This window comes from Pseudomonas sp. HP_14 (genome assembly GCF_055283875.1).
Genome location: NZ_JBTOQI010000033.1, coordinates 115,343 through 230,685 on the forward strand (window position 1 = coordinate 115,343; position 115,343 = coordinate 230,685).

Here is a 115,343-nt window from a genome sequence, read left to right on the forward strand (position 1 = left end):
AGATCGCGGGCTGACGGACGGCACATCGGCGATCAGCACTGGCTTGTGTGGAGCCAGCCAGCCACCTACACGCCTGGCCAGCTCGGCAATGCTCAGCGCCTGATCAGAACCTACGTTGTAGGCTTGCCCGGACTGCCCCGCTGCCAGTATCCCCAGCAACCACACGGCAAGATCGGCAGCATAAAGGTAACTGCGCAATGCTTCGCCGCGAGAGTTCAGTGCCAGACGCTCGCGCCACAACGCATCTCGAATGAAGTTCCCGATTGCAAAATGCCCGTCTAGAGGGAGTCCGGGGCCAACGAAAGCGAAACACCGGGTGAAAACCACTTCGATGCCATGGCGTTTTGCAAACATGGCCCCAAGGGTTTCCTGAGCACGTTTCGCTTCGCCGTAAGCGCTGCCCGGCAAGGTACTGTCGCAAGCCAGCGATGAGTCATCGGCGAAGTCATCCATGCCCTCGGGAAGCGCACCATACTGCGCGCCCGAACCGGTAAACATCACTCGCCTCACACCGCAACTGACAGCCAGCTCAAGTACCTGTCGCGCGCCATTGATCATGCTGTCAAACAACGCAAGAGAGTCTTGCTGAGCCGCCGCCGAAGTCTCGGTGGCAGCATGAATCAAGTAATCGAATCGAGTGGGTGAAACCAGCGTCAGACTATCGGTGTCGGACTTGATCCATTGCAACCAACTCACATCACGGTAATACCGTTCGGTATCCATAAATGCGTCTGGGTCTCGCGATACTGCCGTCACACGAATTTGAGCGCCTTGTTCGTTCAGCAAATCGATCAGTGCCAGGATCCATTTGCCAAAAAAACCCGTCGCTCCGGTAATCAGCAAATGCTGGCCAAACAATCTCTCAACGCACGGAATACGCTGAGAAACCCGCTCCAGCCCGGCACGGATCAATGCGACCTCAAGATTCACCGGCATTGCTCATTCTCCATGCGGGCCAGTCGTTCACTTTCGAACATCAGGTGTACGCCCTCTCGCAATCGGACAGGCACAATTATTGGAATACTGAGGACATGGATGAGCCTCAGCGGTAAACCTCGGCAGCTTCTGCGGGCCCATGAGACTCTACAGGTATAGGCTCTGCAGCATGAGAAGGCTGCCTTTACCACGTACTGCGCCCGCCATCGACAACCAGATTGGCACCATTCATATAACTTGATGCGTCAGAACACAAAAACGCCAACGCACCGCGATACTCATCAACCTTGGCCATACGGCCCAACGGAATCAGTTGGGTCAATTTGCCAAGAAAAACATCGTTTTGTCCGGCATAAACGCCACCTGGGGACAGGGCATTGCAACGCACGCCTTGTTCACACCAGTAAGTGGCGAGGTACTTGGTCAGCCCGATCAGCCCGTGCTTGACCACCGAGTAGGTCACTGGCTTGACCGGCTGCTGATCCGCGTCTTTACCCTCTACCCGGTACAAGCGCTGATCTGGTGCGATGACACCGAGGTCCGACGCGATGTTGACGATCACACCACTGCCCTGCGCAGCCATATGAGCGCCGAAGATCTTTGCGCAATTGAATGCACCGCCCAGCCCGACGTCGAGGTCCAGGCGCCACTGCTCCCACGGGAAGTTCTCCAACCGCGAGAACTCTTTACCGTCGTTTCCTTCAACCTTGGGATTACGCGCGGCATTGTTGATCAGGATGTCGACCCTGCCATGCTGCGCCAACACGGCGCTGCACGCGGTGCCAACCGCTTCGACATCAGTAATGTCTACGGCCAGGCACAGCGCCTCGATACCGAGTTCCTCAAGCAATCGCGAACTGTTACTCGCAAGGCTCTGAGCGTTGATGTCGAGCAACACCGGAATGCCGCCAAGATCGGCGATGGTCGCAGCATGCTGATAGCCGAGCATGCCACCGCCGCCGGTGATGACCGCGACCCGGCCATTGAGGTCGAACAGCTTGGACGTTGTGTTGGTCATGATCTGAGTTGTCCTCCATCGACCACATGAGTGGCCCCGGTAATAAACGCTGCCAGCGGCGATGCCAGATAAGCGGCCATCCGCGCAACATCAAGGGGGGTGCCCAGGCACCCAAGCGCCACGTCCCGAGCGAGCATCGACTCGACCGCGCCGCGGTCCTGCCTGAGCTTGCGATCCCAGACCGAGCCGTCGAACAGAATGTTGCCGGGCGCAATACTATTGATGCGTACGCCCTGACGACCAAAGGCTCGGGCAGAATTGCGTACATAACTTTCCAGCGCTGCTTTGGCGGCCGCATAGGGCACCGGGCAGCCGAGCGCCTCGATCCCACAGATGGAAGAAATGCAGATGATGTTGCCTTTACTGGCGACCAGAGCCTCGGTTGCAGCCCATACCGCGTTAGTCGTGGCATGCAGGTTGATGTCGAGCACGCGCTGCCATTCGCCAGGGGTTTCCTGACCGGGCGGCACCGAAGAGCCGCTGCCGACGTTGCACACCAGAATGTCGAGTTGACCGTGAGCTGCGATGACCTCGGCAACCATGGACTGGCAAGCAGCAGGATCGCGAGCGTCACCGAGCACCGATGTCGCTCCCGGCAACTGCTCCTGCGCTGCACGCAAGCGTTCGGGATCGCGGCCATTGAGCACGACCTTGCAACCCTCCTCGGCAAGCTGACGGGCAATTGCCAGGCCGATACCGGCAGACGAGCCGGTTACCAGGGCAACCTTGCCACTCAACTCAAGATTCATGGTTATCCCACCAGGCCTGTGTCATATCACGGTAACGAGCCACCGCCCCGGCATGGTCGCCGTCTTCAGCGCGCGCCGTCTGCAAAATGAAATGACCGGCATAGCCCGCCTTGTGCAGTGCAGCGAACGCTTCTGGAAAGTCGGCATTACCCGTGCCCAGTGGTACGGTAGTGCCGCCAAGAACCCGATCCTTGACATGCACGTTGTCGATCCGCTCGCCATACGCAGCGATCTCTTCTGCTGCGCGATAGCCCAGCGCAGCGCTGTTGCCGATGTCGTAGTTGATACCAAAGGCATCCTCGGGAAAGCGTGCGATGAACTGTGCCAGGCGCTCGGCGGGGAAGTCCGACTCGAAAACAATCTTCAGGCCATCTTGCACAAGGCGGTCGCGCAAAGGCAGCAAACCTTCGAGCAATGCAGCTTCTTCTTCCGGGTTGGTCAGCGAGCCATTGTCGACCAGAGGAATCAGCACGTAACCGATGCCAACAGCCTGGGCCGCGTCGAGAATGGCATTCAGGTCATTCAGCAGGCTTACCCGCTCCGAACCCTGCACTTTAAAGAAAGGCGCCTGCATGAAGCAGTCACCAGTCAACGAAAGAATCCGGACCCCGTGTGCCTGGATCAGCTCACGGATGCGCTGACGTCCGGCCTCGGTCATCAGCGGGTTTTCGTAAAGTCGCTCCTGGTCCAGGGTCCATTCCATCAACCGTACGCCGAGGCGCTGCGCAACCTCGAACTCCAGCTCCCAGTCGCGCCACGGAAATGCCTGAATCTTTCCATCCACCCGCTCGCACAGGCGGCCTTGCATGAATCCGATTTCCATTACAACCCCTTGACCGACCAGCCGCCATCGACATAAAGATCGGTGCCTGTGACATAGCTACTGGCAGACGAGGCGAGAAACACTGCCGCACCTGCCAACTCCTCGACGCGCCCCCAACGACCGAGCATCGTGCGCCCGGCACGAGCGGCATTCAGCTCCGGATTGTTGTAGCTGCCTTGAGTCATTGCTGTCTGCACGTAGCCCGGGACGATGTTGTTCACCCGAATACCCTGGCTACCCAGATCAAGTGCCATGGCACGAGTCATGGCCGCCAAGCCGCCCTTGGAGGCAACGTAACCGGGGTTTCCGGGGAAACCCAACCCGGCACCGATACTGGTGACGTTAATAATCGAACCTTGGCCGTTATGCTGCATGTGCGGCACAGCCGCGAGACTGCAACCGTAGGCGGCGGTCAGGTTCAGCTCCAGGGTACGCTGGAAGCTGACCATCGGATCCGCTTCCACGCTGCCCGGCAAGGTGATCCCGGCAGCATTGACCAGAATGTCGAAACGGCCGTGCAACTCCGCAATCTCGGCGAATAAAGCCACCACCACAGTCGTCTCACGGGCGTCGCACTGACGATACTGGAAGGCTCCCGGCGCCTCGGTTTCAGCCGAGCGACCTACGCCGTAAACAATGGCACCGGCCTCGCCCAGGCCGTTGGCAATAGCCGCACCGATCCCGCGAGAGGCCCCGGTGACCAGAGCAACCTTGCCATCCAGCCGAAAAGTGTCGAGGACACTCATGGTCATGCTCCTTTTGTACCCAATGGCCAGTTCTCGGCAAACTCTTCGCGAGGCAGGAACGGATACAAATCTTCCAGGGCACCGGACTCTGGTTTGCCCTGGGCGTTGATGCGCGTCATGACCCTCGGAATGCGAGGTTCCTCGACCTGTACCATCACCTCGCAGAGCACCGGACCTTCTCTTTCAAGCACTTCGCGCAGGCGGGCATCCAGATCTCCATGCCCCTCGATCAAGGCGTAGCCGACACCGTACGCTTCTGCCAGCTGACGCAAGTTCGGCAGTTGCAGGCCGCTTTCAGCATCAGCACCGACCAGCAGTTTGAAGTGCGCGGTTTGAGAGGTACGAATAGAGGCGTAACCCAGGTTATTCACCACAAAGCACTTCACTGGCAAGCGCTGTGCAGCCAACGTCGCCAGTTCCTGTACGTTCATCTGCAGACCTCCATCGCCTTCCACACAGATGGTTTGCCGACGACCGGAGGCCAGGCAGGCACCGATGGCAGATGGCACGCCAAAGCCCATCGAGCCCGTTCCGCGGTTATGGAAACAACGCTGGTTTTTCTTGATGCGCAGATTCAGCAGGAACAACTCAGCAGCAAAGCCCGAGCTGCACGGGGCAATCACGTCGCCCTCGCCGAGCAGCTCAGACAAGCGATCAGTGAAGTAGTACATGCTCACGCCTTGGCTGTCATCGGCATGCTCGGGTTGCAGCAGCGGATAGCGCTGACGCCAGCTCGCGATCTGGGCCAACCACTCTGCATAAACCGGCAGAGGATCAGCGGCAACGGCCGCCGCCAGTTGCTCGATGAATGGCCCAACATCGGCTACTACCGGGACTTCGATTGGCATCTGCAATTTGGCGATTTCCGCCGGGTCGATATCAACCACTACCTTTTTTGCGAACGGTGCGAAGTGCGCGTGATCATAGGCAGTGATTGCCATGTCCAGGCGCGAACCCAGAACGATCAGCAAATCGCAATTCTGCAGCGCGAAGTTGGCCCAGCGGGCGGCGATGGAACCCGGACGACCGCCATACAGTGGGTGATCATCTTCAATTACGTCCATGGCCAGCCAGGTCGGCATGATCGGCACACCAGCGTTTTCAACCAAAGTGTTGAACGCATCGATCGCGCCCGCCATACGGATCCCGCTACCCGCAATAATGCCGGGACGTTTTGCGGTTTTGAGCAGCTCCAGAGTGCGAGCGACGGCTGCGCTGACATCAGGCGCAGCTACGGGCGCAGGCAGCTTCGCACGACGCAGTGTCTGTGGGTCGATTTGCGCAGCCTGCACATCAAGCGGGACGTCCAGCCATACAGGGCCACGACGCCCGTTGAAAGCCGCATATTCCAGTTCGTCGAACACTTCTGCGACCGCTTCCGGGTCGGTAAGGGTCACTGCGCGCTTGGTGATAGAGGAGACGATAGAAACGATATCGGCTTCCTGAACACCCAGCATACGCAAGCCAGTACCCGCTTTCAGGTCAGCGGTTTTTACCTGACCGGAAATGAAGAACACTGGCGTGGAGTCGAGCCAGGCACCCAGTGTGGCAGTAACCGCGTTGGTCGCACCGGGACCGCAGGTTGTCATGCAGGCACTTGGTCCACCCGACAACTTACCTGCGGATTCGGCAGCCACACCGCAAGCCTGCTCATGGAGGCAGAGAATCGGCTCCAGATCAGGATGACGGCCCAACGCATCGTTCAAATGCATCGCACCGCCACCCGGCAGGAAAAACACCTGCTTGATGCCCAGCTCCGCCAGCCGATTCATGATGTAGTCAGCTACACGCATCTTGTTGCCCATCGTTGAAACTCCATCTCGTTCGCGGAGCACTAGGCTCAATTCAATTTGTTAAGAAATTCGAGTGCCGACCAGAAACCGGCACCATGATCCTTGTGGCCCTGCCAGACCTCAGGGATGAAACTGACAGTCGGGTACTGCTTGAGCTGCGCCCAGGTCGCAGGCCAGTCCACATCGCCGGTACCCATGACCACGCCTTCACCGTTTGCACCTTTGGCATCGGCCACGTGCAGGTGAGCGGAGTACGGCAGGAGCAGTTTCAGTGCGGCCTGGAAGTCCAGTTCGAAGTGGAAGCAGGTCATCTGCAGGTGCGACAGGTCCAGACACAGACGCAGATCAAGACGCTTGGCCTGCTCGGCCAGCTCGTCGGGCATCATGAAAATATTCTGGTGACGCTGACCACCGAAGTGCCACGGGAACGGTGCCATGTTTTGCGGGATCAGTTCGGTACGACCGAAGTTCACCTGAGCGCAGGACTCGCGAAAGCGCTCATACAGTTCGGTGCGCTGGCTGAATGGCAACGGTGCGTCTGCAGAGAAGCCGCCAATGTTGGCAACAATCAGCAGCGAGTCGGCTTTCGGGAAGAACTCGGCCATCTGCAAGGTCGCGTCAACGACACGTTGCAGATTGACGATGGAGCGCTGGCGGTACTCCAGGTCATCGGACACCAGATCCAGCAGCTCGCTGTTTTCAAACAGCTCCGGGGCGTGGACCACCAGACGAGAGCACTCGACAGTGCTGAGGAACGGCTGAGGCGCAACGCTCAAGTCGCGGTATGACAAGTGAAACTCGAACAGGTCGGGTTTGATCCACTCGTTGTATTGCTGGAAGTCGTGGTAACGCACCGGCACGCCCCAGAGGATTGGCATGTCGTATTCGCGGCGTACTTCCTCTTGCTCGGTCAGGTCGCTGTCGAACAGGAAATCGCCCTGCTCGATCTTGCGGCCCGCAGGCTTGCCCAGCAGATCGCTCAGGCGGTAAGGCGCCAGGCCCTGACCAGGGCTGGCGACGCGCAGCATGTTTTGCTCGAACACTTCACCCTTTTCGATCGCCCGGGCGGCAATCACGCTCTTGCCCAGGTTCTCGCGGTTCAGCAGTTCGCCCTGGCTGGCGTGACGGCCGGGACCGGTCCATGGCAATGCCTTCTGGACCTGACGAATGCCTTCGACCAGTTGGCGGAACTCCAGTGGCTCAAGGCTGGCCAGATGGTCCGGCCCTTCCATGCCACGGTCCAGCGTAATGTGACGCTCGACCAGCTTGGCACCCAAGGCCACGGCTGCGAGGGTAATCGCCGTGCCGCGCTCGTGCCCCGAATAACCGATCAGGCCGTGCAGTTCTTTCAGACGGGCAATGTAGCCCAGTTGAATATCGCTCTCGGGTGCCGGATAGGTGCTGTTGCAATGCAGCAGTGCGAACGGCACACCCAGGCCTTTGAGCTGTTCGATGGTCCGAACGATTTCATGCTCATGGGACATGCCCGTCGAAAGAATCAACGGCTTGCCCAGGGAAGCGGCCTTGGCAATCAAGTACGGATTGCACAGGTCAGCCGAGGCAATTTTGAACGCGGGCACATCGAAGCCAGCCAGCACATCCACGCTCGGCTCATCCCATGGCGTGCAAATGTAGCTGATGCCTTTGAGCTTGCAGTACTCGCGAATCTGCCGGTGCTCATCGACAGTCAGTTCGACCTTGTCGAGCAAGTCCTGAATGTACTCGACGCCCAGGTCTTCGGCGCGCGAGCCATCGGCCTTGGTGCGATACAGCGCGTCGCGGTTGCGCAGTTGAAACTTCACGCAATCGGCGCCGGATTCGATAGACGCATCCACCAGCTGCTTGGCCAGTTCCACCGAACCGTTGTGGTTGTTACCCACTTCAGCGATGACGTAGACATGATCGCCGCCGATGACAGTGCCATCGATGGAAAAAACTTGCTCATTCATTGGATTTTGGTCCGCCAAGAGGTGACACCGTTGGATTCGAAACGGAAATCGGTGATACGGCAGCCCAGCTCCCGGACCTTGTCGGTCACGGCACGTCGATGCTGAGGCTGCACGAAAAACAGGAAGAACCCGCCGCCACCGGCACCCAGCAGCTTACCGCCGAGGGCACCTGCGGCCAGGGCCGAATCATAGATCTGGTCCAGCACGCCATCGCTGACGGCATTGGAAAATTGTCTTTTGAGCATCCACCCCTGATGCAGGCAACGTCCGAAATCATGCAGCTCGCCGCGTATCAGGTGGTGATGCATATGCCGACACAGCTCAACACTTTCAGTGATCAGCGGCGCCTTGGAATCCTTGCTGGACATCTCTTCGCGCTGGCGCTCGTGGAGCTTGCCCGAGTCATGGGAAATCTGCGTATCGCAGAGCACCAGGCACTCCTCCAGCTCATTCCAGATCGACTCGGTCAGGCGAATCGGATGGACCAGATTACGACCCTCTTTGAACTCGATCAGGTTGAAGCCGCCAAAGGCCGAGGCGTACTGGTCTTGCCAGCCACCCGCAATACCAAAGCACAGGCGCTCGGCCTGAAACGCCAGTTCGGCTACCTCATAGGTGCTCCAGCGGTCACGGCGCAATTCGTTGAACGCTGCGATAACCGCAGTCGCCACCGCCGAAGAGCCGCCCAGACCGGAGCCCACCGGGAAGTCGGAGCGGATATAAAGGTCCAGGCCGTAGTTAGGCTGGATAACAGAGACGATGGTCGCCAACAGCCCTTTGCCCGCATGGCGCGCGAGATCGTAGATGGACTCGTAACGCTCGTGAGTGCCCAGGTCCTCAGAGAAGATCTGGATCACATCGTCGGTGCGCGGGATCAATGTCGCGTGGGAATACAAACCCAACGTGCAGCTGAGTACGGCAGCAGGGTTATCAACGAAGTAATACGTCAGGTCTGAGCCGCCACCGCTGAAACTCATCCGTACCGGCGCACGGGCGCGGGCCAGAACCGGGACTTCGGAATTGGCAGCCAGCAACGCAGGCGTCACCACATCCACCAGACAACCCGCCGCATCCACAACCGGAATAGCGTTGAAGCTGAGGTCGAAAATCTTCAGCAGTTCTTCGCGAGAAGCACCGACCTGCACCGAACGGTAATGAGTATTCATGCAGGACGTGACCGGTACATCAGTGTCCGCACCTTCCTGCAACAGGTAGCGGCGCAGGTCACCGTTGGTGATCACGCCTACCAGGCATTCCTGATCATCGACCACGAACACGATCTGCAAGTCACCGGACTCGATGCATTCAACCGCGTCAAGAATGGTTTGATCGACATACACCGTTTGTTTCTTTACCAGTCGATTCATTTATCAGCCCCTTGAAGCCCTGACTTGAAGGCATTCAGCGAGTCTGGCGTTCCGATATCGATGAAAGGCCCTGAATACTCGCAAGCGAACAACTGCCGACGCTCAATCAAACGCGGCAAAATCTCTTTTTCCATGGAGCACGGCTGGACGGCAAACTCGCCCAACGAGTTTTCGGCAAAGGCATACACACCCGCATTCACGCGACCCGGGCCTGATGCGCCCTTCTCGTTAAGCGCCAGCAGTTCAAGGTCTTGCGAACATTCGAGGCTGCCGTAGCGCGAGCGATCCTCGACCAGCACGGCAACAATTGCATCGTTGCTCGCCGCGAACGCCAGCCGATACGCCTGCTGATCCAGCCAGGTGTCAGCATTGAGCACCAGAAAACGCCCCCCCGGTGGTACTTCCTGCAAGGCGTGCAAAACAGCACCGCCAGTTCCCATCGGCTCGGTCTCGACCACCAGTTGCAGATTCAGGCCCGACTCAGCCGCCAGGCCCGGCAACAATTCAGCCAATTGGTCAGCCCGGTAATGAGCGCACAGCACCGCATCCTCAACGCCCGCCTGCTTGAGCTGCGCCAGGACCAGTGCGAGAAACGGGCGACCATGCACGTCGACCACCGCCTTTTGCCCACCCTGAAGTACGGCACTCAAACGAGTCCCGAAGCCACCGCAAAGGATGTAGGCGCGCATTACTTACGCAACCCGAAGAAGGTTTCCATGCTACGCACGGCGTGTTCCAGATGCTCTTCGCCCAGGCCCGGCCAGACGCCGATCCAGAAGGTGTCGTTCATGATTTTGTCGGTAACGGTGAGGTCGCCGGACACGCGATAGTTGCGGTTGAGCATGTATGGCTGACGGATCAAATTACCGGCGAATAACAAACGCGTACCCACCGCCTGGCTGTCCAGATAGCGCACCAGATCCAGACGCTTGAAGCCACAGCCGTCGCGCAGGGTCAGCGGGAAGCCGAACCAGGACGGATCACTGTTAGGCGTTGCCTCAGGCAGGATCAAAAAGTCGGCACACGTGGCCAGACGCTCCGTCAGCCAGTTGAAGTTGCGCTTGCGGGCCGCGATAAAATCATCCAGACGATCCAGCTGTGCCAGCGCGCAGGCCGCCTGCATGTCAGTGATTTTCAGGTTATAGCCCAGGTGCGAATAGGTGTACTTGTGGTCGTAACCTTCAGGCAAGGTGCCCAGCGTCTGACAGAAACGCTGTTTGCAGGTGTTGTCCTGACCCGGCTCGCAATAGCAATCACGTCCCCAGTCCCGAAACGATTCCATAATGCGTTTGAGCAACGGGTTATTGGTAAATACCGCACCGCCCTCGCCCATGGTGATGTGGTGCGCCGGGTAAAAACTCAATGTGCCGATATCACCAAAGGTACCGACCATTTTGCCGTCATAGGTCGCGCCCAGAGCGTCGCAGCAGTCTTCGATCAGCCACAGTTTGTATTTGTCACACAGGGCACGAATCACGCCAAGGTCATAAGGGTTGCCCAAGGTGTGAGCGAGCATGATCGCCTTGGTTTTCGGGCCGATAGCGGCTTCAACCTTGGCAGGGTCAATGTTGTAAGTCACCAGATCGACATCGACGAAAACCGGCACTGCGCCAAACTGCAGGATCGGGTTGACGGTCGTCGGGAAGCCCGCGGCCACACCAATAACTTCATCACCGGGCTTGATCGCACGATCACCCAGACGCGGGGAGGTCAAGGCGGAAAACGCGACCAGATTGGCTGATGAGCCAGAGTTGGTGGTCAACACCGCACGACGGCCCAGGTACTTGGCGAGACGACGCTCGAAGGCGTCGTTGAAACGCCCGGTCGTCAACCAGCCATCCAGTACGGCCTCGGTCATGGATTGCAGTTCGCCAGCGCCGATTACCTTGCCCGACGGCGGTACAACGCTCTGGCCTGCCACGAACGGTTTCGGCGCATATTGCAGCTCTGCATAACGACCAACCAGCTCGACAATTTGTTGGCGCAGCTGCTCCGGGGTGTTCTCACTCATGGATATCGCCTTGGTAATCCGCGATCTGCGCGCGGGTAAAGGTGTGCATATCACGCCCCTGCTGCCAGGCCAGATGCCAGCTCAGGGTACGTTCAAGCGTGGTTTCAAATGACCAGCGCGGCGCCCAGCCCAACAGGTGTCGAGCCTTGCTGGAGTCCAGCGCCAACAAGCCAGCCTCATGAGGCTGAACCTGAGCATCCACGGACCAGCGCACCGGCTGCGGCCACATCTGGGCCAGCGTACGAACCAGCTTTTCCACCGTGGCGACATTGCCGCTCTCGGGGCCGAAGTTCCAGGCACCGGCATGTTTCTCGCCATCCTCGACCAATGCCTGCGCCAGCAGCAGATAGCCCATCAGGGGCTCCAGTGCGTGCTGCCAGGGACGGGTTGCCTGAGGGTAGCGAAGGGTCACTTCTTCATTGTTTTGCCAGGCGCGGAAGATGTCCGGCACCAGGCGCTCCGGCGACCAGTCACCGCCACCGATAACGTTGCCCGCACGCGCCGTTGCCAAGGCAACGCCGGATTCCTGCAGGAAGGAATTACGGTACGACGAACACAACAGCTCAACACATGCCTTGCTGTTGCTGTACGGGTCAAAACCGCCCAAGGTGTCCTGCTCTCGGTAAGGCCAGAGCCACTCACGGTTCTCGTAGCACTTGTCGGTGGTGACCACCACCACTGCGCGAACGCTCGAACACTGACGCACCGCTTCCAGCACGTTGACGGTGCCCATCACATTGGTCGCATAGGTTTCAGCCGGGGTGCGATAAGACTCGCGTACCAGTGGCTGCGCTGCCAGATGCAGCACCACTTCGGGTTCGAACGCGCGCAGAGACCGGGCGACCGCCTGGGCATCACGAATATCGCCCAGATCGCTGGCCACCGCGCCTTCCACGCCCGCCACTTGCCACAATGCAGGCGTCGTGGCGGCAGGCAGCGCAAAGCCTTGGACTTCAGCACCCAACTGGCGCAACCACAGCGCCAGCCAGCCACCCTTGAAACCGGTGTGGCCAGTCAGCAGCACTTTTTTGCCTGCCCAGAATCCGTTCAACGCCAGAGTTTCCATTCCGCATTTCCGCTGGCCCAGCGCTCTTCGAGCATGACGCGATCACGCAGGGTGTCCATCGACTGCCAGAAACCAAGGTGCGTGAAGCTCATCAGTTCACCTCGGGCTGCCAGATTGCGCATCGGCTCGAACTCCCAGGTAACGTTGTCGTCAGCGATGCTATCAATCACCGATGGCTCAAGCACAAAGAAGCCGCCGTTGATCCAGCCGCCGTCTCCCTGAGGTTTTTCCTGAAAGCCTTTGACGCAGTCACCTTCAATATCCAGCGCGCCATAACGCCCCGGTGGCTGTACTGAGGTGACGGTGGCCTGTTTGCCGTGCTGGCGGTGAAATTCGATCAATTCAGGAATATTGACGTCCGAAACGCCGTCACCGTAGGTGAAGCAAAAAGTCTCGTCACCCAGGTACTCACGCACCCGGCGCAAGCGTCCGCCCGTGGCACTGGCTTCACCGGTATCGACCAGCGTGACGCGCCAGGGCTCGGCATGCCGCTGATGAATGTGCATGCTGTTTTCAGCCATGTCGAAGGTCACATCAGACATGTGCAGGAAGTAGTTGGCAAAGTACTCCTTGATGACATAGCCCTTGTAACCCAGGCAAATCACGAAGTCGTTGATGCCGTAATGCGAGTAGATTTTCATGATGTGCCAGATGATTGGCTTACCACCAATCTCAATCATCGGCTTGGGCTTGAGGTGTGATTCCTCACTGATCCGAGTCCCCAACCCTCCCGCCAGAATTACTGCCTTCATGCGCTTCTCTCAGAAAGTCCGAACTGCCAATACACCCTCGAACGGCTGCATACAGAACGCCAATAACTCGGCGGTTCAGGAATGTCAGCGCTGTTACAAAGGGTAAAAGCAATATCCATACCATCACGAAAAGCCTTTAGATTCGGTACCTTCCAGCCGCTGTCGGAAAACCGGCAGCGCAAAAAAAACTTATTAAGGTCAGTTGTTTAGCGGTGATCAAAGTACCGTTTGCCCCAAGAGAAAAATCGCGCCCCAAAAAAAAGGAAGAGCGCCTGCTCTTCCTTTTTTTCACCGCATCATGACGCACACTCAAGGCAGAAACAGACTGAACACGCCTCCGCCCAATGGGCCACCATTGGCCAGCTCGATTCGCCCATGCACACCGTTACGCTGATGGCGTTCGGCTATCCGTGCGGCAAAATAAAGGCCCAGCCCCGTGCTGCCACTGACCTGGTTGATGCCCAGCGCATAGTCGGCCTGCTTCTCGATCATGCTGGCCGGGTAGCCTGAGCCATCGTCATTGATGACGATGCACAGTTGCCCTTCTTCCTCGCTGACCGTAATGGCAATGGTTTTACGCGCATAACGAATCGCGTTGACGGTGATATTGCCCACCACCGTGCCGATCAGTTCACGATCAAAGAAACCCAGCGGGATGAGCGCATCCACTTCACAGGTGGCGACGATGCCACGACTGTTCAGCACTTCCTGATGATGAGCCAGCTGGCCTTCGATGAAGTCGTCCATTTCATGATAATCAGGACGCAGCGGCAACTGATTGACGTCCAGCTTATAGAGACCCAGCAGTTGTACGAGCATGCCGTTCAGCCTGGCAAACTCATACTCGATAACACCATGCTCGGGTGTATCGCGCTGCGCATCGGTCAACTGTTCGAGCCACCGGTTGTGAGACTGGCTCAGTGTCGACAGGGAGTTCTTCATGTCATGTACAGTGGAGGCAATGACCATGGAGAAATCCATACTCGCTTCGTTTTCGCTCATGCTCCAAACGCCTTGCTCTGCAGTTTTTGATAGCGCTCGAAACGCGGATCACTCTCGGGCATCTTGCCGACCATTTTCAGGCAACCGCGACACTCCTCCAGCTTCGCCGCGCTGGGAGACGAAGCCATGGAGTGGAGCAATGCCTGCGCCAGGTTCAAGGCGATACTGATGTTCTGGGCCTGCAGCGCCAATGCTCGACGGAACAGATCCTGCGCCTCGTCCAGATTGCCAGCCTTGTAAGTTCGAACGCCCTGAATATTGAGTTCGATGGCAGCCTTGTTGGCACCAAGAATCGCCGGATCATCCGTTTGTTTGGCGATGTTTTTCATCACCAGAGGATCATCACCATAGATCTCGGCGCAACTCTTCAGCACGCTGGCACCCGCCTCGGCCTGACCGAGATTCTGCAACTGTGAGGCGACAGCCAGTGCCGCGTCAGCACTGAGGAACTGCTCCATATCCTGCAACCGGCCGACGGCGTCAGCGGTCAGCTTGGCCGCCATCTCCGGATCGGAATGCTTCACGCTTGCGGCCTTCATCAGCCTCGTGCGGACCTGAAGCCCCTGGTCAGTACCGTTTTCCTTGGCGACCTCACTGAGCGTCTGGTTGATCTCCACACGTGCGCGCGCATCAAGCCCCTGATCGCCGCCACGGGAAATCAATGCCTGAGCAAAACCAAGGTTGGTTTCAGGGTTTTTGAAGCGCGAAAACTGGCCCTGATTGACCGCCTGACGATAGGCCTTGGAAGCGCCCTCGAAGTCATTGTTGTCCAGCGCGAGCTTGCCGAGCAGCGTCTGTCGACGCACCGCCAGCGGCGAAATCTTCACGGCGTCTTCCAGCACCTTTTGCGCACGGACTACATCGCCACGCGCAACCAGCGCTTCCGCCAGGCCGTCGTAAAGGATCGGCATGCCGGGAAAAGCCTTCACAGCAGCATCGAAGACCGCCTGCGCATCAGCGTGCTTGTTGCGCTTGAGCATCAAATTGCCGAGTGCGGCATACGCCCAAGGCGCAGGGCGATCGGCAAGAATGGATTTGAGCAACGCTTCAAGGGGTTCATATTGTTTAAGGTCACGCAGCGCATCGGCCTTGTAACGCAAGCACAACGGTGCGTAACGCGGGTCCTGCTTGGTCAGCGCGACACAGGCGGCCAGCACTTCAGCAGGCTTGCCGCGGTCCAGCGCTTGCAGGATTGGCTTGAGCAAGCCTTTACGCTGTACCAGCTTTTCAAGACGCTGGGCGAGACCTGCGCGGTTGAACGGTTTGGTCAGATAGGCATCCGGTTCCCATTCCAGGGCGCTCATCACCATCGCCTGGCTGTTCTCGGCCGTGACCATGACAAACACGCTTTCGTGGCTCAGCAAGCGGTCGACCATCAGGTCTTCAAGTACGTGCTGGCCGTTTTTCTTGCCGTCACCGAGGTTGAAGTCATGCAGAACAAAATCGTAGCGCTTCTGCGAACACATCTTCAGCGCCTGTTCTCCGGTGTCGGCGGTGTCCACATCCCTCACCCCCAACTCGCGCAACATAGAGCGCACCGAGCTGCGGAAGTCGGAGAAGTCATCGACAATCAGAAAACTCTTTTGGTTGTACGCCAGCATCAGGGGTCCTGTCAGGGAAGAAAGAAGATGAGCCCAAAGGCAAACATATAGACGGGTCCAGCTTCGCTGCCCATTTTTTTTTGGCGCGCAAAAACCAGTTAATAGCACTACGCCATTAAGCAAATTCTACACCAAAGCCCTGCTCCATGGCTCTGATCGGCGGGTTGAGAGCCAACCCGTCCTCTACGTTTCAACATCGCAGGGGACTCAATGGGCTTCACCGACACAACGTTTATCGGCACCCTGTCAATTTTCTGGAGCCAGAATTATGTCTGGTGACTCTGTTTCGCCAAGCATCATGCCGAGATCTTGGTGGGAGCCGAGCTTGCTCGCGATAAACGATAACGCGGCAAGAATATGTGCTGCGTATCGTGCATCGTTGGAATGCAGCCCAGACCAGGCCTCGTACAGAAAAAAACGCTTTTCATCTTCGGGGCCTACCGGAGTGGAGCATCACTTCATTCGGGAATGACTGATTGCCAGCCGCTGAAATATGTATTGTCTAAACCGGCCCCTTCGCGAATGAATTCGCTCCCACAGAAATTGTGTTTGCAGACCAAAATAGAATCCCTCAAGGGAATCTGCGCCCACCGAAAGGTGCAATGGCGTTATTTCTGCAGCCGCGCTGGCCTTCACTATTACCTTCGATAAAAAAATTGCGTAAACCCTGTCCCTTTTTTTCATCTCACTGGTCATCCCGGGTAAGTGAACAAAATACGAGAGCTTACTTCCATGCCCCCAGCGTCGCCTTATCGTTTGCGCCCCTTGCTGCATTTCAGCCTGCTGCTGACATTGAGCTCCAGTCCGCTCTTCGCCTCATCCAGCTGGGCGCAAGACGAAGATCGTCGCACTTACGAGGTACCCGCCAGCAGCCTGGGTGCTGCACTGACCCGCTTTGCAGGTCTGGCTGGCGTTAACCTGTCGGTCGATCCCGCCCTCGTAAGCGGTCGCACCAGCGCCGGTTTATCGGGCGACTATGCGGTAGAGGAAGGTTTCTCACGCTTGCTGCAAGGGTCCGGCCTGCAACTGGTGTCAGTGGCGGATCATGCCTATACCTTGATCCCGGCTCCGGAGGGCAGCAGCCTGCAACTGGCGCCCACCTCGATTCTGGGTGCAGCAGGTTCTACAGATGGTCAGGCTTATGCCGGAGGCCAGGTTGCCCGCAAAGGCTCGCAAGGACTGCTCGGCTCGCGGGACTTCATGGACACGCCATTCAGCATGACCACCTACACCAGCCAGACGGTGAAGGATCAGCAGGCCAGAACCCTGGGCGATCTGATTGCCAGCGACCCATCGGTGCGCGCAACCAACCCGGCGGGCGGTCGGTACGAACAATTCACCATCCGTGGATTGAGCCTGTTCAACAGCGATGTTTCTTACAACGGTCTTTACGGCATCTTGCCGACCTACACCATCGACATGGAAATGGCCGACCGGGTCGACATCCTCAAAGGCCCGAGCCAGTTGATCAATGGCATCTCACCGCGAGGCGCCGTCGGTGGCGGCATCAACGTAGTGCCCAAGCGCGCCACCGACAAACCCATCACCGAAGTCACCGGCAGCTACGCCTCAAATAATCAGCTAGGCACCGCAATCGACGTCGGTCGCAGATTCGGTGACGAAGGCAAATTCGGCGTCCGTTTCAATGGCGTAAAACAGTCAGGCGACACCGAATGGGATCACCAGAGCGTTGACCGTGAAATGGCCGTACTGGGCCTGGATTTTCGTGGCGAACGCCTGCGGCTTTCGACAGATATCGGGCACACCGAACGCGACACCGATGCGCCGCAGGAGCGCGTCCAGATCGGCGCAAATGCCAATGTGCCGAGTGCCAATGATGTGCGTCGCAACTATGCGCAGGCCTGGAGCAAAGCGCGGACCAAAGATACCTTTGGCGCAGTAAATGCCGAGTATGACGTCAACGATTCGGTCATGGTGTATGGCGGCGTAGGCGCTCGTAAAAGTAATCACGACTTCCTTCGCCACGCGGTTTCAATCACCAACAACGCAGGGGATTTCAGCGTTCAGCCTCGCGACTTTACCCGTGACGAAAATGTCCGCACGGCCACTGCTGGCGTGCGTAACTGGTTCCAGACCGGCCCCGTGAGCCATGAGGTCAATCTGGCTGCCAGCTACTTCTACATGGATTTCGAAAATGGCGGCGCTCGCTATGCGGCGTCCCCTAGCAATTTGTTCAATCCAGTAGCGACACCCACTCCCGGCAACCCCACCCGCCTGGATGACAAGGTCTACACAGAAAACCGCTACAGCGGCCTGGCGTTGTCCGACACACTCGGCTTCTTCGATGACCGCTTGCTGTTAACCCTTGGCGCCCGCTGGCAGCGTGTTCAGGTCGATGACTGGACCAATAACGTCAAAGGTGACACGGCCTACGACGAGGAAAAAATCTCACCCTCGGGCGGCATCCTGTACAAAGTGACCGATCAACTGTCGGTGTACGCCAACTACATGGAAGGCCTGAGCCAGGGCAAAATCGCACCGTCCACGTCCCTGAACGAAGACGAGATCTTCCCGCCCTTCATCAGCCGTCAGGTTGAGGTCGGCGCCAAGTACGACCTGGGCACCTTCGCCTTCACCGCCAGCGCGTTCAGAATCAAGCAACCTGCTTATGAGACCAACGCTACTACGCGAGTCTTTGGTCCAAACGGCAAGCGGGAGAACAAGGGCGTTGAGCTGACCATGTTCGGTGAACCCCTCAAAGGCTTTCGCCTGCTGGGTGGCGTGATGTACATCGACAGCGAACTGACCGACACCATCAACGGCGCATTCGACGGTAAACGCGCCCCTGCAACGCCTGAATACAACGTCAACCTGGGCGCCGAATGGGACGTGCCTAATGTTCAGGGCCTGACCCTGACCAGCCGCGGGATCTATTCCAGTTCCCAATACCTGAACCAGGCGAACACCAAGGAGATCGACTCCTGGGAACGGTTTGACGTAGGCGCGCGCTATGCCTTCAAGGTCGACGACAAGGCCGTGACGCTACGCGCCAACATCGAAAACGTCATGGACAAACGCTTCTGGAGCTCAGCAGGTGCATCGGACGACAGCGAACCGGGCTTGACGATGTCTACGCCGAGGACCTACTTGGTTTCGGCGACGATCGGGTTTTAAGCGATTGGTGTTATGGGGTGCCCAGGGATGGGCACCGAGTAGCGGCCGAGCTCGGGCTTTTAGCCAGGAGGGCAGACATCTTGGTGCCTGCGCCAACGCTCACCTTTATTACATCCCGAAGTGCAATAAGCCAACTCTAGGCCCAACGTCGGCAGTGGACGCTTTCCGGAAGCAACAGCGCTGGCGTTATCGCGCCCACCGCTCGTATCTGAGGTCGCCGTTAGCGTCAGTACCCGCGGGGACGAAACCAGCTTGCTCGTACATCAACCTCGCGGGATTGTCGTGCCGGACACTTAACGTCAGATGAGCGACCCCCTGCCTCTCTGCACCCTGAATATATGCATCAATTAACTTGAGACCAATACCGCTTCGTCTATACGACTCACTGACGTGGATCGTGCATAGTTGTGCGCAACCTTGCTCAGGTGACCACAGAGAGTAACCAGCGAACGCTTCCCCCATGATCGCTACCGTGAACAGCTCAAAGTTTTCTACCCAGCGGCTCAAGTGGCGTTCAAACTGAGCGCGCCATGCCGCTTCGTGATCAGGTTCCCAACATCGAATGTAATCCTCCTCGCCCTTATAAATCGACGGAAGATCAGTAACGCGCGCCGGCCTTAATCTTAATGCCATCCTGAGCCTTTATGAGTGACAAGCAAAACGGGGGAAGCATCACATGACTCATAGTCCGACTACCGTCAATATTGCTGTCGGCTATTGAATGCTGCAAACGACGCGATAGGACCTGTGAGCCATGAGCAAAAGAAGCACTGCAGAACGCCGACATTAGCTAACTTGCGGCGATCGATTAACCGATTAGGGAGGCAGAGTTTGGATAAGCTAGCGATAAAGGTTGAACTGGAGACAGTAATTCAGGAGTTCGGGGCTCGCCCCTATGACTTTTTTTCCATCTTGGGCGACTCGGACAATCCAAACCTGAATCTGCGAGAGCAGAACAATGGCTGGGACTTCATTAAGTCTGAGCGCTGGCACAACCTTGATCTATCCAGCTACATACTGTGGAGCATTTCTGACAACGGAGATCTGCTGTGGTGGAATGGCGAGCAGACAATCGCGATGAATCCCAGGGACGCTACTTACCTTTCAGAGCCTGCCAGTCCACGGGGATTCATACGCCGAGCGGGCCTGAATAAAGTCGGAAAGCTATTCCCGGACTTTTGAATTGCCAGTTACCGCTTGAGGTGATCGAGTCATGAGAAGCAATTAAACTGCCGCTCTGGGCGACATCATCACCAGGATCGTAATCCAGTGTCACTTGCGATGCTCACTACAGCTGCTGATAGGGAAAACATGAGCTTCACCGACGAATTAGTAGCCGCCTTCCCTGCCAAGAACCCAGTGCCTCCGGTGTTGCGAAAAACCATGAAGTTCCTGGAAACCCTGGGCTGTGTTCGTCATTACAGGACTGGAGGCCGCTACATGACCTTGCATCCCAAACCTGAATACGACGACTGCGCTATCACCGCCTTTCGCGTTCCAGCCCCCGCCGACACCGCTCGATGGACCGCCTGCGAAGACCCCAGGATAAACGAGAGGTTATCGATATTTCTCAGGACGGGTGGCGATGGATCTTGGGCCGGGTTGTGGCTGGACGACAACGATCAGCAGCGAATCGTCCACCTGGGCTCCGGCTCAGGATCAGACATGCTCTGCATCTTGACCAATGACGCGGAAGACCTGATTCGTTTACTGGCCATCGGTTACAACGAACACTGCTGGCAAGAGGAGTTTACGAAAACCCCGGCCGAGCTACGGGAGCAGCAATACAGAGATGATGACTACCCAGGACCGCCTACAGCGTTGCGAGAATACGTGGAACGCACGCTGAGCCTGAGTATCCCTGCACGCGCATCGGACCTCATCCCAAGCACTACCAGCATGGACGCGCGTGAATCCAGTGACCCTTTCTGGATTTGGCTCAAGCGGGTCAGAAAGGATTGAACGGTTCATACGAGCCCTCGGATGAGCATCTTGCGGTCGTACGTTTTCCACGACTGCCTGTTCACCAGCTAGCGTCTGTAGGCGAAGAAGGAATCAGCTCCCACCCAGAAAGATCCGGTGAGACCGACGTTCACATCCGGTGATGCGCCAGTAAGAAGTCCACGAACAATCGCACCCGCGCTGGCATTGCCGGGCCACCGACGAAAACCGCGTGAATCGGTTCCAGATCGCCGGGATTCCAGGCTTCCAACAGCGGTATCAGATCGCCACGCTGCAGATCATCCCTCACGCTGAACTCACCGATACGCGCGATGCCAGCACCTACTCGCGCGAGTTGCGCCAACGCTTCACCACTGCTGCATTCGATGTTGCCGCTGACTTTCAGGGAAAACTCCCTTCCGTCGCGGAGGAACGGCCAGTTGGGTTCGGCACGCCGAAAGTTGAAGCGCAGGCAGTTGTGCCGTAACAAATCTTCCGGTTCCTGTGGAATGCCATGGCGCTGCAGATATTCGGGCGATGCCACCACTATCTGGCCGGTATCGCCGACTCTTCGCGCAGTCAGCGGGCTGTCAGGCAGATGGCCGAAGCGCACCGCCACGTCGGCCTGCCCGCCGAGAATATCGACCACCTCATCTCCAAGAGTGAGATCGACAACGATATTCGGGTAACGGGCGCTAAATGCTGCCACCAACGGGACGATGGCCTGACGCCCATGGCCAAGAGCGGCGCTGACCCGCAATCGCCCCCTTGGCACGCCCTGATCAGCAATGGCCTCTTCGACCTCGGCCATATCGGCCAGGATACGCCGGGCGCCGCGCAGAAAAGCCTCACCCTCGGCGGTGAAGGTAATCGCCCGAGTGGTGCGCAACAACAGGCGAGTGCCGAGACGTTGTTCGGTACGCGCGATGATCCGGCTGACCGCCGAGGGTGTCAGCCCCAACGCACGTGCGGCGGCCGATAAGCTCCCCTCCTGCGCCACCATGGTGAATACGCCCATCTCACCTGACCTGCCGTGAAAATCCATTTGTGCTTCCTACGCAAAGGTGATTGCCAAAAACACTATCTACCGCGTGAAAACTCAAGATCGTAGCATTGGCGGCATAGATAAGGAGCCTTTCATGCGTATAAACCCACCCCTTGTTGCACTCGCCATTGGCGCCTTCGGCATCGGCGTTACCGAGTTCGCCCCCATGGGCATGTTGCCGGGCATCGCTGCCGATCTCGGCGTATCCATTCCTGCCGCCGGTCTGTTGGTCAGTGCTTACGCCCTGGGCGTGCTGCTCGGTGCGCCGCTGATGACCCTGACCACCGGCAAGATTCCAAGACGCTATCTGCTGATCGGACTCATGGCGATTTTTACTCTGGGTAATCTGATGTCTGCTTTGGCTACCGATTACTACAGCCTCATGGTCGCCAGGGTGGTGACTTCACTGAACCACGGCGCGTTCTTTGGCGTTGGCTCCATCGTCGCCGCCAGCGTCGTCGCCCCGGAAAAACGTGCCGGTGCGGTTGCGGCAATGTTCATGGGCCTGACCCTGGCGACCATCGGCGGCGTGCCACTTGCCGCATGGTTTGGCGAACTGTTCGGCTGGCGCACCGCGTTCTGGGGCATTACCGGCCTCGGCGTAGCGGCCATGGCCGCGTTGTGGTTCGCCCTGCCCAACCTGGCAGCACCGCAAAGCGTCAGTGTGATGGACGAAATCAGGGTACTGGGCCGCGGCCGCGTACTCGGGGCCTTGGCCCTGACCGTAGTCGGCTCGGGTGCAATGTTTACCGTCTTCACCTACATCGCGCCAATCCTCAGCAGCGAGACTCACGCCTCTACCGCGTACATCACCGCCATGCTGGTGCTGTTCGGTGTGGGGTTGACGCTGGGCAACATGTGGGGCGGCAAGGCCGCCGACCGCTCGATAGATCGCACCCTGATCGTTTCGCTTAGCGTGCTGATTCTCGTCTTGCTGGCCTTCACCGTATTGATGCGTTGGCCGCTGCCTGCCGCCGTTGCCATCCTGATATGGGGTATTGCCAGCTTCGCTCTGGTGCCGCCACTACAGATGCGTGTCATGGAAGCGGCGAAGGACGCGCCCAACCTGGCCTCGGCGGTGAACATTGGAGCCTTCAACTTCGGCAACGCCATCGGTGCGGCGCTGGGCGGAGCAGTGATCAATGCCGGGCTGGGTTATCCGGCGATATCCCTGGCTGGAGCGGCGATGGCAGGACTGGGGCTACTGATGGTATTGGGGTTTGCCTGGCGTTCGAGAGCGATCGCAATTGCGGTAGTGTGACGAAGTGTGGGGGCTGTTGGTTGGCCTTGATGAGTAGCGACCAACAGCCGATCAAGGATTCCCAGCGGCGGACACTCTTTGGATGCCTGATCAAAGTTCGTCAACTAAAAACCGCCGCGGGAAATTTCTGCTCTTCCAGCTTCTCCATTACCAACCCGATGAATGCGGATACCGCTAACGGCAAATGCTGCCGACTAGGGTAAAGCACATGCAGGCCGTACCCGGTACGGTGGTATTGGGGAAGCACTGAGACAAGGCGACCTTGCTGGAGATCAACTTTGGTCATGGCGGACGGCAGCAAGGCAAGGCCTAGTCCGGCCAGGGTTGCTTTACGCAAGGCCTGGGCGGTGTTGCCATTGAAGCGGCTAGTGATTCGCACTTCTTCCTCTGCACCGCCAGGCCCATGAAGAAGCCAGGTGGTGACGCCGCTCGGGTGAGCAAAACTCACACAGTCGTGATCAACGAGGTCTTCAAGGGTAGCGGGCACGCCTCTTTTACTGAGGTAGCCGGGGCTGGCAACCAGCCCCTCGTTGCCCGATCCAAGAAGTTGACGACCGACATAGCCTGAGTCCTGCAACGCACCACCGCGAAACGCGATGTCGATCCGGTCAGCAATCAAATCGGCGCGCGCATCGCTCAGTACGAAGTCGAGATGTACCCGTGGATACGCGTCGAGAAAATCGGCCACCCATTCCATGGGGAAGAAGTCAAAGAAATCAGCCATCGCCGCAACGCGAACGGTGCCACTCGGCTCCTGACTTCCCGTCATTAACTGCTGCCCAGCGTTAATCAGACCTTCCACTGCCCCACGGCATTGCTCGTGAAAAGCCTCGCCGGAATGGGTGAGTGTCAGCTTGCGCGTGGAGCGTTGCAGAAGCCTCGTGCCGAGTTGCCCCTCAAGTTGTTGAACTCGCCGACTCAAGGTGTTGGAGGGCATTCCAAGCTGTCGAGCTGCTTCAGCGAAGCTGCCACTGCGTACTACTTGTACAAATAGCGCGACGTCATTCAGGTCAATCACGTGATCGCCCCCCTTCAAAAATGGATCAGTTCAATCCAATTATGCCATCTAACAAAGCAATCAAAGGACACATATCCTTGAGCCATTGCCGAGATTGACCTCCGACTACCGGATCCCTGAGCTAACACCAGCCCGGCGACAACGAGAGCATTTCACTCATTAAACGCATCTGCCCGGGCAAACGAAGTTCTGTTTGACGACGTTACCTTGCGGGCGATGGTGCTCGAAATTCCGAGAGAAAACATATGACCGCCGCCACCGCAGTTCGACCACGCAGCATTGTCCATCGTACCGAAGGCAGCACACACGGCCCCATCACGCGACTTGTCAGCCCAGGTGATCTAGGCGAGCTTTTGAAGCCATTTATTTTCCTGGATATTTTCAGTCTGAACGCCGGGGGTGGTAAGTCGAGCTTCGGTATGCATCCGCACTCAGGGATCGCAACCGTTACCTTCATGACCCAAGGCGATGTGTCTTATGAAGACACCACCGGCGCGACAGGCTTATTGCTCGCTGGGGGTGTTGAGTGGATGCAGGCCGGCAATGGGGTGTGGCACGACGCTACGCTAGCGAGCGATTCCTCAATTCAGGGATTCCAACTCTGGGTCGCATTGCCTCCATCGCTGGAAAACGCGCCTGCAGTGAGCGCCTATCTCGCGCCCTCCCAAGTTCCAGAATCAGGCCCGGCCCGTGTGCTTCTGGGGCGCTATGGGGATGCTCAAAGCCAGATTGAAGCACCGAGTGACATGAACTATCTCGCCGTGAATTTGAAAGACGGTGAGCACTGGCGCTACACACCGCCGCCCGCTCACACCGTTGCATGGCTGGCTGTCAGTTCAGGAAGTCTGGACGCAGGTGCAGTGATAGATACCGGCGAACTCGCCGTGTTTGAAGAGTCGGAGCAACCCATCAACTTCATCGCGAAAGGCGATTGCACTTTCGTGATGGGCTCGGCGGTAAAACATCCGTATGACCTGGTGACGGGCCATTACTCGGTCCACACGAGCAAGGCTGCTCTGGCGCAGGGCGAAACAGAAATACAGCAGATTGGCGCTCGCCTTCGACAGCAGGGACGACTCAAGTAGCACCGCTTAACCCAGCGCAAAAATCGCTTCGACAATCGCTACCCAACATTCCCGACTCCTACCGAGACACGTCATGACCACTAACAATCTCAAGCTTCTTTTATCCCCCGCACAGATCGCCAGCCTCCCCCTTAAAAATCACATGGTCATGGCGCCGCTGACGCGAAGCCGTGCCGGGGAAGGCGATGTTCCGACGCCCACGGTGGTCGAGTACTACCGCCAACGTGCCGGTGCCGGCCTCATCATTACTGAAGGTTCTCAGGTTTCAGCTCAAGGCAAAGGCTATATGAGAACACCGGGCATCTTCACGGCCCAACAAATCGTCGGCTGGAAACACGTGACCGACGCACTCCATGCAGAAGGCGGACGAATTTTTCTCCAACTCTGGCACGTCGGACGTCTGTCCCACTCTCTGGTGCAGCTCAATAATCTACTGCCTGTAGCCCCCTCAGCGATCAAGGCCGACGGCGAGATCTACACGCCTGAAGGACTTAAGCCCTACGAGCTACCGCGGGCCATGACTCAGGATGAAATATCTGCGGTAATCGCTGACTTCCGCCAAGGTGCTGAAAACGCGAAACGTGCGGGATTCGACGGTGTGGAAATCCACGCTGCAAACGGTTACTTGATCGATCAGTTCCTGCGCGATGGCACCAATGCCCGAACCGATTCTTACGGTGGCTCTGTAGAAAACCGCGCCCGGTTTCTTAAAGAGGTTGTGGAGTCGGTCATTGAGGTATTCGGGGCCAGCCGCGTGGGTGTTCGTCTGTCGCCAATCTTCAATTACTTCTCCATGAGCGACAGCAATCCCCAGGCGATTTTCAACTACACGGCGAAAATGCTCAGCCACTATGGCCTGGCGTATCTCCACGTCGTTGAACTCGGTGCAGGGTCATTCGACTTCAGAGAACTGAAGCGTCGTTTTGGAGGCACCTACATCGCCAACGGGGGCTATGACGCGGACCGCGCAGAAACCTCGCTCCGGGAAGGAAATGCTGACCTGGTGTCGTTCGGCACAGCGTTCCTCGCCAACCCGGATCTGGTGGAGCGATTCAAACAAGGTGCAGCACTGAATGAGGCAGACCCTACAACCTTCTACCAGGGTGAAGAGCGCGGTTATACGGATTATCCGACGTTGGTTGAACTCGGATAAAAACCAACGCTGCAGTCGGATAAACCCGTCGGCGATTGCCTCTCGCAACTCGAGAGGCAATCGCTGATTGGTTCGTCAAACCAATCCATTTTTTGGAAAGACCTCACCCAAAGGCAACTGGCCTGCAAGCGCTTAGCATTCGAAGTCGACGCGGATGTGAGCGTTGCAACAAATCTGCCAGATTCCAGTAGTGTTTCGAGCATGGAGCGACGCCGGTCAAACTTAACGAGGGCGCACCTGACAGCCAAACGCGATTTGGACGCCATCGCGCAAAGCTGGTAATTGCTTCCGGAGCCAGCGCACTGACACGGCATGCCCGACAGGAAACTTTCTTGAGCTGGATGGGTGTTGAATTAATGGTGTCCCAGGGCAGGTTCGAACTGCCAACCTTCCCCTTAGGAGGGGGATGCTCTATCCAATTGAGCTACTGAGACACAGTGGGCCAGCACACCGATTGGTGCCAGCGAGGACGGCGTGCATGTTAACGGCACATGGGCACTTTGTCATGTCGTCTTTGGCTTACACGGCTGTGGTCCATATCCGTTTATTTTGCAGGGAATCTGCACGACCATGCATTTTGCAATACACCACATGGCCACCATTGCAAAACGCATGCTCAAAGACCGTCCAATCAAATACAAGCAATTGATTTATAAGGGTTTTTTATAACATCCGAGTTGGCATGCAGACTGCAATACTTCATGCGCTAGAGACCCTTCTTAAAGAAAGTTCCGTCGGAGGTAATTGAAAATGAACATAGCCCTTTCAGTGTTGAATGCTGCAGCTCTGGTTGCACTGGTGGCTTTTCATTTTCAAGACGACGGCAAAGCAGAGCAAACAGCACTACAAGCTCAGCCACACCACCTGCTACGTCAGGCTCCGCAACTGGCGATCATGACTGACCGCAGCAACCATCCCCAGGCGGTCACCCTCGCCAACGACAACGAGGCACCTGCCTCGAACTCAGTCAACGTGAGAGCCGAGCCTCGCTGGGTCTTCTAAAAGCCCACTCTCTCTGCCTCTAGCCCCAAAGAAACCACGAAAAAGAGAATCGCCATGTCCAAGTCAGCTTTATCGTTCATCATCCTGGCCCTGCTGGCTGTAGTGGTCGATTACCAGCTGCCTGTAACCGCTGAAGGTCTGAGCAGCGCAGCAAAAATCGCAGCCGGGATCTTCAGCGTCTTGTTCGTGGTAGCACTGATTCTCGGACGCCGCTTCAAGTTTGATCCTGTCCTGCGCTGACCTGCGCACCCTCCTAGCGGATCGTTCGATCCGCAATTCTGCGATACGCCCAGAACAGCCATGACGTGCCTCCCGTGACGTCCGTCGGCCAGCATTCGTATTTCGCGGATAACCTTCTAAGCTGACAAATAGCCATCATGGCAGTTTGCACCTGTGCAGTATCGGCACGAATTCGAATCTTACAGATGAGCGGGCAGATAAGGACTTTGCAAATTTGTTCGCAATTCTGATAATCGGTGCTGGCTAATCGCCTTTATCTGGGTCAATATTTGTCACAGAATTGACGCCAAGGATCCGGCAGATTGGGGCATGATGCTGGCCTCTTTGAGAATACGGTTGAACATTTCGTTAAAACGGCTGTCACAGATTGACATCCATGCGGCGACTTGCAAGAACCGCTCCCCTGAACTAACCGGTTAAATATATGAGCCCTATGAAACAGGCTACTTATTCCAGCCGCACGGCTGACAAGTTCGTTGTACGTCTACCAGATGGCATGCGTAATCGTGTGCAAGAGGTAGCTAAAAACCACCATCGCAGCATGAACTCAGAAATCATTGCTCGCCTCGAACAAAGCTTGATTCAGGAAGGTGCTCTGGGCGACGAACCTAGCCTGCGCCTTGATAGCCCTGAGCTGTCACTGCATGAGCGCGAATTGCTGCAGCGTTTTCGTCAGCTGTCGCACCGTCAACAGAACGCATTGGTGTCACTGATTGCACACGACACCGAGCTGGCTGCTGACAACGAAGACTGATCACTAGATCGAAGTTTTCAAGCCAGCATAATTGCTGGCTTTTTTTATTCGCGGCTTTTTATTTGCTTTTTTATTTGTAGTGCTTTGCTGTAAGACATTTCCGCGAATCATAAAAAAACCGCCTCAAGGGGCGGTTTTTTTATGCAGCAAAAGCAACTAAAGCAGGAAGATTGTCGCGAGCCCGAGGAAGATGAAGAAGCCACCACTGTCGGTCACCGCAGTAATCATGACGCTTGCACCCATCGCCGGATCGCGCCCGAATTTGGAAAGCGCCATCGGTATGGTCACCCCCATCAACGCAGCAAGCAGCAGGTTGAGTGTCATTGCAGCGGTCATGACCACGCCTAACGACCAACTGCCGTAGAGCAAATAGGCCACCACACCAATTACCCCACCCCACACCAGGCCGTTCACAAGCCCCACACCCAACTCCTTGCGCAGCAGTCGCTTGGTGTTACCGGTATTGACCTGATCGAGTGCCATGGCGCGCACAATCATCGTAATCGTCTGATTGCCCGAGTTACCGCCAATACCGGCAACGATCGGCATCAGCGCAGCCAGCGCCACGAGCTTCTCGATAGAGCCTTCAAACAGACCAATGACACGCGACGCCAGAAAGGCGGTGATCAGATTGATTGCCAGCCACGCCCAACGGTTGCGAAGCGAACGCCAGACGGAGGCAAAAATATCTTCCTCTTCGCGCAAACCCGCCATGTTGAGGACTTCGGTTTCGCTCTCCTCACGAATGAGGTCAACCATTTCGTCGATGGTCAGACGGCCGATCAGCTTGCCGTTCTTGTCCACCACCGGCGAGGAAATAAGGTCATAACGCTCGAACGCCTGCGCAGCTTCATAGGCATCGCCATCCGGGTGAAAACTCACCGGATCATTGGCCATGATTTCCGAAACCTGTTTATCAGGATCATTAACCAGCAAGCGCTTGATGGGCAGCACGCCCTTCAACACGCCATCGTAGTCAACCACGAACAACTTGTCGGTATGCCCCGGCAGCTCTTTCAGACGGCGCAGGTAACGCAGTACGACTTCCAGGCTGACGTCTTCGCGGATGGTGACCATCTCGAAGTCCATCAGGGCGCCGACTTGCTCTTCTTCATACGACAGGGCAGAACGGACACGCTCGCGCTGCTGGGTATCCAGAGCCTCCATCAGTTCATGGACGACATCGCGCGGCAGCTCGGGTGCAAGGTCGGCCAGTTCGTCGGCGTCCATTTCCTTGGCAGCAGCCAGCAGCTCGTGATCGTCCATGTCGGCGATCAGCGTTTCCCGAACGGAGTCGGATACTTCCAGAAGGATGTCACCGTCGCGCTCAGCCTTGACCAACTGCCAGACCGTCAGACGATCTTCGAGTGGCAATGCTTCAAGGATGTAGGCGACGTCGGCGGAGTGAAGGTCGTCGAGCTTGCGTTGCAACTCGACAAGGTTCTGCCGGTGAACCAGATTTTCTACGCGGTCTTGATTCTGACCTTCCTGACGGTGGGTCAGATCTTCAACAACACGCTGGCGCTGCAGGAGCTCGATAACCTGAGCCAGACGATCCTGCAAACTATCCTGCGTTTTTTTTACTTCGATTTCGGACATAGGCGAACTCCACTCCCAGCAGCGGAGCACGCCGGGAGATCAATCAGTTAATGCATGATTGCTTAAAGAAACTGTTGAGTAACTACTGGGTAAGTCCATGGAGGTATTCCATAAGCCCCGGCGGGGCTGACGGGCGCAATCATACACCGCTTGGCCACATTGCACGCTACAAAATTCTGGCTAGAACAAGCGGTTGCAACACAAAGTTAATCATTGATGCGGCAATAGAGCTGGGACGACACATCCCGCCAAGAAAACACGTCATCCAGTGAAATGACTCGGCTAGGCTTGTTCAACCCCCGTCAAGGAAGACACCAGAATGCGATACAAGTCCGCCGTTCTTTTGGGGTTCGCCCTGCTCTGCTCATCCGCGCTTATCCAGGCATCCAGTGTCCAGCGCTGCGAAGACGCGGATGGCAACATTACCTTCACGTCCCTGGGCTGCCCAGGTGATCACAACGTGCAATGGCAAAAGGCATACAACGCCCCGCCCGGCACTGTGCCCCCCCTGCTTCCGGGCGCCGGACAACCCGAAAACACCAATCGCAAGCCAGCACAGGCTGCACGAGAGAAAGAACTGGTGGTCGTGGGCCAGCGCGACGACGGGTGCGGCAACCGCCTGAATGCCGAGCAGCGCCGAAGAGCGATCATCAATCAGCAGACGCCACCCGGCATGACGCGCAAGGATGTTGAAAGCTTACTGGGCAGACCTGACAAAGTGGTGAGCAGAAATGGCGAGACGCGATATGTCTATCACGAGAAGAAAGGCCGTAGCAGCCAGGTGACCTTTGACGAACATAATTGCGTGAAGGGCAAACGCTAGAAAGCAAAAAGCCCGTATCAAACGATACGGGCTTTTTGGTGTTTGGTGCACTCGACAGGATTCGAACCTGTGACCGCTCGGTTCGTAGCCGAGTACTCTATCCAGCTGAGCTACGAGTGCATTAGCGCTTGATAAACCAGATCACCGCTGGTTACAACAAAGTCACTTGCATTACTGCAAACAACTCTTAAATGGTGCACTCGACAGGATTCGAACCTGTGACCGCTCGGTTCGTAGCCGAGTACTCTATCCAGCTGAGCTACGAGTGCATTGTTGCCGCGCATTATAGGCCGTCTAATCTTTTGGTCAAGAACTTTTTTCTAGTAAATTCAACAACTTACCGATTAAAGCCAGATAAAACGTACTACGCAAATAATGGCGGAGAACGGGGGATTCGAACCCCCGACACCCTTGTGAGGTGTACTCCCTTAGCAGGGGAGCGCCTTCGGCCACTCGGCCAGCTCTCCGCAACACGGGGCGTATAATAACCACCCTTTTCCCCGTTTGCAAACCAAAAATTCAATAAAAATTAATGGCTTGGTTCTTCGTCCTTCTCTTTCTTGATGCGCAGGTAAATCTCTTCACGATGGACAGCGACTTCCTTGGGTGCGTTGACACCGATACGCACCTGATTACCTTTGACGCCAAGCACGGTCACGGTGATTTCTCCATCACCAATGATCAGGCTCTCTGCGCACCGACGAGTCAGAATCAGCATACCTTTCTCCTCAAGCAATACATTCAGGGACAACAGTCTGCAAACCGAAGGCGACGCCCGCGAGTTCATCGCGGTTGTAACCAGAGTATCGACCGGCGAAAGCAAAAGAACAGTTTGCGCCCGGTAAAAACGCAAGGGGCGCAGTCAGACTGCGCCCCCGGCCGATACATCACTCACCCTGTCGAGGGGCATCCAGCTCAAAGGCCGTATGCAGTGCACGCACTGCCAGCTCCAGGTACTTCTCCTCGATTACCACGGAAACCTTGATTTCCGACGTCGAGATCATCTGGATATTGATGCTTTCCTTGGCCAGCGATTCGAACATGCGGCTGGCTACACCTGCGTGAGAACGCATGCCAACACCGACGATCGATACCTTGGCGATCTTGGTATCGCCAATCACCTCACGAGCACTGATTTCACGCGCAGTCGTTTCCAGCACCTGCAAGGCAGCCTGGTAGTCATTGCGGTGTACGGTGAAGGTGAAGTCGGTAGTGTTATCGTGCGCAACGTTCTGCACGATCATGTCGACTTCGATGTTCGCGGCACTGATTGGGCCGAGAATTTTGAACGCCACACCCGGGGTGTCTGGCACGCCACGGATGGTCAGCTTGGCTTCATCGCGGTTGAAAGCGATGCCGGAAATGATCGGCTGTTCCATGGATTCCTCTTCATCAATGGTAATGAGGGTCCCTGGACCCTCCTTGAAGCTGTGCAATACGCGCAGCGGGACGTTGTACTTGCCGGCAAATTCCACCGCACGGATCTGCAATACCTTGGAACCGAGGCTGGCCATTTCCAGCATCTCTTCGAAGGTAATCTTGTCCAGGCGCTGCGCCTGGGAAACCACGCGCGGGTCGGTGGTGTAAACACCGTCAACATCCGTATAGATCTGGCACTCATCGGCCTTCAGCGCAGCGGCCAACGCCACGCCGGTGGTGTCCGAACCGCCACGACCCAGGGTCGTGATATTGCCGTTCTCGTCCACACCCTGGAAACCGGCGACCACAACCACACGGCCAGCCTTCAGGTCTGCACGAATTTTCTGATCATCGATCTGCAGAATACGCGCCTTGTTATGCGCGCTGTCCGTCAGAATACGAACCTGATTACCGGTGTATGACACTGCTGGCACGCCACGCTTCATCAGCGCCATGGCCAACAGGGCAATCGTCACCTGTTCACCCGTGGAGACGATCACGTCCAGCTCGCGAGGAACCGGCTGATCGCTGATCTGCCTGGCAAGGTCGATCAGACGATTGGTTTCACCACTCATGGCAGAAAGCACAACCACCAGGTCGTCGCCCTGCTCACGGAATTTCTTAACCTTGTCGGCAACCTGCTCGATACGCTCTACAGAGCCCACCGAAGTGCCTCCAAATTTCTGTACGATCAAAGCCATCTCAAAGCCGCCTCTGCCCGATTAAGGGCGCCCATTAAACGTTAAATCCAAGCGCCGGACTGCCGCATCGGTACGCGGCAGCTCCGGAAGGTCGACTTAAATACCCTGCTCGACGAAAGGCACGGTCAACGCCAGCGCTGCATCCAGCGCACCTGCATCCACACCGCCACCTTGCGCCATGTCAGGACGACCGCCGCCTTTACCACCTACGGCCGCAGCAGCCTGTTTCATCAAATCACCGGCTTTGAGTTGGCCAGTCAGGTCCTTGGTTACGCCCGCAACCAGTACGACCTTGTCTTCATGCACACTGCCGAGCAGGATCACTGCGCGACCGAGTTTGTTCTTCAACTGATCGACAAGCGCCAGCAGCGCTTTGCCATCCTGACCGTCCAGGCGCACGGCCAGCACTTTCACGCCTTTGACATCCAGTGCCGAGGAAGACAGATCGTCGCCCGCTGCGCTGGCCGCCTTGGCCTGCAATTGTTCCAGTTGTTTTTCCAGCAGACGGTTGCGCTCAAGCACAGCCGTCAGCTTGTCCAACAGGTTCTCGCGGTTGCCTTTGACCAGTGTCGCGGCTTCCTTGAGCTGATCTTCCGCTGCATTGAGATAACCCAGCGCCGCTGCGCCGGTGACTGCCTCGATGCGTCGAACGCCAGCGGCCACGCCGCCTTCGCTGACAATCTTGAATACGGCGATGTCGCCAGTGCGATTGGCATGGATGCCACCGCACAGCTCGACGGAGAAATCACCGCCCATGCTCAGCACGCGCACGCTGTCGCCGTACTTCTCGCCAAACAGTGCCATGGCACCACGCGCCTTTGCAGTTTCGATATCGGTTTCGACCGTCTCGACTGCGGTGTTCTTGCGGATTTCGGCGTTGACGATGTCTTCCAGCGCTTTCAGTTGCTCAGGCTTGATGGATTCAAAATGGCTGAAGTCAAAGCGCAGTCGCTGACTGTCGACCAAAGAACCTTTCTGCTGGACGTGCTCGCCCAACACCTGACGCAAGGCTGCGTGCAACAAGTGAGTCGCGGAGTGGTTCAACGCCGTCGCGTTGCGTACCTCGGCGTCCACTTCGGTATCGACCGACGCGCCAACCGTCAATGTGCCGGCAGCCACAACGCCGTGATGCAGGAATGCACCACCGGTTTTGGTGGTGTCACGAACGTCGAAACGCGTCGCGCCAGCGAGGAGGGAGCCGCCATCGCCAATCTGGCCACCGGACTCGGCGTAGAACGGGGTCTTATCAAGGACTACGACGCCCTCTTCGCCTTCGTTCAGTTGCTCAACTTTCTGGCCTTCTTTGTAGAGCGCGACGATTTTGGCTTCGCCACGAGTTGCGGTGTAGCCGGTGAACTCTGTTGCCACGTCGACTTTGACAAGGCTGTTGTAGTCCATACCGAACGAACTGGCAGAGCGGGCACGAACACGCTGGGCGTCCATCTCGCGCTCGAAACCTTCCTCATCAAGGGTCAGGTTACGCTCACGAGCGATGTCACCGGTCAGGTCCATCGGGAACCCGTAGGTGTCATAGAGTTTGAAGACCACATCGCCTGGCACCACGTTGCCTTTGAGATCAGCCAGATCCTGCTCGAGGATTTTCAGGCCCTGCTCCAGCGTCTTGGCGAACTGCTCTTCTTCGGCCTTGAGTACGCGCTCGATGTGCGCCTGTTGCTGAACCAGCTCAGGGAAAGCAGTACCCATCTCGGCAACCAGCGCAGCGACGATCTGGTAGAAGAAGCTGCCTTTGGCGCCCAGCTTGTTGCCGTGACGGCAGGCGCGACGAATGATGCGACGCAGCACATAACCGCGGCCTTCATTGGACGGCAGCACGCCATCAGCTATCAGGAAGCCGCAAGAACGAATGTGGTCGGCCACAACTTTCAGCGATGCCTGATTGTCATTGCTGCAACCAATGGCTTTTGCAGCCGCAGCCAGCAAGCTCTGGAACAGGTCGATTTCGTAGTTGGAGTTCACATGCTGCAGAACAGCACTGACACGCTCAAGGCCCATACCGGTGTCTACTGAGGGCGCAGGCAGCGGGTGCAGCACGCCGTCAGCGGTGCGGTTGAACTGCATGAAAACGTTGTTCCAGATTTCGATGTAACGGTCGCCGTCTTCTTCCGGCGAGCCCGGTGGGCCACCCCAGATTTCAGGACCGTGATCGAAGAAAATCTCGGTGCAAGGACCACACGGCCCTGTGTCGCCCATGGTCCAGAAGTTGTCGGACGCGTATGGCGCGCCTTTGTTGTCACCGATACGAACCATACGCTCGGCCGGTACGCCGATGTCCTTGGTCCAGATATCGTAGGCCTCGTCGTCGCTGGCGTAGACCGTTACCCAGAGTTTGTCCTTGGGCAGGTTCAGCCATTTTTCCGAAGTCAGGAAGGTCCAGGCGTAAGTGATCGCATCACGCTTGAAGTAATCACCGAAGCTGAAGTTGCCCAGCATTTCGAAGAATGTGTGGTGCCGCGCGGTGTAACCGACGTTTTCCAGATCGTTGTGCTTACCACCGGCACGCACACACTTCTGGCTGGTCACTGCACGGGTATAGGCTCGCTTTTCCTGGCCCAGGAAGCAGTCCTTGAACTGGTTCATACCTGCGTTGGTGAACAGCAGGGTCGGGTCGTTGCCCGGAATCAAGGAGCTTGAGGCTACACGGGTGTGGCCTTGCTCTTCGAAGAAGCCAAGGAAGGCTTCACGGATTTCTGCGCTTTTCATAGGTTCTTCCACGGAGACTGCGGCCAGAGGCAAGTGCAAAACGTCATGTGACGTAGCGACGGCAAAGGGCCGCATTATATAGGCGTTGCGTCAACGGTACAGTGTGTTTGTACGATAGAACAAAGCTACTGGACTATCGGCACCTCAAGTGCGGGAAAAGTCAGCAAATGCTGTGATTACCGTCTCGAGTTGTTCGCGGGAAACATCCAGGTGAGTAATCATGCGTAAACGGGGGGCAGCGCTGAGCGTGATCCCTCGCTTGGCACAGAACGTCTTCAGTGACTGAGCACGTTCACCGACCTGCACGTAGACCATATTGGAGTGCACCGGCTCAACCGGGTAGCCCAGCTCTGCCAGGGCAGCGCCGAGAAACGCCGCATTGGCGTGGTCATCAGCCAGGCGTTCAACATGATGTTCCAGGGCATAGAGCCCCGCCGCCGCCAGCATGCCAGCCTGACGCATACCGCCACCGACCATTTTGCGCAAGCGACGAGCCTTGTCGATGAACACCTGAGAACCGCACAAAACCGACCCCACTGGCGCGCCCAGCCCTTTGGACAGGCACACCGACACGGAATCGAAGTGTTGAGTAATTTCCCGCGCCTCTACACCCAGCTTGACTGCGGCGTTGTACAAACGCGCCCCGTCCAGATGCAGCGCCAGACCATGCTTGCGAGTAAATTTGCGGGCGGCCGCCAGATAGTTCAACGGCAGCACTTTACCTTGCATGGTGTTTTCCAGCGCCAGCAGACGGGTGCGGGCAAAATGGAAATCGTCCGGTTTGATGGTCGCCAGCACCTGATCCAGATCCAGCGAGCCATCTGCCTGGTTTTCCAGCGGCTGCGGCTGAATGGAGCCAAGCACCGCGGCACCGCCACCTTCATATTTATAGGTATGGGCCTGCTGGCCGACGATGTATTCGTCGCCGCGCTCACAGTGAGCCATCAAGCCCAACAGGTTGCTCATCGTGCCGGTCGGGACAAACAGCGCAGCCGCAAACCCAAGCTGCTCAGCCATCCAGGCCTCAAGACGATTGACCGTCGGGTCCTCGCCGTAGACATCGTCGCCGAGCGGCGCCAAGGCCATGGCGGCACGCATGCCGGGCGTTGGCTGAGTCACTGTGTCACTGCGCAAGTCGATAGCCGTCACGATAAAGCTCCCTGATAAGGACAAACCTCAGTTGTGAGGTGTGGAATGAGAATAATCAAGGCGTTGATGTGCAATTCCAAGGCTTACTTATAAGAAAAAGTCAGGGCAACTGTAGGAATACGTCCAAGCACATTCAGAGAAACTGTGTTAAAAAATGCCCGCCGCCGAAATGTTTCGGTGGCAACGTTCTCAGGGCGGGGTGCGATTCCCCACCGGCGGTAATGACGCGCAATGCGTTTAGCCCGCGAGCGCTCGCGAAAGCGAGGTCAGCAGACCTGGTGTGATCCCAGGGCCGACGGTCATAGTCCGGATGAAGAGAGAACGGGATTGGCACCACCGCAACGCATCGCGCATCGTCACGAGCGGATTTCGTTCGTATCACTGCCGGGCTTAGCCTGACCTTCCCATTCGATCCAAAGCGCCCTGTTTTTTTATAGACAGGAGACAGAACAGATGCAACCCACCGCAATCGATAGCAAAACCAAGAATCACGCGAACGAGCGTATCGCTTTTATCCAGGCCTGCTGGCACAAGGATATTGTCGATCAAAGCAAAATCGGTTTCATCGCTGAAATGGCCAACCACGGTTACACCGAAGCTGACATCGACTTCTTCGAAGTCGGCGGCGCGTTTGAAATCCCTCTGCACGCCAAACTGCTGGCCAATGGCGGCCGTTACGCTGGCATCGTCGGCGCAGCGCTGGTGGTCGACGGCGGGATCTATCGCCACGAGTTCGTCGCCCAGTCGGTGGTCAGCGCGTTGATGCAAGTCCAGCTGGAAACTGAAGTGCCGGTGTTCTCGGTCGTCCTGACCCCACACCATTTCCACGCAGGCGAAGAACACCTGAAGTTCTTCTTCGAACACTTCCTGCACAAAGGCCAGGAAGCCGCGAAAACCTGCGCTGACACCGTCGCCAAAGTACGTGCGATTCGTCGCGTTGAAGGGCAGAAGAAGGTCGGCTGATTGACTGGTATCGCTCTCACTGGTTGGCGATGAACCTGTGAGAGCTGCCGCGCAGTCTCGCGCCAAACGCTAGACCTGTAGGAGCTGCCGAAGGCTGCGATCGCGGTGTGTCAGGATAAATGCTTCGCAGCCTTCGGCAGCTCCTACAGAAAATGCATTTCAATCCAGTAGATGAAGCGCCGCAGTTACTGAGTCCAGGTCAGAATCAAACCAGCCCATCCTCTGTAGCAGGCACAATCAATATCCCCGCTCGCAAGCCATTCTTGACCTTGGGATTCGGGAAAATGATCCTCGCGCCCTCTTCTTCAACAACCCAGCGCGAATGGGTCAGGTCGTCAGCCAGAACATAGCCTTTATCCAGCGGTGAAAAATTCTCCACGTCCAGGGGCAGGTGCAGCCTGAAGCCATCGCTGTGCTTGATGATTTCCCGGGCAACGCTGAACAGCTGCAAACTCTCCAGACTCTCTTGCACCGCAGGCTCGGTGCCTTCGATCATTTGCTCCAGCCGCAAGCGCAGACGAGTGAGGTCAACCTCCTGGTTGTGCCCGAATGGCCGCGCTTTACCCAGCTCCAGGGTAAAGGACTCAGCCCCCAGCTTGTCGTAGGTATACGCGCTGAACACGATGGAGGGTTTGTTCTGTAACAGCACCGCAGTCATTCCTGCCGCTTGCAGACGTGCCAGTTCCCGACGCGAATGCTGACGGCCCTCTTTCCAGGGATACAACGCAAACTGCTCGATTTTCGAGCCACGTATCGCGGTGTGCAGGTCGTAGTGCAAGCGGTAGCGGTCAGGAATGCTGAAGAACGTCGCTGCCAGCCGTTCCAGTTCGCAAGCACGCAACGCCTCGGTACCGCCGCTGTGTTCGTGTTGGCCGTTGAATAGCCGGTTGACGTCCTGCTCGACGTAACGCTCGCCGCGACGCATGGCTTCGGGGTTGCCGAACAGGAAAAGAATACGTGCCCGCGGCTGCAATTCGCTGCGGGCAATGCTGCGAATCAATTCATCCAGCAGCTCGATAGGTGCGGTCTCATTGCCGTGGATACCGGCGGATAACAGCAAGTCCGTGCCATTATCCCGATCCTGGGCAGGACGCACTTCCAGCGCGCCTTCGCTCAGCCATCGCAGTCGCACTCCGGCGACTGTCACTTGAGTCTTTTCTGCCGGCTCACGTCCAGCCAAAGTCAGGTCAAGCAGTTTACCGAGGGCAAGCATAGGCGCTGTTCCCTTATGGGTGGGAGTGAGACTTAGTGATTGCAGTCAGGGCCGTGCACGTGCTCTTCGTCTTCGCCGACGTCAGCAGGCTCCATTTCCAGTTGCAGGCTGACCAGGTTGGTTGCCAGAGGACGCAACAACAGGTTGGCGTATTCGGCATCGCCCTCTTCAACATCAACACCGATCAGCAACTGACCACGGCCATCGTGCTGAATCCAGATTTCCTTGCCCTGCCAGACGACAGCAACGCGGGTGCAAGAGGTTTCCAGCTGGGTGCCATCGGTGTCTTCAAGGATCAACTGCAGGGTGTCGCTCATAATCGGTGTTCTCTATAGAGAGGTAAGTACAGCGGATCGTGCCTGGCACGACCCGCCAGAATTCAGGCCAACTGAAAAGGATAGACCGCGCCCAGTTTAAGGACTTGCGTCAATTCATCCAATGCCACGCGGCATTCAATCAGCAATTGCGGGTCCGCCAGATCATCTTCGCTCATGCGGTCACGATAATGTCTGTCCACCCATTGCGTGAGCGTATCGTACAGCGGCGCGGTCATGATAACCCCAGGGTTGACCGCCGCCAGCTCGGATTCATTGAGCGCGACCCGCAGACGCAAGCAAGCCGGACCGCCGCCATTCTGCATGCTCTGCTTGAGGTCGAAGACTTTGACTTCCTTGACCGGCCCCGCTCCCGCGATCAGCCCTTGCAGGTAACGCCAGACGCGCTCGTTACCGCGACACTCTTCCGGCACAACCAGCAACATGGTGCCGTCAGGGCGGGACAACAACTGGCTATTGAACAGGTACGAACGCACCGCGTCTTCGACCGAAACTTCTGCACGGGGCACGCAGATCGCCTTGAGCTGCGCGCCGCAACGGGCAAGTTTGTCCTGCAGCTCTGCCAGCATGCGCTCGGTGTGGAGAAATGCGTCCTCGTGATAGAACAACACTTCGCCGTTACCCACTGCGATTACATCGTTGTGAAACACGCCCTGATCGATCACCGACGGGTTCTGCTGACCGTAAACGACGGCGCTGTCACTCAAGCCATGCAGACGGGCAACCGCCTGGGATGCTTCCAGGGTCTGACGTGCCGGATACTTCTGCGGCTCGGGGAATCGCGCATCAAAGGCGCTACGACCAAACACGAAAAATTCCACTCCCGTCTCGCCATAGTCACGGCACAGACGGGTATGGTTGGCTGCGCCCTCATCACCAAACTGGGCAACAGAGGGCAATGCGGCGTGATGAGCGAAGTGCTGCGAGTTTGCGAACATAGCCGCCAGCACGCGGCTGGTGGTCGGATGCTCAATGCTGCGATGGTACTTGCAGGCCAGGTTGGCGGCGGTGAAATGCACGCGACCATCGGCAGTGTCGGCGCTCGGGCTGACCGTTGCGGCGTTGGCGACCCACATGCTCGACGCCGAGCAGCTGGCAGCCAACAGGGGCATGGCCTGTTTCGCGGCCTGCTGGATGACTTGCGCGTCACTGCCAGCGAAACCCAGGCGACGCAAACCGGCGACATCGGGACGCTCCTGAGGGGCAAGTACGCCCTGGGTGAAGCCCATGTCCATCAGCGCTTTCATTTTTGCCAACCCCTGCAACGCTGCTTCGCGAGGATTGGAGGATTGCTGGCAATTACTTTGCGAGGCGACGTTACCGTAGGACAGCCCGCCGTAGTTATGCGTCGGCCCGACCAGGCCGTCAAAATTGACTTCGTATGATTTCATCGGCTCGGCTCCGTGGATCTTTTCTTATAAGCGTAAGGTTCAATCATCGCTTCGCAGCCTTGGGCAGCTCTATCAAACAAAATATAACTTACTGAACTGAACTGGATTTTCTGTAGGAGTGAGCTTGCTCGCGATAGCGTCAGGCGAAACGGTAATTTCTTAACAGGTCTACCGTTATCGCGAGCAAGCTCACTCCTACAAATGCATGCCTGTCGCACGCCAGCGTTGTGTCACGACAATCGCACACCCGGCGTCAGGGTCGCAGGCAAAGTCAGGCTGCTGCTTTCCAGCGAGGCCACCGGATACGCGCAATAATCCGCTGCGTAATACGCACTCGCCCGATGGTTGCCGGACGCACCCACGCCACCAAACGGTGCGCTACTCGCTGCACCCGTCAGTTGTTTGTTCCAGTTGACGATCCCTGCCCGGCTCTCCAGCCAGAACTGTTTGTAACGCGCTTCAGAGTCAGACAACAGCCCCGCAGCCAGGCCGTACTGAGTGTCATTGGCCAACGCTATGGCAGTGTCAAAGTCCGCGTAGCGAAGCACCTGCAGCAATGGCCCGAACAGCTCCTCGTCGAGGGGATCGCTGACCTCGGAAACGTCAATGATGCCTGGAGTCAGCAGCGCAGCCGATGCCTGTGGCTGAGTCATTTCCAATAACACAGAAGCGCCGTTGGCAAGCAGTTGCTCCTGCGCCGCCAGCAAGGCGCTGGCCGCATGCAGAGAAATCACAGAACCCATGAACGGCGCAGGCTGCTGATCGTAAGCGCCGACCTCGATGTTGCGTGTGACGTCGACCAGACGCTCAAGAAAAGCATCGCCCCACGGACCTTGCGGCACCAGCAAACGTCGCGCACACGTACAACGCTGCCCGGCAGAAATGAACGCAGACTGAATAACTGTATAAACCGCCGCTTCTACATCGACAACCTGATCGACCACCAGCGGATTATTGCCGCCCATCTCCAGAGCAAGAATCTTGTCCGGGCGACCGGCAAACTGCTGATGCAGAGCATTGCCAGTGCGGCTGGATCCGGTGAAAAACAGCCCGTCGATACCAGGGTTCGCAGCCAGAGCGATGCCGGTCTCGCGACCACCTTGCAGCAGGTTCAACACGCCCGCAGGCAAACCGGCTTCGATCCAGCACTTGACCGTCAGCTCGGCGACTTTCGGCGTCAACTCACTGGGTTTGAACACTACTGTGTTACCCGCCAGCAGCGCTGGGACGATATGCCCATTGGGCAGATGCCCAGGAAAGTTGTACGGTCCGAACACCGCTACCACGCCATGCGGCTTGTGACGCAGCACCGCATTCGCGTCGCCCAGCGGACCGCTCTTCTCGCCGGTGCGCTCCCGGTAGCTCTGCACGGAGATAGCGATTTTATTGACCATGCTGGTCACTTCGGTCGCGGACTCCCAAAGCGGCTTGCCGGTTTCTTCACCAATGCATTGCGCCAAGGCATCGGCCTGGCTTTTCAGGGTGGCAGCGAAAGCTTCCAGTACCGTGATGCGATCTTCCAGAGTGCGACTAGCCCACGCGGGAAATGCCTGCCGCGCAGCCCGCACGGCCGCGTCGACCTGAGCGACCGTTGCACCTTGCCCGGTCCATAAGACTTGCTGCGTCACCGGGTTGAGCGACTCGAAAGCCTCACCCTGCCCGGCCTGCCAATTGCCTGCGATATACAACGTGGTCATCAGACTGCCTCCCGCGCTGGCGACAACGGCACCGCCCGGACGTTATCGCCGGCGCTCAGACGCAGGCGTTTGGCAGTCGCCGGAGCAACCACCAGCGTCCCCGCCGCAAAACGCGCCGCACCCACGGTGATTCGGCAGTCTTCGCGCTTACGGTTATGAATCAGAAACTGCGTGGCGTCGTCGCCCGGAGTACCAATGGCCAGCACCAAGGTCGCACTGTCGCGCACGGCGCGGATCTTCGCGGTCTCGCACTCAACGGCCGGACCGGCGTCGAAAATATCCACGTAACCCTGATAACTGAAGCCTTCAGCCTTGAGCATCGTCAGCGCTGGCTCAGTGTCGGCGTGCACCCGACCGATCACGCTACGGGCGTCTTCAGAAAGGAAGCAGCTGTACAACGGGAACTTGGGCATCAGCTCAGCAATAAACGCTTTGTTGCCCACACCGGTCAGGTAATCCGCCTGACTGAATTCCATTTTGAAGAAGTGCCTTCCCAGACTTTCCCAGAACGGTGAGCGGCCCTTCTCATCGGACATGCCGCGCATCTCGGCAATGATCTTGTTGCCAAACAACTGCGGGAATTCGGCGATGAACAGCATCCGCGCCTTGGCCAGCAGGCGTCCGTTCAAACCGTTACGGAAATCGCTGTGCAGGAATAACGAGCAAAGCTCGGAATTACCCGTCAGGTCATTGGCGAGGAACAACGTCGGGATTTCCCGATAGATGTTCAACTCTTGAGAAGCGCTGACCGTCAAACCCACCCGGTAGTTGTACCAAGGCTCACGCAGGCCGACAGCCCCGGCGATGGCAGAGATACCCACCACACGGCCGTCATCGTCTTCGAGCACAAAAAGGTAATCCGCATCACCGCGCCCGGCCTCGCCACGAAAGGTCTTTTCCGCCCAACCGACCCGGTGCGCCAGACGCTCTTCATTGGCGGGCAAGGTCGTCAGGCCAGCGCCTGTACTGCGCGCCAACTCGATCAGCGCTGGCAGGTCACTGCTGCTTACGGGACGAACGATCATGCTATCTCCTCAATGCCGTTCCCCTCGGGAAACGGCGAAACTCGCTAAACCAGCAATCCACATGCAAATGGCGTATCAGACCGCCACGACCCGCACGCTCGCACCTTCCCCGACACCCAGCGCTTCGGCGGTTGCCAGGCTCAGTGCAACCGGCTTACCCGGCGCCCAGTCCAGTTCCAGCAACACCGCACGGTAATCCTGCAGCAGACCATTGGCGACCAGATACAAGCGACCGCCGGAGCCTGTGTCAGTGGACCTTTCAGCATCGATTTTGACCGGCACCAGACGGCTCTGAGCGATGGAGCGAATCCCGGAAACCCGGGCATGCAAGGTCGGACCACCGTCGAAAATGTCGATGTAATGATCCGTCTCGAAACCCTCGCGCATCAGAATGTCGAAGGTGATCTGCGCACGCGGATGCACCTGCCCCATGGCTTCCTGCGCGGCGTCCGGCAGCAGCGGCACGTAGATCGGATAATGCGGCATCAGCTCGGCGAGGAAAGTCCGGCTTTTCAGCCCGCATAGACGTTCGGCGGCGGCATAGTTCAGATCGAAGAAATTGCGTCCGATGGCATCCCAGAACGGCGAGTCGCCATTTTCATCGCTATAACCGACGATCTCGGTCACCACCGAATCGGCGAAACGCTCCGGGTGGCTGGCAACAAACAGCAGACGCCCCCGGGAATTAAGCTCCGACCACGCGCTGCCCACCAGCTCTGGCACCACATAGAAGCTGGTCAGCAGGCTGTTACCGGTCAAGTCGTGGCACTGGGACAGGACGTGAATCTTATTGTGAATCTTCAGCTCGCGGGAGGCGTGAACGAAAGTCTCGTTACGAAAGCTATAGAAGGGTTCGGAATAGCCCGCAGACGCGACAATTCCGGAGCAGCCCACCAGACGTCCGCTCTCGCTGTCTTCCAGTACGAAGAAATAGGTTTCTTCGCCGTTAAAGCTCACCTCGGCCGCGAACGAGGCTTCCGAAGCGGCGATCTTGTCGCCAAGCCGCCCCGCATCGTCAGGCAGGGACGTGACACCGATCGGGCTGTCGGCAGCGAGGCGTTGAACCTCGGCCAGATCAGCCATTTGCGCGGGGCGCATCACGAGCATGGTGCCACTCCTTACCAGAACACAGACCGGGCAAACCCGGCACAGAAAAAAAGCGCCACGTGGATCAACGCCACATGGCACAGGAAAATGTCCGACGTTTGCCGTGCAGGCAAGCGTCGGGGTGTCGCGTTGAATCAGCTCGCCATCAAGCCTGAGTCAACTTGGCCACGGCGCGCTCGAAGCGATCCAGACCTTCGTCGATGTCAGCGTCTTCGATCACCAGGCTCGGAGCAAAACGCACCACGTCAGGACCGGCTTGCAGAATCATCACGCCTTCATGCTCGGCGGCATTGAAGAAATCTTTGGCCTTGCCTTTCCAGGCATCTGTCAGCACACAGCCGATCAACAGGCCCATGCCACGGATCTGCGAGAACACGCCATATTGCTGGCCGATCTGCTCAAGGCGCGCCTTGAACTTCGCATGTTTGGCTGTCACACCGTCGCGCACTTCCTGGGTGTGGACCACATCCATCACTGCGTTACCCACCGCGCACGCCAAGGCGTTGCCGCCGTAGGTTGTACCGTGAACGCCGACTGCAAAGTGCTTGGCCAGTTTTTCGGTGGTCAGCATCGCCGCCATCGGGAAGCCGCCACCAATGCTCTTGGCGCTGGACAGGATGTCCGGTGTGACGCCGTAATTCATGTAGGCAAACAGGCGACCGCTACGGCCCATGCCGCTTTGCACCTCGTCGAAAATCAGCAGTGCTTTGTGCTCGTCGCACAATGCGCGAGCACCCTGCAGGTATTCGAGTTCAGCGGGCAATACACCGCCTTCACCCTGAATAGGCTCCAGCACTACCGCGCAGGTCTTGTCGGAGATTGCGGCCTTTAGGGCGTCCAGATCATTGAACGGGACGTGAGTGATGCCGGTAATCTTCGGACCGAAGCCATCGGAATACTTGGACTGACCGCCCACGGTCACGGTAAACAGCGTACGACCGTGGAAGCTGTTCAGAGCAGCAATGATCTCGTACTTGTCCGGACCATATAGATCGTGGGAAACCCGACGCGCCAGCTTGAAAGCGGCTTCGTTGGCTTCGGCGCCCGAATTACAGAAGAAAACGCGCTCGGCAAATGTGGCGTCCACCAGCTTCTTAGCCAGACGCAGGGCCGGCTCATTGGTGAAAACGTTGGAAACGTGCCAGAGATTGTTGGCCTGCTCAGTCAAGGCACTCACCAACGCCGGATGGCAGTGGCCCAGTACGTTGACGGCAATCCCGCCGGAGAGATCCACCAGCTCACGGCCCGACTGGTCCCAGACTCGGGAACCTGCACCACGCACAGGGATGAACCCGGCTGGAGCGTAGTTAGGGACCATTACCTGGTCGAAATCGGCGCGTTGCACCGCAGCTTGCTCAACGGACATCGGAGTCTCCTGAAGAGGAACGCCTGCCTGAAACTGGCGAGCGATGGGAAGATTGTAAGGACTGGTTTCACTCCGGCCTTGCCGCCAGGCGACAACTTGTTACAGCGCAAAACCGGTATTTCTGCTGACTTTCGGCAATGCGACATTAACCATCGCAAAGGCGCAGTTTAAACGTTGCGGGCGGATTGTTGCAGATACAGATACGTGGAATTGTTGGAGCGAGTGGCGGCGATCCGAATTGCCCGCCGATAACTATGAATTGATTTGCCTTGATACATCCCTCTGTAGGAGTGAGCTTGCTCGCGATAGCGTTCTGTCAGTCACCCACAGTTATTCTGACAAGCCGCCATCGCGAGCAAGCTCACTCCTACAAATCCTCAACCACCAAAACCGGCAAGAGTCACCCCCGCTCTGCGGGCACCGATGACAATTCAAACGGGCTGCTGCTGCGGCGCTGGTTACGGTCTTCACGCGGGGTGGCGCCGAAAAAGTTGCGGTAGGCGCTGGAAAAGTGCGGACCGGATGAAAAGCCACAGGACAGGCCGATCTGGATGATGGATTTGCTGGTCTGCATCAGCATCTGCCGTGCCTTGTTGAGGCGCAACTCGAGGTAATACTGGCTTGGCACGCGATTAAGGTACTGCTTGAAAATCCGCTCCAGTTGACGACGTGAAACGCACACATGCTGGGCAATTTCATCAGTGGTCAGCGGCTCTTCGATGTTCGCTTCCATCAACAACACAGCCTGAGTCAGCTTGGGATGACTGGAACCCAGGCGATTCTGCAGTGGAATACGCTGACGCTCGCCACCTTCACGGATACGCTCAACCACCAGCTCTTCGGACACTGCACCCGCCAGCTCGGCGCCGTGGTCCCGGGCCAGGACTGCCAGCAACAGATCCAGTACCGACATGCCACCGCAAGCGGTCAGGCGATCACGGTCCCAGTCGAACAGATGACTGGTGGCGATGACTTTCGGGAAACGCTCGGTGAAATCATCCTGCCAGCGCCAGTGCACCGCAGCACGATAGCCATCGAGCAGCCCCAATTGAGCCAGCGGGTAAACACCCGCCGATAACCCACCTATCACACAACCGGAACGCACCAACTGTTTGAGCGCCGAGGCCAGCGTTGAGTTGACCGCCGCAGGTGGCTCATCAGCCAGCAAAAACAGCTTCTGGCAACCTTCCAGCCGCCCCGCCCAAGGCTCGCCGGGCAATTGCCATGCACCCTCGGCGGGCACTTCCGCCTGGAGAAACGACAACTCGTAAAGCACCTCCGGGTGGACGCGCTGAGCAACACGCAAGGCTTCCTCAGCCAGCGCCAGAGTCAGGGCTTTGGTGCTGGGCCAGATAAGAAAACCAATTCGTTGAGCGGTCATGGCGTGCAATCCGAAACGTGTCGCTGTTGTTAAAACTGTGTACACAGCTTATGGGGCGGGCATCGCAACGCCCAGGATGAATCTACGGCTATCGGTTCATGCTGCTTGCGGCGCAGCATGAACTGTTCCTTTCCTAACAGCATCGTCAAAACGAAGCATTTCGTTACTTGAGACTACCTGACAGAAACTGCTGCAAGCGCTCGGATTGCGGATTGACCAGCACTTCACGAGGATCACCGCGCTCTTCGACCACGCCTTTGTGGAGAAAGATCAACTGATTGGAGACCTCACGGGCAAAGCCCATTTCGTGGGTCACCACGACCATGGTCCGGCCTTCCTGAGCAAGGGCCTGCATGACTTTGAGCACGTCACCCACTAGCTCAGGGTCCAGAGCGGAAGTCGGCTCGTCGAACAGCATCACCTCCGGCTCCATCGCCAGTGCGCGGGCAATCGCCACACGCTGCTGCTCACCACCGGACATATGACCTGGATAAGCATCCTTGCGATGCGCGACGCCCACCTTGGCCAGATAATGCTCGGCCTTTTCCAGCGCTTCCTTTTTTGACACGCCCAATACGTGCACGGGCGCCTCAATGATGTTTTCCAGTGCGGTCATGTGCGACCACAGATTGAAGTGCTGGAACACCATCGACAGTCGCGAACGCATGCGTTGCAGTTGCTTTGGGTCCTCGGCTCTCATGCTGCCGTCTTTGTTGGCGACCAGTTTGAGCTCTTCATTGTTGAGCAGAATCTTGCCTGCGTGAGGCTGCTCCAACAGATTGATGCAACGCAAAAAGGTACTTTTCCCCGAGCCACTGGAGCCAATGATGCTGATCACATCACCTGCCTTGGCGGTCAGGGAAACACCCTTGAGCACTTCATGGCTGCCATAGCGTTTATGCAGGTCCTGGACTTCCAGTTTGTTCATGCTTTCAGTTCTCACAAATGAGTCAGTCATTGAGCAGGCGACCCTGACGCCGGGCAGTCCGTCCAGCTACTTTGGCCAGCCAGAAACCCGGCTGGGCATAACGCAACCGCTCGATGGCAAACAACACCCCGGCAGTATTCGAGCAGACGATGCTGACCCGGTCAGAGAGCGGATCAATGACTTCAAACAGAGGGTCGCCGACTTCAACCCAGGCACCCGCTTCACGCAGGAAACTCACCACACCTGGATGCGGGGCAAACAGCAACTCAGTACCTTCAAATGGCATGCCTTCACAGGCTTCATGAGCAGCCTGCGGCCATTCACCACTAATGAAACCCTGCTCGGCAAGGAACGCCAGAATACCTTCAGCATGCGCTTCGGCCTGAGGTTTACCGGTATCCGCCTGACCACCCAGCTCAATGGTCGTCGCCAGACAGGCCAGAGGGATCTGCGCATCCGGAAAAATTCGCGACAGACGCAACCACGGCAACGAACACGCCTCATCGAACGAGCTGCCGCCGGAGTCTTCCGCGAGCAAGGCCACTTGCACATTCAGATGCGCAGTCAGCGAGCGCCATTGCGGCCAGTGTTGCGGCAAGGCGTACATGTGCAATGCAGCGTCGGCGTCGCAATGCAGGTCGAGCACCACATCGGCAACACACGCGTGACTCAGCAGAATCCGCTGCATGCCGCGCAGCTCACTCTCCGCGGGAGGCAGGTTTCCCAGCACTGTAGTCATGGCCTGGCGAATCAACTGCACGTTGCTGTGCGGATCATCGCCGAGCTGACCTTCAAGCAACTCGGCCACCGGCTCACTCAGCTCGGAGAAATCGCGATTGAAGTTCTTGCCGCTGCCAAACTCGAAGCGCCCTTGATGCGCGCCTTGCAGCAATTGCCCCAGCCCAATAGGGTTGGCAACCGGGACCAGTTCGATAACACCCTTGAGCGCGCCCTGCTCTTCGAGTTCGGCCAGACGCTTTTTAAGCTCCCAGGCCGTACGCATACCCGGCAACTCATCGGCGTGCAAGCTGGCCTGGATATAAGCTTTGCGCTCGCCACTGCCGAAACGAAACACACTCAAGTGGCGCTCGGTGCCGAGGGTGCCCCACGGCAATACATGATCGGTTCTTTGCATGTCAGGCCTTCCGGGGTGCGAGGTAGCCCAGCCAGCGGCGCTCAGCCAGCTTGAACAGTCGCACCAGAATGAATGTCAGGCACAGGTAGAACACGCCTGCGGTGATAAACGCCTCGAAGGGCAAAAAGCTTTCAGAGTTGACCGCCCGCGCGGCACCGGTTATGTCGACCAGCGTGACGCTGGACGCAAGGCTGGTGGTCTGCAGCATCATGATCACCTCGTTGCTGTATTGCGGCAGCGCCCGGCGCAAGGCCGAGGGCAGCAGGATACGGCGGTACATCTTGCTTTTCGACATGCCCATGGCACGCGCCGCTTCAATTTCGCCCGCAGGCGTAGCCTTCAGACTGCCAGCAATGATTTCCGCCGTGTAGGCACTGGTATTGATCGCGAATGCCAGGCACGCACAGAAGGTCGCGCTGGACAGCCATGGCCACAAGAAGCTTTCGCGGACGACCGCGAATTGCGCCAGACCGTAATAGATCAGATACAGCTGCACTAGCATCGGCGTGCCACGAATTACATAGGTATAGAGCCAGGCAGGCATATTCACCCAGGGCTTTTTCGACACTCGCATCAGGCCCAGTGGCAACGCCGCCAGCAGACCAAACGCAAGGGCGATGCCGAGCAATTCAAGGGTGGTCACCAGCCCGGCGAAGTACAGGGGCAGGCTATCCCAGATGACGTTGTAGTCGAAAATCACAGGTCAGCCGCCCTTACTCCAACGGAGTAACGTTTTTCGACAAGGCGCAGGGCCAACAGCGAAATACTGGTTATGAGCAGATAAATCGCGGCCACTGCCAGGAAAAAGGTAAAGGGCTGACTGGTGGCGTCGCCTGCCTGCTTGGCGAGAAACATCATGTCCTGCAGACCGACCAGCGAAATCAGCGCTGTCGCCTTGGTCAGTACCAGCCAGTTGTTGGTGAAGCCGGGGATCGCCAGGCGAACCATCTGCGGCACCAGTATTCTGAAAAACACTTTGGAATGGCTCATCCCGTAAGCAAGGCCCGCTTCGGCCTGCCCTTTTGGAATGGCCATGAAGGCACCGCGGAAGGTTTCCGACAGATAAGCACCGAAAATAAACCCCAAGGTACCGATACCGGCAGCCAACGGGCTCAGGTCGATGTAATCGTCGTGACCGAGCATGGGAGCAATGGTGTTGAGCGCGCCCTGACCACCGTAGAAGATCAGCAGGATCAGGACCAGATCGGGAATCCCGCGAATAACGGTTGAATACAGGTCACCCAGCCAGGCCAGCCAGCGCACCGGCGACAAACGCAACGACACGCCAATCAGACCCAGGACGATTGCCAGCGCCATCGACGACAGGGCCAGTTGCAGCGTCAGCCCTGCGCCCTCGAGGATGACAGCCCCGTAGCCATTCAACATGTTGTGCAGTCCTCATGGGTGTAAAAAATGGCGCTAGCCACAACACCGAAAACGGCTTCTGGCTGCGCCATCCGTGACGACAGGTTTACTTGCCGTAAACGTCGAAGTCGAAGTACTTGTCCTGAATCTTCTTGTACTCGCCGTTGGCGCGAATCGCCGCGATGGCAGCGTTGATGCGCTCAACGTTGGCTTTGTCGCCCTTGCGAACAGCGATACCAATGCCGTCACCGAAGTAAGCCGGGTCGGTGAATGCCGGGCCGACAAAAGCATAGCCTTTGCCCGAATCGGTTTTCAGGAAACCATCCTGCAGCAGGGTCGCGTCCGCTACCGTGCCGTCCAGACGACCGGCCTTGAGGTCCAGGTAGATTTCGTTCTGCGAGCTGTAGGACTTGATCACGGCGCCCTTGGGCTCAAGCACCTTTTTGGCGAAAGTGTCGTGGATCGTTCCACGTTGCGCGCCGATCTTCTTGCCTTTGAGTTCATCCAGGCTGTCGCTGACAGTGGTGCCTTCCTTCATGACCAGACGCGCCTGAGTGCTGTAATAGCGATCAGTGAAGTCAACGGACTTCTTGCGGTCTTCGGTGATGGACATCGAGGACAGGATCGCGTCGATCTTGCGCACTTTTAGCGCAGGGATCAGACCGTCGAACTCTTGCTCGACCCATGTGCACTTGACCTTCATCTCAGCGCACAGCGCGTTGCCGATATCGTAGTCGAAACCGACGATGCTGCCGTCCGGCGCTTTGGAGGCGAACGGAGGGTACGCTGCTTCGATACCGATTTTCAGAGGCTTTTCATCTGCAAATACTGGCTGCGCCAGAACGGTCAGCGCCATTGCGCCAAGCAGCATGAGCTTTTTCATTGTCAGGACTCCGTCGGTAAAACACGACAAATGGCAACATGAGCGCAAGCCCAGGGTGCGAAGAGGACTATTGGAGGTAGACGCCTGGCGGCTGGGACCGTTTTTCGGACCTGCAAGCCTGTAGCGAGTGAGCGGCATTTTAACGGCACGCCCGAAGTCGATATTTCTTCAATGCGACAACTAGTTACAGATGCGCTAAAAATCACGACGTACGCATTGACAACCAAAATCGGTTATGCAAATGCAAAAGGCGAGATAACCGGTGATTGCAGCAAAATACGCGCCCATTATTGGCAAAGCCTTGTAATACGGCAAGGGTGGTATTGCCGCATGTTTATCTGCCATGCATTTTAGGCGCGATTTCCTACGGAAATGAGGTGCTTCGCCCCACAGGCGGTAGTGGCGTTACCTGAGCGTTGGGATGGGTAACAGGTCGATATATATCCTGGTTGGATAGGCAGTGACTGCAACCGCACCGACGCCATCGCGAGCAAGCTCACTCCTACAGTTGGAAAGCGATCGTCCTGTAGGAGTGAGCTTGCTCGCGATGGCGATGTGAAAGGCGAAGACAAGGTACTTGGCACAAACGGGACACCGACGAACAACAAAGCCCCACCCGGCTCACACCGGATGGGGCTCTTTCAAGCGCTGACTATCAGGCCACGCTCATGGTCTTGTGCGTGTCGATCAAATGCTGCACCACGCTCGGATCAGCCAGGGTCGAGATATCACCCAGCGAATCGTATTCACCCGTGGCGATCTTGCGCAGGATGCGCCGCATGATTTTCCCGGAACGGGTTTTCGGCAGGCCTGGCGCCCACTGAATCACATCAGGCGAAGCAATCGGGCCGATCTCTTTACGGACCCAGTTGCGCAATTCGATGCGCAGCGCCTCATCCGGCACCTCTCCGCCGTTGAGCGTCACGTAGACATAGATGCCCTGCCCCTTCAAATCGTGAGGCACACCCACCACCGCAGCTTCGGCAACCTTAGGATGCGCAACCATGGCGCTTTCGATTTCAGCAGTGCCCATCCGGTGCCCGGACACGTTCAGCACGTCATCCACACGACCGGTGATCCAGTAATAGCCATCTTCATCACGGCGCGCGCCGTCACCGGTGAAATACATGCCCCGGAATGTCTTGAAGTAGGTGTCGACGAACCGGTCATGGTCGCCGTACAGCGAGCGCGACTGACCCGGCCACGAATCAAGGATCACCAGGTTACCCTCCGCCGCACCTTCAATCAGATTGCCAAGGTTATCCACCAACGCCGGAATCACGCCGAAGAACGGACGCGTTGCCGAGCCAGGCTTGAGGGCCGTGGCGCCCGGCAGCGGGCTGATAAGGATGCCGCCGGTCTCGGTCTGCCACCAGGTGTCGACAATCGGGCAGTTTTTGTTGCCGATGGTGTTGTAGTACCAGTTCCAGGCTTCCGGATTGATCGGTTCACCCACCGAACCCAACAGACGCAGGCTCGAACCGTCGGCGCCTTCAACGGACTTGGTGCCTTCAGCCATCATCGCGCGAATGGCAGTCGGTGCGGTGTAGAGGATGTTGACCTTGTGCTTGTCGACGATCTTCGACAGGCGAGTGATGTCCGGATAGTTAGGCACGCCTTCGAACAACAGCGTAGTCGCGCCATTGGCCAGCGGCCCGTAAACAATGTAGCTGTGCCCGGTAACCCAACCCACGTCAGCGGTGCACCAGTAAATCTCGCCCGGCTTGTAATCGAACACGCGCTCGTGAGTCAACGCGGCGTACAGCAGATAACCGCCAGTGGTATGCAGCACGCCTTTCGGTTTGCCGGTGGAGCCCGAGGTATAAAGGATGAACAGCGATTCTTCGGCACCCATTTCTTTAGGTGCACAGGTCTCGGAAGCCACTTCCAGCAACGAGTGGTACCAGATGTCACGGTGGCGGTTCCATTCGATGTCGCCGCCGGTGCGCTTGCAGACGATCACTTTCTGCACGCTGGCGGTTTCCGGGTTGGTCAACGCACGGTCAACGTTGGCTTTCATGGCGGTTTTCTTACCGCCACGCAGGCCTTCGTCCGCGGTGATGACCACTTTGGATTTGCAGTCGATGATGCGACCCGCCAGTGCTTCCGGCGAGAAACCACCAAACACTACCGAGTGGATCGCACCGATACGGGCGCACGCCAGCATGGCGACCACAGCTTCGGGGATCATCGGCATATAAATAGTCACGACGTCGCCGCGATGCACGTCCTGACCGCGCAGGGCGTTGGCGAACTTGCACACTTCAGCGTGCAACTCGCGATAGGTAATGTTGCGGCTTTCGGAAGGATCATCGCCTTCCCAGATGATTGCAAGGGTATCGCCACGCTCTTCCAGATGGCGATCCAGACAGTTATAGGCAACGTTCAGGGTGCCATCGGCGAACCATTTGATGTCGACACGGTGATCATCGAAAGAGGTCTGTTTGACCGAGGTAAAAGGTTTGATCCAGTCAAGACGCTGAGCTTGTTCACGCCAGAAACCGTCGGGGTTGACCACCGACTGCTGGTACATGGCCTTGTAAGTCGCCTCATCGGTCAGCGTGGTCGCTGCGACTTCTGGGCGGACGGGGTACAGGGAAGCTGCACTCATCTTGGTTACCTCGGTGGATAGTTGTTGTTTTATGCCCCTGTTGTATCCGCCTGTCGGCCTCGGGACCATTCGACGATGGTCTTACCGAACGCATCTGAGCCCGCAATCATCACATTGGCGACCCTGAACCCGAACACTTGCAGGGCCCTGGCCCGGCCCTCGCAGGGATTGTTGCCCATTCGCTCAACAGTCTTTATCAAAAGTGTTCCTATATGAAGTTCGGTGACAAGCATAGAATCAACTTCGCCACACACGGCACCTGATTAATAACTGACAGTCCCCCACGACTCATTAATCACCCGCTGATAAACGCTTCACACATCGCCCCATAAAGGCGGTGTGCCCCCTTTCGAACTCAAGAAGGTAAAAGAAAATGAAAGTCTCACTGTTGGTTCTCGCACTCTGTGGTTTTAGTGCATTTGCAATGGCTGAAGAATCCGGAGCAAAAGTTGCTGCCCAACAAGCCCGCGTCGAACAATACACTTATGGCAGCCACCCTGACATTGCCAAAGTCATCTCGATCAGCACCATCCCGGATGTCTGCAAAGTCGTCCCGATGCGCATGACCTATGAAGACTCCAAAGGTCAGCAGCACGTGATGGGCTATCAGGTGATGGGTAACGGCTGCAGCAATAGTTGAGTGATATCCCGGCAGGCAATTATGGGTAGGAAGCAACTTGTTGGCGAGACGGTGTGCCAGGTAAATATTTGCTGACAGGCCAACATCTCGCGAACAAGTTCGCTCCTACCGATAATTGTCATCTAGGTTGCTGGAACTATTTAACCCATAATCCCGCAACTTGTTAGCCACGGTTGTATGGGAAACACCCAACCGCTTCCCAAGTTGCCGACTGCTGGGATATTCAACATACAAGCGCTGCAATAACGCCTTTTCAAAACGACCGACTATATCCTCCAGCCCACCCTCCATCGAGAACGCCGCCAACGGATCGCGCACGCCGTACTCCGGTAAGCGAATGTGTTCGGCTTTTACCGTCCCGCCTTCACACAACGAAACCGCCTGAAACAGCACATTCTCCAATTGCCGGACGTTGCCGGGCCACTGGTAATGGCTCAAACGCTCCATGGCGGCAGGCGCCAGCTTTGGCAGCGGGCAACCTATCTGGCGACTGGCCTGATCCAGAAAATGCTCAACCAGCGGCCCGAGCCCGTCCAGGCAGTCGCGTAATGGCGGGATGTGCAGGGTCAAGACGTTGAGTCGATGGTAGAGATCCTGGCGAAACTCACCCTTGGCGCAAAGCTCAGACAAATCCATCTGGGTCGAACACATGATGCGCACATCCAGAAAAACATCCTCATCACTGCCGACGCGCCGGAAGCAACCGTCCTGCAGAAAACGCAGCAGCCTGGCCTGCATGCGCAAACTGAGCTCCCCGACGCTGTCGAGAAACAACGTGCCGCCAGCCGTCAGTTCCAGCAAGCCCAGCTTGCCCTCCGCTCGCGCCCCGTCGAACGCGCCAGGGCCATAACCGAACAGTTCGGTCTCAGCCATGGCATCGGACAGACCTGAACAGTTCATGGCCATTAACGGGGACTGGCCACGGGGGCTGGCGAGATGACAGGCACGGGCCAGCAACTCCTTGCCGGTGCCTGTCTCACCTTCAATCAGCAGCGGCGCATCCAGCGGCGCCATGCGCCTGGCTTCACGCACAACTGCAGCCATGACTCTGGAGCTCTGAAAGATACTGTCAAACCCGCGCAGCTCCTCCTTGCGTACCTGATAAATCTGCTCGCCAACCCGATCTGCGCGGTGCAGGGTCAAGACTGCTCCCGCCATGGCCTCGCTTTCGTCATGGCGAGACTGCAAAGGCGCGATGTCGGCCAGAAATACATCGCCGCGAATTGTCACCCGCAGGCCGTTGATCCGCGATTTGTTGCTACGGATGAGTGCCGGTATATCGAGGTCTTCGGCATAACGCGACAACGCAATACCCGGCACTTCATCCACCCGCACGCCCAACAGTTGAGCCGCTGCCCGGTTGGCCGCAACAATCGAACCGCCCATGTCGATGGACAACACCGGAAACTCCAGCGCGCCAAGCAACGCGTCCAGCTCCATATGCCGCCGTTCGCTGGGCATCAACCCCACGCGTTTGACGCCGAAGACTCCAGCGATGGCCTCGAAGCGAGGGCGCAGCGACTGGAATTGCAGATTGATCAGGTTCGGACAATGCAGATAGATGGCGTCGCCGTGCTCACCCCCCACCTCGCCCCGGGCGACGTTGACGCCATAGGAAGCCAGTAGCTCAAGAATATCGCGGGTCATACCAATGCGGTTCTGACAGTGCACTTTGATACGCATGACAAATGAATCCTGTGGCTGTTGTTATTTTTGTGATGAGCCGAAGTTTACCGTCAAGAATTAGTTACAGCGCCGACACCGGAAACCTCGCTCGCCACAAGATAATCAGGGATTGGCCTGAGCCGTAAAGTTTTCTTTACGAAAACACACCTGCGCCAGCACCTGTGGTACCCCGGTGCTGACATCCCGAGCGCCTGAAACGCGCTATTGATGAAGCTGGGCGTTCGTAACAAACCCAATAAAAAGAACCCCAGGGAGAGCAGCATGAGCCATACGAAATACGTGGCACGTGAACCCGATGCTCACGGGTTCATTGATTACACAAGCGACGAGCACGCGGTCTGGAACACATTGATCACCCGCCAGATGAAGGTGATTGAGACGCGCGCCTGTCAGGAATATCTGGACGGCATCGAGCAGCTTGCCCTGCCCCGTGAACGCATCCCGCAATTGGCGGAAATCAACAGCGTTTTAGGCGCGACCACCGGATGGCAGGTGGCGCGAGTCCCGGCGTTGATTCCCTTCCAGACTTTTTTCGAGCTGCTGGCCAACAAGCAGTTTCCCGTGGCGACCTTCATTCGCACCCAGGAAGAACTGGATTACCTGCAAGAGCCGGACATTTTTCACGAAATCTTTGGCCATTGCCCACTGCTGACCAACCCCTGGTTCGCCGAATTCACTCACACCTACGGCAAGCTCGGCCTTGGCGCCAGCAAAGAACAACGCGTGTATCTGGCGCGCCTGTACTGGATGACCATCGAATTCGGGCTTGTTGATACGGCCCAAGGCCGGAAAATCTACGGCGGCGGGATTCTTTCTTCGCCCAAAGAGGCTGTCTACAGCCTTTCGAATGCACCGGAACATCAGTCGTTCGATCCGCTGGAAGCGATGCGTACGCCTTACCGTATCGATATTCTGCAACCCTTGTACTTTGTCTTGCCCGACTTGAAGCGATTATTCGATCTGGCTCACGAAGACATCATGGGGATGGTCGAACACGCCATGCAGCTGGGACTGCATGCACCGAAATTCCCGCCCCGCCCTTCATCCAGCCCCTCAACCAAATCCCAAGTGGCCTGAACAGGAAACCTATTTATGACCAACCTTTCACAAGCCAGCTGCGAAGCCTGCAGCGCCAACGCCCCGCAAGTCAGCGAAGCCGAACTGCCCGAGCTGCTTAAACAGATCCCTGACTGGAGTATCGAGGTTCGCGACGGCGTCATGCAGCTGGAAAAAATCTATCTGTTCAAGAACTTCAAATTTGCCTTGGCGTTTACCAACGCTGTGGGTGAGATAGCCGAAGCAGAAGGGCATCATCCGGGTTTGCTGACCGAGTGGGGCAAAGTCACCGTGACCTGGTGGAGCCACTCCATCAAAGGCCTGCACCGCAATGACTTCATCATGGCAGCGCGCACGGATGAGGTGGCCAAAGGCGCTGAGGGGCGTAAGTAAAATTTCTCAGGCTGACATCAATACCTGTGGGAGCTGGGCTTGGTCTGGGCGGCATTCCGACGATAAACGATAACGCGGTATGTCGTCTGCCTGCATCTCATGCATCGCGGGCAAGCCCTGCTCCCACAAGATTGCATTGCAAATCAAGTCGGCGAGTAGCTGACCTGTCGGCCTGAAATACTCGCCATGACGCGGGACAATAAAACCCGGTTTTTGTTTCCGCACATGACCAACGGTCGAGATAAAAGTCTGTTTGTCATTTTTCCTGCTGTATCCTGCTCAAGCTTTTTAGAAGCACTGGTTCTGCCCAGCAACTAAAAAACTTGTGCAAGGAGCATTGAAAATGCATGAAATCCCTAACTTCCCCCCTGGCCAGAAAGAGCCTGAGCAATCGACACTGGCTCAACTGGAACTCGGTCAACCGGCTGAAATGAAAGCCGGTGTACAGGCCGAACAAAGCCAGCAAGCCTCCAGCGAAGACTGAGGGTGATTTTTTCAGACGTATCGGAAACCAGCCTCGCTGTGTTTTCATACGTCTGAAATGCCGATGACCACAGGCTGCAGATGAAAGATTTCAACGAAGCACAAGCCAATACCCTGATCGGCACTGCCGAACTCATGATCAAAATCTGGGCGCAGTTGAGCCCGGAAAAGAAGCAAGCCCTGCTCGACCGCTTCGGCAATCAGGAAAACGCCCTTGCCGCGCTGGTGACGACACAACTGGTCGCGCCCGAACAGCCTCAGTAAGTCGTTGTACCTCCCTGATCGAATACCTTCGCCCGAAATTTTTTTAAGTAGACCTCAAGCCCAGCGCTCGTTCGCCGCTATCATTGAGCACTTGGTTAGCTTGCTAAGGTTCGATTCGATCCGCAGCACCCGTTTGATTTCCCGCCGTTATCGTGGACCGCTTACTCATGCCTGATACACCAAGCAGTGATTCGCAACGCCCTATGGCCGTCACTCTGCAAGTCGTCTCCATCGTCATGTTCACGTTCATCGGTTACCTGAATGTCGGTATACCGTTGGCGGTACTCCCGGGCTATGTCCACACCGACCTGGGGTTTGGCGCGGTCACAGCGGGGCTGGTGATCAGCGTGCAGTATCTGGCTACCCTGCTCAGCCGCCCGTACGCCGGACGGATAATCGATAACCTCGGGCCCAAGAAAGCCGTGCTGTTCGGTCTGGCCGGTTGCGGATTGAGCGGCGTGTTCATGCTGCTGTCTAGCTGGCTGCAGGCATGGCCCGTGGTCAGCCTGGTCAGCCTGTTCTTCGGCCGACTGGTATTGGGCAGTGCCGAGAGTCTGGTGGGTTCCGGGTCGATTGGCTGGGGCATCGGACGCGTCGGCGCGCAGAACACCGCCAAAGTCATTTCCTGGAATGGCATTGCCAGCTACGGCGCACTGGCCATAGGCGCGCCGCTGGGGGTAATGCTGGTCAGCACGTTGGGGCTGTGGAGCATGGGTGTGAGCATCATCCTGCTAGCCCTGCTCGGATTGAAACTGGCCTGGAATAAAGAAGCCGTACCGGTCGTACATGGCGAGCGCATGCCGTTTATCCACGTACTGGGTAAAGTCTTTCCCCATGGCATGGGCCTGGCGCTGGGGTCTATCGGCTTTGGCACCATCGCTACTTTCATCACGCTGTACTACAACAGCCATAACTGGCCGAACGCCGTGTTGTGTTTGAGCCTGTTCGGCGCGTCGTTTATCGGTGCGCGGTTGTTGTTCGGCAACATGATCAATCGAATCGGCGGTTTCAAGGTGGCGATCGGCTGCCTAAGCGTTGAAAGCCTCGGCCTGCTGCTTTTGTGGATGGCGCCGTCGCCGGAGCTGGCGCTGGCAGGCGCGGCATTGACCGGCTTTGGCTTTTCGCTGGTGTTCCCGGCCTTGGGAGTCGAAGCCGTGAATCTGGTGCCCGCCTCCAGCAGGGGCGCAGCAGTAGGCGCTTATTCGCTGTTCATCGACTTGTCACTGGGGATCACCGGGCCGGTAGCCGGGGCGGTGGCGGCAGGCTTTGGCTTTGCCTCGATCTTCCTGTTCGCCGCGCTTGCCTCTCTCAGTGGTTTGGCACTGAGCGTCTGGCTTTACAAGCAGGCCAAAGCAGCGCGCCTACATAGCGCCTGATCAGAAATCCACTTTGCCGCGGCCGGCCTTGATCGAGCCGCGCTTGGTCTTGGACTCCAGACGGCGGGTCTTGGAACCCAGCGTTGGCTTGGTCGGCCTGCGCTTCTTCTCGACCTTGGTTGCACTGATGATCAGCTCGGTCAAACGCACCAGCGCATCAGCGCGGTTCTGCTCTTGAGTACGGTACTGCTGGGCTTTGAGCACAAGCACGCCTTCGCTGGTAATCCGGCTATCACGCAGCGCCAGCAACCGCTCTTTGTAGAACGGCGGCAGCGATGAAGCGTTGATGTCGAAACGCAGGTGCACCGCACTGGAAACCTTATTGACGTTCTGTCCACCCGCGCCCTGGGCACGGATGGCAGTCAATTCGATTTCGGCATCGGGAAGGTGCACGTTGTTGGAGATTACCAGCATGGTGTTTTCACATTACCTTGGAACAGTGCATACCCTGTGGGAGCAGAGCTTGGTCTGGGCGGCATCCCGACGATAAGGCTGGACGCGGTTCACTTTAGATCGCATCCAGCCTTATCGCGAGCAAGCTCTGCTCCCACAAAAAAATGCTTCAATCCCGAGTCTATTAAGAGCGCATCCCGCGCCCGCTCACCAGCAGCCGCGCACATCCGAGATACAGCACGATAGTCGCGATGACCATGAACGCCATGGCGATGCTGATGCGGATATCGGACACACCCAGAATCCCGTAACGGAACGCGTTGACCATGTGCAGTACCGGGTTGGCCAGCGACACGGTCTGCCAGAACGGCGGCAGCAGGCTGATGGAGTAGAACACGCCGCCCAGATACGTCAGTGGGGTCAGCACGAAGGTCGGGATAATCGAGATATCGTCGAAGTTGCGCGCAAATACTGCGTTGATGAAACCCAGCAGCGAAAAGATCGTCGCGGTCAGCAGCACTACGACAATCGTCACGCCCAGATGGTGGACCTGCAGATCAGTGAAGAACATCGACAGGATCGTCACGATAACGCCCACCGCCAGACCACGCAGCACACCGCCCAGCACGTAGCCGATCAGGATGGTGTGGGGCGAAACCGGAGACACCATCAACTCTTCCACCGAGCGCTGGAACTTGGCACCGAAGAAACTGGAAACCACGTTGCCGTATGAGTTGGTGATCACCGACATCATGATCAGCCCCGGCACGATGTACTGCATGTAGGTGAAGCCACCCATGTCGCCGATCTGACGACCGATCAGGTTGCCGAAGATCACGAAATACAAAACCATGGTGATCGCTGGCGGCAGCAAGGTCTGCGGCCAGATACGCATGAAGCGACGTATTTCGCGATAGACGATCGTGTTCAGGGCAATCAGGTTGGGGCGTAGCTCGGAAGTCGTTTCGTTGCTCATACCGCCACCTTCGCCAGATTTTTTTCCACCAGTGACACGAACAACTCCTCAAGGCGATTGGTTTTGTTGCGCAGGCTCAGCACTTCGATGTTCTGCGCGGCCAACTGGCCAAACAGAGCGGTGATGCCGATGGTCTTGTCGACCTGGACCTCCAGCGTATGGCTGTCGATCAGTTCGCAGGGATAGCCGATCAACTGTGGCGCGACCTGATACTCGTGCTTCAGATCAAGCAGGAAGGTTTCCACCGTCATCTTGTTGAGCAACTGCTTCATGCCGGTATTTTCAACGATCACCCCGTGATCGATGATGCCGATATTGCGGCACAGCTGCTCAGCCTCTTCCAGGTAGTGAGTGGTGAGAATAATGGTCGTGCCCTGCTCGTTCAGCTCGGTGAGGAACGACCACATCGAGCGCCGCAGTTCGATATCAACACCTGCAGTCGGCTCATCGAGGATCAGCAGGCGCGGCTGATGAATCAGCGCCCGAGCGATCATCAAGCGACGCTTCATACCGCCGGACAGCGAGCGCGACGGCACGTCACGTTTGTCCCACAGCCCCAACTGGGTCAGGTATTGCTCGGCGCGCTCCTTGGCGACCTTCAGCGGGATGCCGTAGTAACCGGCCTGGGTCACGACAATGTCGAAGGCTTTCTCGAACTGATTGAAATTGAATTCCTGAGGCACCACGCCGATGCAGCGCTTGAGCGCCGCGGGCTCGCGGTCCAGGTCATGACCGAAGATATTCACCGTACCGCCGGACTTGTTGACCAGGGTCGAGATGATGCCGATGGTGGTGGATTTGCCCGCACCATTAGGGCCGAGCAAGGCAAAAAAGTCACCTTCAGCGACGTCCAGATCGATACCACTCAGGGCCTGGAAACCGTTGCCGTAGGTTTTGGTTAGCTGCCGGATGGATAGAGCAGAACTCATATCGGAAAAATTACCAGTGAAGAAATAGGGGATATAGATGAGGGCTGACACACCTGATTACAACTCCAGCCAGCACCGCAATGGTGCTTGGCCGGACCGTTCAAGTACAGCGCGATCTATTGATAGTACCTATCGACGCGGCTCATCTAACTCGGTCAGGTGAGCGCAGTCATGACCGCTGATTGATAGGCAGGGCGGGCTTTAAGCCGCTCATACCAGCTTTCGAGGTGCGGCATGGCAGGTCGTTCAATCGGCATTTCGAACCAGGCGTAAATAAAGCTGCCCAGCGGGATGTCACCCATGCCGAATTCGGCGCCGGACAGGTAAGGCTGTTTCGTCAGGGCCTCATCGACAACCACCAACAGGCTCTGCAAGGTTTTGATCGCACCATTGATCTGTACCCAGTCCTGCTGCTCGGGTGGCGTTCGCAGTACGCCCCAGAACACATCGCGAAACGGGCCTGCAAAGGTCGACGTGGTCCAGTCCATCCACTTATCGGCAGTCGCACGCTGCTGCACGTCAGCAGGATACAGAGCCGAATCAGGCGCATGGCGGGCCGCCAGATAACGCACGATGGCGTTGGACTCCCAGAGCACAAAGTCACCGTCTTCGATCATCGGGATGCGACCGTTGGGGTTCTTTGCGCGATAGTCAGCACCGTCGACCAGGCCAAATGCCCCGCCTGCATCGAGGGCCTCGTATTGCAAGCCCAGCTCTTCAGCAATCCAGAGTGCCTTGCGCACGTTGGAAGAGTTTTTCCGACCCCAGATTTTCAGCATTGTTTTCTCCTTGAAGATGGGCGACAGGATAGGCCATTTGCAGTAAAACGCGATGGTCGTGCGCGATCCTGTGGGAGCAGAGCTTGCTTGCGATAAGGCTGGACGCAATCCAGAGTAAACCGAGTAGTCTTCATCGCGAGCAAGCTCTGCTCCCACAGGTCCCAAGGCAAATGGTGGCCAGATCAAACATTGAAACTCCCTCCCCCCGCCAGGGTCACTATCCATGCACTCGCTCGGGTACCGTCCTTGACGGAACACGCCCCGGCTCTTGATAGTGGCTGCTCGCTGCTGTCATCACGGAGGATTACTTATGCTGTTGTTGTGGATTGTGGTTCTGGTCGTCGGCATCGCCTGGCTGGCGCACCGTCGCGTCGCGCCCATGCCTGCGCTGGGCGTGGTCGCTGTTTACTTGCTGGCGATGGGCATCATCAGCCATGCACCGGTCTGGCTGATGGCGATCTTCTGGATCCTGCTACTGGCCGTGGCATTGCCGCTGGCGCTGCCGGACCTGCGGCGCAAACATTTCACCGCGCCGATGTTCACCTGGTTCAAAAAAGTGTTGCCTCCCATGTCTGAAACCGAGCGCGATGCGATCGATGCAGGCACTGTCTGGTGGGATGGCGAACTGTTCAGCGGTCGTCCCGATTGGGACTTGCTGCTCAGCTATCCGAAAGTCCAGCTCACCGAAGAAGAACAAGCCTTCATCGACGGCCCAACCGAAGAGCTGTGCGCAATGGTCACCGACTGGGAAATCGGTCAGGCCATGGACCTGCCGCCCCGCGCCTGGGAACACATCAAACAACACGGCTTCTTTGCCCTGATCATCCCTAAAGAGTTCGGCGGCAAAGGCTTCTCGGCCTACGCCCACTCACAAGTGGCCATGAAGCTGGCTACCCGCAGCGGCGACCTGGCCTCGACGGTCATGGTCCCCAACTCCCTCGGCCCTGCCGAACTGTTGCTGCACTACGGCACCGACGAGCAACGCAATCATTACCTGCCGCGCCTGGCTCGCGGCGATGATATTCCGTGTTTCGCCCTGACCGGTCCACTGGCAGGTTCCGACGCTGGCGCTATGCCGGATACCGGTATCATCTGCAAAGGCCAATGGCAGGGCGAAGAAGTGATCGGCCTGCGTCTGAACTGGGAAAAGCGTTACATCACCCTAGGCCCCGTCGCCACCCTCCTCGGCCTGGCGTTCAAAGCCTACGACCCGGAGCATTTGCTGGGCGAAGAAGTCGATCTGGGCATTAGTCTCGCGCTGATCCCGACCGAAACACCGGGCGTTGAAATCGGCCGTCGGCACTTGCCTTTGGGCGCAGCGTTCATGAACGGCCCTAACTCGGGCAAAGATGTATTTATCCCGCTGGAGTACCTGATTGGTGGTCAGGAAATGCTCGGCAAAGGCTGGATGATGCTGATGAATTGCCTGTCGGTGGGTCGATCGATCTCCCTGCCAGCAGTCGGTACCGGCGCTGCCAAGTTCACCAGTCTGGTGACCGGGCAGTACGCGCAGGTGCGTGAGCAGTTCAATGTGCCGCTGTCAGCCTTTGAAGGCATTCAGGAGTCGCTGGCACGGATTGGCGGCAACGCGTGGCTGATGGACAGCGCGCGCATGCTCACCGCCAACGCGGTAGACCTTGGCGAGAAGCCGTCAGTGCTGTCGGCGATCCTCAAGTACCACCTGACCGAACGGGGCCGCGAGTGCATTACCCACGCCATGGACGTGCATGGCGGCAAGGGCATCATCATGGGCCCGAACAACTATCTGGGCCGCAACTGGCAAGGAGCGCCGATCTTCATCACGGTTGAAGGCGCGAACATTCTGTCGCGTAACCTGATGATCTTTGGTCAGGGGGCCATTCGCTGCCACCCGTTCGTGCTCAAGGAAATGGCCCTGGCTGGTCGCGAAGACCACGATCAGGCATTGCTTGAGTTCGACAGTTTGCTGCTCAAACACATCGGCTTTGCGGTGAGTAATGCCGCCAGCACGTTCATTCTCAATCTGGGCTTTGGCCACTTCGAGAAGGCACCAGGCGATCACCTGAGCCAGGGTTACTATCGGGCGTTGAATCGTCAGGCTGCAGCCTTCGCCATGCTCGCCGACCTGAGCATGATGCTGCTGGGGGGTGAACTCAAACGTCGCGAGCGTCTGTCAGCGCGACTGGGCGATGTATTGAGCCATCTGTATCTGGCGTCGGCGGCCCTCAAGCGCTATCACGACCTGGGCTACCCCGAGCATCTGCAACCCGTCTTTGAGTGGGCAATGGAAGAAGCACTGGGTGAGTCCGAACGCGCCCTGGATGAACTGTTGAGCAACTTCCCGAACCGTATACTGGGCGTTCTGTTGCGCGTTGTGGTGTTCCCGTTCGGACGTCGTCACAAAGGCCCATCCGACAAGCTGGATGCTCAGGTTGCCACTGTGCTGGGCCGCGCCAAAGGCGATCCGACCCTGAAAGAATTGCTGGCTGGCTGCTACCGCCCGCAATCGCCCGACGATGCGGTCGGCGCACTGCAACACGCCAGCGACCTGTTGAACGCTGCGCAACCGTTGCACAAAAAGCTGCACGTGGCCTTCAAGGGCGGGCAGTTCAAACCGGTAGCAGGCGAGCACGTCATCGACGCAGCGCTCAATGCCAGCGTGCTGCAACCGGCCGAGGCCGAAACGTTGCGGGCAGCCGAGGCGGCGCGACGCAAAGTCATTGACGTCGATGATTTTGCCAAGGAAGAACTGACCCTCAGCGAAGGCAAAATTCGCTAAGAGCTTATGGATTGAAGGAACTGGTCAGTCCGTCACCACAGCAGGCGCGCAGAGCTTTATACTCTCGCGCCTGTTTTTTTGTCTTTGAGGATTGCCCCATGGCCGACGCCAATCTCGACCACCAACTGAACCTGCTGGCACACCTGCGCAGCATCCTGGTCGCACTGGGCGAGGCCGAGCAGGTGCCTGAAGAAAGCCATGCCTTGTTCATGGAGCGCTTCGACGAACTGCTGACCCTGCTGCCGCAAGACCCTATCGAAAGCCAGTATCTGGGCCAGGATATTCTGTGTCAGGTGATCCAGCGCTACCCACAAATCGCCCATCTGGTGCCTCGCGACCTGCTGTGGTTCTTCGCCGGGGACTGCCTGCACTTCATGCCCGACGAAGAAATCGAGCTGTATCAGTCGCTGGAAGAGCGTCGCTACGAAGCCGAGCAGAACGACGAACCGTTTGACTGGAACATGGAAAAGCAACTGCTGGCCATGCCGTCTCAGGGCAGCAAGCACTGATCCGGGACTCACACTCGCCTGACACTGAAAGTCCTGACGCAACGCACTCAGCCGTGCTGACGCCTGAACCGATCTGACTGGTACTGGGCGTATTGCTGACTGCCGCTGCGCCGCGTCGGCGCAGGCGTGGCTCGCTGTTGCTGGCGGTCTAGCAACTGGAAGTAAAGCGCCTCATGATCGGGTTTGCAGATGCTGGAACTGCGCAGCCTTTCCAGCGTGCTGTGGCCAGGACTCGCAGGCCCCTTGATCAGATCAATAGCGTCCATAGGCGCAAGTCCGTCGAGTATTTTATTGAACCCGGCGGTGACCTGCGGATCGCCAGCAAGGACGACCCTGGAGGCAGCAAGCGCATCTTCCTGCTCCGGTGCAAGCACCTTGCGTAACGAAGACGGGCTCAGGTTCAGAGCTGCAATACCTTCGAAGTAGCCTGCCAGCATGGTCTTGCTGGCGGCAAAGGACGTCGCCGTCCAGCCAGCGCTAGGAGGCGCACAAATGTCCGGGATGATATTGGGCTGATCCTGCTCGGGGTTGCCCAGCAACTTGACCACTTCACGCGAGCGCAGGCCACTGCCTGCTAACGCATCGAGGTAGGCCTTGATGCAGGCAGGGTCTTCGAAGGCAGCCGCACGCTGCATGCAAGTGTCACCATCGGAGTCCTTGCCTTGCAGCAGCCGATACTTCTCCTGGGTATCGAGTAAATCGCATTGACTGACGCGCTCGATGAAGGCCGAGATCATATGGGGATGGCTGAATGATGCGGCATCCGCCATCGCGGTCTGGCCATTTGCGGTGGTGGCGCCAAGCAGTCTCGTCAGCCTCCCCTTATGCAACTGAAGGGTTTCCAGTCGATCAAACAGAAGATGGAAGTCGCCAGCCTTCTGGTTCTCCATGGCCACGGCGAGATTATTATCGTTAGGGTCGCCCCGGATAACATCGAACAAATCGGCGTCGTTCAGACGAGCCGTGTCCAACAACGCAAGGTAGTCAGCGACGAAACCAGGATTTGGGGAGCGCAAATGCAGGCAATGTCCCAGAGGCTTGCGATTTTTTTCGACGCGGGGCGCCAGCAGTTTTTTGGCCTCTGAACTGGGCACTTTCAACTTCGCCACGCCGGTTACAAAAACCCGCAAACGCAGGTGCTGGTTTTCATGGTTCAAGCCTTTCGGATCGACACCTTGCGCAAACTCTTTGAGCCGACCTCCAGGCGCGCTTAGATAAGGAGCGGCCTTGCTACCGACCATCCCCTTGCGTTTCATGTAGTCGCACAGACCCAGAAACGCTTGCAGAGAACTGACTCCCCAGACAGTCCTGAGCAGTGACCGGTCAACCTCCATCGGCAATCTGGAACCACTGCGGAAGTACTTCATGTCGTCCGCGGGATGCCCCACATCCCTGCTGACGGCTTGTATGAAGGGATAATGACCTTTTTCAAAGTAACCACTGTTGTCGGGAAAGGCTTTATCAAAGGTGATATCCGAGACGCTTTGATCCGGATAACGCTCCAGCCGACGGTGGACGTTGGAATCGTTGGGGTCGTAAAAAGCCAGGGTAATGCGATCCCCTTTATTTTGAATGTGTATGGGCAAATCATGGTTATAGGTGCGCAGCATGATTCGCGCTTCAGGCATTCGCTGGTCGACCACCTGACGAAACATGTCGTCCAGCCAGCGCCCGAATTTGTCGGGGATAAGGAGTGGGTTGTTACGCCCGACGATCAGTTCAAGATCGTCTGTTCCTGCGTCAGCGCGGGCGTGGGGATTGCTGGGGTGCGCATAAAAGGCCTGCAGGTGGGCTTTGGACCTGGCCGCCCGGTCAAGGAAATCCTTGCCACCTCGCATGTCGGCAGCCTCGTCACCAAACAGGTAATTGAAAGCGAGATGACGGCACACCGCCAATGGCTGAGTGACTTCCATATTCAAATCAACAATGGGGCCACGTTTACTGGAGAGATAGATCTCATCCTTGCCGGGTTTGATCGGGTCAGGCCTGTTGCGCGGCTGAGGCCTTGATTCACTGGCCTTCGGACGACGCGTTCTTGAGGATGAGGCCTCAGGCTGGCGTGCATGACTGGTACTGTCAGGGCGCGGCCTCACAGCAGGTCGAAGGGGCAGTCCAAGAAAATGACTTGGGGGCATGGGGATGAAATCCTCTGAATGGCATTCCCCTCTGTGGTGATTCGAGCCTGCCCGGTTCCTTGCCGATCTGGACGCCCTGCTTCATGGTCGTATGCGGGAACTGGATAAGCATGCAAGCCACTCAGGTAGATACCGTTCACCTGAGCACACCTCATGATCAATATTTCTCATCCCTCCCTGACATCGGTCGCCTTGAAAGTCGGTAAACCCGACAAGCCTTCGGTGTCAGCCAATCTTCACGTAGCCGATAACATTTCCATGGGCGCGAAGATGCACTTTCCCGGCCCATGGCTGGACAAGAAACGGGCATCACTCAGCCCTTTGCAGCAAAAAATGTTCGACGTGGCCCTGAAGGTGTTGAACGGCGAAGAACGTCCAAAGTCCGTCCGCGCCACTGAAAACGGTCGCGAGATCGAGCTGGATCGGCCAGCGCACGGGGCAACCACACTCAGTATCGGACTGGAAAAGCCGATGTCCGAGGTGCTGGACTTTCTCGGCATGAGTGACGGCAAGGGCAGAGCCCTGCTGACGTTGGGCACGAAGATGGCAAATGCTGTTTCCCCTGCCCCTGCGCAGCCTGAAGGCCCTGCGAAGTCCTCACACATGGACTTTCTGTCGAGCGGAAACCTGAGCGCTACGATTCTGGGAAACCGGCTCGGCAAGACGCCTGTTAATGGTCGGCAACACGCAGGGGCAAATGACATCACAGACCTGCCACCACATGCTTCTGGCAAAGCGCGGCCGCTGCCATCTTGAAGGCTCAAACAGGCCAGCCCGATAGACACCGACATGAATCATTTTTACGTGCCCACCCTGCCTTGAGCTAACCCGGAGTTATCGCCGGGTCTCGCGGCAAAGGAACCGTATTCCGGCCTGACACCACTCAGGGGTTCCAGAGCCAACCCGGGTCCCTGACCGTGACATTCAACACTTCTGCCATTCTTTCCCGCCCAGGCCTGGTCACGGCTAGCGTGAGTACCTCGACCACTGGCGACGCTAGCCCGGACCAGTTTCTAGCGGGGAAACATCGGGATATGGTCGCGCAATTCAAAAACCCCAGCTCGTTGCGCAAAGCCCATGACAACCAGGCCATTGATGAGCGCGCGCACTTGCCCATGAGTCAACTGCGCGATTATCTACTCAAGCATGGCGCTCTGGACACCAAGGGAAAATCTGCTGAGCACAGAGCTGCGCTGGTAGCGCTTAACGAGACGATCACGACGGCCTACCAGAAGAGCGCGACATTTCGCAGGCTTTTCAACCAAGGCTGGGCTACACGCCTGCGCAACCCGTCGGAGCGCTGTTCCGTAGAGATCGAGGGCGATCTACACACCTCTGCAGAGCATGTCTTGCGGTTGCCCGACGTACTCACGCGCGGCGCAAAACCAAAATATCCAGCAATGCACGGCCTGGAACGAGCTTCCCGGGAGCGCACCCTACTCAATCAGGTAGTCAGCCAACTCACTCAACTACCCGAGCAAGAACCGGGGCACCCACGCGGGCCCAACCCGGAATACGTGAATATCATTCTCAAAGAAATGGGCAGGCGCGACCCCGCACAAATTGCCCTGTCCACCCCGCCGACTGCCGTAAAAGATTCAGCTCAGGACGTTGGCGCCAAGACCTTGCTCAAACGCTTGATGCTGGACCTGGACTCAGGGGCTGGGTCCTTGACGGCTGAAAAAAAACTCAAGGACCACGCCAGAGCAGCATTAACTGCGTTCGCAGAGAAGCATCTGGAACTCATCGCCCAACGCCCCAATCGGCATCAGCTCACAGCGCAGGTGCGCGAGGAAACCCAGGCGAGCAAACAACTGCCGGGAATACTGATGCGCCTGTTTGGCCAGGTCCGTGGGGATGAAAAGCCTATGGCACTGCTTCAAAAGTTCGCTGCGCAAAATCACAGGCAACAGCTATTCGCCTATCGGATCGATAAGCACCGTAGCCCTCTTGAAATGATCAACAAACGCGACGGAGACTGCACGTCATTTGCCAGATTGTTTTCGCTGCTAGGCGAAGCAGCAGGAATCAAAGGGCTGGAGCTACTCAGCATGGAGGGCGAGATGCACGTGCAGCTTTCTCCGCAAAACCCGGAGATCGTCGGGGCGAAGCCCGGCGCAGCGCTGATAATGGCTCGCCATACCATCTTGCAACGTGGCGAAGGCGAGCAGCGCGAGTACTTCGACCCGGTTTTCGGGCAACAAGTGAACCCGGTTTATTACGGCATAGACCAGAACCGCTACCTGATGCGTACCTGACCGACAGCAGGCTAAACAGTCCCCAGCGGAGTATCGGTCTGGATTTCACTTGAAATCGTATCGCTTGCGCCGCAAGACCTTGAGCAACACTGATTAAAAAATTGCGCTCTTTGGAACCGTTTCAACTGCTCCGCCACACAGTGGTATCAACGGTTGTCACAAAGAAGGCAATGAACATGAACATGCGCGTCTCCCCTGATATACCCAGCCAGATCCCTCTCAACGGTCAGGAGGGGATGCACACAAACGAAGCTCCGGGCCAGGGAGTCAAAGGTGCCGTAGTGCCGATGAAAAACTTCGTGGCCGGTAATGGCGGTGGCGGCATCTCCTTCGGCCAGGGCAACACCACACAAGTGCCCCGCCAGCCAACCGGTCAGTTAACAGCCGGCAAGACGCAGGACGCGCCCTCCGCCCTCGTCTCGTTATTCAAAGAGGTACTGGAACGCCTCAGCTCGACCGGCGACGATCAAACCCGGGAAACAGCACTCGATGAGTCCCGTCAGCCGCAAAACACCGGTGCGCAGCGCAACGGTAGACCAGACGGCATCGGCAGCACCTTGGGCGTGACAGCACCGAAAGCCACTCATGCCCCGGCGGACGCGACTCCGGCGGCCGGAAAAGGCCGGGAAGCCGAGTTTCTGGATAACTCCAAATATTCCACACCAAAAGATCTGGAGAAATTCGCGCCGATGGTGGCCAACTTGCCGCCCGCACAGCGTGAGCAGGCTGCGAAAGAACTCAACCGCCCCATCGCAGCAGCGAAAATGGCAGCCGCTGGTGGGGAAGACGCAAAAATAGCCAAGGCGTTCATCGAGTCCAATCCGGTGCTCAAGACCGCCGCAGACGTTGGCAAGCATGGCGGCAAGGCTGACGGAAAAACCACCGATGGCGATTACAAGTCGCTGGCCAAAAATCTCGAGAAAGCCAGGGATGCCGGGGCAAAATCCGTCAATGAGTACATGAAAACCAATCCCAAGGCTGATCCGCAATCACTGCAGATGGTGACCAACGCTGCGTTGCTGCGAGCCAACGAACCCATCACCAAATGCGCCGATCCGGACAAAGCCGCAGGAGGTGACGAGAAAGTTGGCAAGTACACCACGGTCGACGACCTCAAGGCGTTGTCCTCTGGCAACCCTGGCTTGTCCAGCCTGCTGACAACCTCAGCGAAAACGTTTGCCCAGCCAGGTTTCTCTGACTTGCTCGACCAGGGCGGCCTGGAAGGCAAGGCTCTGGCGAAGAAAAGCGCCGACGGCGATATCAGCACCCGGAATATAGAAGACTGGATCAAGAAGCAGGCCCCTACAAACGGTGGCGAATTTGCCGCCATGATGAGCAGCGCCGCGACGCTCAACGCCACGGCAGGCGTTGACATCAGCGCGCTGAACGAAGATGTGTTTGCCAATCCTGACAAATACAGCGGCGACCAGAAAGCAGCGGTCATGGTCAAGCTGCAGAAAACCCTGGAGAGCGTGGAAGCCGGACAAAGCCTGCGCAAGACCGAGAAGACCGAAACGGCTCTGAAGGAAAAAATCGCACAGCTGCAAGGCGATAAAGATGTGCAAGCCTTCCTCGACAAATCGATTCCCGAACAACAGAGAAAGTTGATCAGTAACGATCCTGCTCTGAAACAAGCGGTCAATCAGCGTTACCAGAGCCTGACCTCGGGTGACTCACTGGAAAACGATATGCAGGGCGATTTTGATGCGGTGACCAAAGACAAAGACGGCAAGCCGGTCAAGGATCCATCCTCTCCTGATTACAGTGCGTCGGTCGGCAACCTGAGCGCCGAATTGCAAATGCAGAAAGATTTGCGCGGCCCTGACGCAGGTGTTCCCACAGCCAGCGATGTAGTAGCCAACCGTGCGGATTTGAGCGCCGAACTGCAACTCTCTTACCAGCAGAATTTTGCCCAGGGCGGCAAAATGAACGAGCAAATGAAGTCGAAGGACGCCAAGCCGGAAAAAGTATTGGCCGACGTCGATGGACAAAAAGCAGCCTACGACGCTGTGTTGCCGCCAGAAATTACCGCCGCCAGCCAGGACGCCTACACCGAGGCCACACTGGCCGCTTTGAAGACCACCAAGGCTGGCGTCGACATGATTACCAACTTCAAGGACGCCACCGCCGGGCTGGGCAATAAAGACCCACAAAGCATCACCGCTCAGGACTTGAAAGCCGAAGCCGAAAAGCGCGCGAAAACTGCCCTTGACGGCAAGGGCCTGGCCGGAGGCGCCATGGGGGCGGCAGGTGGTGTTTACGCCATGACGTCCGTTTCCGGATTGCTGGCTCAAGGTAAGGATGCTGAAGCCGGTAAAGCGATCTATGACAGTATCCGTGGCGGTGGTACCGCTGCACGGGTTGGCTATGACCTGGCAACCAAATCCAGCACTGCTGGTGGCGAGATCGCCGGTAAAATCGCGGGCCGTGCCGTCGGCGCGATTGCCGGTCGTGTTGCGGGCATGGCGGCAGCCAGCGCTGTCGCGAGCGCCGTGCCAGTCGTTGGCTGGATCGCCGATGCGGCCATGGCGATAGGTTTCGGCATCAAAGCGATTATCGATGCGGTGCACAAAAAACAGGACCAGAAAGCCTTCGATCACAATGTTGATCCAACGCTGGACCAGTTTGGTATTCCCAAGGCGCATTGATCTTCTGAGGCGGTGACGGCATAGGTATTTGCACAACTTTTCCTTCTCCATGGGGAGGGATGTTTGTGTACATATCCGTTACCACGTTGATGGCTGCTATTGGTTGCGCTTTTACAGCGCCTCACTTTTGAAAGGAGCCGGAAGCCGGCCCAGCCAAAAGTAAGCAAAAGGCTCTTGCCCCACCACTCGGTCCCTCGCCTAGGCTCGGGATGCCCGCCCGCAGATCTGAAACCGTGGGCCGCCGCAATGGGCCATCCATGGCCCGGTGCGGCTAACCCGGCGTCCTGCCGGGTTACCCACGGTTTCAGATCTACGTTCGGCCAGCGTGGTTTAACGGGGCGCCTCAGATCAAGATCAAAAACGCGGCGGCCTGAAAGCCGACCTGGTTGTGTGAACTTACCGATCTTCTGTAGCGCCCGCGTCGTTCAGACGCCGCGCTGTCGCGCAGCAAACACGGGCCCTGTAGGAGTGAGCTTGCTCGCGATTCGATTTCATGGTTGACGAATTTATCGCATGAACTGACGTCATCGCGAGCAAGCTCAGTCCTACAGAAAAAGCATTTAAATTCAGTGGGTTATTTTATGTTTAATGAGAATCGCCCCGGTGTCCCAGGCACCACGCTGTCGCGAAACAAACATTGAACTGTTGGAGCGAGGCTTGCCCGCGAAGAACGATAGCGCGGTGCGTCTGACCTACCGAGTCAATTGGTTCGCGGGCAAGTCGGATTGCCGCCCACTCGCTCCAACAGCCCCCGTTTATTCAGTGATTTATATTTTGTTTGATAGGAGCTGCCGAAGGCTGCGATGCGGTGTGTCAGATGATGTATTCGTTAGCTGTACTAACGTCTCGCGAACAAGTTCGCTCCTACCGGCCCGGGGTGAAATCGCTGCTTTTGATTTTGATCTTAGGCGCCCCGTTAAACCACGACGGCCGGAATTCGACATTGCTGCGTGGGGCAAACCGGCAAGGATGCCGGTTTAGCCGCCTCAGGCCATGGATGGCCGGTGGCGGCGGCCCCACGCAGCAATGTCGGATTACGGGCATGCCGAGCGACAGCGAGGCACCTAGTGGTGGGGCAAGAGCCTTTTGCTTACTTTTGGGCTTCAAAAGTGAGGCGCTGTAAAAGCGCAACCGATAGTCGGCGTGACCGCAGTAACGGATATGTACACAAAAAAATCACACATGGAAAGATGTGCAGATACCCATGCTCTGCTCAGCGATCAGCAACCATGCGCTTAAGTCGTTCCTGAATCTTGCTTTTATAAAGCCGCGCCGGTTCGCCACCCGCCGGACGATGGTACATACCGGCAGCGCTAACCCAGTCTCCGGTTTGCTGATAGTACTGACGCAGCAGCAACGCAGCGCTTTGCAAATTATTGATCGGGTGAAGCGCATCGCAAGGTTCGCGAAACCGGGCGCGACCTATGTAACCCCAGTTCTGCTGAGTCAGACCGATATCCACCGCATACACACCCTGCTCGGAGATTGCCTTGAGCACCGCCCGGCAGGCTTCCTCGCGAGTTTCGAAACGCAGCGGCTTGCCCTTGACGTTCAGGGTCCAGGGCCATGGGTAATAGCCTATGCGCAATTGCGTGTTGCTTTCAGTCTGCGCCACCGCGTAAAGCAACTGCGCCGGGACACCAGCGGCCTCAGCCACCTGTCGGTATGCAGTGGGCGGGCCTGCCCAGACGGGATCAGCCGCTAACACACCACAAACCGTCAACAGCGCACCTAACTGCCCCGCCCTCACCCGGCGCTCCCGCGTCATGCCAGCACCTGCCGGTTGCCCTGCGAACCGGCAGCACCTTCGTCGTCATTAAATGCGGCACCTGAGAGTCGAACACTGATGCTGATATTCATAAAGCTTCCTTGACGGTAGACAGACAAACATCGGCCATCAGTAACGGATGTCCGGCATGTTGCGCTGGTTGAGATGCTGTTGTTGAATCCGCTGGCGCAGGCGCTGTTGCTCGACAATGCGACGTTGGGCATTTCGCTGCTGGTTGAGTTGTTCTTGCTGTCGGCGCTGCTGAAGGTAGCGCCGCTGGTTGAGTTCTTCTTGCTGCTGGCGCTCCTGGAGGTAGCGCTGCTGAGTCCGGCGGTTATCCTCTGCTTGCTGTGCAGCACGGCATTGCGCACCGATGGTTGCCAGCTGCCCACGCCATTTAGCTGCACCGACGTTGTCCTGATCTGCAATTGCCTGAGCCAGGCGCTGGCTTGCAGCCCTGTGGGCCTGATAACAAGCGCCAGGGGAAGGCCATGCCGCTTGCGCCAGACAAGGCATCAACACCATGACCAGGCACAGCATGATTTTCATCATCACCTCTCCGCTTCTGTCACCACACATCAACCTGTGTGGTCACAGCACGCGAAAACGTTGCATGTAATCGATCAGTCGATCAGGTCACGCCAGCCAGGATCGATATCGAGCGCCAGGCCGGCATTGTGCAGGGTGTCCAGCAATCGATAGAGCTCGCTACGATCAGCGATCAGGCACTGGGAGGGGTAGTCGCCGACGGGATGTGGCAGGAAAAGAACGGCGGGGAAATCATCCACCGCCAGGCCGCCCGGACGAGGCCTGATGTCTTGCTCAAGCGGGGCGATCCCGGCGGCGTCATCATCCAGTGCGGCGAGGATCATTTCGATACGACCGGCCAGCTCGGCGCACGCAGGGTCATCGGGCTCGGGGCTGTCGCCCAGGCTGCGCCGATAGGCAGCGTTCCAGAGCTGGGTTTCAGCGTAACTGGGGCCACCGCAGTCGAGCAGCGGTGCCAGCAATAAAAGTTCGTAATCACCGGCGTTTCCGAGCGGTTCATCCCGTATGGGGCCTAGCGTCAAGGGCGTACTTCCTTGCCAAAGGCTCCACTGATCCGGGCTCTCGCGCCTGGCCAGGAGCGAAAGAATCTGATTGCCGATGCCCAGGGTCTGTAAACTCTGAACCCCGTTGCGCTCCCTGCCCATGGCCAACAACTCACCTTCGTTAAGCATCTGACGCAAGCGGCTGTCGCTGAGCAGAACGGCGTTCAATACAAGGCTTGTGCTCTGGGGCAAGGCATTGGGCGAAGGTAAAAAGTCGGGCTGGCTGAAGCCCGCCGGATTGTCGAGTTCCCACAGCGGCCGCCCGTCGACCCACAATTGGACCAGCCCCGAAGCTCTGGCCCGCACACCGAAGACAATGCGCCGACGCTCGGAAAACCGCTGAAATGCATGCGCGTGGGCGCCCGGCATACCGGACCACGCAGCATTGCCGGCTCTTTGCAGGCTCTGGTCAAGGGGATCTTGAGCGGCCCGTAATGGCGCAGGCGCGAAGCCGGGCTGTATTTGACGCGGCCCTCCAATCTTGAAGTTCGACATGCTCACCTCTCACGCGCGAAAACCTTCTGGCAGATTATCACGCAACTGCGTCCGGGCTCTGGACAGCCGGGAGCGAATTGTACCGATCGGCACGCCCAACACATCGGCAGCATCCTGGTAGCTGCCTTCGGTCTCGACAGTGACTTCCAGCGTGTGACGCATGACGGCGGGCAGCACGGCGATGGCTTGGACGGTACGCTCCAGGTCTCGATAACTCTCGATGTGACCGCAAACATCCAGACCTGGCTCGGCATGCGCAAGTTGCTCTTCGAACTCGATGTGCATAGGCCGACGGTAGAGCTTGCGAAAATGATTACGGATCAGGTTCAGGGCGATACCGCATAGCCAGGTCTCAGGTTTGCACTGCTGCAAAAAGCGGCTTTCGGCATTCAGGGCTTCAACGAAAGTTTGCTGAAGAATGTCTTCGGCATCTTCCTGATTGATGACGCGCTTATGTATGAAGTTCTGCAGTTTCTGGAGTTGTTGCTGGGTCAACTGAGCGAAGCAGGAGGTGCCGGTCCGCGTGGGCAGTAAGCTCTGGTTCATCGCGTTCATACTGGATTATTCCCTTAGTTCCTCGCCGTGAGCGCTTCACGACGATACTAAGAGCCCTATAGCGAAACCTGTGCCAGCCCCTAAAAACGTCTCAGCCCATTGATTTTTATGAAATTTACAAGCAGCGCGAAATACTTTGTGCGCAAGCTGTTGCAAGCGGCGCTGAAAAGCTTCGCAACATCTTGCAAATCTTCCTGATCACACGCAGGCCTGCATGCTGGCCTTTTTGCTGCGTGGAACCGGATAGCGCCTGCGACCACACAGAGAGGTGTTCTCCAGACGCGTAGACGGCTTATGTCCCTCAACCACATCACCCCCTTGCCGCACACAACTGTGCATACGGCGACACCGCAGCCCGCTGCTTCTCCTGTCGCAAAAGCAGGGGCGACCAGCGTGCATCAGCACAGCGAATCTGCGCACATGATGCAGCAGATGAGCGCTGCACTCGCTTCTATGAGCAAGCCTCTGAGCCAGCGCGAAGTGGTGTGTGGACAGCACGCCAGCAGTCAGCCAATGAGTCTGCAGCAGTTGCTCCAGGGAATGGGCAACCACACGCCGACGCAGCAAAACGCCCAGTTGAACAAAATGCGTCAGCAGCTACGCCAGCAGAAATCAGTCAAGGAGATGGTCAAGGACCAAGGCGGCAACCCGCTTAAGACTCACCTGCTGCTCAGCGAAGTCGCTCACCGGGCCAGAGAACAGGGCAACGATGCCGAGGCTGAACAGGCCCAGGCGCAACTTGAAGCACTGGATGACGAGCACGGTGAGGAAATCAAGACCGGTTTGAGTATCGCCCCGGCGCTGACCAACGCAGTGAAGGATCCGGATCTGCGCGACAACTTGCGCAAAATCTATTACCAGCACCTGATCAAGAACCCGTCCCTTGGCAACTTCATGGAAGCGGTGCTGCATCTGTGCGGCGAGAAGCACTTCATCAAAGGACTGCGGGCTCTGCAGCAAGCCCTTGCCGACGACATCGCCAACCTTGCGCAATTACCCCAGGAGGGCAAATTGCGCTCGTTGATGGAAAGCCTCGGGCGCACCACTCAACTCAACAATCTGGTGCATGGCTGTTCGGACCTGGCCAGCCGCATGGCGGCCAAAAATCCGGCCATGACCTTGAGCGGCCTACTGCTGATGCGTCAATTGATGCAACTGGCCAACCAGTCGATGAACGTACGCGACACCCAGCAACTCTCGGAAAAAGTCAGCGGCCCGTCGCCGACGCTGCAACTGACATTCCTCAATGGCCTGCGTCATTTGCTGGCCGACTTGCCCAACGGTCTATGGCGCGACGACAAGAGTCGCCAGACCTCGTTGCGCAACGTTTTGCTGATCATGGACGAACTCGGGCAAAGCGAGCGCAAGGCCCTGCCAGACCGGAGTAGCCGTTTATGAATGCCGTGCTCAATGGCTTGACCCGGGTGGCGATCGCCGCCTCCAAACGTTCGGAAGTTGCAGGCGCAATCATCGTCATCGGTATCGTCTTCATGTTCATCACACCCCTGCCTACGGGGCTGGTGGATGTCCTGATTGCCGTAAACATCTGTGTGTCCTGCCTGCTCATCATGCTGGCGATGCAATTGCCCAAGCCCTTGGCGTTTTCGACGTTTCCGGCGGTGCTGTTGCTGACAACCATGTTCCGCCTCGCCTTGTCGATCGCGACTACCCGGCTGATCCTGCTCGAACAGGATGCCGGGCACATCGTCGAAGCCTTCGGCAACTTCGTCGTCGGCGGCAACCTGGCGGTGGGCATGGTCATCTTCCTGATCCTGACCATTGTGAACTTCCTGGTCATCACCAAAGGCTCTGAGCGGGTTGCAGAAGTGGGCGCGCGCTTCACTCTGGACGCGATGCCCGGCAAGCAGATGTCCATCGACAGCGATCTGCGCGCCGGACTCATCAGCGTCGATCAGGCCCGCCAGCGTCGAGCGGATCTGGGCAAGGAAAGCCAGCTGTTCGGCGCCATGGATGGCGCGATGAAATTCGTCAACGGCGACGCCATTGCAGGCCTGATCATCGTCGCGATCAACCTGATCGGCGGCATCTCGATTGGTGTGATGCAGCACGGCATGAGCGCTAGCGACGCTATGCATCTTTATTCAGTACTGACCATTGGCGATGGCCTGATCGCGCAAATTCCGGCGCTGCTGATTTCGGTCACCGCCGGCATGATCATCACGCGTGTACCTAATGAGGAAAGCGACGAAAACTCCAACATCGGCGGCGACATCGCCAAGCAGTTGGGTGCGCAACCGAAATCACTGGTCATTGCGGCAGTCGCCATGCTCGGTTTCGCGGCATTGCCGGGCATGCCGACCCTGGTCTTCGTGATCATTTCCATCCTTGTCGGTACGCTGGGCGTGTGCCTGATGCGCAGCCGCAGCCCCAAGGTCCAGGCCGTCGCCGCCTACGTCCCTCCGGAACAGAATGGTGACCGGGACATCCGTGAGTTCTTCCCCTGCCGCACCTTCCTGCTGCAGTTCAATCCAGGCCAGGACCAGACGGAGATCATGGCGCTGATCAGTCAGGTACGGCAGCGCCGCAACCAACTCGTGGCGCAGTTCGGCATCACTCTGCCCTCTTTCGACATCGAGTACGCCGGGCATTTGTCAGCAGACGAATTCCGCTTTCTGGTGTACGAAGTGCCCGTGATCAAAGCCACGTTCACTCAGGACTTTCTGGCCGTAGAACGACAGCTACTGGCCGCGGCCCCCATCAACGCCCATCCCGGAAATGTTGCACGCGAAGAGGCCGACCTGCTCTGGATACCGGCCGACGATCCCACGCTGCAAGAGCCCGAGTTGCACCCCAGCACCTCTACCCAACTGATCGTCGAACGCATGTTCCGCGCCATGCAGGCCTGTGGCCCACAATTCATCGGACTGCAGGAAAGCAAAGCGATCCTCAGTTGGCTGGAGCGCGATCAGCCTGAACTCGCCCAAGAGATGCAGCGGGTCCTTCCTCTCGCCCGTTTCTCTGCGGTATTGCAACGCCTTGCCAGCGAGTGCGTGCCACTGCGCGCAATTCGCCTGATTGCCGAGGCACTGATCGAGCACGGCCAGCATGAGCGCGAAATCGGCGCCCTGACGGACTACGTTCGCATCGCGCTCAAATCATTGATCTTCCATCAATACTGCGGCCCGGAAGGCCTGCAGGTCTGGCTGCTGTCACCGGAAAGCGAGCACTTGATGCGTGACAGCCAGCGCCAGACCCAGAACGAAACTTTCTTCGCCCTGCCCGCCGAAGCCAGTCAGCAGTTGGTTGATCAACTGCGCCAGGCCTTCCCGCGTCGTTCGAAGGCGATGGCCGTGTTGCTGGTTGCACAGGACCTGCGCAGTCCGTTGCGCACGTTGTTGCAGGACGAATTCCATGAAATTCCCGTGCTGTCTTTCGCCGAGCTCAACAGCACGGCGCAGGTCAAGGTGCTCGGCCGCCTCGACCTGGACGACCAACTGCAAACCATAGCCGATGAAAATGCGGCATGAGTCTGCCTACCCGTTCGAGGAGTGAGTAATGTACGAACTGCGCGTATTGAACGGCTTGCACCGCGGTGCGGCCTTACCGCTGATTGGCGACCATTGGCTGGTCGGGAGCGACGAACAGCACGACCTACTGCTGCAGGACCCCGGTATTGCCCGACGCCATTGTCGTTTGACGTGCGACGGTGAAACCTGGCGCCTGGAGGCCGAAGACGGCTCGCTGCTCGACGAACAAGGCCAGCCCTGTGACAGCCTGAATGCGCTGACCGCCGAACAAATGTTCTGGTTGGGCACCGTGCAGTTGAGCATCATGCCCAGTTCTGCGCAGTGGCCAGCCGTCGTCGATCCCAAACCATCCGGCGCATCCGCCCAGTCAGGCTTCGGCGAATCCAGCGCCGAATCTCAGCCCCCACCGGCGCCCTCACAGCCCGCCAAACGCCCCGCGCTGCACAAGCGCCTGGCCATTGCAGGAATCGTGGTGACGCTGGCGGGCAGTGCATGGGCATTGACCACACCGGGGCCAGTCAGCGCTTCGCGTCCGGCCACACAGCCCCGCGAGCCAGCAGCACTGAGCGCGAAAGACACCGCCGAAAAGCTGCAAACCATGCTTCGCGAACGCGAACTGCGCGATACCGTCAGCGTGAACACCAGCGCCGAAGGCATCGTGCTCAAAGGTTCGTTAACACCGGAACAAATGGCGCTCTACAAACGCATGCTGGAACGCTTCGCCCAACAGCAGAAAACCGAGGTTGCAGTGCTCGATCAGGTCAAGCCGTTCGGTCGCAAACTGCCCTTCGATATTGTGCAGATCACCAGTGGCAAGCGTGCCCACGTGGTGTTGGCTGACAACCGTCGGTTATTTCTGGGCGATGAAGTGGATGGCCTGCGTCTGACCAAGATCGACAAGGACCACGTCGAGTTCGATGGCGACGAGCACTATGAGGTGAAATGGTGAGCGCAGCGCTGGCCGAGAGCGTCCCGTTGGCAGAGTGGGCCGACGCCTATAGAACGCGCCTGAACAAGCTCTCGCCAGTGGTGGTCAGCGGTCGGGTCAGCGCAGTCAACGGCATCCTGCTCGAATGCCAGGTTCCGGCAGTACGCATCGGCGACCTGTGCCGCGTTTATAAAACCGGTGGCGAGGCGATGCTGGCGGAGATCGTCGGCTTCACCGAAAACTGCACGCTGCTTAGCGCTTTGGGTACGCCAGAAGGCATTGAGCAAGGCGCACGGATCGAGCCGCTGGGCGTTGTCCATTCGGTGAGTGTCGACGACAGCCTGCTCGGCAGCGTGCTGGATGGTTTTGGTCGCCGCCTTGACGGCCAGGGCGACGGTGCGTTCGCCTTGCCAGGTGACCATCGCCCGACCCAGCCGGTGATTTGCGACGCCATTCCACCCACACAGCGGCCGCGTATCGTCGACGCGATGCCCACCGGGCTGCGTGCCATCGACGCGGCCATTACCCTGGGTGAAGGTCAGCGCGTCGGGCTGTTCGCCGGTGCAGGCTGCGGCAAGACCACGCTGCTCGCGGAGCTGGCGCGCAATATGCCGTGCGACGTCATCGTATTTGGCCTGATCGGCGAACGCGGTCGTGAACTACGCGAGTTTCTCGATCACGAACTGGACGAAGAGCTGCGTTCGCGTTCGGTGCTGGTCTGCGCCACTTCGGACCGATCAAGCATGGAGCGCGCCCGCGCAGCCTTTACCACCACTGCCATTGCCGAGGCCTACCGGCAGAAGGGCAAGCGCGTGCTGCTGCTCGTCGACTCGCTGACCCGCTTCGCCCGGGCCCAACGCGAGATCGGCATTGCAGCGGGCGAACCCCTGGGGCGCGGTGGCCTGCCGCCCTCGGTCTATACCCTGCTGCCGCGCCTGGTGGAGCGGGCCGGACGTAGCGAGCAAGGCTCGATCACCGCGATCTATACCGTGCTGATCGAACAGGACTCGATGAACGACCCGGTGGCAGACGAAGTCCGCTCGCTGATCGACGGCCACATCGTGATGTCACGCAAGCTCGCCGAGCGCGGCCATTATCCAGCCATCGACGTGCAGGCCAGCCTCAGCCGGATCACCAGCAGCGTGACCGACAAGCAACATCAGCGCGGCAATATCACCCTGCGCCGTTTACTGGCTGCTTATCAGCAAGTGGAAATGCTCCTGCGTCTGGGCGAGTACACCCCCGGCAACGATGCAATGACTGACTGCGCCGTGCAGTTGCACGAGCAGATCAACGAGTTTTTGCAACAGGACCTGCGCGAACCGCTGGATCTGCAAGACACCCTTGAACAACTTTATGCGTTGACCGCCCATGCGCCGTAGACCGTCTGTTGAAGAAGCTGCGCCGGATGCCGACCCGCAGCGTGATGCGCTGGTCGAGGTGGTGACCTTGCTCTCGCCGCTGCGCGAATTGCGCAAGCACAGCCTGGAGCGCCGCTGTCGCGAAGCCCGGCAGGAAGCCGAGCAGATGCAGGCGGCGATAGAAGAGGCTGATAACGACTGCGCCGAAGACCTGCGCCAGCAAAAACAGGTACGCAAGGCCTTGGCATTGCAGTGTGAGGGCCAAGTCATGAGCCTCAACGCCATTCAGCAGTGGCACCAGCAAGAGCAACACCTCATGGACCGACAAACCGAGCTGCGCGTGCACGTCCAGCGCCTGAATCTTGAACTTGATGCCCAGCACGTGCGTGTCAGCGAAGCCCAGGCTCAATTGCGCGCCAGCCAGCGTGCCCTGGAAAAACTGGCCTGCCTGCGCGAAACCCTGGCTCTGCCAAAGGAGACGACATGAATCTCAGCAGCCCTGCACACGCCATTCTCGAGCATCGCGCGCCCGCCAAGCCGGAACGGCAAGAGCCACAGCACGATACGTCTCGCGACAGACCGCAGCCGCAAGGTGCTCGCCCTCAAAGCCGTGGCCCCAACGAACTTGATCGGCCTCGGGAGGCCCCGGCGCGAGACAGCGGTAAAGCCCGACATGGCGAATCCGAACGCATGGCCGACGGGCTATTTTTCCAGCAACTGCTGGCGCCATTGGGCGGCATGAGTGGCCAGGGGCAAGGCGGCTCAGGCGGCCAGTCTGGCGCAGGCCAGGCTGATGGCATGGGTAGCGCAGGTTTCGCCGCCTGGAACCAACTGGTCGATGACCTGGCCGGGCGCCTGCCCGCTGGCAACGGTCAGGCACTGCAAGCCACACTGTTCATGCCGAACCTGGGCCGTATCGGTCTGAATGCACGCAATCGTTCACCACGCGGCTGGGACATTGATCTGGACTGTGCCGAAGCGCATGCCGCCGAGCATTTGCGCCAGAACCACCCGCGCTGCCAGGACGATCTGAGCCGAGCACTGTGTCAGCCCGTCAACCTCAGCGTGCGTCACAAGGGGTGCGCATGAATGCCCTGACGCTGCCTCTGCGGCAGGTCAGCCATGTTCAGGCCCGTCTGTCGCGCAAATTGGCCGGTGAGCCGTGGATGGCCTTCACCGTGAACGGCGAGACGGCTCGTCTGACGCTCAAAGCCAGCCGCCGCGCGCCTGTTGCCACTGAGCTGCATTGCTTCGACAGCGCATTAGGAACACTTGGGCTCAGCGATGCTCAGCCGGTGCTCAATGCCTGGTCGAGCTGCCCTGTTTTTTTGAGTGCCGACGCCGACGACGGCTGGCTATGGCCGCTATACAACGCAGGCCTGTCGGCAGAACTGGCCGCTGTTCTGGGCACACTGAAACCGCTGTCAGCCGCTGAAACAACGCAGGCCGACTGGGTGTACTGCGAGATGACCCTGCAATTGAGTCAGGGTCGCGTCGACAGTGTGCTCGTAGTTCCCGCCCCTGCGCTCGCCGATTGGCTCGACCAGCCCACATGGAACGTAAATCCACCACGCGACCACTCAGGGTTAACGCTGGCTTTCGCGCTGCGCCTGGGCAGTCTGAATCTGCCCCGGCAAACGCTCGAAACCTTGCGACCCGGTGACGTGCTGTGCCCCACCGAAGCTGACTTCGACACCGCAGGTTTTGGTGTGTTGAACCTGGGGCAGCGCCTTCTCCGGGTCCGTGTTTGCGAACAGCCCGAACGGTTGCAACTGGAAGTTCTGGAAATCGAGGAGACGACGGTGGCAGACCGTGATGAGCGTGACGAACCGATTGCCGAGTACACCGACCCTTGGGCGGATGAAGACGGCTATGCCCATGAGGTCGATGCCGAAAACGCTTTCGCTGAAGAGTCGGATGCCGATGCCGATCAGTACTACTCCGAGCCTGCCGGGCAGTTTGAAGACGAAGATGACTATGCAGATCAGGCCGATCAGGCGCCTCAGTCGCCGGCAAGCCCTACCGAAGCGTTCGCCGACCTGGCGATGCCCCTGACCCTGCGTTGCGGCCAGATCCGCTTGACGCTGGGCGAACTCGCGGCCCTGGCACCCGGCGCGATCCTTGAAGTCCCCGGTGTTACGCCTGGGCTGGCCGGTCTCTACTATGGTGAGCGAAGGCTGGCCCAGGGTGAACTGGTTGATGTGGAAGGCCGTCTCGGTTTGCAGATTACCCAGATGGATGAGCGCGGATGACGCTCAATGACACTAATCCAATCATGCTGGCGCTGTTTCTCGGCGCGTTGTCCCTGCTGCCCTTTCTGCTCGTGGTCTGCACTTCGTTTTTAAAAATCGCTTCCGTACTGCTCATCACCCGCAACGCCATCGGCGTGCAGCAAGTGCCACCGAACATGGCGCTGTATGGCATTGCCCTCGCCGCCACGCTGTTTGTCATGGCGCCGGTGTTTTCTGAAATGTCCACCATTGCTCAAGAGCATCCGCTGCAACTGAATGACACCAAAGGCCTGGGCAAGAGCGCGCAGGCGCTGCTCGCTCCTCTTCAGGCGTTCATGACCCACAATGTGGAGCCCGACGTGCTGACTCATCTGCACGAAAACGCCCTGCGCATGTGGCCCAAGGCGATGGCCGACGCCGCCAGCCGCGAAGACCTGTTGCTGCTGATCCCCGCGTTCGTGCTATCGGAGCTGCAAGCGGCGTTTGAAATCGGCTTTCTGATCTATATCCCGTTCATCGTCATTGACCTGATCGTCTCCAACCTGCTGCTCGCGCTGGGCATGCAAATGGTCTCGCCGATGACCATTTCCCTCCCCTTGAAAATCCTGCTCTTCGTGCTGGTCAGCGGTTGGACGCGCTTGCTCGACAGCCTCTTCTACTCCTATATGTGAGGTCGCGATGGAAGCCTTGAACCTGTTCAAACAGGGCATGATCCTGGTGGTGCTGTTGACCGCACCGCCGTTGATCGTAGCGGTCGCGGTAGGCGTGCTGACTTCACTGGTCCAGGCACTGATGCAAGTCCAGGATCAAACCCTGCCGTTCGGCCTCAAGTTGCTCGCAGTGGGCGTGACCCTGGCAATGACCGGCCGCTGGATCGGCGTCGAGCTGATTCAACTGACCAACATGGCGTTCAACATGATTGCCCAGACCGGTAAGGGCTGAGCATGTTCGACGCACAGTTCGCTTACGAGCTGCTCAATGGCATCGCCTTGTCCATGGCCCGCCTCTACCCGTGCATGTTTCTGGTGCCTGCGTTCCTGTTCAAGCACCTCAAAGGCTTGCCGCGCTATGCCGTACTGACGGCACTGGCGCTGATCCCCGCCCCGGGTATCGGCCAGGAATTGAGTCAGCTGGGCAAGTCGTGGTCGGACATCTTCTTTCTGATCTTCAAGGAAATGGTGCTCGGTACCTTGATGGGCCTGGTGCTTTACCTGCCGTTCTTTTTGTTCAGTGCGGTGGGTGTGCTGCTCGACAACCAGCGTGGCGCGCTGACAGGCGGCCAGCTCAATCCGGCGCTGGGTGCCGATGTCACGCCGTTATCGCATCTGTTCGAAGAAACCATGATCATGCTGTTGATGATCATTGGCGGATTGCCGCTGCTGATGCAGGTGATCTGGGACAGCTATCAGATATGGCCCGCAACGAGCTGGTGGCCAGCGTTGCAGGCACAAGGCTTCGACGTCTACCTGGGCATCTTGCAGGACACCTTCACCCACTTACTGCTGTATTCGGCACCTTTTATTGCCTTGCTGCTGATGGTCGAAGCGGCGATGGCGTTGATCGGTATCTACAGCCCACAGCTGAACGTGTTTATCCTCGCAATGCCGGCCAAGTGCGTAATCGGCCTCGCGTTCCTGGTGATTTACCTGCCGACCCTGATGGACCTGGGCACCGAGCGCCTTGAACTGCTCAAGGACGTACGGCATACCCTGCTGCTGATGGTCCCGGGCCCTCGCGAACCGGCGCCATGAGCGAGAAAAATCAGGACGCCACGCCCAAGCAGATTCGCGATGCTCGCAAGCGCGGGCAAGTGGCGCAGAGCCAGGATCTGCCCAAGCTGCTGATCCTGGTCGTGGTCAGTGAAATCACGTTGGGCATGGCCGACGTCAGCATGGAAAAGCTGCAGGCGCTGATCAACCTTGCGATGACACGCATGGATCAACCCTTTCTGCGCACCGTGGGCGAAGTGGTCACTCAGGGCGTGTGGCTGGTGGCTGCTTTTGCGGCGTTGAGCGTGGGCGTTGCCATGCTTATGCGTCTGGTCGGGGGCTGGATGCAATTCGGCTTCCTGTTCGCCCCCGAGGCGCTCAAGCCGAGCATGGAAAAGCTCAACCCGTTCAGCCACCTCAAGCAAATGTTCACCCTGCGCAGCCTGGTCACGTCGTTGTCCGGCGTGGTCAAGGCCGCGATCATTGCAACCGTCATGTGGTTTATCGTCGAACCGGCGCTGGGCACCCTGGTCAGCCTGGTGCACACCGATCTGGTGACGTTCTGGCACGCCCTGTCGACGCTGTTCCACCGGATTTTGCGGGTGACTTGCGGGATATTGCTGGTACTCGCCGTGGCGGACTTTGCCATCCAGAAGTATTTCCACGCCAAGCAACTGCGCATGAGCATGGAAGACATCAAACAGGAATACAAAAACTCCGAGGGCAACCCCGAGGTCAAGGGCCACCGCCGCCAACTCGCCCACGAGTTGCTGAATCAGGCCCCCAAGGCCCCGCCCAAACCGGTCAAGGATGCCGATGTTTTAATCGTCAATCCGACCCACTATGCGGTCGCCCTGTATTACAAACCTGGCGAAACGGCCCTGCCGCGCATCCATTGCAAGCACCTGGATGCCGGCGCCCTGGCGCTGATCGACGAAGCCAAGCGCGAACGAATTCCGGTGGTCCAGTGCGTGTGGCTTGCCCGTGTTCTGTACCGCGTGCCCGAAGGCCGCTTCATCCCGCGCGACACTCTCCAGGCGGTGGCGCAGATCTATGGCGTGATCAAGCAACTGGACGACGAAGCCAAGCGTGAAGTCATCCTGGCCAACGATATCGACATGCTCTGACCCAAAATGTCGGCGGCGTTGAAAAGCCTTTTCAGAGCCTTTGGAACCGTTTCAGGACGATAGACCACACACCAGTAACAGCCCTGAGACGAGCATTCACGGAATGATTAACTCACTACTATCGCGCCTGCATGGCCAATCCCAGACCGTCCAGCAGCCCCCTGCCGCGCCACCGCTGCACAGTCAGGGCAAGGCCCCGAAACTCAACCAGCTTCGTGATCGCACATCCCATGTTGGTGTGGCGAACTCACTGATGAAGGCGGGCAGCAAAGTCACCGGTATGTTTCGAGCCCGCCAGCGGGACGTCGGCAAGCATGAACAACGCGAGTGGCACGACAACCTGATGCGGGTACCGCGGGACGGCCAGACTTCCGGCCTGCAGATGGTCAACTCCAGTTCCGCGCACGCGATCACGCAAAAGCTCAACGCCGAAGGCAGCTACAAGAACATTCGCGCGCTTAATCAGCATGAGACTGGCATCGGCGTGAAGGGCTACCAGATGCAGGATCAGGATGGCCACTATCACCAGTTGCAGCAAAGCGATGCGGTGATCAGTGCATTGAAGTCGTCGATGCCCCAAGGGGTCAGCACGCTGATCGCGGCAGGCAAAGGCCACCAGGCAGAAAGCAGCGGCATTTTCACCGACAAGCACAATGTCCAGCACACGTTGCACAATCGCACTTTGTACAGCTTTGACCGAACAGCACAGCGCTGGGCCAAGGCGCAGCCCGTGCAGGACAACATCTCACGGTTGTCGCTGGATCAGCGCGGCGAGATGATCAAGTATCGCCACAAGGACGACATACGCGACCACAGCGCGATCAAGAGCCATGAGGTCCAGTTAAAGCGTAACGGCAAGATTCACCTCACCGAAGGCACTGATCGCAAAAAAGGTGTGGAGCTAAGCCTGCTCAAGCACGATGGCACCGCTATCGATGTCCAGCGCGTCGGGTTGCTCAAGCCCAGTCATCAGTATGGCAAGGCGACGCTGTTTGTACTGGACAAGGAAGGTGGGCTGCATCACAAGCTGCTCAACGATGACTGGCAGTCAAAAGCCACCATGACACTGCAGGAAGTGAAACCTAGCTTGAATCAGGCGATCGGCACCGAGGCCGCCGACAAAGCGGCGATCGAGGGCTTCATTGCAGATGCCGGTACGCTCAAGGCGGTAATACGTGACGGCGTAGGCTTACGCCACAGTGCGCCGCTCATTCAGCCGATGACCACCCCGAATAAAGATGAGCCGACCCAATGCAGAATGGGCCCCGGTTGGCGGCTGAGCGAGCAGATGCATCTGGTCAACCAGAACGGCCTGCCGGAACGCATCGGTGTCGATGACACGCAAGTCCGCCTGCACGGCGGCGCTGCGCTGGGGCTGAACAAAACCGGCGATCTGTGCGGCTGGAACGAAACCACCCAGAGTTGGGACAAGCTCCATGTCCACGGTGTCAGTCAATTGGTGCGTGGCCTCGACGACAAGCCGTATGTCATTCAAGACGGCAAACCCAAGGCCGTGGAAGCCAGCTTCGCGCAACCCAAGCTGAAGCTGGGCAACGGTGACCCGGTGGCGTTGGGGCGCTCGACCGCTGCTGAGGTGGGCCGAACATTGAGCGAAGAGAAGGTCAGCCACTGCGCGGTGCTCGACGACAAGAATTTCGCCGTGCTCACCCAGGCCGCCTCAGGTGCACCAACGAAGCTCAAAGCCAGCATCGACGGGCTTAATGTCGACATTCCATTCCCGCGTGATGTCGAAGGCGCCGAGTTGCCTGTCACCAGCGTGGCGCTTGATCAGGCCCGTCACCTTTATGTGACGGCGGGCGACAACCTGTATCGCCTGCCCCACGATCAGTGGACCCAAAACCATCAAGGCGAGACTGCAGCGTGGAAGCCGGCCGGCCTGCAAGCCCGCGCGGCCGCCCAAGGCACGGTTGCCGCATTGCCAACCGGCTTGACCAGCATTGCCGAAGAACCTGACGACGATGGCGTCGACACGCTCAAGGATCAGGTCAAGGCCACCGTGGCGCAACTGCCCGGGGTATCCCTGACCTCGACGCAACTGCCTGGCATCCGGGTGAATATCGACAAGGTCGAAATGGGGCCAAACAAGCGCCCGGTGATCGAAGCCACGCTGTCGCATCCCCGCACCACAGATGCCAACGGTCAGACGGTTCAGCCCGAGCCCTCCAGCCATTCGCTGGAACTGTCCTACGGCCGCCTCGGTGAAATAGTGCTGCGTCCGGCCAAGGCACAGGCCAATCCGACGGCCAACAGCCAGATGGAAAGCATGCAGGCGCGCAATCACAAAACAACCAAAATCGGCAACGCCAACGGCTCGGCGACTACCACCATGTTCGGTTCGACCACCGACAATGTGCGTACCGGTGGCACAAAAAACATCTTCAAGACCGCTGCCGAAGGGTTTCGCAAGATGGGCGATTCCTATCAACACCACTTCCACCCGTTGGAAACGCCCAAGGCAAACGCCAAAGAACTCAAGCAAGCCTTCAATTCAGGCGAAAGCATCAAGCAGAAGCTGCAGGCTGCGGGCAACCATGCCCTGACCTCTGGCGCGCGCGACCGTGCGGGTATGAACCCGATCTATCAGGAGTCGCTGCGGCTTTATCAAAGTTTCAGTAGAGCCAGACCCGGCGGGCCGGTGCTGGAGACAGGGATCGCACGGCTGAAAAGCGATGCTGTGCCGCAAACCCGCGCCGAGCAGGAACAGGCGCAACTGCATAAAAACCTCAAGGCCCTGCATGAGGGCGTCGAGGACAGCAGCTACCAGGCCATCGTCCGTCTGGGTCAGATTCACGGGCTGCTCGATGAACGCGGTGATGCCTTGAAACCACCCGTGCCCAATGCCAGCGCCACCGGTGCGGTCAGCGTCATGGCCGATGCACTGCGCACCAGCGGGCTCGGTCCCACCAGCAAGGCGCGGACCAAACTCGATGAGTTGACGAGCCTGGGCTTGAAGCTGCCAACCCGCCAACAAGAACCGAACCTGGACAACACAGGCCGCAACAAGAGCCCGAGCAGCCTGCTGGAGGACCGCGTGCTGCTGGATGCCCAGACGCTGCATCAAGTGGGCGATTTACTCGGACGAGTCGCAAGAGACGGCGTCACGACCAGCGCGCAGGCAGATGCCAGGCCCGGCAGCAGCACCACGCTGGATCAGTTACAGGGCCTGCGCATGGCCTATGAAAACAGCGACATCAAACTGTTCAGCGACAACGGTATCGTCAGCCATCGCGAACTGGAAAAACTGCACCAGGCCCGCGATACCGTAGCCCGTGAACTCACCGGCCGGCATGGTCTGAATTACAACACCACGCGCTCGTTCTCCGAGGACCTGCACGCCATCGGCGACCATTTCGGCAACCTTCAGGTTGGCGACGCAACGTCACTGCTGCGCAGCAAGGGCGCAACTCTGACATCACCGGCGATGTTCGTCCCACTAACCCCGGACGGCGGCGGAATTTACTTTAACTTTGGCGCCGGGCGTGAACACGGGATCAGCCTGGAAACCGAAGGCGGTGAAGGTGCAACGACACTGGGCCTGAAAAACAGCCACAGCACAAACGAGTTCCTGAACGTCGGCTACTACCACGCGCCCTCGGCGGTTTTCTCACGCTTGTTCAGCTCCGAGCCGAAGGGCAATCCAAGCAGTGGCGGCGAATTGTACAGTGCCGACGCCAGTTTCAAACTGACTCAAAGCCGCGCAATAGCAGGCTGGTTGACTGCCAGCAATGCAAGCATGGCTAACATCATGGAGAACCTGCTGGATCCCAGTGCTTCGCTGGCCGACTTGTATCGCCTGGGCCAGGACAAAGGTGGTTCGGTGGAAAAAAGCAAAGTTAACCAAGGGGCGATAGGCGTCGGTAGTGGTATCGACCTGGGACGCCTGAACCTGGGCGGTACGATGCTGCGCAACGAAAGCGGCGGCGTATGGAACGCCTTTCTGCGCGCCACTGCCGGGATAAACGCAGAAGCCACACTGGTGAGCTATTCCAACACCAAGGTCACTACCCACAAGGGCGAAGGTCAAGATGCTCACGCGGTAAAACGCGCCTTCGACGTACTGCCCTCCGCCAGCGCAGGGGCTTATGCCCGGGTAGGGTTGGCTACCAATGGCAACGTTCATCCCGACCAGACGGCCAACAACATGGGTGTGAATAATCATATTCTGATCGGCCAGACCGTCCTGCCCGATGCTCTCAGCGTCAGCTTCGCGCTGGACCGGGCCAAAAACGACAAATTCACCCTCAACTTCAAGCCCGGCAAGGCTGTGACCACACCTCAGTTGCACGACGTGGAAAAGTCCTTGGGCAAGGTGCTCAAAGACAAAGAGATTGCCAAGGCACTGGCAGAGCGAAAAGCCCTGCTGACCGAACTGGAACGCTGCGCACCCGCGCCAACACAGGCCTCGGCGACCCTGCCCTCAAGCCCTCTGGGAAGCCGCGCCTTGCCGCCACCCGTGCCACCGCGGCCAGCGCGCGAGCGCGTGGCTAACTTGAGCACGCTGTTGCCGCGTCTGAATGACAGCATGCCCAAGAATGATGAGGTCGACGCGTTGCAAAAGGCCATCGCCAGCCTGCCTGCAGCGCCGACCCAAGAGCAGCGTAACAAGGTACTCAGCGACGCTCGAACCCTGGCTGTCGCAATGAAAGCCGATATCAAGGCGACGGAGAATTCCAAACTGCTGGAAAAAGCCACCAAAGCCATTGATGCAGGCGAGAAAGTCGCAGATCCGGAAGGCCATCTGGCGGCACTAAAGGGCGTGGTCAACCATCTCGACAATCTGCCTCACGACAACGAGACGCTGCAAGAGCTGCGTTACAGCGTCCAGCAACTGGTCAAGAACAACGAACTGTCCAAAAGCGGCGGACGCCTGCTGGCATCTGGCGAACACAAGTTCACCAATACTGGATTGCAACTGCGCAAAGGTGGTCTGGTCGGTGACTCAGCCCCTTGGCGCGACAGGACCTCAACCCAGAACGCTAACGCGATCGCCACCTTCATCAACAAGAGCCCCGTGCTTCAGGAAATGGCCCGCCGTGCGGAACACACGGGGCCTACGTCCATGGAGGTGACTCTGGAGCTTAAGCCCAAAGTACTGGAAAGCATCGAGAGCAGTCTGAACACACAGGACCCGAAAATTCAGGAAAAACTCGAAGAAGCCTTGAGAAATGACGACAACGTGCGGATCAAGCGCTTCACCTTGCTACGCGGCGCAACACAGACCGACGCCAAGGCGACGCCCAGCCTGCTGTTCAGCGCCAAAAGCAGCGCATCGGTCACCGATTCGGTGGTACTGGCATCGCTGGACCTCAAGTACAGCCAGGAAGAGGAGCACCGGCCGATCAGCATGACGCCAGGCGGTCTCCTGGTGCGGCCGCTGGTGGACAAACCGGTACGTGATGACATGAGTGCCAAGGGCTACGCCATTAAAGGCTCACGAAACAAGAAGGACCTGCACAGCGAAGAAGACGCCGGCCGGGCCAAGCCTGGGGAAACCACCGTCGAGCGCGCCAGCAACAGTGCCAATACCGGCAGCGGGCCACGCAGTACAGGCGCTCTGTGATGGTTACAGACGCCATGCAGGAAGTTATCCACTGTTTTACTTCAACCCTGTTTTACCAACCCTGAAAGGAAAACATCATGATCCCAGCAATCGTCGCTTCCGCAGCACGCGTAGCAGCTCCAATGGCTAAAGATCTCGGTAAAGAACTGGGGGCAAATCTTGCCCAGGGTGCCGGTCAGCAACTGGCCAGCAGTGGCCTCGACGCCGCAAAGAACCTGATCAGCGGCGGGCCCAGCAGTGAACCGGTGTCCTACGCCAGCGCGACCGAGAACAAACCAGCGACTTACTAAGCCTCTCCTCTCCAGGCCGAACGTTGCTGCGGTATGCGGCGTTCGGCGCTGCTCTGATCCCCCCTATCTGTGCGCTTATCCATTGCTGCGATAACGGCTGCTTTGGGGTTGCGCTTTTACAGCGCGTCACTTTTGATAGAGCGCAAAAGTAACCAAAACGCTCTTGCCCCACCACTTGGCACCTCGCTGGTGCTCGGTGTACCCGTAATCCGACATTGCTGCGTGGGGCCGCCGCCACCGGCCATCCATGGCCTGAGGCGGCTAAACCGGCATCCCTGCCGGTTCACCCCACGCAGCAATATCGAATTCCGGCCGTCGTGGTTTAACGGGGCGCCTCAGATCAAAATCAAAAGCAGAGCAGATCAAAAGCAGAGCGAAAACAGCGGGATCTTCTCGGACCGGTAGGAGCGAACTTGTTCGCGAGACGTCACCACAACCAACGAATAAATCGTCTGACACACCGCATCGCAGCCCTCGGCAGCTCCTACAGAAAATCGGTAAGTCCACAAATCAGGTCTGCTGTCAGGCCGCAGCGCTTTTGATTTTGATCTGAGGCGCCCCGTTAAATCACGCTGGCCGAACGCAGATTCTGAAGCGTGGGGCGCTCTTGAGTTGAAGAGTGGCAGGACGCCGGGTTAGCCGCATTGGGCCATGGATGGCCCGTTGCGGCGGCCCACGGTTCAGGATCTGCGGGCGGGTATACCGAGCACCAGCGAGGTGCCGAGGGATGGGGCAAGAGCGTTTTGGTTACTTTTGCGCTGTTCAAAAGTGACGCGCTGTAAAAGCGCAACCAATATCCGCCATAACGCAACAACGGATATGTACACAAACATCCCTATGAATCGAAGCGATGCAGCCACGTTACCGCACCAGCGTACGACGCAAAGTAGCCAGCCGATCAGCGAACCCCATGATCCACTGACTGAAGCTCAATTCATTGAGCACGCTGAGATCCTGCTGAGCACACAGACGGACCGTGTTCTGCGCATCCAGCGCCAACCAGCAACCGCCCATTTGGTCAGGCTTGAAATTGAGCTGCAGCAAACGCTCGTGGATGCCACGTTGCGTCTGATCAACATCAATCCGGGCATGGACGAACGCCACATCGCCCGGTGCCGGGACTTCAATGTTGGCCAGCTCCTGCCCCTGCTCATCGGCCAGCGCACAGAGGCCATCCTTGAATACCAATTCACTGCCAGCCTGCGCGGCCAGCGCCGCAAGCAAGCGGTCTGCGTGAGGTGTAGTCATGAGTTCTACTCCCTATAAATGAAGATCGGCGTTACGGGACATGGCGCATATCAATGGCGCGCCAAGCCTTCGCCCAAGTGCTCCAGCCCCATGAGCTGCAACTGATGAGCGCTGATTTCATCCAGCGCGGCAGTGTCCAGTTCGCCCGGCAAACAATGCCAGACCACGAAATCGCGGCGCGAATCCAGGAACAGAAAGTAATCGTTGTAGCGCTCCGGATCATCGAAACGACGCTCCAGCGCATCGCCCAGTTGCGAAGGCCCCAGGCTATGCCAGTCGACCTGCAGGGCAAGGCCCCAGTCCAGACATTCGCGCCGCGTGCAAAAGGCTACGCCAGCGGCGATTTCCCAAATGGCAGGGCGTCCTGCCACCACTTCGGCGTAAAATTGCGCCTTGTCAGTATTACGAGCGGACATAGGGTTAATCCTCCAAGGGCACTCGAGTGAAATCGGCCTGTTCATCCCCCAGGCCGAGGCCGTCGCGCATATCCGATGGCCACCAGATAACGACCTCACGGTCGTTGGAAACAGGCCGGTCGCACGCCTCTTTGGCACACCCGCGGTGGCCAAAGGACGAGCAACCGGCCAACAACATCACGGTCAAAGCGAGCAAGACAGCTTTCATGGCTGGCTGACCTCCACGGTAGTGAGCAATGAACGACGTTGCGGCGCGCCGCTGTTGACTTTGGGTGGACGCAAGGCAATGAACACCTCGGCCTCGCCACCCGGCGGCACCCAGGCACTTGGCCAGACGCTCACGCCGACCGCATAACGACCGCCACAACTGGCCTCATCAACGCGTTGTGGCGTATCGGACGTGTTGCGCACCAGCGCGACAGCGACGCCAAACCCTGCATCACCGGCATACCATTGCGCACGGCGTGGATCGAGTTGCAGGTCAGGATTGCCATCGCACAGCGTCTCTGGGCGCAGCGGTATGGCAGCGGCGGTAAAGCCCGCAGGCAACGTGCCCTGAATCATCGCGCTCAAGGCCTTGGTGACCAAGGTGCGGTTTGGTCGCTCGGCACCTTCGCGGCGCTGTTTGATCTTGTCCAGACGCTCCTGCACGTGATTGGGGTTGGCGTAGTCAACGTAGCGCATCGGGTTCACCTGGTCGCCGATCAGGCGCGGCGTCAGGATGAACAAGCGTTCGCGGTTTGACTCACTGCGCTCGCTGGCCGTGAACAGCAGCTTGCCGATAATCGGGATCGCGCTCAGATAAGGCACTTTCTTGCGACGCTCGTTGTTTTCATAGACATGGAATCCGCCCACTACCAATGACGCTTTCTCGGCAATGACCGCCTGGGTGCTGACGTTGCCACGGCGCACCGAAGGCTGCTCGGCGCGGATATTGGATTCCTGAATCTGCCCGTCCTCGATGTCCACGACCATTTGAATCATCTGATCCTTGGCGCCGGAAGCCGTGATCGAGCGCGGAATGACCTGCAGGCTTGTGCCCGCCGTCAGTGGCTGGAAATTGGCAACCCGCTCACCGATAGCCTCGAGAATTTCGGTCTGGCTGAAGTCGATCACCGCGGGCTGGTTTTCCAGGGTCAGCACCGAGGGATTGCCGATGATCGTGGCCGAGCCTTTACCTTCCAGTGCGCGCAGGCCGAGGAAGAATTTGTCCCGATCCTGGACATACATTGTCGAACTGCGGCCGTTCTCGGCAATGCTTGCACCGCCGCTGAAGTTACCCGCGCTCAACCCCCAGTTACTGGACAACTCATCCATTGAGTTGCGGTCGACGTCGACGATGATGGCGTCGATCTCGATCACGTTACGTGGCTTATCCAGCTCCTCGACAAGATCCTTGTAGATCGAGCGCCGCTCGGGATCGTCGTAGATCAGCACGGCGTTGTTGCGCACGTCCGCCTCAACCCGAATGTGATTGCGCGAGCGCGTGGAGCGCCGCTCGTCTTCGGTAGGTGCCACATAATTCTTGCCGCTGAAATTGCTGGCAACAGAGTCGTCGAACAACTGCGGAAAATTACTCGCGTCAGCACCGAAACCACTGCTCATGCCGCCCATGCCTGCCAGGGGCATCGTGCCGGTGCGTAAAGCGTCGGAGGTCAAACCGCCACCCATTGAAGAGCGACGCTCCAGCAGGTTTCGCAACAGTGTGGCGACGCCATCGACTTTAAGGCTTTCGCCGCGGTACTTGATCGGTCGGTCTGCGGCGTTCGCATAGCGCAACGGCAGGTAGATGACTTCCTGCTTCTGATCGCGGCTTTGCTGTTTCTTGCTGAAGTCTTCGATCAACTCAACATAACGACGCGGGCCCCGCACCAGCACCACACCCTGCTCGGGCAAAGCGCCCCAGCCGAAGCGCGGATCGAGCAAGCCGACGTCGGTCAATGCCTGGCTGAGGTCATCGACTGACTTTTCATCCACTTCCAGACGCTTGGATTGCTGCTGATCAAGCGGACTGATGTACAGGCTGTTGTTGTAAACGAACCACTGAAATTGATGCTCCAGCGCCAGGCGATCAAGAAAAGCTTCCGGGCTTTCACTGCGCATCCGCCCATTGACGGTGCCACTGATGCTGTCCATCTCCAGCTTGACGCCGAAACTCTCGGCGAAGTCTTTGAGGACCTGACTCAACGGAGCGTTTTTAGCGTCATAGGCGTACGGGGTGTCGCGCCATTGCTCCGGTACGACAGCAAACGTGGGCGTGGCCCAGAGCATCGCGGCCATCAACGGCAGGCAGGTCCAGGCAGTTTTACCCATTCATCAGTCCTCTGTGCAAAAGTCCCAGACCCAGCGACGCGGGCATGGCGGGTCGGCCTGCCGTTTTGCGCGGGGCCTGTTCGGCGAGTACCAGCGCCCAGGCGGCTTGCTGGTTGGCCAGATTTTCAACGGTGGCGACCAGCGCCGCAGTATCGACATCGGGGGGCAGCCAACGCACCAGGCAGGCACGCTGCCTGCGACGGTCATACCCCAGAGCGATCGGGTCATCCCCCATCAGACTGGCTTCGACCAGGCGCAACAGGGGTGCGAGATGGTCATTCTGTGTGCCAATGCGCCCAGGTAACGCTACGCGGCAGAAAAAGCCGCCACGGTTTTGCACCTGGATGCTGACGCCGTCCACCCAGCATTCGAAAAGCCCGCCCGCCTCGCGGCGGCAGGCTTCTAGCTGGGGGTACAACTCACTGGAAGCCATCGAGCACCGACTTGGTCATGCCATGCTTTGCGCTCAAGGCTTGAGTCAGCGCAAAGTTGGCCGAGGTGGTGTTCATGGTTTCCTCGAAAATGGCCTGCATGTTCTCGACACTGGGATCGTCGGCGGCGGCTTCGCTCGCGTATTCGTAGTTGCGACTGGCTCGGTCGTAGTTGTTGTCCAGTCGTCTTTCCAGGGCATTGGTTGACATGGCGTGCTCTCTCGAAATGGGATGACTATCGATGAGTGGTCACGCCGGACAGAACGGTTCCGTCACTGCTGATATTGATCACGCCAGGTCGAGAATGCGCTCACGCAGCCGTTCCCAGTCGAGGCTGAAATCGCCGTTTTCAGTGCTCAGCCAGAGCGTGCCGGGAGCGAGGCCGGTGTCGCGTTCGAGCTGCCAGTGAGTGTGCGGTTGTTGCTGCAGCCAGATATCGACCGACTCGTGGAGGTCCACCGCGCAACGCAATGTGGCGCGCACCGGACGGGTCTGACTTTGGGCAAGCTGGCGCACCAGTGCCACTGCGCGTTCTTCCTGGGACAGCGTGCCCAGCAGACTGGTCAGCGTCTCGCTCAACAGGCTCCTGGCGTGCTCGACCAACGCCTCGCGCTGGGCCTGCCTCTCGGCCTCCCAGCCTTCCAGCATGGCATTGGCGCGATCCCAGAATTGCGCTTGAGCATCCGCCAGCAGTTGCTCGCCCTGAGCCCGTGCATCGGCGAGCAAAGCCTCGGCTTGTACATGAGCGCGCGTAAGGTGCTCACTGGCGAGCACTACATCACTGAAATATTCGCGGCGCAGCAATGGCTCGGCAACGCCAGGCTGCGGTGCATCAAAGCTGAGCGTGCGACGAATGAACATCAGACTCCTCCAGAATACGTTGCAGCGCGGCGCGCCAGAGCATATCCAGCCGCTTGGGCTCCGAGCAGGCTGATACGCTCACGGCGGTCGTCACAGCCCGTGGCCAAAGCAGCCTTAGCCGCTGCCATTGCGCTTCGCCGCGCCATTGAGCCAGCAGATGCAAAGGGTCGATAGCCTCATCAGGCAACCAGCTGCCCGGTCGTAACGCCTTGGCCACGCTGCGGCACCAGGGCCGCAGGTTTTCATCCGGTAGCCGTCGCGTCGCCCGCGCCGTGCAGAGATGCTCGACAACGGCGAGCAAAGACTCCCGCTGCTCGCTGGCCTGCAGCAAGCTGACGATCATCGGGTCCGGGCGTGTCGGACTGCAGGCCTGAACACCGAACGCAACGCCCAGGCGCTCAGGATGCACCGCTGACAACCAGGCAAACTGGGCGTCACTCAAACGGCGCTCGGTAATCACTTCGGACCAACTAGCGTCCGCCCATTGCCAGGGCCGTGCCCACCATTGCAGCCACTGCTGCGCCAGCGCCGGACTCATGCCCCGCGCTCGTCAAACCGGCCAATAGCGGTACCGGGTGACTTGGGCGCCGAACGCATGCCCAGCCGCTCAAGCAATGTCTGGCGTAAAGCCGGACGCAACCACAGAATCAAACCCGCAAACAGAACGAAAACCCCCAACGCACCAGCCAGCATCATGCCTTTGAGTGCACCGACTTCCTGCTCGGGTACCAGAAAAGGTCCGTAATGAACCAGGACCTGCTCCTCCTGATAGGCACGTGCGTTGACGAAGACCACCGACAGTTTCTCTGTGTTATCCACCGCCGCTGCCATGCCGGGGATACTGCTGGCCACCATGCGCCGGATTCGTGGCAGCACGGTATCCGGATCAAGGCTCGCAGCATGTTTGATGAACACTGCCGCCGAAGCGGGCTGTACCGGTTCGCCAGGCGCTACCCGCTCTGGCAGCACCACATGTACACGGGCAACAATGACGCCATCAATCTGCGACAGCGTCGACTCCAGTTCCTGTGACAATGCATAGATATAACGCGCGCGCTCTTCCAGAGGCGTGGAGATGACCCCTTCCTTCTTGAAGATTTCGCCCAGATTGGTGCGTGTGCGCCGTGGCAGTCCCGCCGCGTCCAGCACCCGCACCGCTCGATTGATGTCTGAGGCGGACAGCAGAACGCTGACCCCTTCTTTGTTACTGCGCTTACTGGCATCGATGTTCTTGCTCGACAGCTCGGCGATCACATCATTGGCATCGTTTTCGGAAAGCTTGCCATGCAGTTCGATCTGATCACCGCAAGCCCCCAGCATCAGTACCAGCCCGATCAGAGTCAGGTATTGCAGAAAATGCCTCATCAGCCCACCCATCACTGCATGTTGGTGAGTTTGTCCAAGGCTTGCGAACCCTTGCTGATCATTTTCACCGACAGCGAAGTTTGCAGAGAGTAATCGCTTAGCGCCCGGGTCGCTTCCATGAACTTCTTGGGGTCCGAATGCAGCGACGCCTCGCGCAGCGCCTTGCCAGCGTCCCTGGACATATCCTCCAGAGACAGCGCCTTGCGCGTCAGCGGGTCCATCACCTGTTCTGAAAAAGCGCCCGCGCCCTGAGTCGGCTCTGGCCTTTGCATGGCAGCCCTGAACCAGTCGGCATCACCTTGCGTCGGGTTATCCAGCTCCGCTTCCGGCTTGAGCGCCGTGGCGGAGGCCGAGCTGCTTTCCAGTTTCCCAATCGTCATATCGACCTCCTTCACGGTTATCAGCTGAACAGCTTGTTCATGATCGAACCGGCTGTATTCTGGGCATCCTGTTGCAGCGCCTGATCCTGCGCAGTCGGACCGGCGCCCTGGGTGGCATTGCCGCCCTGCCCCTGGCCCTGCAACAGCTTGAACAGATCATCCAGCCCCATGGTCACCGTGCCATTGCCGCCACCGAAACCACCGCTGCCGCCCACACCGCCGCCACCGAATCCACCGCCGCTGTCACTGCCCTGGCCCGGGGAAATGGGGATCCCGCTGTTGGCCAGCATGCCGGAAGCAGGTGCTGTGCCGCTGCCAGCTGCCTGGCCAAGCATGGCGAGAGCATCCTGAAATTTGGAGGTTTCAGCGCCGTCAAGAAAGGTGTCAGCCTTGCCGTCTTTGCCGACTTCATTGAGTTCGTCCGACCAGGACTTGGTCTTGCCGTCAGCATTGTCCGGCGATCCGAATTTCTCCGGATGCTGATCCATGAAGTTAGCGACATCCTGCAACAGCGCTTTGTCTTCGCTGTTGAACGTTGAGCCTCCCGAGCCATCCTTTGCAGGCTCCAAGAGGCTGCCGAGCTTCTGCTCTGCCAGTCCACCGAGCAGTGACGAGAGCGCATCTGCGCCGCCAGTTCCACCGCCGCCGCCAACACCACTATTGCCGCCGCCACTACCACCACCAAACCCATTGTCAGCCCCGGCACTGCCAGTGCTACCGCCCAGCAACTGGCTCAGAAGCTTCAGAAGGTCATCAGGCTTCATGTCACTCACGGAACCGCTGGCAGGTTTCTGATCAGACATGCCGCTGAATGGCTGAGTGGAGCCCTGGCCGCCGGCCTCCTGGCCTTGCGAGCCGAGTTTCTCCAGCAGTTGGGTCAGCAGTTTTACCAGTGGATTTTCGCTGTTGACCTGCCCTTTGCCATCGGTCATCGACTTGACCAGAGTGTCCAGGGCAGCGTCCATGCTCTGCGGGCGTTGACTGCCGCCTGTTGCGTTCGGGGAATTGCGCGTCTGCTGCTCATTGCTGAAACTGGTCGGGCGGCTGTTCTCAAGACTTACTGAAATAGTCATGCCTATACGTCCTCTTTGTAATCAGACATCCAGAGTGCGGGCGGGGCCATGTCGCACCTCCATTGAGGGGACACAGCCACCGCCTGAATGATCAGTAATTGATCCCCTTGGCGGTTGAAGCGACGTTACTGAGGTGCTTGAGGTCGCTGTCCTGGCTCATCGCCTCCACCGTGTTCTTGGCGTCGGTCTCAATTTTCTTGATGCCCGCATTGGTGACTTTGGAGTCCGCAGCCCCTGTGGCGTCGGTCATGCGCCCGGCGTTTTCCGCAGAGTCGCTATCGTAGCCACCGTCGGTGCCAGCAGTAGCAGCTTTGAAGTTGCTGCTAAAGCTGTTGCCCAGGTTGTTCATACTGTTGAATAAGCCTTCCATAATCTTGCACCTCAGCCGAATCATTGATGTAGGAACTCAGGCACGGCACGCTTCAAGCGCCGGTCCTGTTCAATGAGTGGACGCAAGGGGAAAAGCAGTTCCATCTTTAACTCAAGGACTTCACCACGGCGCGTCACGGCGCCGATCCGCGAAGCGCACAAAGCCATCGCAGTCGCCGTTTACAGGAGCGAGGGATGCGCAGGTGCGAGATCGGGAGGAAGCCGGAAAGAGCGTGGGGTCAGACGGAAAGGCTTTTGATGCGGTGATACAAGGTGCGGCTCGGGATGCCCAATTCGCAACTGGCGGCTTCGACGCTTTGCTGATGGCGCTTCATGGCTTCGTCGATGAGGATGCGCTCAATGACACGCATCTGCGCCTTGAGCTGCAATGGCTCCGGCGAGCAAGCCTGAGCCAGCGGCGAGAAACCCAACACGGAGCGTTTGGCACTGGATTTGAGCTCACGAATATTGCCCGGCCAGGTATGCGCAAGCAGTTGTTGGGTCACGGCGGCAGTGATGACCGGGGTCGGTCGTCCTACCAGCGACGCCTGCTTCGCCAGGAAGCGATTGAACAACGGGATGATTTGTTCGCGGCGCTCACGCAGCGGCGGCATCTGGATGCTGACCACGCTCAGGCGGAAGTAAAGATCGCGGCGGAAGGTGCCCTCTTCAACCAACTCTTCCAGCGGGCGCTGCGAAGAGGTGATCACGCACATGTCCACCGGAATGAACTCGGTCGATCCCAAGCGCTCAACGCCTCGGGTTTCCAGCACACGCAACAACTTGGCCTGTAGCGACAGCGACATACTGTCAATCTCGTCCAGATACAACGTGCCGCCCTGCGCAGCCTCGACATAGCCACTACGCGACTTACTGGCACCGGTGTAAGCGCCGCTGACCACCCCAAACAATTCACTCTCGGCCAGACTCTCCGGAATGGCCGCACAGTTCATCGCAACGAAGGCACCCCGCCTTCGCGATAAACGATAAATCTGCCTGGCAAGCGTGTCTTTGCCGGTCCCTGTTTCGCCAACCAGCAGCACATCGATATTCAGGGGGGCCATGTTGGTGGCCAGATACTGCAAGTCAACGAAATCGCCAAAATAGGCAATTTCTTTCAGGTCTGCTTCGAACTCGCGTCTGTCCATGTGGCGCACCCCTCTTCGCACTAACGTCCGGTATCGCGGCCCCTTGATGGGTCACTTGAGCCTGACAAGTTAACAAGGCCGTACAACTCGAAGGGTGCCATTTGAAAGGACACAACTTCGCTCAACATAGCAATAGGGAAAGAATTCGGAATAAACGTATCTGGTGGAAGATCCGAGTACCATGGACCTTTATAACGATCCAAAGTTCACTGTTTTTTTAGATTTAAATGCATTGCAATGGGGCTCAAGAAATAAACAAGGCGCGCTGAATGCACAGTTCTAGAGCCTTCGAGCACCCCAAAACCGACTTTCATATACCTGTGCACGGCAGGAGGGACGATACTAGCGACAGGAAGCTACAGTTTTATGATTTATGAGGACTTTAAATATCATTTATCGGCCATGACCACAACGCCCCTCACGCGACATCAGCAGTGTCTAACAGTAACTCCCTCGCCCAACCGACAACAAAAGAGTGCCAGTATAAAAATGTATCGACCGGAGTGAATAAGAGTATTTGAAACTTTCAACTCCCTCAATGACACGGCCATTGAGCAATCATTGCCGCGGTCAACGCGACACTTGCAGGTTGGTCCAATAGGCCGGAATGGTTAAGCAAATAAGCATTAACCGCTTTGACCACCTGCCCCGCATCGACATCGTCCCGGCTGCAGAACAACATGCCCGCATTCGCGTCGTAAACACCCTGCACATAGCCCAAAGCCTGCATCTGGCCCGCACTCAACGGCTGCCCCGCACGAATCCCCGCAAGCGGCGCTTGCAAATCTCGCCCACTGAAAAAAGCCCCCTGGGCCGTCTCACACAACCCAGCGAGCATCAACACTCCACTCAATCCGACTGAACGCATCAATAGTTTTCCCTGCACACCACGCCCGCAGACACCGCCTTCGCGCACGCGCGAGCGCTTGTACATAGCGTGTGCGATGGAAAATCTGTCATCCGCCATCAGTCCGATCCTATGGTGATCTGAATGCTGAGTGGTCGGTGTGGAGAAAACGGTTCCACGGTTGCGCAGATTTTTTTTCTGCGAGCGTTCCCTGGCCAAAAGCAAACGAGAGGTTGTCAGAGCGGCCAGGACAGGCGCTGTAATGCAGAAAATGGATTATCTGGAGCTCACCAAGGTTACGAGGTCAGCGATGGCGGCTTGTTTGACACTCCGCTATCGCTGGCCTCGTAACCTCAGTGAGTTACAGGGTTGTACTTATCTGATAGGCACTCGCTAGAAAACCCTCAATCAGGCAGCGGCTTTAACCTGCTTCAGCGAGCGCGCCACCAGCTCGCCAAACGAGCTGACCGGCCCTTGCAGGTTGCCCAGGAAACGCGGGTAGATCAGCCACAGATCCATGACCGGCTTGAAGTCCTTGACCGGCAACACCGCCAGTTGCTCACGATGAATGCTGCGTTCAAGCAAGGGCCGAGGCACCAGACCCAGGCCCATACCGTCGGCCACCAGACCCAACTGCAGTTCAGTGCCAAAGGTTTCCAGGTTGACCTTCAGGCTCAGTCCCTGATCCGATAACGTACGCTGCAAACCGGCGCGAAAACCACAGCCATCAGGGTTGAGTACCCAGCCCTGCTGATAACAATCAGCGAGCTTCACAGAACCCTTAGGCAATGCCGAGCGCGCGCAAACCACCACCAACTCCATCTTGCCAATGGATTCGCCAATGATGTTTTCCGGGAAAATCTTGCCTGCCGGGAACAACGCTGCGGCCGCGTCCAGTTCGCCGTTCTCGATCTTGCTGACCAGATTACTGCCCCAGCCGGTAGACACTTGCGCACGTAAATCCGGAAACTCACTGCGCAGTTGCTTGAGGGCATCCAGCAGCACCACGTCACCAATGGTTTGCGGCACCCCCAGACGCAGCAGACCGCTGGGTGGCGTGTCGCTGGCCACCAACTCGCGCAAGGCATCCATCTCGCGCAGGATCGACAGACAGCGCTGATAAACCTGATTGCCCATCTGCGTTGGCTTGAGCGGCTTGGTGTTGCGGTCGAACAATTCGACGCCCAACGCCTGCTCGAAATTCTGCACCCGCCGGGTAATTGCCGGCTGGGTCAAGTCCAGCGATTGCGCCGCATGGCTGATCGACTGGCAACGAATCACCGCCACAAAGGCATCGATATCATCAATTTTCATTCGGACCGCACATAAAAAGACAGATAAGAGATAGGCGAAAAGCATAGTGGCATTTGCGGGTTGTGGATAGCGTGGAGTAACTAGACGATTGCAGCTGCGTTGGCCCACCGACGCCATCGCGAGCAAGCTCACTCCTACAGAGGACCGCGTTTCAGCTGTAGGAGTGAGCTTGCTCGCGATAGCTATATTGAGCACTCAAATCCTAAAGCTTCATATCGCTAGCTCTTTCTCAGCACCTTTGGTTATAACCTAATCATAAAATAATCGCATATTAGACTAAGCCATTATGTTTATATTAAGCCACGCATCAACCTGGCGCTGGTATAGACATGACACAGACCCGACACCCCGAACGACTCAGAGAATTCATTGGCGCGCTGGCCGAGCTGATCGACAGCAATCCTCGCGAGGGCGATCTGCTGCACCGCGGTGGCAAGCTGCTGGGTCAACTGGTCAGCCACGATGACTGGCTGCCTGACGAATACGCCATTCCCAGTCCCGAGCGCTATCAGCAATTCCTGCTGCACGCCGACTCCCGTCAGCGCTTTTCGATTGTCAGTTTCGTCTGGGGTCCTGGCCAAACCACGCCTATCCACGACCACCGCGTGTGGGGCCTGATCGGCATGTTGCGCGGCGCTGAATATTCCCAAGGCTTCGCCCGCAGCCCGGACGGCCGACTGGAGCGTGAGGGCCCGGCGATTCGTCTCGAACCCGGCCATGTCGAAGCCCTGTCGCCACGCAGTAATGACGTGCACCAGGTCAGCAACGCTTTCAGCGATCAGGTCTCGATCAGCATCCACGTTTATGGCGCCAACATCGGTGCTGTGCGGCGGGCGGTGTATCAGCCCGACGGCACTGAAAAACTGTTTATCTCCGGCTATTCCAACGCCTTTCTGCCCAACATCTGGGATCTGTCCAAAGAGAGCCCTGCCAAAGAGAGCCACGCACAATGACTCAGTCTGTTACCCGCTCATTCGCCGCTATCCGTCAGGCGCTGCTGGCTCATGAAGAACTCGCCCTGATCGACGTTCGTGAGGAAGCACCGTTCGCTGAAGCGCATCCGCTGTTCGCCGCCAACATCCCGCTGTCCAAGCTTGAGCTGGAAGTACTGTCACGCATCCCGCGTCTGGACACTGCCGTGACTGTCTATGACAACGGCGAAGGTCTGGCCCAGCGCGCCCTTGAGCGCTTACAGGCACTGGGTTACAGCGATGTGAAACTGCTAGATGGTGGCCTGCAGGGCTGGCGCGACGCTGGCGGTGAACTGTTCATCGACGTGAATGTGCCCAGCAAAGCCTTCGGCGAGCTGGTTGAACATCATCGCCACACACCTTCGCTGGCGGCTGAAGAAGTCTTGCAGTTGCTCGACTCCAAAGCCGACGTGGTAGTGCTCGATGCACGTCGTTACGACGAATACCAGACCATGAGCATCCCCAGCGGCATCAGTGTGCCGGGAGCTGAACTGGTACTGCGTGCCCGCGAACTGGCACCAGACCCGAGCACACGCATCATCGTCAATTGCGCGGGGCGCACTCGCAGCATCATTGGCACCCAATCATTGGTCAACGCTGGCATTCCCAATCAGGTGAGCGCCTTGCGCAACGGCACGATTGGCTGGCTGCTGGCGGGGCAGACACTGGACCACGGCCAGGCTCGCCGCTTTGCCGCAGTCAGCGAAGAAACCCGCGAAGTCGCCGAAGCAGATGCCCGCCGTGTAGCCGACAAGGCTGGCGTGCGCCGTGCAAGCCGCGCCGAGTTGAGCGGTTGGCAAGCTGACCCATCACGCACCACGTACCTGCTGGATGTGCGCACGCCGGAGGAATTCGCCAAAGGCCATTTGCCCAATGCACGTTCAACGCCGGGCGGCCAACTGGTACAGGAAACCGATCACTACGCCAGCGTGCGCGGTGCGCGTCTGGCACTGGTGGACGACGACGGCGTGCGCGCCAACATGTCCGCCTCCTGGCTGGCCCAACTGGGCTGGGAAGTTTTTGTGATCGACGGTCTGCAAGCCAGCGACTTCAGCGAACAAGGCGAATGGAACGCACCGATTCCTGCGCCCGCACAAGTGGAAGAAATCAGCCCGCACACCCTTGCCGAATGGCAGCAGCATGGTGATGTTGCAGTGCTGGATTTCACTGCCAGCGCCAACTACGTCAAGCAACATATTCCCGGCGCATGGTGGACGTTGCGGGCTCAACTGCAAGACGCATTGCAAAAAATACCTAAAGCAGAGCGCTACGTTTTGACCTGCGGCAGCAGCAAACTGGCGCGCCTTGCAGTGCCCGAAGTTGAAGCCCTGACCGGCAAGCAGGTGTTCCTGCTCAAGGACGGCACCGCCAGCTGGATCAAGGCCGGTCTGCCACTGGAAACCGGCGAAAGCCAACTGGCCTCACCGCGCATTGATCGCTATCGCCGCCCGTATGAAGGCACCGAAGCACCACGCGAAGCCATGCAGGCCTATCTGGACTGGGAGTTCGGTCTGGTGGACCAGCTCGCCCGTGACGGCACGCATGGTTTTCAGGTGATCTAGAAAACGATCTGCCCCTTCTCAAGAGCAGGACCCACCCCTCCAGGCGGAGGTCCTTGCCAGCAAACTCTTAGCCTGGAGATGCACCCATGCTGCGTAACACGTTCAACTTCAAGAAACTCCTGCTGGGCGCGCTGCTGAGCGTAACCCTCGGCCAACAGGCAATAGCGGCCGACCTCGAACCTTTGCTGGTCGCCAATCAGAAATCGACGATCAAGGCACTGCTGCAAGTCTCGGGCGAACTGAAGAACGTGCCTTACGAAATCAGGTTTTCCGAATTCCCTTCTGCCGCCCCGCTGGGGGAAGCGCTGAACGCCGGAGCCGTGGACATCGGTGCTTTGGGCGACGCGCCTTATGTCTTTGCCCTGGGTGCTGGCGCCCCCCTGAAAGTCGTCAATATTACCCACGCCGAAGGCCGTTTCACCACCGCGTTGCTGGTGCCCAAAGACTCTCCGGTCAAAACCGTCGCCGACCTCAAGGGCAAGCGCATCGTGACCGGGCGTGGTTCGATCGGTCATTACCTGGCGATAAAAGCCTTGCGTCAGGCAGGCCTGCAAACCAGCGATGTCACCTTCATCAATCTGCTGCCGGGTGAATCGCGCATTCTTTTGTCCAGCGGCGGTGCCGATGCGTGGGCCACATGGGACCCGTACACCACAGTCGCCACCACGCAGAGTCATGACCGGGTACTGATCAGCGGTAGCGAGCTGTTGAGCAATCACTTGTACCTGGCCGCGACCAGCAAGGCCATCGCCGACAAACGCGTGCAACTTGATGACTTCGTGGCACGGGTTGAACGCGCCTATCTGTGGAGCAACGCCCACCCTGCTGAATACGCCAAGGCTCAGGCGGCGATCACCGGCCTGCCGATCGAGGTTCATCTGGAAATCGCCAACGCCACCAAAATGAACCGGGTAGAGATCGACGACAACGTCATCAAGGACCTGCAAGCCACCGCTGATATTTACCAACAGGAAGGCATCCTGACCAAATCGATCGACGTCTCAAAAGGCTTCGACAAAAGCTTCAACGCTTCGCGTGCTCAGGTTGTGCAAACAGCCGCTCATTAATCCTCACATAAACCCATTCAGATTCAGGAGCACGCTCATGAGCAAGCCTCGTCAAAAAGAGCCACGTCAATTGAAGCTGGGCGCAATGGTCCACGGTGTCGGTCACGGCTGGGGCGAATGGCGCCACCCGAACGCTCAGGCAGATGCCAGCGTTAACTTCGGCTATTACAAACAGCAGGCGAAACTGGCAGAAGCGGCCAAATTTGATTTCGTATTCATCGCCGACAGCCTGCACATCCACGAGAAATCCAGCCCACATTATTTGAACCGTTTCGAACCGCTGACCATCCTGTCGGCACTGGCAGCGACCACGGAAAATATCGGACTGGTGGCGACCGTCACCGTGAGCTACACCGAACCGTTTCAGGTCGCGCGACAAATCTCTTCGCTGGATCACATCAGTGGTGGCCGTGCTGGCTGGAACGTCGTGACGTCGTGGCTCAGCGGCACTGCCGATAACTTCAGCAAAGGCGAACACCCGCCGCATCCCGTGCGCTACCGCATCGCCAAGGAACATGTATCGGTGGTCAAAGGCCTGTGGGATTCATGGGAAGACGACGCCTTTGCCCGCAACAAGAAGACCGGCGAGTTTTTCACCCCGGGCAAGCTGCATGCGCTGAATCACAAAGGCGAGTTCTTCTCGGTCAAAGGCCCGCTGAACATCGCCCGCTCAAAGCAGGGCCACCCGCTGATTTTCCAGGCAGGGACTTCCGAGGACGGACGCAACTTCGCCGCAGAATATTCAGACGCAATTTTCGTTCATGCGGAGTCGCTGGAAGAGGCACAGGCTTACTACCGGGATCTGAAAAAGCGTGCGGTGGGGTTTGGCCGAAACGCACTGGACTTGTCGATCCTGCCAGGCATTCGCCCGATTGTCGGTCGCGATGAAGCCGAGGTTGAAAGCCGCTATCAACAGGCCGTGGAACTGGTCAGCATCGAAGACGCCATCGTCGCGCTGGGTCGCCCGTTCAATGATCACGACTTCAGCCAATACCCGCTGGACTCGCCGTTCCCGGAACTGGGCGACCTGGGTTCCAACAGTCAGAAAGGCGGCTCGGACCGGATCAAACAACTGGCTAAGGATGAAGGCCTGACGTTGCGCGAAGTGGCGCTGTTCTTCTCCCGACCACGCCGCGAATTCGTCGGCACAGCCGAGCAGGTGGCCGACACGATCCAGACCTGGTTCGAACACGAGGCAGCCGATGGTTTCATCATCAACTCGCTACTGCCGGATGGCTTGCAGTACTTCGCTGAACTGGTGGTGCCGGTCTTGCAAGAGCGTGGTTTGTTCCGCAGCGAATACAGCGGCTCTACGTTGCGCGAGCACTTCAACCTGCAAGTGCCGCAAAACCGCTACGCGCAGCAGGAAGAAACTGAGCTGGCCTGACTCCTGTTGGAGCGAGGCTTGGTCTGGGCCGCATCCGGACGAAGAACGGTACGCGAGATATCTGACGCACCGCGGTGACAGCTTCGCGGGCGAGCCTCGCTCCAACAAGTAAATAAAGGAAACCCCATCAATGAGCGCACTCCCCCTTCGCCCTGTTGCTGCCAGCGTTAGCAACATCGAGTCCGCCGAGGCCTTCACTGCCCGGCTGGCATCGATCACCGCTGCCCTGGGCGCAACTGCCCAGCGCTATGACGACAGCGGCGAGTTTCCCCATGAGAATTTTCGCCTGCTGCACGAGCACGGTCTGCTCGGGCTGACCGTCCCCTCCGAACTGGGTGGCGGCGGTGCCGACCTGCCGAAAGCGCTGCAAACCATCAGCGCCGTCGCTCAGGGCGAGCCGTCCACCGCGTTGATTCTGGTCATGCAATACATCCAGCATGCACGCCTGCAACAGAGCAAAAGCTGGCCGGAGCATCTGCGCCTGAAAGTGGCGAAAGAAGCCGTGCGCGACGGTGCTTTGATCAACTCGTTGCGGGTCGAACCGGATCTCGGCACACCTGCTCGCGGCGGCCTGCCTGCGACCACTGCACGACGTACCGACGAAGGCTGGCGTATCAGCGGCAGCAAGATTTACTCCACCGGCAGCCATGGCTTGACCTGGTACAACGTCTGGGCACGCAGCGACGATGCCGATCCGCTGGTAGGTGGCTGGCTGGTACACAAAAACACACCGGGCATTCGCATCATTGAAGACTGGGATCACTTGGGCATGCGTGCGACGTGCAGCCATGAAGTGATCTTCGAGGACGTGCTGGTACCGCTGGAAAACGCCGTCAGCGTCAGCCCATGGAGTGCCCCCCAGGCGGAGCTCGACCCGACAGGCTTCATGTGGATGTCGGTCTTGCTGTCCTCGGTTTACGACGGCGTTGCCCGCTCAGCGCGTAACTGGTTCGTGCAGTGGCTCGAAGAACGCAAACCGTCCAACCTCGGTGCTGCGCTATCGACGCTACCGCGTTTTCAGGAGGTGGTTGGCGAGATCGACACACTGCTGTTCAACAACCATAGCCTGTTGCAATCGGCTGCCACCGGCCTGACCCCACCGGCTCATGCAGCGCAGATCAAATACCTGGTGACAACCAACGCGATTCGCGCGGTGGAACTGGCAATCGAAGCGTCCGGCAACCCCGGTCTGTCACGCAGTAATCCACTGCAACGGCATCTGCGCAACGTGCTCTGCGCGCGCATTCACACCCCGCAGAATGACGTGACACTGATAGGCATAGGCAAAGCGGCGTTTGCGCAGCGGGAGAAAACTGCGGATTGATGTCGATACCGCAGGACTGGCTTTAGCCGGGAGCGCGCCGGAACATTCACTGGATTTCCTTCGCCTGAAATACCGCTCTCCCGGCTAAAGCCGGTCCTACGAGATGCCAGAATTAATGCGCAATTGAACTGGATGCAGCCTTACCGCATCATCACCGGCGGTTCAAACGCTGTGACGCCCGGCAACACCCCGTCCCACTTCACAATTTCAACCGTCGCCGTTTGCGCCGAGCAGCCTTGGGACAGGCTTGAGGAGCCGACATCCTCAGTAACCACATTCGGATTGCCATGTTTTTCCAGGCTGCCCGGTTCGCCATGCACCAGCGGGTCGAACCACGCACCCGTTGCGATCTGGACCACGCCAGGACGAATATTGTCCGAGACAATCACTCCCGCCAGAAAAGCCCCACGCTCATTGAAAACCTTGACTACATCACCGTAGCTAATGCCCCGTGCCCGTGCATCTTCGGTATTAAGGGTCAGGGGTTCACGATGTTGAATCTTCGACGCACGACTGTAGCTGCCATGATCGTACTGGCTATGCAGCCGGGTTTTCGGCTGATTGGACAGCAGGTGCAACGGGTAATCTGCCCCCGGCTTGTCTAGCCATACCGGGTGACCAGGGCAGTCGGTGTAACCGAACCCGGCAATGCGCTCGGAGAAAATTTCTATGCGACCCGACGGGGTTGGCAATGGATGGGCGTCCGGGTCATTGCGGAAGGCTTGCAGCAAGACAGTATCCAGCTCTGGATACTCGACTTCGAACAGACCGTCGCGCCAGAACTGATCGTAGTCGGGCAATTGAATGCCGAACTCCCCCGCCCTGCCCCGTGACTCTTCATAAATGTGCCGCAGCCAGCCCGTCACATCGCGGCCTTCAGTGAAGCTTTCGGCAAAGCCCAACCGCCCGGAAAGCTCGGCCAGAATCGCATAATCATCGCGGGACTCACCCACCGGCTCAATGGCCTGTTGCATGGCGATCATGAAGCGATCCGATGCTGAACTGCCGATATCGTTACGCTCCAGCGCCGTCGTGGCAGGCAGCACAATGTCGGCGTACTTGGCCTGCGCGGTCCAGAACTGTTCGTGGACAATGATAGTTTCAGGACGCTGCCAGGCGTGCAGCAGACGGTTGAGGTCCTGATGGTGGTGAAAGATATTGCCGCCCGCCCAGTACACCAGGCGGATGTCCGGATAATGCCGCTGCTGACCGTTGTAATCGAAAGCAGCTCCGGGGTTGAGCAGCATGTCCACGACCCGCGCCACCGGAATGAACTCTTTGACGGGGTTCCGCCCTTGGGAAAAACGTGGCCCGGAAAACGCCTTGCGGCCACTGCCGGTGTTATTCATGCAGCCATAGCCAAGCCCAAAACCACCACCCGGCAACCCGATTTGCCCCAGCAGCGCGGCCAGCGTCACGGTCATCCAGAACGGTTGCTCGCCATGCACCGAGCGCTGCAAGGAATAGGCGATATTGATCATGGTGCGCTTGCTGGCCATGCGTCGAGCCAGGTCAGTAATCTGCGCAGCCGGAATATCCGTCAGCGCCTGAGCCCATTCAGGGTCTTTAGGCTGACCATCGGTAACGCCCAACAAGTAATCGCGGAAGCGCTCATAGCCCACCGCATAACGCTGCACAAAATCTTCATTGTGCAGGCTTTCGGTAACCAACACGTAAGCCAAAGCCATCATTAAGGCGGTGTCGCTGCCGGGCCGCACCGGCAGCCATTCGTTGCGCGCCGGGCCCACCAGATCATCGCGCAGCGGGCTGACGTTGACGAACTCCACGCCCGCCGCAGACATGTCTTGCAGGGCCGTAGCCAACAAGTGGTCACTGGCACCACCGGGGCTGGTCTGGGCATTTTTGGCAGGCAAGCCGCCGAACGCGACGAACAGCTCGCAATGCTGCGCAAGATTTTTCCATGAGGAATGTGCCGCCAGCAGCCAATCCATGTTGCCGACGATGTGCGGCATCAATACCCGCCCGGCGCCAAGGCTGTAGCTGTCAACGCTGGCCACGTAACCGCCAAAGCCATTGAGGAAACGGTGTAGCTGGCTTTGTGCATGGTGGAAGCGCCCAGCACTGCCCCAGCCGTAACTGCCGCCGAAAATCGCCTGATTGCCGTGTTCGGATTTAACACGCTTCAGTTCCTTGGCGACCAACTCCAGCGCTACGTCCCAGGAGACCTCCACGAAGGGTTCCTGACCGCGCAACTCAGGGTTGCGACCGTGCCCTTCGATCTGCCCCTCTAGAAAACTACGCCGCACTGCAGGCCGCCGGATACGCGTGGGCGATGTCAGCGCAGCAGCCACTGAATCACCGATCGGCGATGGATCGCTGTCCCACTCCACCGGCACCAAGGCGCGCAATTCGCCGTCGACGACTTGCGGGCGATAAGCCCCCCAATGCAGCGAAGTGAAACTCATGGCGCAATGCTCCTGTGGCGAAACCCCTGCTAAAACTGGCTAAACCATAACATTCGGCTCTTTATTCACTAAATTCATTTTTAGAATGGGTTTATATGCAAAGAAAACGAGCCTGTAGAAATGCACCTGGGCTTTTGTTGGAGCGAGGCTTGCCCGTGAAGAACGTTAACGCAGTGGCGCCTGATACACCGAGGCAACCGGTTCGCGGGCAAGCCTCGCTCCAACAGACCCGAATTAAAGTCAGGGGGTCAGGCCCTGCATCACCCCGCCTGAATCTTGAACCTCGCCACGGTCTGATGCAGCGTCCCGGCCATTTGCGCCAGTTCGTGCCCTGCCGTATTGGTGTGTTGCGCCCCCTGCAAGACTTGATCGGACAAGCTGCGAATACCCACCAGATTACGATCCACCTCGCGCGCCACCAATGCCTGCTCCTCGGTAGCGCTGGCAATCATCATGTTGCGCTCGTTGATCTGCGAGATGGAGCGGGTGATTTCCTCAAGGGCATCGCCCGAACGCCTGGCAATCAACAGCGTGGCCTGCACCAGCTCGCTGCTGCTGTGCATGGCCGATACGGCTTGACCGGTGTCGAGACGGATGTTGCCAATCATCTGCTCGATTTCCTGCGTCGAAACCTGAGTACGATGGGCCAGCGCCCGCACTTCATCGGCCACCACC

Annotated in this window: 103 protein-coding genes, 4 tRNA genes and 1 riboswitch (2 of these 108 running past the window's edge); of the genes, 40 read left to right on the forward strand and 67 right to left on the reverse strand. The window is 58.1% G+C overall.

Going from position 1 to position 115,343, the window contains the following annotated elements; translation table 11 throughout:
• From ACYASS_RS18190 to ACYASS_RS18255, 14 genes are all read right to left on the reverse strand, one after another.
• Positions 1-936 carry the 5' portion of an NAD-dependent epimerase/dehydratase family protein gene (locus tag ACYASS_RS18190; RefSeq protein ID WP_463587125.1) on the reverse strand. The gene continues 150 nt to the left of window position 1, outside the view, so the window shows 936 of its 1,086 coding nt (coding positions 1-936); its start codon is at positions 934-936; its stop codon lies beyond the left edge, outside the window.
• Between the two features lie 184 nt (positions 937-1,120).
• A complete protein-coding gene (locus tag ACYASS_RS18195; protein WP_463587126.1) occupies positions 1,121-1,954 on the reverse strand; it encodes an SDR family oxidoreductase in 834 nt (277 codons plus the stop codon).
• Positions 1,951-2,703, reverse strand: coding sequence for an SDR family NAD(P)-dependent oxidoreductase (locus ACYASS_RS18200; protein WP_463587127.1), 753 nt, complete (start codon positions 2,701-2,703; stop codon positions 1,951-1,953). The genes ACYASS_RS18195 and ACYASS_RS18200 overlap by 4 nt, the downstream gene beginning before the upstream one ends.
• Positions 2,693-3,526 (reverse strand): sugar phosphate isomerase/epimerase family protein, encoded by an 834-nt coding sequence (locus tag ACYASS_RS18205; RefSeq protein WP_463587128.1) that lies wholly within the window; start codon positions 3,524-3,526, stop codon positions 2,693-2,695. Before ACYASS_RS18205 ends, ACYASS_RS18200 begins: the two co-directional genes overlap by 11 nt.
• The gene (locus ACYASS_RS18210; RefSeq protein ID WP_463587129.1) at positions 3,526-4,272 is read right to left on the reverse strand and encodes an SDR family NAD(P)-dependent oxidoreductase; all 747 of its coding nucleotides are present in this window, start codon (positions 4,270-4,272) and stop codon (positions 3,526-3,528) included. The genes ACYASS_RS18205 and ACYASS_RS18210 overlap by 1 nt, the downstream gene beginning before the upstream one ends.
• Positions 4,273-4,274: 2 nt before the next feature.
• A complete protein-coding gene (locus ACYASS_RS18215) occupies positions 4,275-6,077 on the reverse strand; it encodes a thiamine pyrophosphate-binding protein (protein WP_463587130.1) in 1,803 nt (600 codons plus the stop codon).
• A 35-nt stretch (positions 6,078-6,112) separates the two neighbouring features.
• Positions 6,113-8,014: an N-acetylneuraminate synthase family protein gene (locus tag ACYASS_RS18220; RefSeq protein WP_463587131.1), complete on the reverse strand. Its 1,902-nt coding sequence runs from the start codon at positions 8,012-8,014 to the stop codon at positions 6,113-6,115.
• Positions 8,011-9,381 carry a GHMP family kinase ATP-binding protein gene (locus tag ACYASS_RS18225; protein WP_463587132.1) on the reverse strand — a complete coding sequence of 457 codons (1,371 nt, stop codon included), beginning with the start codon at positions 9,379-9,381 and terminating at the stop codon, positions 8,011-8,013. The genes ACYASS_RS18220 and ACYASS_RS18225 overlap by 4 nt, the downstream gene beginning before the upstream one ends.
• Complete coding sequence (locus tag ACYASS_RS18230) at positions 9,378-10,070, reverse strand: sugar phosphate nucleotidyltransferase (RefSeq protein ID WP_463587133.1); 693 nt, start codon at positions 10,068-10,070, stop codon at positions 9,378-9,380. The genes ACYASS_RS18225 and ACYASS_RS18230 overlap by 4 nt, the downstream gene beginning before the upstream one ends.
• Positions 10,070-11,392, reverse strand: a complete 1,323-nt coding sequence (rfbH, locus tag ACYASS_RS18235; protein ID WP_243246724.1) for a lipopolysaccharide biosynthesis protein RfbH — start codon at positions 11,390-11,392, stop codon at positions 10,070-10,072. Before rfbH ends, ACYASS_RS18230 begins: the two co-directional genes overlap by 1 nt.
• On the reverse strand, positions 11,385-12,458 hold the full coding sequence (rfbG, locus tag ACYASS_RS18240; protein ID WP_463587134.1) for a CDP-glucose 4,6-dehydratase: 1,074 nt from the start codon (positions 12,456-12,458) through the stop codon (positions 11,385-11,387). The genes rfbH and rfbG overlap by 8 nt, the downstream gene beginning before the upstream one ends.
• Entirely contained in the window at positions 12,440-13,210 is a 771-nt protein-coding gene (gene rfbF / locus ACYASS_RS18245; RefSeq protein ID WP_463587135.1) for a glucose-1-phosphate cytidylyltransferase, read from the reverse strand. The genes rfbG and rfbF overlap by 19 nt, the downstream gene beginning before the upstream one ends.
• 309 nt (positions 13,211-13,519) lie before the next feature.
• Positions 13,520-14,212, reverse strand: coding sequence for a sensor histidine kinase (locus ACYASS_RS18250; protein ID WP_243246719.1), 693 nt, complete (start codon positions 14,210-14,212; stop codon positions 13,520-13,522).
• The gene (locus tag ACYASS_RS18255; RefSeq protein WP_463587136.1) at positions 14,209-15,813 is read right to left on the reverse strand and encodes a response regulator; all 1,605 of its coding nucleotides are present in this window, start codon (positions 15,811-15,813) and stop codon (positions 14,209-14,211) included. Before ACYASS_RS18255 ends, ACYASS_RS18250 begins: the two co-directional genes overlap by 4 nt.
• Before the next feature lie 732 nt (positions 15,814-16,545).
• Here ACYASS_RS18255 and ACYASS_RS18260 point away from each other — a divergent pair.
• Complete coding sequence (locus ACYASS_RS18260; protein WP_463587137.1) at positions 16,546-18,948, forward strand: TonB-dependent siderophore receptor; 2,403 nt, start codon at positions 16,546-16,548, stop codon at positions 18,946-18,948.
• Between the two features lie 186 nt (positions 18,949-19,134).
• On the opposite strand, the gene ACYASS_RS18265 is transcribed toward ACYASS_RS18260, so the two are convergent.
• Positions 19,135-19,581 carry a GNAT family N-acetyltransferase gene (locus tag ACYASS_RS18265; protein ID WP_463587138.1) on the reverse strand — a complete coding sequence of 149 codons (447 nt, stop codon included), beginning with the start codon at positions 19,579-19,581 and terminating at the stop codon, positions 19,135-19,137.
• A gap of 198 nt (positions 19,582-19,779) precedes the next feature.
• On the opposite strand from ACYASS_RS18265, the gene ACYASS_RS18270 reads away from it, so the two are divergent.
• Positions 19,780-20,130, forward strand: coding sequence for a hypothetical protein (locus ACYASS_RS18270; protein WP_463587139.1), 351 nt, complete (start codon positions 19,780-19,782; stop codon positions 20,128-20,130).
• A gap of 129 nt (positions 20,131-20,259) precedes the next feature.
• The gene (locus ACYASS_RS18275) at positions 20,260-20,910 is read left to right on the forward strand and encodes a hypothetical protein (protein WP_463587140.1); all 651 of its coding nucleotides are present in this window, start codon (positions 20,260-20,262) and stop codon (positions 20,908-20,910) included.
• 130 nt (positions 20,911-21,040) lie between these two features.
• Here ACYASS_RS18275 and ACYASS_RS18280 read toward each other — a convergent pair whose 3' ends face one another.
• Positions 21,041-21,934, reverse strand: a complete 894-nt coding sequence (locus ACYASS_RS18280; RefSeq protein WP_463587141.1) for a LysR family transcriptional regulator — start codon at positions 21,932-21,934, stop codon at positions 21,041-21,043.
• A 94-nt stretch (positions 21,935-22,028) separates the two neighbouring features.
• Between ACYASS_RS18280 and ACYASS_RS18285 the strand changes: the two genes are divergently transcribed.
• The gene (locus ACYASS_RS18285) at positions 22,029-23,195 is read left to right on the forward strand and encodes an MFS transporter (RefSeq protein WP_463587142.1); all 1,167 of its coding nucleotides are present in this window, start codon (positions 22,029-22,031) and stop codon (positions 23,193-23,195) included.
• 100 nt (positions 23,196-23,295) lie between these two features.
• Here ACYASS_RS18285 and ACYASS_RS18290 read toward each other — a convergent pair whose 3' ends face one another.
• Complete coding sequence (locus ACYASS_RS18290; protein ID WP_463587143.1) at positions 23,296-24,213, reverse strand: LysR family transcriptional regulator; 918 nt, start codon at positions 24,211-24,213, stop codon at positions 23,296-23,298.
• A gap of 245 nt (positions 24,214-24,458) precedes the next feature.
• Here ACYASS_RS18290 and ACYASS_RS18295 point away from each other — a divergent pair, with 245 nt between their 5' ends.
• Both ACYASS_RS18295 and ACYASS_RS18300 read left to right on the forward strand, forming a co-directional pair.
• Positions 24,459-25,298 carry a pirin family protein gene (locus tag ACYASS_RS18295; RefSeq protein ID WP_463587144.1) on the forward strand — a complete coding sequence of 280 codons (840 nt, stop codon included), beginning with the start codon at positions 24,459-24,461 and terminating at the stop codon, positions 25,296-25,298.
• A 73-nt stretch (positions 25,299-25,371) separates the two neighbouring features.
• On the forward strand, positions 25,372-26,451 hold the full coding sequence (locus ACYASS_RS18300) for an alkene reductase (RefSeq protein ID WP_463587145.1): 1,080 nt from the start codon (positions 25,372-25,374) through the stop codon (positions 26,449-26,451).
• A gap of 357 nt (positions 26,452-26,808) precedes the next feature.
• Here the strand turns inward: ACYASS_RS18300 and ACYASS_RS18305 are convergent.
• Positions 26,809-26,885 (reverse strand) — tRNA-Arg (locus ACYASS_RS18305).
• A gap of 316 nt (positions 26,886-27,201) precedes the next feature.
• Between ACYASS_RS18305 and ACYASS_RS18310 the strand changes: the two genes are divergently transcribed.
• The 3 genes from ACYASS_RS18310 to ACYASS_RS18320 all read left to right on the forward strand — a co-directional run bounded on the left by ACYASS_RS18310 (position 27,202) and on the right by ACYASS_RS18320 (position 28,447).
• A complete protein-coding gene (locus ACYASS_RS18310; RefSeq protein WP_463587146.1) occupies positions 27,202-27,453 on the forward strand; it encodes a hypothetical protein in 252 nt (83 codons plus the stop codon).
• A 54-nt stretch (positions 27,454-27,507) separates the two neighbouring features.
• A complete protein-coding gene (locus ACYASS_RS18315) occupies positions 27,508-27,693 on the forward strand; it encodes a PA3371 family protein (protein ID WP_463587147.1) in 186 nt (61 codons plus the stop codon).
• Between the two features lie 424 nt (positions 27,694-28,117).
• Positions 28,118-28,447 carry an Arc family DNA-binding protein gene (locus ACYASS_RS18320; protein WP_027900088.1) on the forward strand — a complete coding sequence of 110 codons (330 nt, stop codon included), beginning with the start codon at positions 28,118-28,120 and terminating at the stop codon, positions 28,445-28,447.
• Between the two features lie 156 nt (positions 28,448-28,603).
• Here ACYASS_RS18320 and mgtE read toward each other — a convergent pair whose 3' ends face one another.
• Positions 28,604-30,046 carry a magnesium transporter gene (gene mgtE, locus ACYASS_RS18325; protein WP_122665719.1) on the reverse strand — a complete coding sequence of 481 codons (1,443 nt, stop codon included), beginning with the start codon at positions 30,044-30,046 and terminating at the stop codon, positions 28,604-28,606.
• 319 nt (positions 30,047-30,365) lie between these two features.
• On the opposite strand from mgtE, the gene bamE reads away from it, so the two are divergent.
• The gene (gene bamE / locus ACYASS_RS18330; RefSeq protein ID WP_463587148.1) at positions 30,366-30,869 is read left to right on the forward strand and encodes an outer membrane protein assembly factor BamE domain-containing protein; all 504 of its coding nucleotides are present in this window, start codon (positions 30,366-30,368) and stop codon (positions 30,867-30,869) included.
• 43 nt (positions 30,870-30,912) lie between these two features.
• On the opposite strand, the gene ACYASS_RS18335 is transcribed toward bamE, so the two are convergent.
• From ACYASS_RS18335 to ltaE, 7 genes are all read right to left on the reverse strand, one after another.
• Positions 30,913-30,989 (reverse strand) — tRNA-Arg (locus ACYASS_RS18335).
• A gap of 72 nt (positions 30,990-31,061) precedes the next feature.
• Positions 31,062-31,138 (reverse strand) — tRNA-Arg (locus ACYASS_RS18340).
• 107 nt (positions 31,139-31,245) lie between these two features.
• Positions 31,246-31,336, reverse strand: a tRNA-Ser gene (locus ACYASS_RS18345).
• 62 nt (positions 31,337-31,398) lie between these two features.
• A complete protein-coding gene (gene csrA / locus ACYASS_RS18350) occupies positions 31,399-31,587 on the reverse strand; it encodes a carbon storage regulator CsrA (protein ID WP_002554426.1) in 189 nt (62 codons plus the stop codon).
• Between the two features lie 169 nt (positions 31,588-31,756).
• Entirely contained in the window at positions 31,757-32,989 is a 1,233-nt protein-coding gene (locus ACYASS_RS18355) for an aspartate kinase (protein WP_122665721.1), read from the reverse strand.
• Between the two features lie 96 nt (positions 32,990-33,085).
• Positions 33,086-35,710 carry an alanine--tRNA ligase gene (alaS, locus tag ACYASS_RS18360; RefSeq protein WP_463587149.1) on the reverse strand — a complete coding sequence of 875 codons (2,625 nt, stop codon included), beginning with the start codon at positions 35,708-35,710 and terminating at the stop codon, positions 33,086-33,088.
• Positions 35,711-35,854: 144 nt separating this feature from the next.
• Entirely contained in the window at positions 35,855-36,859 is a 1,005-nt protein-coding gene (gene ltaE / locus ACYASS_RS18365) for a low-specificity L-threonine aldolase (protein WP_463587150.1), read from the reverse strand.
• A 181-nt stretch (positions 36,860-37,040) separates the two neighbouring features.
• A riboswitch (FMN riboswitch) is annotated at positions 37,041-37,186 on the forward strand.
• 126 nt (positions 37,187-37,312) lie between these two features.
• Here ltaE and ACYASS_RS18370 point away from each other — a divergent pair.
• Positions 37,313-37,822 carry a 6,7-dimethyl-8-ribityllumazine synthase gene (locus tag ACYASS_RS18370; RefSeq protein WP_463587151.1) on the forward strand — a complete coding sequence of 170 codons (510 nt, stop codon included), beginning with the start codon at positions 37,313-37,315 and terminating at the stop codon, positions 37,820-37,822.
• A gap of 205 nt (positions 37,823-38,027) precedes the next feature.
• Here the strand turns inward: ACYASS_RS18370 and astE are convergent, their stop codons facing one another.
• The 14 genes from astE to acs all read right to left on the reverse strand — a co-directional run bounded on the left by astE (position 38,028) and on the right by acs (position 54,259).
• A complete protein-coding gene (gene astE / locus ACYASS_RS18375; RefSeq protein WP_463587152.1) occupies positions 38,028-39,035 on the reverse strand; it encodes a succinylglutamate desuccinylase in 1,008 nt (335 codons plus the stop codon).
• Positions 39,036-39,067: 32 nt separating this feature from the next.
• Positions 39,068-39,352 carry a hypothetical protein gene (locus tag ACYASS_RS18380; RefSeq protein ID WP_027900080.1) on the reverse strand — a complete coding sequence of 95 codons (285 nt, stop codon included), beginning with the start codon at positions 39,350-39,352 and terminating at the stop codon, positions 39,068-39,070.
• Between the two features lie 62 nt (positions 39,353-39,414).
• On the reverse strand, positions 39,415-40,761 hold the full coding sequence (astB, locus tag ACYASS_RS18385; RefSeq protein ID WP_463587153.1) for an N-succinylarginine dihydrolase: 1,347 nt from the start codon (positions 40,759-40,761) through the stop codon (positions 39,415-39,417).
• A 230-nt stretch (positions 40,762-40,991) separates the two neighbouring features.
• On the reverse strand, positions 40,992-42,461 hold the full coding sequence (gene astD, locus ACYASS_RS18390) for a succinylglutamate-semialdehyde dehydrogenase (RefSeq protein ID WP_463587270.1): 1,470 nt from the start codon (positions 42,459-42,461) through the stop codon (positions 40,992-40,994).
• Positions 42,458-43,483: an arginine N-succinyltransferase gene (gene astA / locus ACYASS_RS18395; RefSeq protein ID WP_463587154.1), complete on the reverse strand. Its 1,026-nt coding sequence runs from the start codon at positions 43,481-43,483 to the stop codon at positions 42,458-42,460. The genes astD and astA overlap by 4 nt, the downstream gene beginning before the upstream one ends.
• Before the next feature lie 75 nt (positions 43,484-43,558).
• Positions 43,559-44,590 (reverse strand): arginine/ornithine succinyltransferase subunit alpha, encoded by a 1,032-nt coding sequence (gene aruF / locus ACYASS_RS18400; protein WP_463587155.1) that lies wholly within the window; start codon positions 44,588-44,590, stop codon positions 43,559-43,561.
• Positions 44,591-44,735: 145 nt separating this feature from the next.
• A complete protein-coding gene (locus ACYASS_RS18405; protein WP_463587156.1) occupies positions 44,736-45,956 on the reverse strand; it encodes an aspartate aminotransferase family protein in 1,221 nt (406 codons plus the stop codon).
• Between the two features lie 400 nt (positions 45,957-46,356).
• Positions 46,357-47,337, reverse strand: coding sequence for a transcriptional regulator ArgR (gene argR, locus ACYASS_RS18410; protein WP_463587157.1), 981 nt, complete (start codon positions 47,335-47,337; stop codon positions 46,357-46,359).
• 163 nt (positions 47,338-47,500) lie between these two features.
• A complete protein-coding gene (locus ACYASS_RS18415; protein ID WP_463587271.1) occupies positions 47,501-48,265 on the reverse strand; it encodes an ABC transporter ATP-binding protein in 765 nt (254 codons plus the stop codon).
• 22 nt (positions 48,266-48,287) lie between these two features.
• Positions 48,288-49,400, reverse strand: a complete 1,113-nt coding sequence (locus ACYASS_RS18420; RefSeq protein ID WP_463587158.1) for a succinylglutamate desuccinylase/aspartoacylase family protein — start codon at positions 49,398-49,400, stop codon at positions 48,288-48,290.
• 1 nt (position 49,401) lies between these two features.
• Positions 49,402-50,100: an ABC transporter permease gene (locus ACYASS_RS18425; RefSeq protein WP_243246677.1), complete on the reverse strand. Its 699-nt coding sequence runs from the start codon at positions 50,098-50,100 to the stop codon at positions 49,402-49,404.
• Positions 50,097-50,786, reverse strand: coding sequence for an ABC transporter permease (locus ACYASS_RS18430; RefSeq protein ID WP_463587159.1), 690 nt, complete (start codon positions 50,784-50,786; stop codon positions 50,097-50,099). The genes ACYASS_RS18425 and ACYASS_RS18430 overlap by 4 nt, the downstream gene beginning before the upstream one ends.
• Before the next feature lie 85 nt (positions 50,787-50,871).
• Positions 50,872-51,648 (reverse strand): ABC transporter substrate-binding protein, encoded by a 777-nt coding sequence (locus ACYASS_RS18435; protein ID WP_243246674.1) that lies wholly within the window; start codon positions 51,646-51,648, stop codon positions 50,872-50,874.
• Positions 51,649-52,303: 655 nt separating this feature from the next.
• Positions 52,304-54,259, reverse strand: a complete 1,956-nt coding sequence (acs, locus tag ACYASS_RS18440; protein ID WP_463587160.1) for an acetate--CoA ligase — start codon at positions 54,257-54,259, stop codon at positions 52,304-52,306.
• A gap of 373 nt (positions 54,260-54,632) precedes the next feature.
• Between acs and ACYASS_RS18445 the strand changes: the two genes are divergently transcribed.
• Positions 54,633-54,899 carry a DUF2790 domain-containing protein gene (locus tag ACYASS_RS18445; protein ID WP_243246671.1) on the forward strand — a complete coding sequence of 89 codons (267 nt, stop codon included), beginning with the start codon at positions 54,633-54,635 and terminating at the stop codon, positions 54,897-54,899.
• Positions 54,900-55,004: 105 nt separating this feature from the next.
• Here ACYASS_RS18445 and ACYASS_RS18450 read toward each other — a convergent pair whose 3' ends face one another.
• Complete coding sequence (locus ACYASS_RS18450) at positions 55,005-56,582, reverse strand: sigma-54-dependent transcriptional regulator (RefSeq protein WP_463587161.1); 1,578 nt, start codon at positions 56,580-56,582, stop codon at positions 55,005-55,007.
• A gap of 264 nt (positions 56,583-56,846) precedes the next feature.
• Here ACYASS_RS18450 and phhA point away from each other — a divergent pair, with 264 nt between their 5' ends.
• The 5 genes from phhA (at position 56,847) to ACYASS_RS18475 (ending at position 60,157) form a co-directional block, all read left to right on the forward strand.
• Positions 56,847-57,662, forward strand: coding sequence for a phenylalanine 4-monooxygenase (gene phhA / locus ACYASS_RS18455; protein ID WP_463587162.1), 816 nt, complete (start codon positions 56,847-56,849; stop codon positions 57,660-57,662).
• Positions 57,663-57,677: 15 nt separating this feature from the next.
• Entirely contained in the window at positions 57,678-58,034 is a 357-nt protein-coding gene (locus tag ACYASS_RS18460; RefSeq protein ID WP_463587163.1) for a 4a-hydroxytetrahydrobiopterin dehydratase, read from the forward strand.
• A gap of 343 nt (positions 58,035-58,377) precedes the next feature.
• Entirely contained in the window at positions 58,378-58,518 is a 141-nt protein-coding gene (locus ACYASS_RS18465; protein ID WP_162874715.1) for a hypothetical protein, read from the forward strand.
• An 80-nt stretch (positions 58,519-58,598) separates the two neighbouring features.
• Complete coding sequence (locus tag ACYASS_RS18470; RefSeq protein ID WP_027898125.1) at positions 58,599-58,781, forward strand: hypothetical protein; 183 nt, start codon at positions 58,599-58,601, stop codon at positions 58,779-58,781.
• 167 nt (positions 58,782-58,948) lie between these two features.
• Positions 58,949-60,157: an MFS transporter gene (locus ACYASS_RS18475; protein ID WP_463587164.1), complete on the forward strand. Its 1,209-nt coding sequence runs from the start codon at positions 58,949-58,951 to the stop codon at positions 60,155-60,157.
• On the opposite strand, the gene arfB is transcribed toward ACYASS_RS18475, so the two are convergent.
• The 4 genes from arfB to ACYASS_RS18495 all read right to left on the reverse strand — a co-directional run bounded on the left by arfB (position 60,158) and on the right by ACYASS_RS18495 (position 63,234).
• Positions 60,158-60,571 (reverse strand): alternative ribosome rescue aminoacyl-tRNA hydrolase ArfB, encoded by a 414-nt coding sequence (gene arfB / locus ACYASS_RS18480; RefSeq protein ID WP_463587165.1) that lies wholly within the window; start codon positions 60,569-60,571, stop codon positions 60,158-60,160.
• Between the two features lie 163 nt (positions 60,572-60,734).
• Complete coding sequence (locus ACYASS_RS18485; RefSeq protein ID WP_243246662.1) at positions 60,735-61,526, reverse strand: ABC transporter permease; 792 nt, start codon at positions 61,524-61,526, stop codon at positions 60,735-60,737.
• On the reverse strand, positions 61,523-62,455 hold the full coding sequence (locus ACYASS_RS18490) for an ABC transporter ATP-binding protein (protein ID WP_243246661.1): 933 nt from the start codon (positions 62,453-62,455) through the stop codon (positions 61,523-61,525). Before ACYASS_RS18490 ends, ACYASS_RS18485 begins: the two co-directional genes overlap by 4 nt.
• Before the next feature lie 155 nt (positions 62,456-62,610).
• Positions 62,611-63,234, reverse strand: a complete 624-nt coding sequence (locus tag ACYASS_RS18495) for a glutathione S-transferase family protein (protein WP_463587166.1) — start codon at positions 63,232-63,234, stop codon at positions 62,611-62,613.
• A gap of 310 nt (positions 63,235-63,544) precedes the next feature.
• Between ACYASS_RS18495 and ACYASS_RS18500 the strand changes: the two genes are divergently transcribed.
• Together ACYASS_RS18500 and ACYASS_RS18505 are read left to right on the forward strand one after the other, a co-directional pair.
• On the forward strand, positions 63,545-65,992 hold the full coding sequence (locus ACYASS_RS18500) for an acyl-CoA dehydrogenase (protein WP_463587167.1): 2,448 nt from the start codon (positions 63,545-63,547) through the stop codon (positions 65,990-65,992).
• A 98-nt stretch (positions 65,993-66,090) separates the two neighbouring features.
• Complete coding sequence (locus tag ACYASS_RS18505) at positions 66,091-66,501, forward strand: PA2817 family protein (RefSeq protein WP_095094636.1); 411 nt, start codon at positions 66,091-66,093, stop codon at positions 66,499-66,501.
• Between the two features lie 47 nt (positions 66,502-66,548).
• Here ACYASS_RS18505 and ACYASS_RS18510 read toward each other — a convergent pair whose 3' ends face one another.
• A complete protein-coding gene (locus ACYASS_RS18510) occupies positions 66,549-68,636 on the reverse strand; it encodes a ShET2/EspL2 family type III secretion system effector toxin (RefSeq protein ID WP_463587168.1) in 2,088 nt (695 codons plus the stop codon).
• 153 nt (positions 68,637-68,789) lie between these two features.
• Between ACYASS_RS18510 and ACYASS_RS18515 the strand changes: the two genes are divergently transcribed.
• The 3 genes from ACYASS_RS18515 to ACYASS_RS18525 all read left to right on the forward strand — a co-directional run bounded on the left by ACYASS_RS18515 (position 68,790) and on the right by ACYASS_RS18525 (position 73,542).
• On the forward strand, positions 68,790-69,392 hold the full coding sequence (locus tag ACYASS_RS18515) for a hypothetical protein (protein ID WP_463587169.1): 603 nt from the start codon (positions 68,790-68,792) through the stop codon (positions 69,390-69,392).
• Positions 69,393-69,670: 278 nt separating this feature from the next.
• Positions 69,671-70,894 carry a PipA/GogA/GtgA family type III secretion system effector gene (locus ACYASS_RS18520; RefSeq protein ID WP_463587272.1) on the forward strand — a complete coding sequence of 408 codons (1,224 nt, stop codon included), beginning with the start codon at positions 69,671-69,673 and terminating at the stop codon, positions 70,892-70,894.
• 182 nt (positions 70,895-71,076) lie between these two features.
• Complete coding sequence (locus ACYASS_RS18525; RefSeq protein ID WP_463587170.1) at positions 71,077-73,542, forward strand: type III effector HrpK domain-containing protein; 2,466 nt, start codon at positions 71,077-71,079, stop codon at positions 73,540-73,542.
• Positions 73,543-74,755: 1,213 nt separating this feature from the next.
• Here the strand turns inward: ACYASS_RS18525 and ACYASS_RS18530 are convergent.
• From ACYASS_RS18530 to ACYASS_RS18545, 4 genes are all read right to left on the reverse strand, one after another.
• The gene (locus tag ACYASS_RS18530; protein ID WP_463587171.1) at positions 74,756-75,310 is read right to left on the reverse strand and encodes a lysozyme family protein; all 555 of its coding nucleotides are present in this window, start codon (positions 75,308-75,310) and stop codon (positions 74,756-74,758) included.
• 129 nt (positions 75,311-75,439) lie between these two features.
• Positions 75,440-75,862, reverse strand: a complete 423-nt coding sequence (locus ACYASS_RS18535) for a hypothetical protein (protein ID WP_463587172.1) — start codon at positions 75,860-75,862, stop codon at positions 75,440-75,442.
• A gap of 71 nt (positions 75,863-75,933) precedes the next feature.
• Positions 75,934-76,896 carry a hypothetical protein gene (locus ACYASS_RS18540; protein ID WP_463587173.1) on the reverse strand — a complete coding sequence of 321 codons (963 nt, stop codon included), beginning with the start codon at positions 76,894-76,896 and terminating at the stop codon, positions 75,934-75,936.
• 9 nt (positions 76,897-76,905) lie between these two features.
• Positions 76,906-77,451: an RNA polymerase sigma factor gene (locus ACYASS_RS18545; protein ID WP_463587174.1), complete on the reverse strand. Its 546-nt coding sequence runs from the start codon at positions 77,449-77,451 to the stop codon at positions 76,906-76,908.
• Positions 77,452-77,883: 432 nt separating this feature from the next.
• Here ACYASS_RS18545 and ACYASS_RS18550 point away from each other — a divergent pair, with 432 nt between their 5' ends.
• The 13 genes from ACYASS_RS18550 to ACYASS_RS18610 all read left to right on the forward strand — a co-directional run bounded on the left by ACYASS_RS18550 (position 77,884) and on the right by ACYASS_RS18610 (position 94,166).
• The gene (locus ACYASS_RS18550) at positions 77,884-78,849 is read left to right on the forward strand and encodes a TyeA family type III secretion system gatekeeper subunit (protein ID WP_463587175.1); all 966 of its coding nucleotides are present in this window, start codon (positions 77,884-77,886) and stop codon (positions 78,847-78,849) included.
• Complete coding sequence (gene sctV / locus ACYASS_RS18555; protein WP_463587176.1) at positions 78,846-80,939, forward strand: type III secretion system export apparatus subunit SctV; 2,094 nt, start codon at positions 78,846-78,848, stop codon at positions 80,937-80,939. The genes ACYASS_RS18550 and sctV overlap by 4 nt, the downstream gene beginning before the upstream one ends.
• Positions 80,940-80,967: 28 nt before the next feature.
• Complete coding sequence (locus ACYASS_RS18560; protein ID WP_463587177.1) at positions 80,968-81,888, forward strand: FHA domain-containing protein; 921 nt, start codon at positions 80,968-80,970, stop codon at positions 81,886-81,888.
• The gene (locus tag ACYASS_RS18565; RefSeq protein WP_463587178.1) at positions 81,882-83,249 is read left to right on the forward strand and encodes a FliI/YscN family ATPase; all 1,368 of its coding nucleotides are present in this window, start codon (positions 81,882-81,884) and stop codon (positions 83,247-83,249) included. Before ACYASS_RS18560 ends, ACYASS_RS18565 begins: the two co-directional genes overlap by 7 nt.
• Positions 83,239-83,715 (forward strand): hypothetical protein, encoded by a 477-nt coding sequence (locus ACYASS_RS18570; RefSeq protein ID WP_463587179.1) that lies wholly within the window; start codon positions 83,239-83,241, stop codon positions 83,713-83,715. Before ACYASS_RS18565 ends, ACYASS_RS18570 begins: the two co-directional genes overlap by 11 nt.
• Positions 83,712-84,317 (forward strand): type III secretion system HrpP C-terminal domain-containing protein, encoded by a 606-nt coding sequence (locus ACYASS_RS18575; protein WP_463587180.1) that lies wholly within the window; start codon positions 83,712-83,714, stop codon positions 84,315-84,317. The genes ACYASS_RS18570 and ACYASS_RS18575 overlap by 4 nt, the downstream gene beginning before the upstream one ends.
• Positions 84,314-85,480 carry a FliM/FliN family flagellar motor switch protein gene (locus ACYASS_RS18580; protein WP_463587181.1) on the forward strand — a complete coding sequence of 389 codons (1,167 nt, stop codon included), beginning with the start codon at positions 84,314-84,316 and terminating at the stop codon, positions 85,478-85,480. The genes ACYASS_RS18575 and ACYASS_RS18580 overlap by 4 nt, the downstream gene beginning before the upstream one ends.
• Complete coding sequence (gene sctR / locus ACYASS_RS18585) at positions 85,477-86,130, forward strand: type III secretion system export apparatus subunit SctR (RefSeq protein WP_463587182.1); 654 nt, start codon at positions 85,477-85,479, stop codon at positions 86,128-86,130. The genes ACYASS_RS18580 and sctR overlap by 4 nt, the downstream gene beginning before the upstream one ends.
• A 7-nt stretch (positions 86,131-86,137) precedes the next feature.
• Positions 86,138-86,401: a type III secretion system export apparatus subunit SctS gene (gene sctS, locus ACYASS_RS18590; protein WP_095094667.1), complete on the forward strand. Its 264-nt coding sequence runs from the start codon at positions 86,138-86,140 to the stop codon at positions 86,399-86,401.
• Positions 86,402-86,403: 2 nt separating this feature from the next.
• Positions 86,404-87,210 (forward strand): type III secretion system export apparatus subunit SctT, encoded by an 807-nt coding sequence (gene sctT / locus ACYASS_RS18595; protein ID WP_463587183.1) that lies wholly within the window; start codon positions 86,404-86,406, stop codon positions 87,208-87,210.
• Complete coding sequence (gene sctU, locus ACYASS_RS18600) at positions 87,207-88,295, forward strand: type III secretion system export apparatus subunit SctU (protein ID WP_463587184.1); 1,089 nt, start codon at positions 87,207-87,209, stop codon at positions 88,293-88,295. Before sctT ends, sctU begins: the two co-directional genes overlap by 4 nt.
• 103 nt (positions 88,296-88,398) lie before the next feature.
• Positions 88,399-93,876, forward strand: coding sequence for an AvrE-family type 3 secretion system effector (locus tag ACYASS_RS18605; protein WP_463587185.1), 5,478 nt, complete (start codon positions 88,399-88,401; stop codon positions 93,874-93,876).
• Between the two features lie 77 nt (positions 93,877-93,953).
• On the forward strand, positions 93,954-94,166 hold the full coding sequence (locus ACYASS_RS18610) for a hypothetical protein (protein WP_463587186.1): 213 nt from the start codon (positions 93,954-93,956) through the stop codon (positions 94,164-94,166).
• Between the two features lie 861 nt (positions 94,167-95,027).
• On the opposite strand, the gene ACYASS_RS18615 is transcribed toward ACYASS_RS18610, so the two are convergent.
• From ACYASS_RS18615 to ACYASS_RS18685, 15 genes are all read right to left on the reverse strand, one after another.
• The gene (locus tag ACYASS_RS18615) at positions 95,028-95,414 is read right to left on the reverse strand and encodes a CesT family type III secretion system chaperone (RefSeq protein WP_463587187.1); all 387 of its coding nucleotides are present in this window, start codon (positions 95,412-95,414) and stop codon (positions 95,028-95,030) included.
• A 50-nt stretch (positions 95,415-95,464) separates the two neighbouring features.
• The gene (locus tag ACYASS_RS18620) at positions 95,465-95,830 is read right to left on the reverse strand and encodes a hypothetical protein (RefSeq protein ID WP_087274743.1); all 366 of its coding nucleotides are present in this window, start codon (positions 95,828-95,830) and stop codon (positions 95,465-95,467) included.
• Positions 95,831-95,834: 4 nt separating this feature from the next.
• Positions 95,835-96,038, reverse strand: a complete 204-nt coding sequence (gene hrpT, locus ACYASS_RS18625) for an HrpT family type III secretion system protein (RefSeq protein ID WP_463587188.1) — start codon at positions 96,036-96,038, stop codon at positions 95,835-95,837.
• Positions 96,035-98,113 (reverse strand): type III secretion system outer membrane ring subunit SctC, encoded by a 2,079-nt coding sequence (sctC, locus tag ACYASS_RS18630; RefSeq protein ID WP_463587273.1) that lies wholly within the window; start codon positions 98,111-98,113, stop codon positions 96,035-96,037. Before sctC ends, hrpT begins: the two co-directional genes overlap by 4 nt.
• A 22-nt stretch (positions 98,114-98,135) precedes the next feature.
• Positions 98,136-98,576 carry a hypothetical protein gene (locus ACYASS_RS18635; RefSeq protein WP_463587189.1) on the reverse strand — a complete coding sequence of 147 codons (441 nt, stop codon included), beginning with the start codon at positions 98,574-98,576 and terminating at the stop codon, positions 98,136-98,138.
• Positions 98,563-98,784 carry a hypothetical protein gene (locus ACYASS_RS18640; protein ID WP_049827156.1) on the reverse strand — a complete coding sequence of 74 codons (222 nt, stop codon included), beginning with the start codon at positions 98,782-98,784 and terminating at the stop codon, positions 98,563-98,565. The genes ACYASS_RS18635 and ACYASS_RS18640 overlap by 14 nt, the downstream gene beginning before the upstream one ends.
• A 78-nt stretch (positions 98,785-98,862) precedes the next feature.
• A complete protein-coding gene (sctL, locus tag ACYASS_RS18645) occupies positions 98,863-99,435 on the reverse strand; it encodes a type III secretion system stator protein SctL (RefSeq protein ID WP_463587190.1) in 573 nt (190 codons plus the stop codon).
• Positions 99,407-99,973 (reverse strand): hypothetical protein, encoded by a 567-nt coding sequence (locus ACYASS_RS18650; protein WP_463587191.1) that lies wholly within the window; start codon positions 99,971-99,973, stop codon positions 99,407-99,409. The genes sctL and ACYASS_RS18650 overlap by 29 nt, the downstream gene beginning before the upstream one ends.
• Positions 99,970-100,800, reverse strand: coding sequence for a type III secretion system inner membrane ring lipoprotein SctJ (gene sctJ, locus ACYASS_RS18655; RefSeq protein ID WP_463587192.1), 831 nt, complete (start codon positions 100,798-100,800; stop codon positions 99,970-99,972). The genes ACYASS_RS18650 and sctJ overlap by 4 nt, the downstream gene beginning before the upstream one ends.
• An 11-nt stretch (positions 100,801-100,811) precedes the next feature.
• Positions 100,812-101,180, reverse strand: coding sequence for a type III secretion system inner rod subunit SctI (sctI, locus tag ACYASS_RS18660; RefSeq protein WP_095094684.1), 369 nt, complete (start codon positions 101,178-101,180; stop codon positions 100,812-100,814).
• Positions 101,181-101,200: 20 nt separating this feature from the next.
• Entirely contained in the window at positions 101,201-102,253 is a 1,053-nt protein-coding gene (locus tag ACYASS_RS18665; RefSeq protein ID WP_463587193.1) for a hypothetical protein, read from the reverse strand.
• Between the two features lie 91 nt (positions 102,254-102,344).
• The gene (locus tag ACYASS_RS18670; protein ID WP_463587194.1) at positions 102,345-102,623 is read right to left on the reverse strand and encodes a type III secretion system major pilin HrpA; all 279 of its coding nucleotides are present in this window, start codon (positions 102,621-102,623) and stop codon (positions 102,345-102,347) included.
• Between the two features lie 238 nt (positions 102,624-102,861).
• A complete protein-coding gene (locus ACYASS_RS18675) occupies positions 102,862-103,770 on the reverse strand; it encodes a sigma 54-interacting transcriptional regulator (protein WP_463587195.1) in 909 nt (302 codons plus the stop codon).
• Between the two features lie 535 nt (positions 103,771-104,305).
• Positions 104,306-104,737 (reverse strand): Rap1a/Tai family immunity protein, encoded by a 432-nt coding sequence (locus ACYASS_RS18680; protein WP_463587196.1) that lies wholly within the window; start codon positions 104,735-104,737, stop codon positions 104,306-104,308.
• Between the two features lie 288 nt (positions 104,738-105,025).
• Complete coding sequence (locus tag ACYASS_RS18685) at positions 105,026-105,931, reverse strand: LysR family transcriptional regulator (RefSeq protein ID WP_463587197.1); 906 nt, start codon at positions 105,929-105,931, stop codon at positions 105,026-105,028.
• A gap of 329 nt (positions 105,932-106,260) precedes the next feature.
• On the opposite strand from ACYASS_RS18685, the gene ACYASS_RS18690 reads away from it, so the two are divergent.
• The 5 genes from ACYASS_RS18690 to ACYASS_RS18710 all read left to right on the forward strand — a co-directional run bounded on the left by ACYASS_RS18690 (position 106,261) and on the right by ACYASS_RS18710 (position 112,242).
• Positions 106,261-106,884: a cysteine dioxygenase family protein gene (locus tag ACYASS_RS18690; protein ID WP_463587198.1), complete on the forward strand. Its 624-nt coding sequence runs from the start codon at positions 106,261-106,263 to the stop codon at positions 106,882-106,884.
• Entirely contained in the window at positions 106,881-108,464 is a 1,584-nt protein-coding gene (locus ACYASS_RS18695; RefSeq protein ID WP_463587199.1) for a rhodanese homology domain-containing protein, read from the forward strand. Before ACYASS_RS18690 ends, ACYASS_RS18695 begins: the two co-directional genes overlap by 4 nt.
• 86 nt (positions 108,465-108,550) lie before the next feature.
• Positions 108,551-109,531 carry an ABC transporter substrate-binding protein gene (locus ACYASS_RS18700; RefSeq protein ID WP_463587200.1) on the forward strand — a complete coding sequence of 327 codons (981 nt, stop codon included), beginning with the start codon at positions 108,551-108,553 and terminating at the stop codon, positions 109,529-109,531.
• 37 nt (positions 109,532-109,568) lie between these two features.
• Positions 109,569-110,918, forward strand: coding sequence for an LLM class flavin-dependent oxidoreductase (locus ACYASS_RS18705; protein ID WP_463587201.1), 1,350 nt, complete (start codon positions 109,569-109,571; stop codon positions 110,916-110,918).
• A 130-nt stretch (positions 110,919-111,048) separates the two neighbouring features.
• On the forward strand, positions 111,049-112,242 hold the full coding sequence (locus ACYASS_RS18710) for an acyl-CoA dehydrogenase family protein (RefSeq protein ID WP_463587202.1): 1,194 nt from the start codon (positions 111,049-111,051) through the stop codon (positions 112,240-112,242).
• Positions 112,243-112,382: 140 nt separating this feature from the next.
• On the opposite strand, the gene ACYASS_RS18715 is transcribed toward ACYASS_RS18710, so the two are convergent.
• Positions 112,383-114,668 carry a molybdopterin guanine dinucleotide-containing S/N-oxide reductase gene (locus ACYASS_RS18715; protein ID WP_463587203.1) on the reverse strand — a complete coding sequence of 762 codons (2,286 nt, stop codon included), beginning with the start codon at positions 114,666-114,668 and terminating at the stop codon, positions 112,383-112,385.
• A 260-nt stretch (positions 114,669-114,928) separates the two neighbouring features.
• A protein-coding gene (locus ACYASS_RS18720; RefSeq protein ID WP_463587204.1) for a methyl-accepting chemotaxis protein crosses the window boundary here: on the reverse strand, positions 114,929-115,343 show its end. It continues 1,214 nt past the right edge of the window; the window shows 415 of its 1,629 coding nt (coding positions 1,215-1,629); its start codon lies beyond the right edge, outside the window; its stop codon occupies positions 114,929-114,931.

Excerpts from the sequence above, each read along its gene's own strand:
- ACYASS_RS18670 (WP_463587194.1), bottom strand. The coding sequence starts at position 102,623 with ATGGAAGGCTTATTCAACAGTATGAACAACCTGGGCAACAGCTTTAGC.
- ACYASS_RS18560 (WP_463587177.1), top strand. The coding sequence starts at position 80,968 with ATGTACGAACTGCGCGTATTGAACGGCTTGCACCGCGGTGCGGCCTTA.
- ACYASS_RS18300 (WP_463587145.1), top strand. The coding sequence starts at position 25,372 with ATGACCACTAACAATCTCAAGCTTCTTTTATCCCCCGCACAGATCGCC.
- ACYASS_RS18285 (WP_463587142.1), top strand. The coding sequence starts at position 22,029 with ATGCGTATAAACCCACCCCTTGTTGCACTCGCCATTGGCGCCTTCGGC.
- acs (WP_463587160.1), bottom strand. The coding sequence starts at position 54,259 with ATGAGTGCAGCTTCCCTGTACCCCGTCCGCCCAGAAGTCGCAGCGACC.
- astA (WP_463587154.1), bottom strand. The coding sequence starts at position 43,483 with ATGATCGTTCGTCCCGTAAGCAGCAGTGACCTGCCAGCGCTGATCGAG.
- ACYASS_RS18605 (WP_463587185.1), top strand. The coding sequence starts at position 88,399 with ATGATTAACTCACTACTATCGCGCCTGCATGGCCAATCCCAGACCGTC.
- ACYASS_RS18250 (WP_243246719.1), bottom strand. The coding sequence starts at position 14,212 with ATGAGCGAAAACGAAGCGAGTATGGATTTCTCCATGGTCATTGCCTCC.
- ACYASS_RS18370 (WP_463587151.1), top strand. The coding sequence starts at position 37,313 with ATGCAACCCACCGCAATCGATAGCAAAACCAAGAATCACGCGAACGAG.
- ACYASS_RS18445 (WP_243246671.1), top strand. The coding sequence starts at position 54,633 with ATGAAAGTCTCACTGTTGGTTCTCGCACTCTGTGGTTTTAGTGCATTT.
- ACYASS_RS18500 (WP_463587167.1), top strand. The coding sequence starts at position 63,545 with ATGCTGTTGTTGTGGATTGTGGTTCTGGTCGTCGGCATCGCCTGGCTG.
- ACYASS_RS18315 (WP_463587147.1), top strand. The coding sequence starts at position 27,508 with ATGTCCAAGTCAGCTTTATCGTTCATCATCCTGGCCCTGCTGGCTGTA.
- ACYASS_RS18420 (WP_463587158.1), bottom strand. The coding sequence starts at position 49,400 with ATGCAAAGAACCGATCATGTATTGCCGTGGGGCACCCTCGGCACCGAG.
- sctU (WP_463587184.1), top strand. The coding sequence starts at position 87,207 with ATGAGCGAGAAAAATCAGGACGCCACGCCCAAGCAGATTCGCGATGCT.
- ACYASS_RS18405 (WP_463587156.1), bottom strand. The coding sequence starts at position 45,956 with ATGTCCGTTGAGCAAGCTGCGGTGCAACGCGCCGATTTCGACCAGGTA.
- ACYASS_RS18195 (WP_463587126.1), bottom strand. The coding sequence starts at position 1,954 with ATGACCAACACAACGTCCAAGCTGTTCGACCTCAATGGCCGGGTCGCG.
- ACYASS_RS18415 (WP_463587271.1), bottom strand. The coding sequence starts at position 48,265 with ATGAACAAACTGGAAGTCCAGGACCTGCATAAACGCTATGGCAGCCAT.
- ACYASS_RS18545 (WP_463587174.1), bottom strand. The coding sequence starts at position 77,451 with ATGAACGCGATGAACCAGAGCTTACTGCCCACGCGGACCGGCACCTCC.
- ACYASS_RS18485 (WP_243246662.1), bottom strand. The coding sequence starts at position 61,526 with ATGAGCAACGAAACGACTTCCGAGCTACGCCCCAACCTGATTGCCCTG.
- sctJ (WP_463587192.1), bottom strand. The coding sequence starts at position 100,800 with ATGAGGCATTTTCTGCAATACCTGACTCTGATCGGGCTGGTACTGATG.
- ACYASS_RS18525 (WP_463587170.1), top strand. The coding sequence starts at position 71,077 with ATGCGCGTCTCCCCTGATATACCCAGCCAGATCCCTCTCAACGGTCAG.
- sctV (WP_463587176.1), top strand. The coding sequence starts at position 78,846 with ATGAATGCCGTGCTCAATGGCTTGACCCGGGTGGCGATCGCCGCCTCC.
- ACYASS_RS18450 (WP_463587161.1), bottom strand. The coding sequence starts at position 56,582 with ATGCGTATCAAAGTGCACTGTCAGAACCGCATTGGTATGACCCGCGAT.
- rfbG (WP_463587134.1), bottom strand. The coding sequence starts at position 12,458 with ATGGAAACTCTGGCGTTGAACGGATTCTGGGCAGGCAAAAAAGTGCTG.
- ACYASS_RS18650 (WP_463587191.1), bottom strand. The coding sequence starts at position 99,973 with ATGAGTCCGGCGCTGGCGCAGCAGTGGCTGCAATGGTGGGCACGGCCC.
- ACYASS_RS18460 (WP_463587163.1), top strand. The coding sequence starts at position 57,678 with ATGACCAACCTTTCACAAGCCAGCTGCGAAGCCTGCAGCGCCAACGCC.
- ACYASS_RS18475 (WP_463587164.1), top strand. The coding sequence starts at position 58,949 with ATGCCTGATACACCAAGCAGTGATTCGCAACGCCCTATGGCCGTCACT.
- ACYASS_RS18535 (WP_463587172.1), bottom strand. The coding sequence starts at position 75,862 with ATGATGAAAATCATGCTGTGCCTGGTCATGGTGTTGATGCCTTGTCTG.
- ACYASS_RS18380 (WP_027900080.1), bottom strand. The coding sequence starts at position 39,352 with ATGAGCGACACCCTGCAGTTGATCCTTGAAGACACCGATGGCACCCAG.
- ACYASS_RS18515 (WP_463587169.1), top strand. The coding sequence starts at position 68,790 with ATGATCAATATTTCTCATCCCTCCCTGACATCGGTCGCCTTGAAAGTC.
- ACYASS_RS18205 (WP_463587128.1), bottom strand. The coding sequence starts at position 3,526 with ATGGAAATCGGATTCATGCAAGGCCGCCTGTGCGAGCGGGTGGATGGA.
- ACYASS_RS18275 (WP_463587140.1), top strand. The coding sequence starts at position 20,260 with ATGAGCTTCACCGACGAATTAGTAGCCGCCTTCCCTGCCAAGAACCCA.
- ACYASS_RS18490 (WP_243246661.1), bottom strand. The coding sequence starts at position 62,455 with ATGAGTTCTGCTCTATCCATCCGGCAGCTAACCAAAACCTACGGCAAC.
- sctT (WP_463587183.1), top strand. The coding sequence starts at position 86,404 with ATGTTCGACGCACAGTTCGCTTACGAGCTGCTCAATGGCATCGCCTTG.
- ACYASS_RS18640 (WP_049827156.1), bottom strand. The coding sequence starts at position 98,784 with ATGTCAACCAATGCCCTGGAAAGACGACTGGACAACAACTACGACCGA.
- ACYASS_RS18215 (WP_463587130.1), bottom strand. The coding sequence starts at position 6,077 with ATGGGCAACAAGATGCGTGTAGCTGACTACATCATGAATCGGCTGGCG.
- aruF (WP_463587155.1), bottom strand. The coding sequence starts at position 44,590 with ATGCTCGTGATGCGCCCCGCGCAAATGGCTGATCTGGCCGAGGTTCAA.
- ACYASS_RS18700 (WP_463587200.1), top strand. The coding sequence starts at position 108,551 with ATGCTGCGTAACACGTTCAACTTCAAGAAACTCCTGCTGGGCGCGCTG.
- ACYASS_RS18695 (WP_463587199.1), top strand. The coding sequence starts at position 106,881 with ATGACTCAGTCTGTTACCCGCTCATTCGCCGCTATCCGTCAGGCGCTG.
- ACYASS_RS18620 (WP_087274743.1), bottom strand. The coding sequence starts at position 95,830 with ATGTCCGCTCGTAATACTGACAAGGCGCAATTTTACGCCGAAGTGGTG.
- astB (WP_463587153.1), bottom strand. The coding sequence starts at position 40,761 with ATGAAATCATACGAAGTCAATTTTGACGGCCTGGTCGGGCCGACGCAT.
- ACYASS_RS18295 (WP_463587144.1), top strand. The coding sequence starts at position 24,459 with ATGACCGCCGCCACCGCAGTTCGACCACGCAGCATTGTCCATCGTACC.
- ACYASS_RS18520 (WP_463587272.1), top strand. The coding sequence starts at position 69,671 with ATGGTCGCGCAATTCAAAAACCCCAGCTCGTTGCGCAAAGCCCATGAC.
- ACYASS_RS18210 (WP_463587129.1), bottom strand. The coding sequence starts at position 4,272 with ATGAGTGTCCTCGACACTTTTCGGCTGGATGGCAAGGTTGCTCTGGTC.
- ACYASS_RS18310 (WP_463587146.1), top strand. The coding sequence starts at position 27,202 with ATGAACATAGCCCTTTCAGTGTTGAATGCTGCAGCTCTGGTTGCACTG.
- ACYASS_RS18510 (WP_463587168.1), bottom strand. The coding sequence starts at position 68,636 with ATGCCCCCAAGTCATTTTCTTGGACTGCCCCTTCGACCTGCTGTGAGG.
- phhA (WP_463587162.1), top strand. The coding sequence starts at position 56,847 with ATGAGCCATACGAAATACGTGGCACGTGAACCCGATGCTCACGGGTTC.
- ACYASS_RS18435 (WP_243246674.1), bottom strand. The coding sequence starts at position 51,648 with ATGAAAAAGCTCATGCTGCTTGGCGCAATGGCGCTGACCGTTCTGGCG.
- ACYASS_RS18355 (WP_122665721.1), bottom strand. The coding sequence starts at position 32,989 with ATGGCTTTGATCGTACAGAAATTTGGAGGCACTTCGGTGGGCTCTGTA.
- astE (WP_463587152.1), bottom strand. The coding sequence starts at position 39,035 with ATGCTTGCCCTCGGTAAACTGCTTGACCTGACTTTGGCTGGACGTGAG.
- ACYASS_RS18540 (WP_463587173.1), bottom strand. The coding sequence starts at position 76,896 with ATGTCGAACTTCAAGATTGGAGGGCCGCGTCAAATACAGCCCGGCTTC.
- ACYASS_RS18550 (WP_463587175.1), top strand. The coding sequence starts at position 77,884 with ATGAGCGCTGCACTCGCTTCTATGAGCAAGCCTCTGAGCCAGCGCGAA.
- rfbH (WP_243246724.1), bottom strand. The coding sequence starts at position 11,392 with ATGAGTGAGAACACCCCGGAGCAGCTGCGCCAACAAATTGTCGAGCTG.
- arfB (WP_463587165.1), bottom strand. The coding sequence starts at position 60,571 with ATGCTGGTAATCTCCAACAACGTGCACCTTCCCGATGCCGAAATCGAA.
- ACYASS_RS18690 (WP_463587198.1), top strand. The coding sequence starts at position 106,261 with ATGACACAGACCCGACACCCCGAACGACTCAGAGAATTCATTGGCGCG.
- ACYASS_RS18530 (WP_463587171.1), bottom strand. The coding sequence starts at position 75,310 with ATGACGCGGGAGCGCCGGGTGAGGGCGGGGCAGTTAGGTGCGCTGTTG.
- ACYASS_RS18575 (WP_463587180.1), top strand. The coding sequence starts at position 83,712 with ATGAATCTCAGCAGCCCTGCACACGCCATTCTCGAGCATCGCGCGCCC.
- ACYASS_RS18680 (WP_463587196.1), bottom strand. The coding sequence starts at position 104,737 with ATGGCGGATGACAGATTTTCCATCGCACACGCTATGTACAAGCGCTCG.
- ACYASS_RS18465 (WP_162874715.1), top strand. The coding sequence starts at position 58,378 with ATGCATGAAATCCCTAACTTCCCCCCTGGCCAGAAAGAGCCTGAGCAA.
- sctS (WP_095094667.1), top strand. The coding sequence starts at position 86,138 with ATGGAAGCCTTGAACCTGTTCAAACAGGGCATGATCCTGGTGGTGCTG.
- ACYASS_RS18200 (WP_463587127.1), bottom strand. The coding sequence starts at position 2,703 with ATGAATCTTGAGTTGAGTGGCAAGGTTGCCCTGGTAACCGGCTCGTCT.
- sctL (WP_463587190.1), bottom strand. The coding sequence starts at position 99,435 with ATGTTCATTCGTCGCACGCTCAGCTTTGATGCACCGCAGCCTGGCGTT.
- csrA (WP_002554426.1), bottom strand. The coding sequence starts at position 31,587 with ATGCTGATTCTGACTCGTCGGTGCGCAGAGAGCCTGATCATTGGTGAT.
- sctR (WP_463587182.1), top strand. The coding sequence starts at position 85,477 with ATGACGCTCAATGACACTAATCCAATCATGCTGGCGCTGTTTCTCGGC.
- ACYASS_RS18220 (WP_463587131.1), bottom strand. The coding sequence starts at position 8,014 with ATGAATGAGCAAGTTTTTTCCATCGATGGCACTGTCATCGGCGGCGAT.
- ACYASS_RS18665 (WP_463587193.1), bottom strand. The coding sequence starts at position 102,253 with ATGACTATTTCAGTAAGTCTTGAGAACAGCCGCCCGACCAGTTTCAGC.
- ACYASS_RS18505 (WP_095094636.1), top strand. The coding sequence starts at position 66,091 with ATGGCCGACGCCAATCTCGACCACCAACTGAACCTGCTGGCACACCTG.
- ACYASS_RS18635 (WP_463587189.1), bottom strand. The coding sequence starts at position 98,576 with ATGGCTTCCAGTGAGTTGTACCCCCAGCTAGAAGCCTGCCGCCGCGAG.
- ACYASS_RS18675 (WP_463587195.1), bottom strand. The coding sequence starts at position 103,770 with ATGGACAGACGCGAGTTCGAAGCAGACCTGAAAGAAATTGCCTATTTT.
- ACYASS_RS18615 (WP_463587187.1), bottom strand. The coding sequence starts at position 95,414 with ATGACTACACCTCACGCAGACCGCTTGCTTGCGGCGCTGGCCGCGCAG.
- ACYASS_RS18610 (WP_463587186.1), top strand. The coding sequence starts at position 93,954 with ATGATCCCAGCAATCGTCGCTTCCGCAGCACGCGTAGCAGCTCCAATG.
- ACYASS_RS18715 (WP_463587203.1), bottom strand. The coding sequence starts at position 114,668 with ATGAGTTTCACTTCGCTGCATTGGGGGGCTTATCGCCCGCAAGTCGTC.
- ACYASS_RS18470 (WP_027898125.1), top strand. The coding sequence starts at position 58,599 with ATGAAAGATTTCAACGAAGCACAAGCCAATACCCTGATCGGCACTGCC.
- hrpT (WP_463587188.1), bottom strand. The coding sequence starts at position 96,038 with ATGAAAGCTGTCTTGCTCGCTTTGACCGTGATGTTGTTGGCCGGTTGC.
- alaS (WP_463587149.1), bottom strand. The coding sequence starts at position 35,710 with ATGAAAAGCGCAGAAATCCGTGAAGCCTTCCTTGGCTTCTTCGAAGAG.
- mgtE (WP_122665719.1), bottom strand. The coding sequence starts at position 30,046 with ATGTCCGAAATCGAAGTAAAAAAAACGCAGGATAGTTTGCAGGATCGT.
- ACYASS_RS18225 (WP_463587132.1), bottom strand. The coding sequence starts at position 9,381 with ATGAATCGACTGGTAAAGAAACAAACGGTGTATGTCGATCAAACCATT.
- ACYASS_RS18265 (WP_463587138.1), bottom strand. The coding sequence starts at position 19,581 with ATGGCATTAAGATTAAGGCCGGCGCGCGTTACTGATCTTCCGTCGATT.
- ACYASS_RS18580 (WP_463587181.1), top strand. The coding sequence starts at position 84,314 with ATGAATGCCCTGACGCTGCCTCTGCGGCAGGTCAGCCATGTTCAGGCC.
- ACYASS_RS18260 (WP_463587137.1), top strand. The coding sequence starts at position 16,546 with ATGCCCCCAGCGTCGCCTTATCGTTTGCGCCCCTTGCTGCATTTCAGC.
- ACYASS_RS18320 (WP_027900088.1), top strand. The coding sequence starts at position 28,118 with ATGAGCCCTATGAAACAGGCTACTTATTCCAGCCGCACGGCTGACAAG.
- ACYASS_RS18710 (WP_463587202.1), top strand. The coding sequence starts at position 111,049 with ATGAGCGCACTCCCCCTTCGCCCTGTTGCTGCCAGCGTTAGCAACATC.
- ACYASS_RS18705 (WP_463587201.1), top strand. The coding sequence starts at position 109,569 with ATGAGCAAGCCTCGTCAAAAAGAGCCACGTCAATTGAAGCTGGGCGCA.
- ACYASS_RS18430 (WP_463587159.1), bottom strand. The coding sequence starts at position 50,786 with ATGTTGAATGGCTACGGGGCTGTCATCCTCGAGGGCGCAGGGCTGACG.
- ACYASS_RS18255 (WP_463587136.1), bottom strand. The coding sequence starts at position 15,813 with ATGCTGGCGTACAACCAAAAGAGTTTTCTGATTGTCGATGACTTCTCC.
- bamE (WP_463587148.1), top strand. The coding sequence starts at position 30,366 with ATGCGATACAAGTCCGCCGTTCTTTTGGGGTTCGCCCTGCTCTGCTCA.
- argR (WP_463587157.1), bottom strand. The coding sequence starts at position 47,337 with ATGACCGCTCAACGAATTGGTTTTCTTATCTGGCCCAGCACCAAAGCC.
- ACYASS_RS18565 (WP_463587178.1), top strand. The coding sequence starts at position 81,882 with ATGGTGAGCGCAGCGCTGGCCGAGAGCGTCCCGTTGGCAGAGTGGGCC.
- ACYASS_RS18495 (WP_463587166.1), bottom strand. The coding sequence starts at position 63,234 with ATGCTGAAAATCTGGGGTCGGAAAAACTCTTCCAACGTGCGCAAGGCA.
- rfbF (WP_463587135.1), bottom strand. The coding sequence starts at position 13,210 with ATGAAGGCAGTAATTCTGGCGGGAGGGTTGGGGACTCGGATCAGTGAG.
- ACYASS_RS18230 (WP_463587133.1), bottom strand. The coding sequence starts at position 10,070 with ATGCGCGCCTACATCCTTTGCGGTGGCTTCGGGACTCGTTTGAGTGCC.
- ACYASS_RS18570 (WP_463587179.1), top strand. The coding sequence starts at position 83,239 with ATGCGCCGTAGACCGTCTGTTGAAGAAGCTGCGCCGGATGCCGACCCG.
- ACYASS_RS18280 (WP_463587141.1), bottom strand. The coding sequence starts at position 21,934 with ATGGATTTTCACGGCAGGTCAGGTGAGATGGGCGTATTCACCATGGTG.
- sctI (WP_095094684.1), bottom strand. The coding sequence starts at position 101,180 with ATGACGATTGGGAAACTGGAAAGCAGCTCGGCCTCCGCCACGGCGCTC.
- ACYASS_RS18685 (WP_463587197.1), bottom strand. The coding sequence starts at position 105,931 with ATGAAAATTGATGATATCGATGCCTTTGTGGCGGTGATTCGTTGCCAG.